Origin of the sequence: Allopseudospirillum japonicum (genome assembly GCF_900108915.1) — a bacterium.
Taxonomy (GTDB): Bacteria; Pseudomonadota; Gammaproteobacteria; order Pseudomonadales; family Halomonadaceae; genus Pseudospirillum; species Pseudospirillum japonicum.
Genome location: NZ_FNYH01000006.1, coordinates 1 through 115,343, shown reverse-complemented (window position 1 = coordinate 115,343; position 115,343 = coordinate 1). Strand labels below are relative to the sequence as shown.

87 protein-coding genes, 2 pseudogenes and 1 CRISPR repeat array (1 of these 90 running past the window's edge) are annotated in these 115,343 nt (G+C 45.2%); of the genes and pseudogenes, 35 read left to right on the top strand and 54 right to left on the bottom strand.

All coding sequences use genetic code 11. From position 1 onward, the window contains the following. The 5 genes from BMX05_RS07290 to BMX05_RS07270 all read right to left on the bottom strand — a co-directional run. Nucleotides 1–802, bottom strand: partial view of an Hsp70 family protein gene (locus BMX05_RS07290; protein ID WP_093309474.1) — the start only. 2,807 nt of this gene lie to the left of the window's left edge; only the first 802 of its 3,609 coding nucleotides appear in the window; it begins with the start codon at nucleotides 800–802; its stop codon lies beyond the left edge, outside the window. 21 nt (nucleotides 803–823) lie between these two features. Further along, entirely contained in the window at nucleotides 824–1,540 is a 717-nt protein-coding gene (locus BMX05_RS07285; protein ID WP_093309472.1) for a hypothetical protein, read from the bottom strand. A gap of 14 nt (nucleotides 1,541–1,554) precedes the next feature. Continuing rightward, on the bottom strand, nucleotides 1,555–2,421 hold the full coding sequence (locus BMX05_RS07280) for a hypothetical protein (protein WP_093309470.1): 867 nt from the start codon (nucleotides 2,419–2,421) through the stop codon (nucleotides 1,555–1,557). Between the two features lie 77 nt (nucleotides 2,422–2,498). Beyond that, on the bottom strand, nucleotides 2,499–3,179 hold the full coding sequence (locus BMX05_RS07275) for a hypothetical protein (RefSeq protein WP_093309468.1): 681 nt from the start codon (nucleotides 3,177–3,179) through the stop codon (nucleotides 2,499–2,501). Between the two features lie 26 nt (nucleotides 3,180–3,205). After that, on the bottom strand, nucleotides 3,206–6,415 hold the full coding sequence (locus tag BMX05_RS07270; protein ID WP_093309465.1) for an ATP-binding protein: 3,210 nt from the start codon (nucleotides 6,413–6,415) through the stop codon (nucleotides 3,206–3,208). A gap of 126 nt (nucleotides 6,416–6,541) precedes the next feature. Here BMX05_RS07270 and BMX05_RS07265 point away from each other — a divergent pair, with 126 nt between their 5' ends. After that, nucleotides 6,542–7,801 (top strand): DEAD/DEAH box helicase, encoded by a 1,260-nt coding sequence (locus BMX05_RS07265; protein ID WP_093309463.1) that lies wholly within the window; start codon nucleotides 6,542–6,544, stop codon nucleotides 7,799–7,801. Nucleotides 7,802–7,910: 109 nt separating this feature from the next. Here BMX05_RS07265 and nfuA read toward each other — a convergent pair whose 3' ends face one another. Beyond that, the gene (gene nfuA, locus BMX05_RS07260) at nucleotides 7,911–8,501 is read right to left on the bottom strand and encodes a Fe-S biogenesis protein NfuA (RefSeq protein WP_093309461.1); all 591 of its coding nucleotides are present in this window, start codon (nucleotides 8,499–8,501) and stop codon (nucleotides 7,911–7,913) included. 194 nt (nucleotides 8,502–8,695) lie between these two features. Between nfuA and metH the strand changes: the two genes are divergently transcribed. The 4 genes from metH (at nucleotide 8,696) to BMX05_RS07240 (ending at nucleotide 16,048) form a co-directional block, all read left to right on the top strand. After that, on the top strand, nucleotides 8,696–12,373 hold the full coding sequence (gene metH, locus BMX05_RS07255; protein ID WP_093309459.1) for a methionine synthase: 3,678 nt from the start codon (nucleotides 8,696–8,698) through the stop codon (nucleotides 12,371–12,373). A gap of 82 nt (nucleotides 12,374–12,455) precedes the next feature. Then, a complete protein-coding gene (locus BMX05_RS07250) occupies nucleotides 12,456–13,814 on the top strand; it encodes an MATE family efflux transporter (protein ID WP_093309456.1) in 1,359 nt (452 codons plus the stop codon). Nucleotides 13,815–13,917: 103 nt separating this feature from the next. Beyond that, entirely contained in the window at nucleotides 13,918–15,561 is a 1,644-nt protein-coding gene (locus BMX05_RS07245) for a nitrite/sulfite reductase (protein ID WP_093309454.1), read from the top strand. After that, entirely contained in the window at nucleotides 15,554–16,048 is a 495-nt protein-coding gene (locus BMX05_RS07240) for a DUF934 domain-containing protein (RefSeq protein WP_093309452.1), read from the top strand. The genes BMX05_RS07245 and BMX05_RS07240 overlap by 8 nt, the downstream gene beginning before the upstream one ends. A gap of 57 nt (nucleotides 16,049–16,105) precedes the next feature. Here BMX05_RS07240 and BMX05_RS07235 read toward each other — a convergent pair whose 3' ends face one another. Continuing rightward, the gene (locus BMX05_RS07235; protein WP_093309450.1) at nucleotides 16,106–17,437 is read right to left on the bottom strand and encodes an HD domain-containing phosphohydrolase; all 1,332 of its coding nucleotides are present in this window, start codon (nucleotides 17,435–17,437) and stop codon (nucleotides 16,106–16,108) included. A gap of 164 nt (nucleotides 17,438–17,601) precedes the next feature. Here BMX05_RS07235 and exaC point away from each other — a divergent pair, with 164 nt between their 5' ends. Both exaC and BMX05_RS07225 read left to right on the top strand, forming a co-directional pair. Continuing rightward, nucleotides 17,602–19,122, top strand: coding sequence for an acetaldehyde dehydrogenase ExaC (exaC, locus tag BMX05_RS07230; protein WP_093309448.1), 1,521 nt, complete (start codon nucleotides 17,602–17,604; stop codon nucleotides 19,120–19,122). 127 nt (nucleotides 19,123–19,249) lie between these two features. After that, nucleotides 19,250–19,483, top strand: coding sequence for a hypothetical protein (locus BMX05_RS07225; protein WP_093309446.1), 234 nt, complete (start codon nucleotides 19,250–19,252; stop codon nucleotides 19,481–19,483). Between the two features lie 5 nt (nucleotides 19,484–19,488). Here the strand turns inward: BMX05_RS07225 and BMX05_RS07220 are convergent, their stop codons facing one another. The 7 genes and pseudogenes from BMX05_RS07220 to BMX05_RS07195 form a co-directional block, all read right to left on the bottom strand. Continuing rightward, nucleotides 19,489–19,908, bottom strand: coding sequence for a winged helix-turn-helix domain-containing protein (locus BMX05_RS07220; RefSeq protein WP_245710535.1), 420 nt, complete (start codon nucleotides 19,906–19,908; stop codon nucleotides 19,489–19,491). Then, a complete protein-coding gene (locus BMX05_RS12740; RefSeq protein WP_245710533.1) occupies nucleotides 19,884–20,096 on the bottom strand; it encodes a response regulator in 213 nt (70 codons plus the stop codon). Before BMX05_RS12740 ends, BMX05_RS07220 begins: the two co-directional genes overlap by 25 nt. 36 nt (nucleotides 20,097–20,132) lie before the next feature. Continuing rightward, nucleotides 20,133–21,377 carry an outer membrane beta-barrel protein gene (locus tag BMX05_RS07215; RefSeq protein WP_143051949.1) on the bottom strand — a complete coding sequence of 415 codons (1,245 nt, stop codon included), beginning with the start codon at nucleotides 21,375–21,377 and terminating at the stop codon, nucleotides 20,133–20,135. Between the two features lie 15 nt (nucleotides 21,378–21,392). Continuing rightward, on the bottom strand, nucleotides 21,393–21,797 hold the full coding sequence (locus tag BMX05_RS07210) for a hypothetical protein (RefSeq protein WP_143051948.1): 405 nt from the start codon (nucleotides 21,795–21,797) through the stop codon (nucleotides 21,393–21,395). Between the two features lie 72 nt (nucleotides 21,798–21,869). Next, nucleotides 21,870–22,181, bottom strand: a pseudogene (locus BMX05_RS07205) (RNA-guided endonuclease InsQ/TnpB family protein); the annotation flags it as partial. A 200-nt stretch (nucleotides 22,182–22,381) separates the two neighbouring features. Then, nucleotides 22,382–24,019 (bottom strand): ATP-binding protein, encoded by a 1,638-nt coding sequence (locus BMX05_RS07200; protein WP_093309441.1) that lies wholly within the window; start codon nucleotides 24,017–24,019, stop codon nucleotides 22,382–22,384. Nucleotides 24,020–24,024: 5 nt separating this feature from the next. Beyond that, the gene (locus BMX05_RS07195; RefSeq protein WP_093309439.1) at nucleotides 24,025–24,972 is read right to left on the bottom strand and encodes a DNA-binding protein; all 948 of its coding nucleotides are present in this window, start codon (nucleotides 24,970–24,972) and stop codon (nucleotides 24,025–24,027) included. A 138-nt stretch (nucleotides 24,973–25,110) separates the two neighbouring features. Here BMX05_RS07195 and BMX05_RS07190 point away from each other — a divergent pair, with 138 nt between their 5' ends. Both BMX05_RS07190 and BMX05_RS07185 read left to right on the top strand, forming a co-directional pair. Further along, nucleotides 25,111–25,527: a SufE family protein gene (locus BMX05_RS07190; protein ID WP_093309438.1), complete on the top strand. Its 417-nt coding sequence runs from the start codon at nucleotides 25,111–25,113 to the stop codon at nucleotides 25,525–25,527. Nucleotides 25,528–25,560: 33 nt separating this feature from the next. Continuing rightward, nucleotides 25,561–26,037 carry a CreA family protein gene (locus BMX05_RS07185; RefSeq protein WP_093309436.1) on the top strand — a complete coding sequence of 159 codons (477 nt, stop codon included), beginning with the start codon at nucleotides 25,561–25,563 and terminating at the stop codon, nucleotides 26,035–26,037. A gap of 94 nt (nucleotides 26,038–26,131) precedes the next feature. On the opposite strand, the gene BMX05_RS07180 is transcribed toward BMX05_RS07185, so the two are convergent. The 3 genes from BMX05_RS07180 to BMX05_RS07165 form a co-directional block, all read right to left on the bottom strand. After that, nucleotides 26,132–27,502: a flavin monoamine oxidase family protein gene (locus tag BMX05_RS07180; protein WP_093309435.1), complete on the bottom strand. Its 1,371-nt coding sequence runs from the start codon at nucleotides 27,500–27,502 to the stop codon at nucleotides 26,132–26,134. A gap of 51 nt (nucleotides 27,503–27,553) precedes the next feature. After that, nucleotides 27,554–28,438 (bottom strand): alpha/beta fold hydrolase, encoded by an 885-nt coding sequence (locus BMX05_RS07175; protein ID WP_093309433.1) that lies wholly within the window; start codon nucleotides 28,436–28,438, stop codon nucleotides 27,554–27,556. Between the two features lie 552 nt (nucleotides 28,439–28,990). Beyond that, a complete protein-coding gene (locus BMX05_RS07165; RefSeq protein ID WP_093309430.1) occupies nucleotides 28,991–32,053 on the bottom strand; it encodes a choice-of-anchor L domain-containing protein in 3,063 nt (1,020 codons plus the stop codon). A 257-nt stretch (nucleotides 32,054–32,310) separates the two neighbouring features. Here BMX05_RS07165 and BMX05_RS07160 point away from each other — a divergent pair, with 257 nt between their 5' ends. Next, nucleotides 32,311–33,234 carry a pseudouridine synthase gene (locus BMX05_RS07160; RefSeq protein WP_093309425.1) on the top strand — a complete coding sequence of 308 codons (924 nt, stop codon included), beginning with the start codon at nucleotides 32,311–32,313 and terminating at the stop codon, nucleotides 33,232–33,234. A 130-nt stretch (nucleotides 33,235–33,364) separates the two neighbouring features. After that, entirely contained in the window at nucleotides 33,365–33,919 is a 555-nt protein-coding gene (locus tag BMX05_RS07155) for an antibiotic biosynthesis monooxygenase (RefSeq protein ID WP_093309422.1), read from the top strand. A gap of 2 nt (nucleotides 33,920–33,921) precedes the next feature. Here BMX05_RS07155 and BMX05_RS07150 read toward each other — a convergent pair whose 3' ends face one another. Genes BMX05_RS07150 through leuA form a run of 3 tightly spaced genes read right to left on the bottom strand, consistent with a single transcriptional unit; the run spans nucleotide 33,922 to nucleotide 36,986 of the window. Further along, nucleotides 33,922–34,848, bottom strand: a complete 927-nt coding sequence (locus tag BMX05_RS07150; RefSeq protein ID WP_093309419.1) for a 5'-nucleotidase — start codon at nucleotides 34,846–34,848, stop codon at nucleotides 33,922–33,924. Nucleotides 34,849–34,898: 50 nt separating this feature from the next. Beyond that, nucleotides 34,899–35,264, bottom strand: a complete 366-nt coding sequence (locus BMX05_RS07145) for a DUF4870 family protein (RefSeq protein ID WP_093309416.1) — start codon at nucleotides 35,262–35,264, stop codon at nucleotides 34,899–34,901. 30 nt (nucleotides 35,265–35,294) lie between these two features. Continuing rightward, complete coding sequence (leuA, locus tag BMX05_RS07140; protein ID WP_093309413.1) at nucleotides 35,295–36,986, bottom strand: 2-isopropylmalate synthase; 1,692 nt, start codon at nucleotides 36,984–36,986, stop codon at nucleotides 35,295–35,297. 196 nt (nucleotides 36,987–37,182) lie between these two features. On the opposite strand from leuA, the gene BMX05_RS07135 reads away from it, so the two are divergent. Beyond that, complete coding sequence (locus BMX05_RS07135) at nucleotides 37,183–37,656, top strand: Lrp/AsnC family transcriptional regulator (RefSeq protein ID WP_093309410.1); 474 nt, start codon at nucleotides 37,183–37,185, stop codon at nucleotides 37,654–37,656. Nucleotides 37,657–37,792: 136 nt separating this feature from the next. Next, nucleotides 37,793–39,889 carry an exodeoxyribonuclease V subunit alpha gene (recD, locus tag BMX05_RS07130; protein WP_093309407.1) on the top strand — a complete coding sequence of 699 codons (2,097 nt, stop codon included), beginning with the start codon at nucleotides 37,793–37,795 and terminating at the stop codon, nucleotides 39,887–39,889. Between the two features lie 222 nt (nucleotides 39,890–40,111). Here recD and BMX05_RS07125 read toward each other — a convergent pair whose 3' ends face one another. From BMX05_RS07125 to BMX05_RS07105, 5 genes are all read right to left on the bottom strand, one after another. Continuing rightward, nucleotides 40,112–41,221, bottom strand: coding sequence for an HNH endonuclease (locus tag BMX05_RS07125; protein WP_093309404.1), 1,110 nt, complete (start codon nucleotides 41,219–41,221; stop codon nucleotides 40,112–40,114). After that, nucleotides 41,221–41,925 (bottom strand): OmpA/MotB family protein, encoded by a 705-nt coding sequence (locus BMX05_RS07120; RefSeq protein ID WP_093309402.1) that lies wholly within the window; start codon nucleotides 41,923–41,925, stop codon nucleotides 41,221–41,223. Before BMX05_RS07120 ends, BMX05_RS07125 begins: the two co-directional genes overlap by 1 nt. Nucleotides 41,926–41,934: 9 nt before the next feature. Further along, nucleotides 41,935–43,671: a hypothetical protein gene (locus tag BMX05_RS07115; RefSeq protein ID WP_093309400.1), complete on the bottom strand. Its 1,737-nt coding sequence runs from the start codon at nucleotides 43,669–43,671 to the stop codon at nucleotides 41,935–41,937. Nucleotides 43,672–43,972: 301 nt separating this feature from the next. After that, nucleotides 43,973–47,080, bottom strand: a complete 3,108-nt coding sequence (locus tag BMX05_RS07110) for an efflux RND transporter permease subunit (RefSeq protein ID WP_093309399.1) — start codon at nucleotides 47,078–47,080, stop codon at nucleotides 43,973–43,975. Then, entirely contained in the window at nucleotides 47,077–48,249 is a 1,173-nt protein-coding gene (locus tag BMX05_RS07105; protein ID WP_093309398.1) for an efflux RND transporter periplasmic adaptor subunit, read from the bottom strand. Before BMX05_RS07105 ends, BMX05_RS07110 begins: the two co-directional genes overlap by 4 nt. Before the next feature lie 271 nt (nucleotides 48,250–48,520). Between BMX05_RS07105 and BMX05_RS07100 the strand changes: the two genes are divergently transcribed. From BMX05_RS07100 to xthA, 16 genes are all read left to right on the top strand, one after another. Further along, nucleotides 48,521–50,440, top strand: coding sequence for a methyl-accepting chemotaxis protein (locus BMX05_RS07100; protein WP_093309397.1), 1,920 nt, complete (start codon nucleotides 48,521–48,523; stop codon nucleotides 50,438–50,440). 18 nt (nucleotides 50,441–50,458) lie between these two features. Beyond that, nucleotides 50,459–52,042, top strand: coding sequence for a chemotaxis protein CheW (locus BMX05_RS07095; RefSeq protein WP_093309395.1), 1,584 nt, complete (start codon nucleotides 50,459–50,461; stop codon nucleotides 52,040–52,042). Between the two features lie 75 nt (nucleotides 52,043–52,117). Further along, on the top strand, nucleotides 52,118–53,251 hold the full coding sequence (gene cheB / locus BMX05_RS07090) for a chemotaxis-specific protein-glutamate methyltransferase CheB (RefSeq protein WP_093309394.1): 1,134 nt from the start codon (nucleotides 52,118–52,120) through the stop codon (nucleotides 53,249–53,251). 13 nt (nucleotides 53,252–53,264) lie between these two features. Then, nucleotides 53,265–53,918: a HEAT repeat domain-containing protein gene (locus tag BMX05_RS07085; protein ID WP_093309391.1), complete on the top strand. Its 654-nt coding sequence runs from the start codon at nucleotides 53,265–53,267 to the stop codon at nucleotides 53,916–53,918. After that, nucleotides 53,908–54,756, top strand: coding sequence for a CheR family methyltransferase (locus BMX05_RS07080; RefSeq protein WP_093309390.1), 849 nt, complete (start codon nucleotides 53,908–53,910; stop codon nucleotides 54,754–54,756). The genes BMX05_RS07085 and BMX05_RS07080 overlap by 11 nt, the downstream gene beginning before the upstream one ends. Before the next feature lie 11 nt (nucleotides 54,757–54,767). Further along, entirely contained in the window at nucleotides 54,768–55,148 is a 381-nt protein-coding gene (locus BMX05_RS07075; protein ID WP_093309388.1) for a response regulator, read from the top strand. Between the two features lie 10 nt (nucleotides 55,149–55,158). Continuing rightward, nucleotides 55,159–57,870 carry a chemotaxis protein CheA gene (locus BMX05_RS07070; protein ID WP_093309386.1) on the top strand — a complete coding sequence of 904 codons (2,712 nt, stop codon included), beginning with the start codon at nucleotides 55,159–55,161 and terminating at the stop codon, nucleotides 57,868–57,870. Between the two features lie 27 nt (nucleotides 57,871–57,897). Beyond that, entirely contained in the window at nucleotides 57,898–58,167 is a 270-nt protein-coding gene (locus tag BMX05_RS07065; RefSeq protein ID WP_177166826.1) for a hypothetical protein, read from the top strand. 83 nt (nucleotides 58,168–58,250) lie between these two features. Beyond that, the gene (locus BMX05_RS07060; protein WP_093309384.1) at nucleotides 58,251–59,015 is read left to right on the top strand and encodes a ParA family protein; all 765 of its coding nucleotides are present in this window, start codon (nucleotides 58,251–58,253) and stop codon (nucleotides 59,013–59,015) included. 98 nt (nucleotides 59,016–59,113) lie between these two features. Then, nucleotides 59,114–59,485, top strand: coding sequence for a response regulator (locus tag BMX05_RS07055; RefSeq protein ID WP_093309382.1), 372 nt, complete (start codon nucleotides 59,114–59,116; stop codon nucleotides 59,483–59,485). Nucleotide 59,486: 1 nt separating this feature from the next. Then, entirely contained in the window at nucleotides 59,487–60,674 is a 1,188-nt protein-coding gene (locus BMX05_RS12890; protein WP_093309381.1) for a methyl-accepting chemotaxis protein, read from the top strand. A gap of 15 nt (nucleotides 60,675–60,689) precedes the next feature. Then, nucleotides 60,690–61,064 carry a response regulator gene (locus BMX05_RS07045; protein WP_177166825.1) on the top strand — a complete coding sequence of 125 codons (375 nt, stop codon included), beginning with the start codon at nucleotides 60,690–60,692 and terminating at the stop codon, nucleotides 61,062–61,064. A 44-nt stretch (nucleotides 61,065–61,108) separates the two neighbouring features. Then, on the top strand, nucleotides 61,109–62,233 hold the full coding sequence (locus BMX05_RS07040; RefSeq protein WP_093309378.1) for a two-component system sensor histidine kinase NtrB: 1,125 nt from the start codon (nucleotides 61,109–61,111) through the stop codon (nucleotides 62,231–62,233). Then, on the top strand, nucleotides 62,217–63,326 hold the full coding sequence (locus BMX05_RS07035; protein ID WP_093309377.1) for a hybrid sensor histidine kinase/response regulator: 1,110 nt from the start codon (nucleotides 62,217–62,219) through the stop codon (nucleotides 63,324–63,326). Before BMX05_RS07040 ends, BMX05_RS07035 begins: the two co-directional genes overlap by 17 nt. 16 nt (nucleotides 63,327–63,342) lie before the next feature. Further along, nucleotides 63,343–63,717, top strand: a complete 375-nt coding sequence (locus BMX05_RS07030; RefSeq protein WP_177166823.1) for a response regulator — start codon at nucleotides 63,343–63,345, stop codon at nucleotides 63,715–63,717. Nucleotides 63,718–63,725: 8 nt separating this feature from the next. Continuing rightward, nucleotides 63,726–64,544 (top strand): exodeoxyribonuclease III, encoded by an 819-nt coding sequence (gene xthA / locus BMX05_RS07025; protein ID WP_093309374.1) that lies wholly within the window; start codon nucleotides 63,726–63,728, stop codon nucleotides 64,542–64,544. A 35-nt stretch (nucleotides 64,545–64,579) separates the two neighbouring features. Here xthA and BMX05_RS07020 read toward each other — a convergent pair whose 3' ends face one another. Further along, a complete protein-coding gene (locus tag BMX05_RS07020) occupies nucleotides 64,580–66,184 on the bottom strand; it encodes a methyl-accepting chemotaxis protein (RefSeq protein ID WP_177166822.1) in 1,605 nt (534 codons plus the stop codon). 226 nt (nucleotides 66,185–66,410) lie between these two features. Then, nucleotides 66,411–68,156, bottom strand: a complete 1,746-nt coding sequence (locus tag BMX05_RS07015) for a Na/Pi cotransporter family protein (RefSeq protein WP_093309370.1) — start codon at nucleotides 68,154–68,156, stop codon at nucleotides 66,411–66,413. Between the two features lie 282 nt (nucleotides 68,157–68,438). Here BMX05_RS07015 and BMX05_RS07010 point away from each other — a divergent pair, with 282 nt between their 5' ends. Further along, the gene (locus BMX05_RS07010) at nucleotides 68,439–68,639 is read left to right on the top strand and encodes a hypothetical protein (protein WP_093309369.1); all 201 of its coding nucleotides are present in this window, start codon (nucleotides 68,439–68,441) and stop codon (nucleotides 68,637–68,639) included. Between the two features lie 531 nt (nucleotides 68,640–69,170). Here the strand turns inward: BMX05_RS07010 and BMX05_RS07005 are convergent. The 7 genes from BMX05_RS07005 to rpoE form a co-directional block, all read right to left on the bottom strand. Beyond that, entirely contained in the window at nucleotides 69,171–71,471 is a 2,301-nt protein-coding gene (locus BMX05_RS07005) for a heavy metal translocating P-type ATPase (protein ID WP_093309367.1), read from the bottom strand. A 101-nt stretch (nucleotides 71,472–71,572) separates the two neighbouring features. Then, nucleotides 71,573–71,815, bottom strand: coding sequence for a heavy-metal-associated domain-containing protein (locus BMX05_RS07000; protein WP_093309365.1), 243 nt, complete (start codon nucleotides 71,813–71,815; stop codon nucleotides 71,573–71,575). 21 nt (nucleotides 71,816–71,836) lie between these two features. Beyond that, nucleotides 71,837–73,237: a DegQ family serine endoprotease gene (locus BMX05_RS06995; RefSeq protein WP_093309364.1), complete on the bottom strand. Its 1,401-nt coding sequence runs from the start codon at nucleotides 73,235–73,237 to the stop codon at nucleotides 71,837–71,839. Between the two features lie 13 nt (nucleotides 73,238–73,250). Beyond that, nucleotides 73,251–73,739 (bottom strand): SoxR reducing system RseC family protein, encoded by a 489-nt coding sequence (locus BMX05_RS06990; protein WP_093309363.1) that lies wholly within the window; start codon nucleotides 73,737–73,739, stop codon nucleotides 73,251–73,253. A 24-nt stretch (nucleotides 73,740–73,763) separates the two neighbouring features. Next, nucleotides 73,764–74,861, bottom strand: a complete 1,098-nt coding sequence (locus tag BMX05_RS06985) for a MucB/RseB C-terminal domain-containing protein (RefSeq protein WP_093309361.1) — start codon at nucleotides 74,859–74,861, stop codon at nucleotides 73,764–73,766. 166 nt (nucleotides 74,862–75,027) lie between these two features. Beyond that, complete coding sequence (locus BMX05_RS06980) at nucleotides 75,028–75,723, bottom strand: sigma-E factor negative regulatory protein (protein WP_177166821.1); 696 nt, start codon at nucleotides 75,721–75,723, stop codon at nucleotides 75,028–75,030. 67 nt (nucleotides 75,724–75,790) lie between these two features. Beyond that, nucleotides 75,791–76,393, bottom strand: coding sequence for an RNA polymerase sigma factor RpoE (gene rpoE / locus BMX05_RS06975; RefSeq protein ID WP_093309359.1), 603 nt, complete (start codon nucleotides 76,391–76,393; stop codon nucleotides 75,791–75,793). A 346-nt stretch (nucleotides 76,394–76,739) separates the two neighbouring features. Between rpoE and nadB the strand changes: the two genes are divergently transcribed. The 3 genes and pseudogenes from nadB to BMX05_RS12980 all read left to right on the top strand — a co-directional run. Then, nucleotides 76,740–78,362, top strand: coding sequence for an L-aspartate oxidase (gene nadB, locus BMX05_RS06970; RefSeq protein ID WP_093309357.1), 1,623 nt, complete (start codon nucleotides 76,740–76,742; stop codon nucleotides 78,360–78,362). 109 nt (nucleotides 78,363–78,471) lie between these two features. After that, a complete protein-coding gene (locus BMX05_RS06965; protein WP_093309356.1) occupies nucleotides 78,472–78,795 on the top strand; it encodes an FAD assembly factor SdhE in 324 nt (107 codons plus the stop codon). Continuing rightward, nucleotides 78,755–79,123, top strand: a pseudogene (locus tag BMX05_RS12980) (hypothetical protein); the annotation flags it as partial. The gene BMX05_RS06965 and the pseudogene BMX05_RS12980, both read left to right, overlap by 41 nt. A gap of 62 nt (nucleotides 79,124–79,185) precedes the next feature. After that, a CRISPR array of direct repeats spans nucleotides 79,186–86,173; the repeat unit is 28 nt; unit sequence TTTCTAAGCTGCCTGTGTGGCAGTGAAC. Nucleotides 86,174–86,328: 155 nt separating this feature from the next. On the opposite strand, the gene cas6f reads toward BMX05_RS12980, so the two are convergent. From cas6f to BMX05_RS06925, 8 genes are all read right to left on the bottom strand, one after another. Further along, complete coding sequence (gene cas6f / locus BMX05_RS06960) at nucleotides 86,329–86,967, bottom strand: type I-F CRISPR-associated endoribonuclease Cas6/Csy4 (RefSeq protein WP_093309354.1); 639 nt, start codon at nucleotides 86,965–86,967, stop codon at nucleotides 86,329–86,331. A 9-nt stretch (nucleotides 86,968–86,976) separates the two neighbouring features. After that, the gene (gene csy3, locus BMX05_RS06955) at nucleotides 86,977–88,008 is read right to left on the bottom strand and encodes a type I-F CRISPR-associated protein Csy3 (RefSeq protein ID WP_093309353.1); all 1,032 of its coding nucleotides are present in this window, start codon (nucleotides 88,006–88,008) and stop codon (nucleotides 86,977–86,979) included. Between the two features lie 11 nt (nucleotides 88,009–88,019). Next, a complete protein-coding gene (gene csy2, locus BMX05_RS06950; RefSeq protein WP_093309352.1) occupies nucleotides 88,020–88,907 on the bottom strand; it encodes a type I-F CRISPR-associated protein Csy2 in 888 nt (295 codons plus the stop codon). Next, nucleotides 88,904–90,184: a type I-F CRISPR-associated protein Csy1 gene (locus BMX05_RS06945; protein ID WP_093309351.1), complete on the bottom strand. Its 1,281-nt coding sequence runs from the start codon at nucleotides 90,182–90,184 to the stop codon at nucleotides 88,904–88,906. The genes csy2 and BMX05_RS06945 overlap by 4 nt, the downstream gene beginning before the upstream one ends. A gap of 237 nt (nucleotides 90,185–90,421) precedes the next feature. Beyond that, entirely contained in the window at nucleotides 90,422–93,817 is a 3,396-nt protein-coding gene (gene cas3f, locus BMX05_RS06940; protein ID WP_093309349.1) for a type I-F CRISPR-associated helicase Cas3f, read from the bottom strand. Further along, nucleotides 93,814–94,827 (bottom strand): type I-F CRISPR-associated endonuclease Cas1f, encoded by a 1,014-nt coding sequence (gene cas1f / locus BMX05_RS06935; RefSeq protein WP_093309347.1) that lies wholly within the window; start codon nucleotides 94,825–94,827, stop codon nucleotides 93,814–93,816. Before cas1f ends, cas3f begins: the two co-directional genes overlap by 4 nt. A gap of 114 nt (nucleotides 94,828–94,941) precedes the next feature. Then, entirely contained in the window at nucleotides 94,942–95,772 is an 831-nt protein-coding gene (locus tag BMX05_RS06930) for a BrxR family transcriptional regulator (RefSeq protein WP_245710554.1), read from the bottom strand. Between the two features lie 132 nt (nucleotides 95,773–95,904). Next, complete coding sequence (locus BMX05_RS06925; RefSeq protein ID WP_093309346.1) at nucleotides 95,905–96,771, bottom strand: LysR substrate-binding domain-containing protein; 867 nt, start codon at nucleotides 96,769–96,771, stop codon at nucleotides 95,905–95,907. Nucleotides 96,772–96,943: 172 nt separating this feature from the next. Between BMX05_RS06925 and BMX05_RS06920 the strand changes: the two genes are divergently transcribed. Further along, on the top strand, nucleotides 96,944–98,074 hold the full coding sequence (locus BMX05_RS06920; protein ID WP_093309558.1) for an S-(hydroxymethyl)glutathione dehydrogenase/class III alcohol dehydrogenase: 1,131 nt from the start codon (nucleotides 96,944–96,946) through the stop codon (nucleotides 98,072–98,074). Nucleotides 98,075–98,130: 56 nt separating this feature from the next. Here BMX05_RS06920 and BMX05_RS06915 read toward each other — a convergent pair whose 3' ends face one another. Next, the gene (locus tag BMX05_RS06915; protein ID WP_093309344.1) at nucleotides 98,131–99,165 is read right to left on the bottom strand and encodes a DUF4124 domain-containing protein; all 1,035 of its coding nucleotides are present in this window, start codon (nucleotides 99,163–99,165) and stop codon (nucleotides 98,131–98,133) included. A gap of 56 nt (nucleotides 99,166–99,221) precedes the next feature. Continuing rightward, on the bottom strand, nucleotides 99,222–99,899 hold the full coding sequence (can, locus tag BMX05_RS06910) for a carbonate dehydratase (protein ID WP_093309341.1): 678 nt from the start codon (nucleotides 99,897–99,899) through the stop codon (nucleotides 99,222–99,224). Nucleotides 99,900–100,079: 180 nt separating this feature from the next. Here can and gor point away from each other — a divergent pair, with 180 nt between their 5' ends. Next, on the top strand, nucleotides 100,080–101,429 hold the full coding sequence (gene gor, locus BMX05_RS06905) for a glutathione-disulfide reductase (protein WP_093309338.1): 1,350 nt from the start codon (nucleotides 100,080–100,082) through the stop codon (nucleotides 101,427–101,429). A 158-nt stretch (nucleotides 101,430–101,587) separates the two neighbouring features. On the opposite strand, the gene ahpF is transcribed toward gor, so the two are convergent. The 10 genes from ahpF to pyrR all read right to left on the bottom strand — a co-directional run bounded on the left by ahpF (nucleotide 101,588) and on the right by pyrR (nucleotide 115,161). After that, nucleotides 101,588–103,132, bottom strand: a complete 1,545-nt coding sequence (gene ahpF / locus BMX05_RS06900) for an alkyl hydroperoxide reductase subunit F (protein WP_093309336.1) — start codon at nucleotides 103,130–103,132, stop codon at nucleotides 101,588–101,590. Between the two features lie 141 nt (nucleotides 103,133–103,273). Then, entirely contained in the window at nucleotides 103,274–103,834 is a 561-nt protein-coding gene (gene ahpC / locus BMX05_RS06895) for an alkyl hydroperoxide reductase subunit C (protein ID WP_395855154.1), read from the bottom strand. 198 nt (nucleotides 103,835–104,032) lie between these two features. Beyond that, a complete protein-coding gene (locus BMX05_RS06890) occupies nucleotides 104,033–105,298 on the bottom strand; it encodes a GIY-YIG nuclease family protein (protein WP_093309333.1) in 1,266 nt (421 codons plus the stop codon). A gap of 16 nt (nucleotides 105,299–105,314) precedes the next feature. Continuing rightward, nucleotides 105,315–107,384 carry a DEAD/DEAH box helicase gene (locus BMX05_RS06885; protein ID WP_093309331.1) on the bottom strand — a complete coding sequence of 690 codons (2,070 nt, stop codon included), beginning with the start codon at nucleotides 107,382–107,384 and terminating at the stop codon, nucleotides 105,315–105,317. A 2-nt stretch (nucleotides 107,385–107,386) separates the two neighbouring features. Next, nucleotides 107,387–110,125 carry a class I SAM-dependent DNA methyltransferase gene (locus BMX05_RS06880; RefSeq protein ID WP_093309329.1) on the bottom strand — a complete coding sequence of 913 codons (2,739 nt, stop codon included), beginning with the start codon at nucleotides 110,123–110,125 and terminating at the stop codon, nucleotides 107,387–107,389. An 87-nt stretch (nucleotides 110,126–110,212) separates the two neighbouring features. Further along, complete coding sequence (locus BMX05_RS06875) at nucleotides 110,213–111,835, bottom strand: methyl-accepting chemotaxis protein (protein ID WP_093309327.1); 1,623 nt, start codon at nucleotides 111,833–111,835, stop codon at nucleotides 110,213–110,215. Between the two features lie 30 nt (nucleotides 111,836–111,865). Then, nucleotides 111,866–112,273, bottom strand: coding sequence for a CoA-binding protein (locus BMX05_RS06870; RefSeq protein ID WP_218139001.1), 408 nt, complete (start codon nucleotides 112,271–112,273; stop codon nucleotides 111,866–111,868). Nucleotides 112,274–112,344: 71 nt separating this feature from the next. Continuing rightward, on the bottom strand, nucleotides 112,345–113,637 hold the full coding sequence (locus tag BMX05_RS06865; RefSeq protein ID WP_093309324.1) for a dihydroorotase: 1,293 nt from the start codon (nucleotides 113,635–113,637) through the stop codon (nucleotides 112,345–112,347). A 14-nt stretch (nucleotides 113,638–113,651) separates the two neighbouring features. Then, nucleotides 113,652–114,620 (bottom strand): aspartate carbamoyltransferase catalytic subunit, encoded by a 969-nt coding sequence (locus BMX05_RS06860; RefSeq protein ID WP_093309321.1) that lies wholly within the window; start codon nucleotides 114,618–114,620, stop codon nucleotides 113,652–113,654. Next, on the bottom strand, nucleotides 114,607–115,161 hold the full coding sequence (gene pyrR, locus BMX05_RS06855) for a bifunctional pyr operon transcriptional regulator/uracil phosphoribosyltransferase PyrR (RefSeq protein ID WP_093309318.1): 555 nt from the start codon (nucleotides 115,159–115,161) through the stop codon (nucleotides 114,607–114,609). Before pyrR ends, BMX05_RS06860 begins: the two co-directional genes overlap by 14 nt. Nucleotides 115,162–115,343: the final 182 nt, after the last annotated feature.

Sequence of the window (115,343 nt, the reverse complement as noted above, 5' to 3'; positions counted from 1 at the left end):
GGCGACCAATTTGCGCCCCTATCTGGTGTGCCACCCGCACAGGGATTTTATGATACCAAGCATCTAAAGCACGGAAGGCCGCACTAGCTTGTACCTGGGCCAATGCGCATGGAGCTTGCTTTAATCCCTGTACAAAAGCCGCTGTATCAATGATGCTGTCAGATAGATCATAGTGTGTGTGCAATTGGCGGGTTAAATCTGGGGTATTGGCAATTAGGCATCCCCCTTGTTGCTGGCTTAGCCTTAATAGCGCATCCCAAGTGATGCGGATTACCCCCAAAAAATAGCCCTTATAACCATCCGTCGGGCTAGGCTGGCGGTCATCAAGATCAAGGTGCCCTGCTGCCGTTAGCCAGCTCCATTGACCAAATAAGCGTGTGCTGTCCCGGCGCATTGGGTTTTCTGGCGTTTGTGCAAAGCTAACCAAGGCCTCTACACTGGGTAACTTCCAAGCTTGGCCCTGCCAGCACCGCTTTTCTATTGGCAATGATTTGCCGGCACTTATCTTAAATAAGGAAAAATCACCCACACCTGTAGGTAAACACCATAGCCTTTGGTGCTGGCGCTCGTATAAGTAGGCGTCTTCCCCCAGCACCAGCCAATAAAAGGGGTCTTTTAAGGAGGCACTTAAGGAAGCCAATACCGGCTGATAAGCCGCCCATAGGGGGTTAAGTTCTGCGGTTAAACTTTGGGTTAAGGCGGCTTCATCCACAAAAGCTTGTAAACACTGAGGGGCCGCCTGCTTGCCTATACGGATTTGTTGTTGTAAGTGCTGAATTTCTTGCTGTAAAAGCTCGGACATGGGTTGCTTCCCTCCATAGAATTAACGTGTGGCCACCAAGGGTTTTTTCTGTAATTTACCGGCGGCATTTTCAATCCCCGGCAACCAGACTTGGTACACAGTTTCCCCTTGCGCAGTGGCACGCGTATGGATTTGATGATCAAATCCACCAGGGCAAGGGGGCGTCACTAAGCCAGCTTGGCGCTGGTTTAAGGTCAAATTGTAATAAGCAAGGGCGCTCTGCAAGATATGGCTTTCTGTACTTGTGGCGGGGCGTGCTTGGCGTTTGCAACGGCTGGCCAGAATGTCCCACACTTCTAACACTTGATCCCATTGACTGGCACGGGCCAACAAACGCATTAAGGCCGCTGCTGGGGTTTCCTCCGCCAGCAACCAAAGCTCGGCAATCTCAGCATCGGCTTGCACCTGAGCGAGGAAAGCACGCGCAGCGGCAAAATCTTGATAAAAAATATCCGCGGGTGATGGCAAAGGATCGGGCATTACAGGCATTGCGGGCGCGGCAACTAGGGCCTCTTCCACCTCAGGCATCACAAGCGCTTTGGGTGGCTTGCTGGCCTCTTCTGCGGATTCTGCGGCCTGCTGGGGTGCTGGGTTCACTGGCAGCAAGGCGCGGATGAGATCTTGGACTTGGGGATCATATTCCAGTAATAACAACAAATCGTTATAAACAAGTCTTTCCCTAAAAAAACGAGTTTGATTTTTTAACTCTGCTAAACGTTCTTTTTGCTGTTGATCCATGGTGGTGGTCTCCATTAGTTGAAAAAAAAAGCCATTTCTGCGCGTACTTGTGGTTGCTTGGGTAAGCTTTGGCAAAAGGCGCGGATTTGGGTTTGCTGGGATGGGGGCAAGGCTTGTAAGCGTTTTTTCATCACTTCAATCACGCCTGCACTAGGTTCACGAATTGGCGAGGGCACTTCTGGCACCTGTAAGCTAGACGCCAACAAGGCCAATTCATCAGGGCGAATCGTGCTCCAAAACTCTTTGTAAATAATGGGTAAATAGGTCACCAAGCCTTCTAAGGATAAGTTTGTCGGTTGGTAGACTGCCTTTGCTTGTTGATCTTGCAATGCTTGGCGTAACTCGGCCACTTCTTGGATCAGTGCGGCCTTATCAAAAGCGAGCGCTGCTTTTTCTTGTTGGCAATGCTCAAGTTGCGCTTGCCAGTGCGCTGCTTGTTTCTCTAGCGTGTGCGCGGCCGATGCCAAACCTTGCACGGGCATTAATTGCGGAAGGAGAGACGCTTGTACCCATGCCTGCAAGTGGGCGAGATCTTGCGTCTGCTGATCGGTTGCAGGGGCCGCCTGCGGAGATAAAAAAGCTAACCACAAAGGCCATTGCATCAGGTGCCAATGCTGTAAACCATAGGTTTTGGCCGTGAGCAAGGGGGTTAACTCGCGGATTTGTGCCGCCTCTACCCAAAAATAGATGCTTATGTCCGCAAGCTCGCCACTTTGGTTATAGTAATCTCGGATTTCTTGTAAAATCTTGTGCCAACCCAAAGCTTGCAGACACAGACAAGGTTCCTCCTTTAAATCCAGCCGTTGCCATTGGCTGGCTTGGTGCTCAAAGACTAGGACTTGGCCTTGATATGCCACCAAGGCTAAACACGTTTCCGCCATGCGGGTGCTCCTGTATCCATGGATCATGTTAAAAAAACCTCCCCGCATTAGCACAGGGAGGCGTGAATAATCGGCTTTTACAAGCCTTCTTGTTGTGCTTTCGCTTTTAATGCCTGCAAGCTCAGTGCATGTGCCGAAGCATCCACAGGCTCACCTAGGCTTTTTTCTGCGGTGAGTAGCTCATCACGTACGGCACGCGTGTCTTTTAAATCCAGCTGGCCAGTAAAATAATCTGTGACCTTATCAAAATCCATGCGTCTATCGACTAAAGAACGCACCCGCCCGCTATGAAAATACTCAGGAGAAAACATAATAAGGCGCAACATGTTCCCCGTTGATCCCTTAGGCAAATCCAGCTTAATCTCTAAGCCTTGTAAACTCACCGCAACCGCCGCACCAAGTTTTTGCTCTACAGGGACTGAATCCGCCTTGATGGGGTCCACTTCAAAAGCACGGATTTTGTTCATGTAATCCTCATATTTTTCAAACTTCTGCGGCACAATCCCTTGATCTGCCGCCTGAATACTTTTTTCCCCGATGTCCTGCATTTTTTCTTCAGGGGCTAACACCTCGTTCGCTTTCGCCACGTTTTCCACCACACTGGCGACACGACCGACGAACGCCGCCCCTTTACCCACTAAGGTGCTCACCGCAGTCCCTATGCCTGTCGCCACAGAACCCACGAGCTTGCCTACCCCAGAAACCACACTCGATGCCACCGAGGTGGCAATACCACAAACTGCACTCCAAAGTCCCATATGCTTGACTCCTGCAAGTAATTTATTCAATGCTGTAACGACAACAACCTTAATAAGGGCGCACGCGCCTCTTGAAAATCTATTTCAGTCACCTTCAGCGCCTGGTGATACCCCTCTAATAAGTAGGTATGCAAACAGGCTAACTCCTCCGTTTTATGTTGATTTTCCGGTTTGATCAAAGTGTCTTGCATTAACGCAAGCACACAAGTCATTAAAGATTCTGGCCCCGCCAGCTCAGGCAAGTGGGCAAGGATCTGATCACTCCAGCGCCTCAAGGCCGCTTGCAACTTGTCATCCTCTTGCGCCCTTTTATAGGAAGGCAGATGGCTCGATTTGAGCAAGCGTATCCATAATTGAATCAATAAGTTGCCCTCATAAACGAGGCAAGCTAACGCTTTAGGGTGCTGCATGGGCTCACATTGGCTCAGATGGGGATATAGCCAATGCCTGTGTTGCCATAATTGCTTTTGCCCTTGGCGCTGCAAATCTTCTTCCAACAAACTCGGGGCATCGGTTTGGGTTAAAGGCTCGATTTGCGCGCGTACCGCGCCATGCCAGCCCCCGCAATACACCAGGGTTTCCCCAGTTTGCAATAAAGGTAAAAAGTCCCGCTGGGCTTCATTGAGTCCCATAGCATCGCCAATACTTCTGCGATCATCGGCGGCAAATAAACGATGCACAATTTTGGTATGGGTGTTTTTCACAACATCCGCAATCAACTTATTCGGGATCTGGTCGGCAATAATCAGCCCCTCGCCATATTTGCGCACCTCTGCCAGCAAGTTAGCGAACATTTCCACCCCGAGTTTACGCGCATCAGATTCACCAGGTTCTGGGCGTGTTAATAAGCGGTGGGCTTCTTCAATCAGGGTTAAATGCTGAAAATCCGGCTGGAGGCGATGGCGTTCTTTAACACATTCTGCTAAGCGGGTAATAATCAACCCCATCAACAAGGCTTTATCTTGTTCAGATTTGATTTCTTCCAACTCAATCACCACTTGACGATCCAGCAACTGCTGAAAATCTAAAGAACGCCTTGTATTGAGCATGGCCCCTTTAATGCCATCGGTGAGGTTGCTCAGACGTGCCACCAAGGAGCCTCGGTATTTTTCCTCAAATTCTTTCCCCATTCCCTTAGAAGCAATTAAAGCATCCAGTTGTGCAATCATATCGCTGAAGATAGGCCAACAAGCACCTTGCACCTCAGGCGCCCAAGGATCTTGATAGAAAAGGTTTCTGCCGCTGTGGGTATCCCAACCATAAGCTTGGTAAGCGCCAATAATGGCCTCTTCCACTAACTGCGGCATAGCCGCTTCCATAGGGTACACAGTGGTCAAGGTGGCCGTTAGCAGACTAATATGGCCTGACAGCTGGTGGCGGGCATTGACTAATTCGAAAGGGTTAAAACGAAAGGGGCTGATATCCTCGCGCCCGACTAAGTAATACTCCACCGCTTGCCCCCGAGCATATAGAGCACGGTATTCGGTTTTTGCTGGCTCAATCACCAAAAATGGCAGACCGGAAGACTCCAGCAAACGCATACAAGTAGTTGTTTTGCCTGAACCTGTCACCCCAGTCACAAACACATGCTTATTTAAATCGGCCAATGCCAAATCGAGCGGATGCGTGTGTAAATGGCGGCCATGGTGTACTAAATGCCCAAGCGGTAAGGCTTTGTCGCTGATTTTGGGCACATTGATCGCAAAATCCACACTGTGGCGCACACGAATTCCAGGAATCTCTCGACTGGGTAACCCCGCCAGCAAAGCTAATTCGCGTGTATTGAGCCAGGTAGCCGCCTGTATTTGTTGTTCCACAGGATCAAAAGGCAGGCTATGAATTAAGCAGGCCTGCTCATCCAGTTGGAGCAAGTTTTGCACGCGCCCTTGTAGAAGATCTGTCAGTTGACGCGTCGGCGTCAGGGGGTAAATTTTGAGTGGCGTCACCCCAGCCTGGTTACCCTGAAAAATTGAGCGCACACTTTGTTTGAGGATTTTAAAAGTTCTTTGATCTGCGGCCCCTAAATAAAGCGAGGTTTTAAACATGCCTTTACTTAAACCTAAACGAAAGCGCTCCAGCAGAGTTTCGCTGACATGCTTTTGCATTTCCTCAAGGCTTTTGTTGGTTCTTTCTCGCGTGAGTGCAAGGCTGCGATTCTCGTTCGTGCCCAGCGTATTAGATTGACTTGTCCCTATGCTTTCCCCTTCTGAGCGCCCAAAGTTCACCCCTTCACTTTGGCTACTACTTTCCCCCGTATTCGCAGATTCAGAGGTGCCCCAACTGGTTCCTTGGGTGTGACTTGTGCCTGTGGTGCTGGATTCTGAGGTACTTGTATTGGTACTTTTACTTGAGCTGCCTGAGGATCGGCTGTCACTCACCCCCTCAGATTTACTACGGCTGTGGCTGCGGCTTTCCCCGGTACTTTGGCTGCCACCTTCATTTTGAGAAATACTTTTGCCCTTGCTTTGACCTTGGGTTTTGTTCTCCGAAACCGTATGCGTCCAGCCTTTATTGGTTCCTTGGCTTTTGCCTGTGGTCTCACTTTGCTGGCTGCCTTGGCTTTCTGAATGCTGGACGTTTTGTTTGACATACGTAGAAATCTGCGTAGAAAATTGATAAATCTGCTCAATCATCTGGTTGATTTCAGTTTCCTGACTAGGCTGAGCCACTAACAAAAGTTGCCAAGATTCACCTTGTAACGCATTGGCAAGGCGCTCAATTCCTTGGAATTCTTGTACCTCCTGATGTTGTGCTTGCTCGTTAAATGACGGCACCCCCTGCACCAAGCCCAAATGGCGGTTAGTATCGAGTATGCGCTGAAACGCCACATCATCCTGCTTCACTTCTTGCAGGCGCACGCCAAGGAAGTTCCCCTCTACCGCGCTTTTTAATTGGCGACTGGCTTCATGGGCTTTGCCGCCTTGCTCAATCACCCCAAGATACAAGCGCACCCCTTGTGGGTCGCCCTTCAGCAAATACGCCAAGGCCGCCTGACTATCGTGCGCAATCGATAACACATTGGCCATCGCCAAACGGTAGCCTTCAGCATGATCTCGGCTGACCTCAGTGACTTGAAAAAAGCGATAATCTAAACGCTCCCCAGTTAACGGAGGATAAAAATGCTCTGGGGTTAATAAAGGTTGTTGCCAGCTAAAATGCGGCATCTGGGCCAAGTCTTGAATCTTGGCTTGCCTATCAACTAAAGCGTGGGGCATATCTTGTTTAAGCGGATGCATACGGATTCCCTGTTAATCCAAAATAAACCAGTGAGTTTCCTGTTTTCATCTTAGCCCCCACCTGTGTCAGGTGGTGGCAAGCAAAACCTGTTAAACTCATCTTTTTTTGCGTGAACTGGGTATTGTATGTCTTTTACTTCTCTCGGCTTATCTCCTTGTGTGCAAAGCCATCTGCAACACCTCGGTTATCAACAACCGACGCCTATTCAAAGCCAAGCGATTGGGCCTTTACTGGCAGGCACAGATCTGCTGGCGGTGGCAGAAACCGGCTCAGGTAAAACTGCCGCCTTTTTATTACCTTTATTAGAAAAAATGCATACAAAAGCACGCAAATTACACGCCCACCAAGTGCGTACTTTGGTGTTAGTGCCCACACGTGAGCTCGCGATCCAAATTCACCAAGCGGCCCTGCGCTATGCCAGTGCCTACCCCAAAGCCTGTACCGCCTTGGCTATTTATGGCGGTGTGTCTATCAATACACAAATGCAGGCAATGCGTACCGGATGCGACCTTATCCTTGCCACACCGGGACGTTTATTGGATTTGCTGGAGAAAAACGCCATTAGCCTCAGTCAAGTTGAGCACTTGGTGTTGGATGAAGCCGATCGTTTATTGGATTTGGGATTTTCAGAAGCGGTACAGACCTTGATGGCTGCCATACCTAAACACTGCCAGCGTGTGTTATTGTCTGCGACCTTCCCGCCTGAGGTACAAACCCTTGCCCAAAGCTTGTTGGTTAATGCCCACCAGCTTGATCTCACCCCGAGCCACACCTTCCCCACTCACTTAAACCAACGCGCACTCCTCGTGGATAAAAACAAACGGACGGCCTTATTACGTCATTTACTCAGCACCCATCCACAGGCGCAATTTCTCGTTTTTGTTGCCAGTAAGCGCGGTGCAGATCAATTAGTGCATAAACTGCATAAATATGGGTTTACGGGTAAAACCTTGCATGCCGATCGCAGCCAAAAAGAACGCCAGTCTGCCTTAGCAAGGTTTCAAGCAGGGGAGATACAAGTTTTGATTGCTACCGATGTGGCCGCACGTGGTTTGGATATTGCTCAACTGGCATTTGTGATCAACTATGATTTGCCGCGTTCCAGTGCAGATTATGTGCATCGTATTGGACGTAGTGCGCGTGCAGGTGCGACAGGTACCGCGATTAGTTTGATCGACCCAGATAGTGAAGCCCATTTCCGTTTAATTGAAAAACGCTACCAAATACGCCTAGAACGCGAATCCCTTGCAGATTTTGCGCCTAGCCCATCGGCTCTCAGCGCACCCACCCCAACTAAAGGCCCAGCCCCTGTGAAAGGCCGACGGAAAAGCAAAAAAGATAAATTGCGCGAAGCTCAGCAGCGCAAGACACACCCAGGGACTTAGGCAAGCTGCATACATCATTAGGGAGAGGAAGAAAAAAAGAGAAGAGAGGAAAAGAAAGGGTGAGTGCCCTCCCGCAAGAGGGCCGCAGCAACACTTACTGATAAAGCACTTACTGATAATAAGCGTTTTCTTTGACACTATGATCGGTTACATCACGAATCCCTGTGAGCTCAGGGATTTTTTCGAGCAAGGTTTTTTCTACCCCATCTTTTAAGGTCAAATCCACAGCGCTACACCCTTGGCAGCCACCCCCAAATTGCAAAATGGCCACCTTCTCTTCGGTGATTTCAATCAGTTTAATTTCACCACCATGCGCCGCCAGCCCAGGGTTAATATCCGCATATAACACATAGTTAATTTGATCAGCTAACGGACTATCTTTATTCACTTTTGGCATTTTGGCATTGGGTGCCTTAATGGTTAACTGGCCGCCCATGCGATCTGGGTTAAAATCCACCACCGCATCTTCTAAAAACGGCAAGCTATTGGCATCAAGGTACACAGTGAAGGCCTCTAATACCAAGGGGTGATCTTTGGCTTCTTCTTCTCCGGGGCGACAATAAGCAAGGCAGGTTTCTGCATAAGGGGTACCAGGCTGAGTAATAAAAACCCGCACACCCATCCCAGAAACCTCCTGCTTGCTGAGCAACTCACTGAGATAGCTTTGTGCGCTTGTGGTGAACTCGATTGTTTTACTCATAAAATTCAATACCTTAAACTTAGTCAATGCGCCAATGGATGCCTGAGGCATCTTCTTACCTGATATGGTACGCCAAACGTTGGCTTTTGAACATACCCAAGTATTTTAATCAGGTATAAAGCCTGACGCAAAAAAGCAGATTTTGTTACACTAGGCTTTCGTTTAATTTTGTGTCCGCGTAGAGAGAATCCCGTATGCTTGATCATCCTTTACATCATGCCCTTCGCCAACGTATTCATATTCTTGATGGCGGTATGGGAACCCAGATTCAAAAGTATGCGCCGAGTGAGGAAGATTACCGCGGGCACAGATTTGCCGATTGGGCCTCAGATATCAAGGGGAATAATGATATTTTGGTGCTGACCCAAGCGGATATGATCGCAGGTATTCATGCGGCCTATTTGAAAGCCGGTGCGGATATTATCGAAACCAATACCTTTAATGCGACCCGCTTATCCCAAGCGGACTACCAGATGCAGGATTTGGTCCCAGAAATTAACGAAGCGGCCGCCCGCCTTGCACGTCAACAAGCGGATTTGTATAGCACCCCAGAGAAACCCCGTTATGTTGCGGGGATCTTAGGCCCAACCAGTCGTACCGCGTCTATCTCCCCCGATGTGAATGATCCGGGCGCTCGTAATGTGACTTTTGATGAGCTGGTCAGCAATTATATTGAGGCAACCCAAGCCCTTATCCGTGGCGGTATTGATTTGGTGATGATAGAAACCATTTTCGATACCTTAAATGCCAAAGCGGCAATTTTTGCGGTACAAGAAGTCTTCGAACGCCAAGGGCGTCACTTACCTGTGATGATCTCTGGCACGATTACCGATGCGTCTGGACGCACCCTTTCGGGGCAAACCACAGAAGCCTTCTGGAACTCGATTCGGCATGCGCAACCCATTTCCGTTGGCTTAAACTGTGCCTTAGGGGCCGAAGAGCTACGCCCTTATTTAGAAGAGTTATCCAATAAAGCGGATACTTTCGTTTCTGCACACCCCAATGCCGGTTTGCCCAATGCCTTTGGGGAATATGACCAAACCCCAGAAGAAATGGCCGCTATCGTACAAGAGTTTGCCGAGTCTGGGTTAGTCAATATTATTGGCGGCTGCTGTGGTACCACACCGGAACATATTGCGGCCATCGCCAAAGCCGTCGCCTCAGCACAAGCACGCCCAGTGCCCGAAATTGCGCCCGCGTGCCGCCTCTCCGGTTTAGAAGCCTTTAATATTGAAGCCCAGTCTTTATTTGTGAATGTCGGTGAGCGCACCAATGTCACCGGCTCCGCCCGGTTTAAGCGTCTGATTATTGAGGAAGACTACACCACTGCCTTAGAAGTGGCTCAGGAGCAAGTTGAAAGCGGTGCCCAAGTGATTGATATCAACATGGACGAGGGTATGCTGGATTCACAAGGGGCGATGGTGCGTTTTTTAAACCTGATTGCCGGTGAGCCCGATATTGCTCGCGTGCCTTTGATGATAGATTCTTCCAAGTGGCCAATTATTGAGGCCGGCTTAAAGTGCACCCAAGGCAAACCCATTGTCAACTCGATTTCCCTAAAAGAAGGGGAGGCAGCTTTCCGCGAGCAAGCCCACTTATGTCGACGCTATGGGGCGGCTGTGATTGTGATGGCCTTTGATGAAGTCGGCCAAGCGGATACTTTTGCACGTAAAATCGAAATTTGTGCGCGCGCTTATCATATTTTGGTCCAAGAGGTCGGCTTCCCCGCAGAAGATATTATCTTTGACCCGAACATTTTTGCGGTAGCCACTGGGATTGAAGAGCATAATAATTACGCCGTAGATTTTATCCAATCGGTCACTTGGATTAAGCAAAATCTCCCCCATGCGATGATCTCCGGCGGTGTATCGAATGTTTCCTTCTCCTTCCGTGGTAATAATCCTGTCCGCGAAGCGATTCACTCTGTCTTTTTATATCATGCCATTCGTGAAGGCATGACAATGGGGATTGTCAATGCTGGTCAGCTGGCGGTGTATGATGATCTGCCTGCCCAGCTCCGTGATGCTGTGGAGGATGTGGTTTTAAACCGTCATCCTGAATCCACTGAACGCCTATTAGAAATTGCCGAGCAGTTTCGTGGTGATGGCCAGACCAACATAGAGAAAAAAGAAGACCAAGCATGGCGCGCCTTACCCGTTAAAGAAAGGATTGCACACGCCTTAGTCAAAGGCATTACCCAATATATCGAAGCAGATACTGAAGAAGCCCGCCAAGCCAGTGCGCGCCCGATTGAGGTGATCGAAGGCCCCCTCATGGAAGGGATGAATGTGGTAGGTGATCTATTTGGCGAAGGCAAAATGTTTTTGCCCCAAGTAGTGAAATCAGCACGGGTGATGAAACAAGCCGTGGCCTATTTAATCCCCTTTATTGAAGCGGAAAAAAACGGTGTACAAAGTGCCAAAGGCCGTATCATTATGGCCACCGTGAAAGGGGATGTGCATGATATTGGAAAAAATATCGTGGGTGTGGTGCTCCAGTGTAATAACTATGAAGTCATTGATCTGGGCGTTATGGTGCCTTGTGAAAAAATCCTACAAGCTGCTCGCGAGCATCAAGCTGATATTATTGGCTTATCAGGCTTGATTACCCCTTCGCTCGACGAAATGGTGCATGTAGCCAAAGAAATGCAGCGCCAAGGGATGGATTTACCCTTGATGATCGGCGGGGCGACGACCTCAAAAGCCCATACAGCAGTTAAAATTGCGCCAGCTTATACAGGGCCTGTGGTGTATGTCACCGATGCTTCCCGCTCTGTAGGGGTGGCCAGTCAATTATTATCTGCTGAGCTTAAACCTGACTTTTTGGCCAAGCTCGCTAGCGAGTATGAACAAGTACGCGAGCGCCAAAGTAAGCGTCAGCCTAAAAGCGCAGATCTTACCTATCAGCAAGCGCTTGCGCGTCGCTTTACCCCAGATTGGCAAAGCTATCCGCCGCCAGCACCACGCCACCTAGGTTTACAGGTTTTTGAAGATTATCCACTAGAAAAATTAATCGAACGCATTGATTGGACACCTTTCTTTATTAGCTGGGATCTTGCTGGTAAATATCCGGCGATTTTGCAAGATGAGATTGTGGGTGAAACCGCACGCAGTTTATTTGCTGATGCGCAACAAGTGTTGGCCGATCTGGTCACCAACAAAAAGTTAACCGCTAAAGCGGTACTTGGTTTATGGCCAGCCAATGCCTGTGGTGATGTGATTGAAGTCTATACAGATGAATCACGCCAACAGGTACAAGCAAAAATCCACGCCATTCGCCAACAAAGTAGCAAGCAGCCGCATTGTTATTCCCTCGCTGATTTTATTGCACCGAAAGAAAGCCAAATCCCAGATTGGATTGGTGGTTTTGCGGTCACTGCTGGGATAGGTGCAGAAGAACTCGCCCAAGCCTATGAAAAAGCTCATGATGATTATCATGCGATTATGATTAAAGCTTTGGCAGATCGGCTGGCGGAGGCCTTCGCAGAGCATTTACATGAGCGTGTTCGTAAAGAATTCTGGGGCTATGGTGCAAAAGAACAGCTTTCAAACGAAGAGCTGATTCGCGAGCGTTACCAAGGGATACGTCCAGCACCTGGCTATCCTGCTTGTCCAGATCACACAGAAAAAGGGGTGCTGTTTGAATTGCTCAATGCCACTGAGCATACTTCCCTGACCCTCACAGAAAGCTATGCCATGTATCCCACAGCGGCAGTTTCTGGCTGGTATTTTGCTCATCCGCAATCCAAGTATTTTAATGTGGGCAAGATTGCCAAAGATCAGGTAGAAGTTTTGGCCGCCAGCAAGGGGATGGGCGTTGCAGAATTAGAACGCTGGTTAATGCCCGTCCTCTCTTATGATCCGGATCGCTAACTAAGCGCCCTTCCTTTTTTATGCCTTTTGTTCTTGCAGATATTTGCAGGAGCAAAGGGCTGCAACGAGTGCTCATATCGGCATGAATCGACACAGCGCCAGCATAAGCCAGCGTATCCAGCATATTCTGGCACTTGCCTTGCCTATTATGGGTGGCATGCTAAGCCAAAGTCTCTTAAATCTTGTCGACGCGGCATTAGTCGGCCAGCTCGGCGAAATCGCCCTTGCCGGTGTCGGCATTGGTGGCTATATCACCTTTATGCTCACCGCTTTACTGATGGGCTTATCTTCTGGGGTGCAAGCGCAAGTTGCTGGTCTCAATGGCGCCCGCCGTTATAGTGAACGGGCGCGTCCTCTTAATGCGGGTATTGTGCTCGCACTTGCCCTAGGCATCCCCTTAACTTCTATCGGTTATTTGCATGCCGATACCCTTGTGGCTTTGCTCAGCCAAGATCTTCAAGTCCAAACCCTTGCCAGTGATTATCTTGCATTACGGGCATTCGCTTTTTTGCCTGTCGCCATTAACTTATGTTTTCGTGGTTATTGGAATGGGATTCATCAAGCAGGTTTGTACCTCAAAATTATTTTGTTAATGCATGGCACTAACGTGATACTTACCTGGTGGTTGATCCAAGGCGGTTTAGGTATCCCCCCGTTAGGCGTCCAAGGTGCCGCTTTAGGCACGAGTCTTTCTGTCACCCTGGGGTGTATTTTGTGGACTTGGCTCACTTGGAAACGAGCCTGCCCCAGTGGTTTTGTATTTAAACCCCCATCTTGGGCTTTAATTTGGAAAACGAGTCAACGTGCTTTGCCCACCTCCGTACAGCAGGCCTTATTTGCTGCAGGCTATGCCGTTTTGTTCTGGATTCTAGGACAAATTGACGCCGCCAGCGTGGCGATTGGTCATGTGTTAGTGAACTTGTCCTTATTGCTGATTTTGCCCGCGGTCGGCCTAGGCATGGCAGCGATGACCTTAGTGGGGCATAGTTTAGGTGCCCGAGCCTTTCAGCAAGCCTATTTGTGGGGATGGGATGTGACTTATGTGGCTTTTGGCTTGCTTTTGCTATTAAGCCTGCCGTTGTTTTTATATCCAGATGTCATTGTTGCTTTATTTCTAACCGATCCTGGATTACAAGCCAGCGCGATTTTCCCCTTACAACTGACCGCCTTAATGATAGTGCTGGATACAGGTGCACTCGTTTTTAATCAGGCTTTACAGGGCATCGGCGCACATAAAGCCGCTATGCAACTGGCTTTAAGTTTGCAGTGGGGGCTATTTTTACCCCTTGCTTGGTGGCTTGGGGTGTATTTAGGTTATGGCTTGCTGGGGATTTGGTGGCTCCAGCTTGCCTATCGTGGTCTACATTCTTGCGGCTTTATTTGGTTGTGGTACCAAGGCTTTCAGAAGTTAAGGCATCACGCAAAAGACACATCAACCTAACTATAAGCAATAAAAATATGATAATTTATTCTTTTTAAGAATAAAACTCCCTTGTTATGGTGCGCAGCATCGACCTTGGTGTTCCCTGTAGATAGGACCCGACATGTACCAATATGATACCTATGATCAAACCTTGGTGAATGAGCGTGTTGCTCAGTTTAAAGACCAAACCCAACGTTATCTTGCTGGTGATTTAAGCGAAGATGAATACCGCCCTTTGCGCCTGCAAAATGGCGTGTATATCCAAAGACATGCGCCCATGCTAAGGGTAGCTATCCCGTATGGCATGTTAAGTGCGCGTCAATTGCGCACCCTAGCGCATATTGCGACTACGTATGACAAGGGCTATGCGCACTTTACCACGCGCCAGAATGTCCAGTTTAACTGGATTCCCTTAGAGAAAATCCCGCAAGTGTTGGATGAGCTCGCCCAAGTAGAAATGCATGCGATCCAAACCAGTGGTAACTGCATTCGCAATACCACCACAGACCAATTTGCCGGCATTGCAGCCGATGAAGTCGCTGACCCACGCCCTTGGTGTGAGCTGATTCGCCAATGGTCCACCTTGCACCCTGAATTTGCTTTCTTACCACGCAAATTTAAAATTGCCGTCAATGGAGCAAAGCAAGATCGCGCGGCGGTACAAGTGCATGATATTGGCCTAGAGCTGGTGCAAGGTGCGCAAGGTTTAGCCTTTAAAGTGTGGGTTGGCGGGGGGTTAGGGCGTACGCCGTTAATCGCGGATGTGATTTGTGAGGCCTTACCTTGGCAACACCTGATCACTTACCTAGAAGCCATCTTGCGTGTCTATAACCAATACGGCCGCCGCGACAATAAATACAAAGCACGGATTAAAATCCTTGTGAAAGCCTTAGGGGTGGACACCTTCCGCGCACGTGTCGAACAAGAATGGCAAGAACTCAAAGATGGCCCCAGCACCCTCACGGAACAAGCAGTTACCTATGCGGCACGCTTTTTCCATGAGCCTGCACGAACCCAAGGTGTAGATACCCAAGCATTTGAGCAAGCACGGGCGCAAAACAAAGCCTTTTCGCGCTTTGTCACCAACAATGTACAAGCCCATAAGGTTTCAGGCTATGCGGCGGTTACCTTATCTTTAAAACATCCCAGCCATGCACCTGGAGATATTAACACCCAACAGATGACGCTTGTGGCTGATCTTGCAGAAAGCTATAGCTTGGGTGAATTGAGAGTCTCCCATAATCAAAACTTGGTGCTCGCGGATGTGCGTCTCGATCAGTTATTTGAGTTATGGCAAATTCTCGACCAGCATCAGTTAGCTTCACCCACGGTGGGCACATTGCAAGATATTATCTGCTGCCCTGGTGGGGATTTTTGTAATCTTGCCAATGCCAAATCGATTCCAATTGCACAAGCCATTCAAGCAAAAATCGACGATCTGGATTATGTCTATGATCTTGGGCCTTTGGATCTCAATATCTCCGGCTGTATGAATGCCTGTGGTCATCACCATATTGGCCATATTGGGATTTTAGGCGTGGATAAAAAAGGGCAAGAGTTCTACCAAATCTCGCTTGGTGGACGCTCAGGTAACCAAGCCAACATAGGGAAAATCCTCGGGCCTTCTTTCGCCCAAGAGGCGATTCCAGAGGTGATTGCCAAGTTGTTGGCCGTGTATGTGGCTCAGCGTCACCCAGAGGAAACCTTTGTTGATACCTATCACCGCATTGGTGCCAAACCCTTTAAGGAAGGTGTGTATGCCTAAGATTATTCGTGATGGCCAGATTGTGGAAGATGCTTGGATTCGTGTCTGTGCGGATGCCAACCAACCTGACACCCAAGATTCCCAAGCCTACTTATTGCCTTTGCACGCTTGGCTAGAAGAAAGCGCACATCCATTACGGGCCCCTTGGTTAGCCAGTGATACTGAGTTAACCGATGCGCTGGCGGCGTCCTTGATGCAAGCCCCTTTGATCGGGATTGATTTTCCTGATTTTAATGATGGCCGCGGTTATACCTTAGCGCGTCAATTACGTACCCGCTATCAGTATCAAGGAGAAATACGCGCGCTTGGGGATGTATTACAGGATCAGCTCTTTTATATGCAGCGCGTGGGCTTTAATGCCTTTGCCCTACGTGCAGATAAAGATCTTCAAGCAGCGTTACAGGCGCTCAAGCCTTTTAGCGTATGTTATCAAGCCGCATCAGACCAAGCACTCCCTTTGTTTATTCAGCGGGCGCAAGGCGCATAAGATTCTTGCGTTTTTCCTCTGGGCCTTACACAGACTTGTAAGGCCTTTATGTTTTGCTTAACTGGCTAACTCTGCTTGCATTAACCTAATAAATTGACGGATTAACTGGGGATCAAACTGCCCTTGATCTTGTTCACTTTCCAAGATAGCTAACGCTTTGGCAGCAGGCATCCCTTTACGGTAAACACGGTCTCCTGTCATCGCATCCCAAGTATCGGCAATCGCGACAATACGTGCTAATAAAGGGATTTCTGTCCCAGTCAAACCATCAGGATAACCTCGGCCATCCCAACGCTCGTGATGCCAAGCAGCGATTTCTGCAAAGGCTTTAAAACGTTTTAACGGTTTCATAATACTGGCTGTCATTTGCGGATGTGCCTGCATATGCTGGTATTCTTCGGCAGTCAAGGCCGCTGGTTTGTTGAGCACTTGATCTTGAATACCGATTTTACCCAAGTCATGCATGAGTGCGCCTTTACGTAATAAATTCAGTTCTTGTTCTGCTAGGCCGATATAACGACCCAATTTAACTGAATAGTGGGCAACACGCCCTGAATGGGCCGCTGTATAAGGATCTTTCGCCTCCAAAGTGCGCATCAAAGCTTTGAGGGTTTGCAGATAAGCTTCTTCTTGCTGCGCAAGCAAATCCTGTACACTTTGCGCTAATTGATTGACGCCACGGGCAAGGGTGCCAATTTCATCTTGGCTGGTTATCTGAGTGCGCGTGTGTAAGGCACCCTCACATAAGGCCTGCACGACATGATAAATATCTTGCACTGGACCGGTTAAACGTCGATGGACTAACCAGCCTAATAACAAGAACATCAAAATGCTCGAGCCTAAAATGCTCGTCCACACTTGTATTTCAAACGGTTCATCAAAATGTGCAATCGCCTGCATCACCCCTGTCATACTCACTTCCGCTTCAATGCCCGCTTGGATGCCAGAAGCTAGCTGGATGGGTAATAAAAAATCTGCACTGACTTCTTGGTGCTTAGGGTCCCATTCCACACGCTCCCCCAAAGAGGCTTGGCCTGCTAAAACGACTTGCGCATAAGCCCCTTGTATCTTTTTAGGCGTGCGTTTCCCTTGGCTATGAGCAAGAATTTGTCCTTGCTGATCAAACAGATATAAGGATTTGATTTGGATTTGTTGCCCAAAGATTGGGTGTTGGTTAATACGCTGGCGAAAATACGCCAGATCCGCATCGGTTGGCGGATCCAGCTGAGCCACTTGCACTGCGATCTGATCAAGATACAGATGAATTTTATGTTTTGCTTCCTGTAAAAAAGCATCTTCCATAATCTGATCACTCAACCAGCTAATCACAGCACCATTTAAAACCAAAATCACCAAAGCGACCGCCAAAAAACGTAAAGAAATCCCCATTGTTGATGCTCCTTTTGTGGTTTAAGGCACTAGCCTACCTAGCACAACTTAAGGCTAAATTAACATCTGCCTATTTGACACTTGCTGAGGATAAGTCATTATAGGAGGGCATCTTTTTGCACTTTACAAGAATAACAACCAGTATCTCATCATGAGGCAAAAGTATGATCTACGCACAACCAAATACCCCAGGTGCTGTGGTTGATTTTCAGGCACGTTATGGCAATTTTATCGGTGGTCAGTGGGTCGCACCGGTGAAAGGTGAGTATTTCACCAATATTTCCCCTGTGAATGGGCAAGCGATTTGTGAAATCCCGCGTTCTAGCGCAGAAGATGTTGAGTTAGCCCTAGATGCCGCCCATGCTGCCAAAGAGGCTTGGGGCAAAACTTCTGTGACCGAACGCGCCAATATGTTGCTCAAAATTGCCGATCGTTTGGAAGCCAATTTGGAAAAACTGGCCGTTGCCGAGACCTATGATAACGGCAAAGCGGTACGGGAAACGCTGGCGGCGGACGTCCCCTTATCGATTGATCATTTCCGCTATTTTGCCGGCTGTATTCGTGCGCAAGAAGGCAGCATTGGGGAAATTGATGCCAACACGGTCGCCTATCATTTCCATGAGCCTTTAGGGGTCGTCGGGCAGATTATCCCGTGGAACTTCCCTATGTTAATGGCGGCATGGAAACTTGCACCCGCATTAGCTGCAGGTAATTGCGTGATTTTAAAACCGGCAGAACAAACGCCGGCATCCATTTTAGTCTTCGCCGAGTTGATTCAAGATTTATTACCTGCTGGGGTATTAAATATCGTTAATGGCTTTGGTGCTGAAGCAGGGCAAGCCCTCGCTACCAGTACGCGGATTGCTAAAATTGCCTTTACCGGCTCTACACCGGTAGGTTCACATATTCTTAAATGTGCAGCGGACAATATTATTCCGTCTACCGTCGAGCTCGGTGGCAAATCCCCCAATATTTATTTTAACGATGTACTACAACAAGAAGATGCCTTTATCAGCAAATGTGTGGAAGGTGCAGTGCTGGCCTTTTTTAACCAAGGCGAAGTCTGTACTTGCCCCTCACGCTTGCTGATTCAAGAAGATATTTATGAAGACTTTATCGCGCGTGTCGTGGCGCGGGCGCAACAGATTAAGCGAGGCAATCCACTAGATACCGAGGTCATGGTGGGTGCGCAAGCCTCTCAAGAGCAGTACGAGAAGATTTTGGGCTATTTGGAAATTGGTCGCCAAGAAGGCGCACAAGTGCTTTTAGGTGGCGAAAAAGAGGCCTTAGCCGAAGACTTAGGCGGTGGTTTTTATATTCAGCCAACCTTGCTGAAAGGCCACAACAAGATGCGTATTTTCCAAGAAGAAATTTTCGGCCCAGTGGTTTCTGTGACCACCTTTAAAGATGAAGCTGAAGCCCTTGCGATTGCCAATGATACTGAGTTCGGCCTTGGCGCAGGTGTCTGGACTCGAGATATGAACCTTGCCTATCGTATGGGACGTGGTATTCAAGCAGGACGCGTATGGACAAACTGTTATCACCACTACCCAGCCCATGCAGCTTTTGGTGGTTATAAAAAATCTGGCGTAGGCCGCGAAACCCACAAAATGATGCTCAACCACTACCAGCAGACCAAAAATATGCTGGTGAGCTATGATATTAATCCACTAGGTTTCTTCTAAATTCTAGTGATTTTGCCCTATATCAAAGCAGTCTTAGGTTTTTCCTTACTTAAGGCTGCAGTTTGTTTCTTTACGTAAGGCTTAGTATATACTTGTAACTTTACTACCAAAGCAAAAGGACAAGTCTATGCCATTGCCTTATTTAGTGATTTTTCTTAGCCTCATCTCCCTCGCCTTGTCTGCTTGTAGTGAAGTGGTCTCAGGGCCTTATGACCAAGTAGAAGCTTGTACTGAACGTGGTGTGGTGTTTTATCAGGCAACTGGCAATTATCCCAGCTTGAAAGAGGCGCCCTACACAGGACGCTTAGCAGAAGATGTTGCACGCGAAAAATGCTTTAAAAACTTACAAGCGTTTCGTTAAGAAGGTCAATAAGCTGTTTTAGCAACTAATAAATAACCGCGATTACGAATTGTTTTAATTCGGCTCGGATTACTTGGGTCATCACCAATTTTATGGCGTAGGCGCGAGATACTAATATCGACAAAACGACTTACGCCATCATATTCTAAGCCCCGCACAGCTTGTAAAATTTCATCGCGTGATAAGACTTTGCCAGCATTGCGTGCAAATAAATACAAAAGATCATATTCTAAAGTGCTTAAGGTCAGCTCTTGACCACCTCTGCGCACAATACGTGCTCCTGTATCAATTTCTAGATCTTGCACCTGGATCATAGGATGATCTGATGCCCTCTCATCTTCTGGGCCTCGGTGCATACGACGTGTCATCGCATTAATACGTGCCACTAATAAGCGGGGTTCTATTGGGTGCGCACCTCCCGACAAATATCAATCCCACTTTTGTTGGGTAGCATAATATCTAAAATCAGCAAATCTGGATTGGTTGCTAGGATTTTTTCTGCTGCCTGGGCACCATCGGCAAGATGGCTTACTTCGTAATCAAAGTTACGTAAGTATTCGCAGGTCAGTTCGGCTAACTCTAAATCATCTTCTACTAACATAAGATGTAACATATGTGTTTATCCTATTTAAAGCGATCAAGCCAGTGATTAAAATAACCAAGCCAAACGTGCTTCCACTTGCTGACGTTGATAATCATGCAATAAATGGTTCGCTTGATTCCAATAATTAGACCAAATGACTTCTATATCAACCGAAGGTGTTAATTTATATTGGGCACCTAGACGCCAAGTCCAATAATCTTCACGGCGTTCATCATCATATAAGGGGTATTCAGGTGCTTGATAGTGACTGTTACGGTAACGCACTTGTGACCAAAGATTTAAATAATTTTGATAGCTATAAAGCACGCGATAGTCTAGTTCCCATGCTTGATAGGCGTAACGTAAGTCCTGATACTGGGCATCATTCCAAGTAAACTCACCTTTCATGAGCCAGTTTTTAGACCAAGCGTATTGATATTCTAGTGTATAAGAACGGATATAGCCGTCTTTACCTAAGACGCCTTGATTTAAATAATTACGCTGACTTAACTGGGTTTTTAACTCTATTTTATGCGCGGCTTGTTGCCAACCTACAAAAGGATGTATTTCTATATAACGAATATCTTGATTACCATATTTTAAATATTGTAACTCAATATCTGCACCATAATGCCAAGCGGCTTGCTGTTTTTCTATTCCAGTTCGCCAACGAAAGCTACTAATATTCACATCGGTTTGTTGTGAGTAATTACGTGTAAATAAATTCAGCTGATTATTCCACTGTAATCTTTGTGTAACTTCTCCTAGTGGGCGCTCTATATCTAAGCTGATTTGGGCTAAGGTATATTCATCTTGGCTTTGCGTAGCACTCGATTTTAGCTTGACTTCACTCACCCCTATATCTGTCCCTGTAGGCCCTGTATTCGCATTCGAGTCCCAACCCCCTCCCAACATAAAGCGACCACGCCAAGACCAGTATTGCGGTGGCACAAGTAAAGCCTGCTGAATTTTATGATCGAATAACTCCACATTACGCCGGACTTGTGCAGGTAAATCTTCTTGCAACACTTGTGCGACTTTGGCAGCCGCTGCTTGATAATCTCCTAATTGATAGTCTAAGCGTGCGGCTTCTAAACGACCACGTTGCCAATTAGGATAGGCTTGTAAACGTTGCTGCAAAAGTGTGCGCGCTTTTAAAGGCTGATCAATCAATAAAGGAGTCAAGGCTTGTAAAAACTCTGCGTGGGTTTGCGCATGAGCTTGCAATCCTGGGTCAGTACAGGCTAAGCATCCTGTTAGCAACCAAGTGTGCAAACGCTTTTTTGTCATGATAGAAGTCGCTGTGATCACCTTAGTCCTCATTATTTATTCAGGCGATGGCACTGCATCGAGCTTATCCAAGATGGACTCATCTGTCAGTTTGTCGTCCAAGTTCTCGAGATCTTCCGTGCTCGAAGTGGCGTAATCTGATAAATCACTGTTATCAAGTGCATTGACGATGGCTTGCTCTTGCGCATCTAAAGGTTCATGCGTTCCTTTATCATCTTCAGGTACTAGATGTTCTTGCAGCAAAGGTTCGGTCAGCATAAGGGTGTTGCGTATATCAGGATCAATTTCTAATCCTTGTAAATGATTTAGTGGATCTGTATCCCTCGCCCATTCCCCCCAATCTTCATTTTCTTGGGCATGCAAAAAGGGTACCCAAGTTAACCATAAGCCAACACCTAGCACTCGGGCTATCAATCGAGAATATGAAACTAGGCGCTGCAAAGGCACTCCCCCAAGGTATTAGGTCACCAAGAATAGTCGCAAAGAACAGAAGTAATTGACATCCTCCCCGCCCTAAAGGACGGGGATTCCCTCTGCAGGACGCTCATGCCCGAGCGCAAGAATGTTCTTGGCCGCATTTACATCGCGGTCGTGCGTGACACCACACGCACGGCAAGTCCATTCTCTTATTCCAAGACCTGCGATACCTTGCGGCCTCTCATCGGGCAAAGCGCCACAATGCGAGCAGGTTTGGGTGGTGTACGACTCGTTAACCTCTTTAAAAACAATGCCTGCGTGATCGCATTTGTATTCCAACATGGTTTTCAGGATGGCCCAGCTTGCATCCTGCACAGACTTGGCCATTGTGGTTTGGGCTAACGCGGATGATTTTACGTTGCCAACTACGGGGCTTGTCGCGCATTTTGGTCAAAAAGAATGATGGAAGGCGCCAAGCATGACTGTCTTAGCGTCACCAATAAAGGGCTTAAGCGTTTCACCCTGTAACATTTTTAGTGATTTTGCATGATATGCTGCAAGTTTACATCGTGAAAAATGCTCGGCTTTATCGATTCAGCACAATTTAATCATCCTAAAGTTTGCATTTTTTGATTAGGCAATTTTAAGATCACTTTTAAACCACCTAAGCTTGAATATCCAAGTATAATTTCGCCTTGATGCCATTTCATAATTTGACTCACAATCGCTAACCCTAAGCCACTGCCTCCTGTTTGGCGGCTACGGCTAGATTCCACCCGTTTAAAAGGTTCTAGTACACTCTCCCACTGGGTTTCTGGAATCCCCACACCATCATCTTCCACTTGAATAAAAGTAAAGTGCGCACTTTGATGAATATATAAGTGTACTCTTTGATTTGCGTAACGTTGTGCATTAGTAAGTAAGTTTTGTAAAGCACGTCTTAACTGGTGTGCATCTGCATGGACAGGTCGTGATTGATAAATATCTTGCGTAAACTCAAGATCTGGATATTGACTTGTAAAAGGTTGCACAATTTCTTGCGCCCAATCAAATAGATCTAAAACTTCTAGTTTCAGATCTGGGGCAAGTGCTTCTAGACGGGCATATAATAAACTCTCTTCTACTAGATGATTAAGCTCATCAATACTCGTGGCCATACCCAGTAAATGCTGTTTCACAGCTTCTGTATTAACACCTGCTATTTCGAGTTGTTCTAACTTGGTCAAGGCTAGCTCACGGCGAAATCTCAAACGTGCTAAAGGTGTTTTTAGCTCATGAGAGACAGCACGGTTTAATTCACGTTGACTCTGTAATAACTGATAAATCCAACTCGACATGGTATTAATTTTTTTGGCTAATGCAGTTAAAGCATCTTGCCCTTCAATCGTTAATAACTCTGCTTGACCACTCAAGCGCAAAGCATCCACTTCTTTTGCCATGCGCTCTAAACGCCGCTCCAATGGGTGTACAAGCAAAAATCCTATAATAATTAACAGGACAATATTAATAATACCTGCACTAATTACCCAAACGCGTGGAAAGGGATCTAATAACAAAATGGGCCCCAACTGTAGGAAATCACCACTATTTCCAATAGGTGCCAATGCACGAATGCCACGTTCATTCTGTGCATTCGTAAAAAACTCTACTACCGTCTCTTTCCGTTTTAACGCGCGTTCTTGTAAGTAATTGACTTTAATTTGCTCTGCACGCAGCCAATGCACTGGAAAATTAAAAATATTTTGCCAATTTGCAAAAACTTCTTGGCGTTTTTCTTTTGGATAACGTCCTATTTCATTAAGTAATAATAAAATACTGCCACGGACAAGTTGTTCATTAATACTCGATTCCTCAACAGCAACTTGAATCCATAGCGTATCATCCGTATTCAGTTTTTGATAAGCATAGGCTTGTACATCGAGTGTTTGGCTATGTTCACTTGCCACTAGGGTTAACGTCTTTGCTGGAGTGTGCTCGCGTATGTGCTGAGGTACATCTTGTGCATCGACCAGCTCAATTGGTAAAGACGTAATCCGGCGACTAATACCAAGCCAAGCTTCTTGTTGGCTGCCTTGATGACGCGATAGCCCCTCCACAACCAGCGCAAGGCTCGCCTCTAATGTGGTACTTAAATAATCTAATACACGATCTTTTTGCCAATATTGGTACATGATCCCTGTGCCACCTAGCAAAAGCAAGGCGGCAATCAGTAATCCTAAATAAATCCTAAAAAATAAACTGCGCATAATGATTAATAAGGTGTCGGAAAGGGAACATGAGCACGTAGAATCCCTATATCTTCATGCAATTGGGCATTTTTCGCTAGACAAGTTTGTAAATCCGCTTGCAAATTACGGATTTGCTCCCCTTGTTGACGATAAGCCTTCTGCCAATCTTGCATATCATGTTCAGCCAAACGGCGTGCTTTTTGTTCTTGCTCATGCTCATGAAGCAGTGTTTGTAGTGCTTGTTGATGTTCTTGTGCTTGGGTTTCAAGCTGAACAGTCAGCTGTTGCGACTGGCTTTCTAACTGGGCAATTGTCTGTGCATGTAGGGTGTCTTGTTGCGCTGTTTTTAGTTGTGCCAGTTCTAATTGATGTTGCATTTGGGCCAAATCATGATTTTTTTGTTTGATATGTTGGCGCAGCTGATCAATTTCTTGTAGCCAGTGATTTTCTTTTTGTTCATATTTTTGTTGCGCTTGCTGTAAAGCTTGTTGTAGATCCGTCTGTTGATGCTGTAGTTGCTGCAAACGTTCGTGTGTTTGCTCTAAAGCTAGCCGAGTTTGGGTATGCTTCTCTTGTACGGCTTGCTGAGCAATTTGTGCTTTCTCTAATTCTTGCTGCATCCAAGTTTGTTGTAGGCTAGCTTCTTGCTGTGCTTTTTGGGCTGCTTCTACCTGAGTACGTGCTTGTTGGCGCTCTTGTTCTAGCTGCTGCCGTGCTAAATCACATGCTTGTTGCCACAAGGCACTAAATAATCTTTGCAGCTCTAGAGGATAACCTTGTTGCGCTGCCAGGGTGGATTCTGGGTGTTGCTGTACTTGCATACGCCAAGTACGTAAGTGCTCATTAATCGTACTAAAGCTGCCTGTTCCCAGATATTCACGTATTTTAGGCACATTAATTGCTTGGCCTTGTTCCTGCAAGGCTTGGATTGCTTCGACAACATCCTCATAACAAATACCATGACGCGCCATCTTATATCACCTCTCTTGCTCATTATTTTTACGTAAAATGTATTACGTAATATGATACTTGCTCTTAATCCCTAAAGCGAGCCTTATTTTGCGGTAGAATAGTGACTTTCTTTGTCAACGTCTTATAAAGGAAGTCTGATGAGTACTTTCACCGAAGCTCAAGCCGCATTACTTGATGAATTCTCATTCTTTGATAACTGGATGGACAAATATCAATATATTATTGATTTAGGCAAAACCCTGCCGGCTTTTCCCCAAGCTTATCAAACACCTGAATATAAAATAGAAGGTTGCCAGTCTAATGTGTGGATGCATATTGAATTACAAGAAGGCCAGCTCCACATTCAAGCGACCAGTGATGCCGCCATTGTTTCTGGCTTGATTGCTTTGCTGTTACGCTTGTACGATGGACAAACGCCAGCCGACATTATGGCTACACGCCCTGAAGATTTTTTAAGTGCCTTTGGTTTAGATAAACATTTAAGCCCCACACGTAGCAATGGACTTGCTGCCATGCTGCAACAAATTTATACATACGCACAGCAAACCAGCTAAACACTAGACTGTATTGATAGAGAAGGAGGCGTTATGCCTAAGTTATGGAAACACACTCTGGCCTTTGTCGGCTTGCTAACACTCATGCCATGGCAGGCACAAGCAGAAGAAATAGGCGAAGTGACCACAACATTTAAGCTTTTAGGTGCCAATCATAAAATTGTGGTCGAAGCGTTTGATGATCCAGAAGTTGAGGGCGTCGCTTGTTGGTTATCACGTGCTAAAACCGGCGGCATTAAAGGTAGCTTAGGCTTAGCAGAAGATACTGCAGATGCTGCTATTGCCTGCCGGCAAATCGGCCCGATTAAAATCAAATCTGATCTTGAGCCGGGGGAGGCGGAAGAAGTCTTTACTAAACGTACAAGTTTAGTCTTCAAGTCTATGCAGGTGGTACGTTTATATGACAAAAAGCGTGATACCCTGATTTATCTAGTGTACTCAGACAAAGTGATTGATGGTTCACCGAAAAATTCTGTTTCTGTGGTACCCATTATGCCTTGGCGCGAATAAATCTTTGTATTCATTTCACCAGATACGTGATTTAGTGCAATATATGACGCTGCTTGGCAGCGTCAATACACTTCATCGATTGATCAAGAGATCATCAAGTCATGAGTATTTTCTGTGCGGCTTGTAAGCCAGATAAATAAGCTCCATGCGTCGTTCCAAAATAGGTTTTGCTGGTGGCTTCTCCGGCAAAAAATAACTGGTTTTGTAAAGGTTTTGCCAATGAATCGCGCATTTTTGGCCTTGATCCTAATGCATTATACGAGTAGGCACCTCTAGCAAAAGGATCCGATGCCCAACGCGTGATCTGATAATCAATCGGCTCAGGTATAGAGGCACCAAAAATCGTCCGTAACCTTTGCATGGCACTGGCAACGATTTGTTTATCTGACCAAGCTTCCATGGCGCGTCCCTGATCTGCAGCATTAAATCCCAAAAGTACCGGTAATTGGGCTGTACGCTGCAAGCTAATCCAATCATTCCATTCCCCTGGGCTGTTTGAAACGTATTCCAGCCAGTCCACCGCTTGCGGCCAAAATGCATGCGCAAAGCGCAGGTAACATTTGTTCAACACCCCCATACCTAGCTGAGCAATTGCTTGGCGTTTCTCTCTGGGCAGCTCGGGAACAAAATGCACATCTTGATGCTGTAAAACGCCAAGAGGCAAAGTGACAATAACGCGATCTGCTCTCCATACTTGATCTAGGGTATGTACTTGTATTTGTGCTTGCTGCCAGTGAATTTCTTTGACAACCTGCGCCAAGTGAATTTCTATACCTTGCGCTAAATACTCAGTAATAACCTTAAATCCTTGTGTGAAAAAGACATCTTCTCCTGCGAATGCTTGATCACTATCGTACCAATAAGACGATAGATCACGGACACTCGCCGCATACTCATGCTCTAAATCACTCGATAAAATAAAGTTTAGTAAATTGAGGCGATGCGTGTCTTGCGCAGCCTCCTGTACCAACTGAGCAATTGCCTGCTGAATAGAGACATCCGTCTCTGCATCCTGTGCTTTACGCACGAGATCAAAAACTTGCTTACGTATTTTTCTGAGTTGTTTTTCTTCCACCTGAGAAAAAACACGACCATCAGCATGATAAATCACACTTTTTTGATCACTGGTAATCAAACGCCGAGCACTAATTTCATCTGCCAAATCAGTGATTGGGTTCCCATCTACTCCATGAATCCAAGTTGCACCCAAATCAAGCGGCATACCAAGCCATTGATTGCTGGTCCAAATACGACCACCAGTCCGTTCGCGTGCTTCCAATACCAACACTTGATGCCCTGCTTGTTGCAAAGCTTTTGCAGCAGCAAGCCCAGCTAACCCAGCCCCAACAATAACAATACGCTCGCTTTTTTTCCGTGTTTTGGATTCTTGCTGACTCGCAATCACCTTAGTATGTGATCCCAAGAACATTAAGGTTAATAGCTGTAAAAAAGTGCGTTTATTCATCCTGCCCACCCTCAGCCCTCATGCCTCAGCATGCTGATAGCAAGTTAACGGTTATTTTTCATTTGTGTACTTTTCTATCAAGCTAATGGCTTTTTTCAGTAGTTGATTAAATTTTGCTGGTTTTTCTAACATAGGGAAATGACCTGTCTCTTCAATATAAAAAAGCTGATAGTTCTTGATATATTTACTATTTTCTGCTTGTGCTGTGGGCCAGAGCCTACTATTAATTGAAATCACAGGAAGTGTTAAATCTTTAAATACTAGCGCAGCTTCACCATTAACATGCATTTGTAGATAATTTCTAAATGCATTAACTGCAGCTGTTTTCGGGGCGGATGACATATCCTCTTTGACCCAATGAAGGAGCTGCTGATCCGTATTTTCTGGAAACATAGGCGAAACAAAGTCTTTTGTCGCATCTTTAAAGTGCGTCATAAAGGGTTGGAGCATCTGATCAAGTACAGACTGGGGGATAGACTCACCGACATTTTGCAAGGTATCTACTCCAATAATTCCAACAATTTTTGTAGGCATTAATTTAGCCGCTTCAGCAATGATAACGCCTGCCATAGAGTGGCCAATTAAGATAGCACGCTCGATCCCTTCTTGATCCATAATAGCTTTGATATCATTTGCAAATGCTTGCATTGAAAATTCAGATCTATCTAATGAAGAGTGGCCATGACCGGCTAAATCAAGGGCAATCACTTGATAATCTTTTGCAAAGACAGGGATTTGCTTTTGCCAATAGCGACTATCACAACTCCAGCCATGCACAAAAATTAATGTTGTTTTTGTTTGTTGACCAGTAACATGATAAGCAATGCGCTCTAAATCAGAAGACAAAGCAACATCTTGCCTAATAGGCAGTGAAGTGCTAGCACATCCTGATAATAATAAAAACGAAATCAAGGCTACTAATATGTGCTTTTTCATTTGCAATCCTGAGTTAAATATATGCGATGATTTGCCATCTCGATTTATTGGAAAATACGGTTTGATTGTCTTTGCAAGAGGCATTAAACATCAAGAAATCAACAGCGTCTATCAACCTTCTATACAATAAATTATTTTTTGATTAAAAGGGTGACAAAAGCATGCTGTCTCACCTATTCATAAAAAACAATTATCATTATTCGACTAGAAAGAAAGGATGATTGATATAGCGATTGATGTGTTCGGAAGTGCAGAGGATAGAAAATGATGCGGATTATGTTGTTTTAGGTACGAGTCGAGATTATGACTTTGCTGATACCCAAGTCAAGCCACCTATAATGCACCCTTATTTAAAAATACTAGCAATTTTTGCAGAGATTTTGGCAAGCTCGCCGTTAATTATTGATTCAATAATAGAAGACTACTGATCAATGATTGCAGAAAATCGGTGCGCTAATCGAAGAACACACCCTTACTAGCGCAGTGTAATTGATAAATTTTTTTATCAGCACCCCTAAAGCTGACACTGAAGGGGTGCTCTCTAGCTACAAATTAAGCCATTTGGTTATCAATAACATTTTGAATAAAGCCTGTGAGGCTTAATCCTTGTTGGCCGTCATAGTTATAAAGTTGCTGATCAGCAAACTCTACAAAAACTTTAGCACCAGAGGTGGTTTTTACGGCTAATTGACCTTGGTAATTAAAGGCCATTTCAATGCTGGCTTCGGTAAAGTCAATGGTGTTAGTTCCAAAAATATCCGCAATGTAAACTTCACCTTTCTGGTTCGCACTGATGTGATACACATCATCACCTAACCCACCAGAAGCACTGACATTCTCTTTAGTATCATCAATAGTAACCTCATCTGCACCGGCTGAGCCTAGCTGGCTTTCGCTCTTACTTACCGCTGCGGAATCATTCACCAAATCTTTTACTAAATAATCCATATCCTGAAGTTTAATTTCCTCAAAATTAAACAAGGTATGCACTGTGCCTTGATGATCACCACTCGTCACTTCTAAAGTAGCCACTGTACCGACTTTTTTCAGGCTGACTTGATCTGAACTGAGTTCAGCAAAGGTCGCAACATCATAACCAGAAGCACCATACAAGGAGACGTTCCCTGAACCTGTCACCTCTACCTGATCGTTGCCGGCACCGGCCATCACCACATCATTACCACCGCCGGTAATAATTTTATCATCTCCTGGTAAAGCATTAAAAAGCTCGCTTTGCTCAGTGCCTTGCAGGGTATCTTTTCCTGGTGTTCCTGTGACCGGTTTTTGAATCCCTGCTGCACTATCGTCAAAGAAGAAACCATCTTCCTCTGTGCCACTGGTGCCTTCCCCGAAGAAATCGTCGGTACCTGTACTCACAGGATTTAATTCAATATCGAGGGTTTGCAGGTTAGAAATAAAGAGGCCAGAGTCGTAACTCATATCGCCTGTATCTGCAATGGCTAAGGTTAAGGTATTCTTACCTAAATCAACAGGTGCCACTAAAGATAGCTTATTACTAATACCATCATACTCAATCGCAATTTGGCCATTTTCGTTACTTTCAAAGTTGTTGGCCAAGTTAGCATCAATCACACTTAAAGGCTGGCTAATATCCCCATTAAAGTAAGCATAGTTATAGCCGTTGACAAAAGCAGCGGCAATATCTACATAGGAGCTGTTAGAAAACTCCGGATATTCATCTGAGGCAAAAACCAAATCTAAAGAAATGGACTTAATATTAGGATTCACTACATTAAAAGTCATTTCAAACTGAGTTAGATCTTTTGATTTTCCCGCTCCCGAGAAAGCCTGAGATGCTACCGCATCCATACGATCACTACCTGGCAAACCTAGTTGCACTGAATAGCCACCTTGGGTATTGGTACTTGGTGGTGTCGCGGTACCTGTCGATAAGAAAATCCCACTTCCTATATCTATACCTTGAATACCACCATCATACAAAGAGACTGAATATTGCGTTTGGTTATAGCCACCATAATAGTCGTCGTAATCGTCGTAGCCATCTTTGACTGGTTTATCCCAGTAAATACCACCGCCTTGATTTGCTTGTGTACTATCGGTCACCTTAACATTTAAGATTTGAATGTTATCTTGACTTGTTTCATCCAATAAAGCATCAACGAGCGTGTCTGTATTTCCTGTACTTGGGTTATAAGCAGTAAAGTGCTCAGAACCTCCGCTATTGGTATCATCCGTGACATCATCTGTTGTTTGATCTGTTGTGTCGTCTGTAGTCGTATCTGAGGTATCGTCTGTGCTTGTATCTGTTTCTGCATCTGTTGGCGCAACTAAGCCGGCAAACTCTTCAACACTAATGAGCTTGTCGTTAAACTTAAGCTTTTCAATACCTTCAAGACGGTCTGTCCCTTCCATACCAGAGATTTGCCAAATATTATTCGCTTGGTCAATCGCCGCAATTTGGTATTGATTGCTTAAGCCAAAATACAGGGCCGTATCTGTACCTGCATCCCCTTTTAATGTGTCATCGCCGCCTTTGCCTGTCAGCACATTATCTAGTGCATTGCCTTGTAGTAGGTCGTTATGATCGGAACCCACGGCATTTTCAATATAGGCATTGTGTGCAATCCCTAGGTTACCCTCTGCCGGCGCTGTAGTTGAGATCCCTGTTTGCTTCACACCTACAGAACTAAAATGGCCATCACGCAGATCGATTTGTACACCATATAATTGCGTTGAGGCATCAATCGTATCTGTTCCGCCTGCATCCCAGATGGTTTCTAGGAAAGGGGTCGAGCTACTAAAAATATAGGTATCGTCCCCTGTGCGTGTGCTCATATTCGCGCCATACAAATATTGCATGGCTAGAATGTCATACATCATGGGGCCATTGGCTTGAATCGCGGTATATGAGTAAGAGTTGCCCCCTGTCGATGTATACACATTCCCCATTGCTGGATAGTCCGTGTATGACATAATCGAATATTGCGAGGTATCTTCACTGCCACTTAATACTTGGCCGCTCTCTTCCGCTTCAAATGGATGTTTTAATCCTAAAGCATGCCCTAACTCATGGACTAAAGTCGCAAAATTTGCTGAACCTTCCGCCCAATTGGTCTCACCAGCATCTGCGGGATCTAACCAAACATCACCCGAAGAAGGCGCTATTGTATAACTATTGAGCGTACTACCTGAATAATTGTAAGACCCAGGGCTTGGCAGGTAAGCCCAACCTGCGGCTTGACCAGAAACCGCTTGCGAGAAAGCGACACGAATATCCCCAACAGAAGCGGAGGTATCGCTGACTTCCTGAAATTTAATATCTGCAACTTCAGACCAGGTTGCCAAAGCTTCACGAAAAGCTTGCTGTTGGGCACTGTTTAAAGGGGTCAAACCAGCACTTGCTTCATTGCTGCCACCGCCATAATTACTCGCCCAAAGACTAGAAGCATCTGGAAAACTGTAGGTCAACACGACGCTATTACTTGGTCCTGTACCCCAAGAGGAACCCCCTAACAGCGCATCAATAGAGGCATTACCAGAGAATTCATAAGCAGCATCATAGCCATTACTAAATTGGTTGGTCAGTGTGAGATCGGCGACACCTGGACCACCACCAGTTGGAGTAGTTGTCATAATATAGACTCCTGCGTTGTGAGTGCGTCAAGGCATAGACCGCCTGACACTTGTTATTTCAAATATAACGTCAATTGATGACAGATGCTTAGCAAAAATAAGTGTCTGTACTTAGTTCAGCATATTTTATTGAGATATAGCAATACCTATATTTTAGTGCGCCCCAAAAGCAGAAAAGATTCCTTAACCCTAGACTTGCTGAGTGTTATTCTCACTAGCAAAATATGTCACTATCTAAAAATTCTGTAGCAAATCTTATGGCCCGTAGCAAAAAAAGTTTACGCAAACCACAAGCTCCCCTACCACAACGTTTAGGTGTACGCCCCAGTTATCTGCGTCTTCCCTCGCCCCCTTGGCCAGATCTACTGAGTTTTTTAATCCATAAATTTCCCCATATTCCCGCAATGCAACTTAAGCAGCGCTTAGCACAAGGGGAATTTTTTGATGCACAAGGCCAAGCTATCACTTTGGATACACCTTATCGTGCCCATACTTTGCTTTGGTATTATCGGGATGTACCTGAAGAAGCACCTATTGCAGCGCAAGAAACCATTATTTATCAAGATGACTATATTTTAGTTGCTGACAAACCACACGGATTAGCCACAGCGCCCGGCGGCCAACACGTCAAAGAAACCTTGGTTGTGCGTTTGCGCCATCAACTGAATCTTCCTGAGTTAGAAGCTGCCCACCGTTTAGATAAAGCAACCGCAGGCTTAGTTTTACTATGTAAAAAAGCAGCTTATCGCGGTGCTTATCAACAACTTTTTCAACAAGGTCAGATAAAAAAAGTTTATCATGCAATTGCACCTCTTCATGAAGATTTGCAATTCCCTTTAGTTTATCGCAGCCGTATTATAAAGGGTGATCCTTTTTTTATTATGCAAGAAGTCTCGGGCACACCAAATAGTGAAACCCATATTGCTCTGATCACCCAAAAAAATCATCTTGGCCTATATCAACTCATACCCATCACGGGTCGCCAACATCAATTAAGAGTACACCTTGCAGCTTTAGGTATTCCTATTCAACATGATCCTTGGTATCCACAAATTAAAGCGCCGACAACACAAGTCAGTACGGAATTACCATTACAGTTACTTGCTTTTAGTTTAGCTTTTCAAGATCCTATCACAGGCAACCAGCATTTATTTTACAGTAAAAATCAACTTCAATTATAAGCTATATTAATATTGGTTTTTTGAATTTAACTGGTTTTAGAATATACGAGAAGTTTTTTTGCATACAGATTAAACTAAACAGCGGTTGGCTAAATTATCAATTAGACCATTAATTACCATAAGGAAAAAAATGTACAGCCAGAATCAAGATATAGGCCCCATCACAGTTAGCATTTCCCGTAGAGTGAAATCTGGTTACGAACCTCAATATGAGCGCTGGATTTCCAAAATGGTAGAAGCTGCTTCTAACTTTCCTGGGCACCAAAGTGTTAATGTATTGCGCCCATCGCCTGCGACTCAGGGTGAATACGTCATTATCTATCGTTTTGATACCTATGCAGATTGCCAACGTTGGGAAACCTCTCAAATAAGACAAGATTTCCTGCAAGAAGTACAGGACTGGATTGAGGGTGAATCCAATACTCGAAGAGCAACAGGGATAGAATTTTGGTTCGATTTACCACAGTTACCTAATAAATCACCGAAAGCCTATAAAATGGTTCTAGTATTAATTCCAGTTGTATTTATTCTTGTATATATACTAAATTATATTTTACAGCCAATCAAATCTAGCTTACCAGCTTGGCTCCATAGTTTAATTATCGTGAGCTTGCAGGTGATTTTAATGACCTACTTGGTTATGCCCAAAGTGACTCAGGTATTGAAGTCTTGGTTATTTAAATAGCTTTAAATATTTCTGATACCAAAAGGGATATGAACTGCAGGAATGCCTGAAGAAAGCGACGACAAGTGTTTCATTTGATCATCAAAAAATATGTGCGGCTGCATAATTTGCAAAATACGATTTTTATCCATGCCTCCTAGAAAAAAAGTTTCATCAGGAATAACTCCCCAAGCATTTAATGTTGTCACTACACGTTCATTTGCAGGTGCACTGCGTGCAGTCACAATAGCAATACGTAGTATTGGAATATAGTTAGAATCTTGCTGCATTCTCTGTCGTTCTAGCTTTTGTAAATAAGACAATTTTTTAAATAAAGATGCTAAAGGTCCCGGTTGATGCGGCCTTTGAGCATTTTTCACCTCATAAGAACAAAATGCATCTAAGTCTTCATTTTTTTGAAAAATACTTTCTGCTTCATCATCAGCTAAAACACCATCAAAATCAAAAGCGACTCTTAATTCTTGATCTTCTTCAGTATCTTGAATTTCCCCTGCTAATAGTTGCCCGGCAGGATAACCCGCTTGAATTGCTTGTATCACATCTTCTCGATTCGCAGATAAAAACAGGCTTGCATTAAATGCAGGCATATACAAATAAGGTGATTTTCCACTGAGGAACCCTGCCCGAGTAATATTTAATTGATAATGCTGAATACTATTAAAAACTCTTTGTCCTGTATCAGGATCATTACGAGATAAAAGAACAACCTCAACCGGAGATTCTTGTGGATAGGCAAGATTAATATTTAAAAATCTGCGTACAAAAGGGAAAGCAATTCCTTTAGCGAGTAAGACTTTTTTATTTTTTCTTTGAAATTTTCTATATTCATCCTCACCCTGATTAATAAAAATTTCGTGTGCTTCAGCCAAATCAAATAAAGCACTTGATGCCACTGCAATCACTAGCTTATCTTGTATTGGATAACTCATATTAAATACCTAAAAAAGCCACCTATATAGGTAGCTCTTCTATTATTGGATTACATCCACCAAGAAGTTAACCCTTGGGGTGCTTGCTTTTTCCCTAATGCTCTAAGCCCTTTTGCACAACGTACAATTAACCATATAATCCAGAATAGTAAGATAAAATAACCAATTCCAACATAGGTCAAAGCGCCTCCTATTGTCACGTACACCAAGCCTATCCAAAAAGTTCTTATTTGATAACGATAGTGACAAGCGAGCCACTCTGAAGCTTCACTACGATTGACATAAGCGAGAATGACACCAACTAAAGAAGTAATACCAAAAACCAAACTGGCAATATATAAAATATATATTATCTTTGCTGTGCTATCTTTCTCTTCTTTTTCTCTCACGAGATAAACTTGGTGTTCTTGAGTCATATTTCAGCATCCTAAGCTAGCGCAAAATTTTTAACCAGTAGCTTTTTCCACTTGTAAGTGTGCAGCTTCTAGTTCAAAAGTCAAGGCTGCTAATACCGCATTTAAATTGGCGCTTAGTACATCTTCATTCACCGCAACGCCCGTATATATTCTATCCTCTATACTCAACTTAATATAAGTGACTGCCTTTGCTTGACTATTTTTACCTAGAGTGTGCTCACTGTATTCTTGAATTTGAATTTCAGCATGTAAATATTCCCCTATCGCTTGCGTTAAAGCGTGCAAACAACCTTTACCTTGCCCTTTTAAGATTACTACCTCATGATTGACTACAAATTTTACTTGTAACATTTCTTGTGCTTGACGTTCCAAATGATACTCAAGTACCTTTGCACAAGAATCTTGTAAATAACAAGCATGAAATAAATCAATAATTTCAGCTGATTTCAACTCACGTGCTAGAGATTCTGTTTGCTCCTGTACTTTTTTTGCAAACTCAATTTGTAACCAAGCAGGTAATTTAAATCCGTAGTAGTTTTCTAAAATATAAGCAACACCACCTTTACCAGACTGGCTATTAATACGAATCACAGCCTCGTAACTACGCCCTAGATCTTTTGGATCAATAGGCAAGTAAGCAATATCCCAAACTTCATTTTCTTGATAAGTAGCAAGACATTTTTTAATTGCATCTTGGTGGCTACCTGAAAAAGCAGTATAAACCAGCTCACCAACATAGGGATGACGCGGGTGTGTAGGAATATGAGTACAAGATTCTACGGTATGAATAATTTCATTGACACATGCCAAATCTAGCTTTGGATCTATACCTTGGCTATATAAGTTCATTGCCATCGTCACAATATCCATATTCCCAGTGCGTTCTCCATTGCCTAATAAAGTTCCTTCAACACGATCAGCACCTGCCATCACTGCTAATTCAGCCGCTGCAACAGCACATCCTCTGTCATTATGCGTATGTACACTAATTTCAATGAGTTCACGTGCTTGGATATGACGACAAAAATATTCAATCTGATCTGCAAAAATATTGGGAGTAGACATCTCAACAGTGGCAGGTAAATTAATAATCAATTTATTTTCTACTTTAGGTTGCCATGCCTCAATCACTGCATTGCAAATTTCGATAGAAAAATCAAGTTCTGTACCAGTAAAACTTTCAGGCGAATATTCTAATTGCCATTTTGTCTTTGGATAAAGAGAGATTTCTTGTTTAATGGCATGCACACCATCAATAGCTAGTTGAATTATTTCTGGCTTAGATAAGCCAAAAACTTTTTCACGTTGTACTTTAGATGTTGAGTTGTACAGATGAATAATTGCATGCCGGCTACCTTGCAAAGCTTGCACACTTTTTTTAATTAAAGCAGGCCTTGCTTGCGTCAGCACCTGAATCACAACATCTGCTGGAATTTTATTCTCTTCAATCAATAAGCGTACGAAATCGTAATCCGGCTGTGATGCTGCAGGAAATCCGACCTCAATCTGTTTAAAACCTAACTTGATTAACAAATCAAACATACGTTCTTTTTGTTCTACTTGCATAGGGTCAATCAGTGCTTGATTACCGTCTCGCAAATCTACGCTACACCATTGGGGGGCTTGTGTAATCACACGCTCAGGCCATTGCCTGTCAGGCAAATGCACTTTAGGAAATGCTGTGTATTTTTGATAATTAAAATTTGCTTTTGCTGCTTTCACTTTAAGGTACCTTTAAGTTAGCTAGGTTAGTTTGGTCGCTATCTGTTGAACTCAACTAGAAAGCTTTTGACCAACCTAGTATAGAGTTTTTGCGCAACACAAAAATTGCGTTTTTTGCGGAAAATCTCTTATTTTTGCAATATGATTGCTTTTTTGGTTAAAAATTAAAAATTTAATACTGATTTTTGGAGCTGATGTGAAACTAGACCGGATCGACAAACACATTTTATCTTTATTACAAAAAGATGCACAAATGAGTAATCAAACACTTGCAGATCAAGTTGGCTTGTCTCCATCGCCTTGTTTGCGTCGAGTAAAACAGCTAGAAGACGCTGGATATATTCACGGTTATGTTGCCTTGCTCAACCCTTCTCAACTTGATCTCAAGTTAACTGCTTACGTGCAAATCGCTTTGGATAGACATACACCAGATCGTTTCGCGGCTTTTGATGCTGTGGTGACTCAATGTCCAGAGGTAGTGGAATGTTTCTTAGTTACAGGCCAAACAGCTGATTACACAGTTAAGGTTGTGGTACCCGATATGGAGGCTTATCAAGATTTTTTATTGAATACTCTAACGCAGATCCCTGGAGTTACAGGGGTACATTCAAGTTTCGTTATGAGGAAGGTTGTTGATAAAACTCAACTACCATTAAAATATTTAAAATAACGGTATAATTTTCACAGAAAGGCGGGTACTTACTTATTATTAAACTGAGTGAGTACTTTGTTGTGTTTGGGGGTTTTCCATAGGATATGCAAACAGGCATACTGGACCCTATGTTACTTTGAATCGGAAGGAATCCATGGATATTGAACCCTTATTAGTACCCCACCCTAAATTACCCGATCTTACAGTGCCACCAGATACAGATTTTTGGCATTTACTTGACACTTGGGTAGAAGCGGCTTGGCTGCGTGCTGTCGATCTTGGTTTCGCACATTTTCTTGCTAAATACGATCCACAAGCCCCAGCCAGCGTTTTGTTAGCCGCTGTATTAACAAGCCACCAACTAGGGCGTGGGCATGTTTGTTTATTATTGGATGAAACTTTAGCTCATGCAGATTTTACCCTTTCTTTACCTCCAGAACAGGGGCATCTGTCACTACAAGATCCTCTACAGGCTTTGCCACCCTTGCCTTCTGATTGTTTAGCTTCCTTAGATTTAAATTATTGGCAAGGTGCCTTACAGAAATCTTCTTTAGTTGATAGCGCACAAGATGCCCAGATACAAGCCCCCTTGGTTCTGGCCGAAACACGGTTATATTTACAACGTTATTGGCGTTATGAGTACCAAGTTGCTCAACATTTACATACGCGGATGCAAATAGGAAGATCAAACCAAGTCGTAAATAAAGCTTTGCTCGATGCTCTCTTCCCTATGCCAGTGCAACGACCCCACAAGAAAATCACTTGGCAAACGTTAAACTGGCAAAAAATGGCTGTAGCTTTAGCAAGCAGTCAAGCGGTAACCTTTATTACCGGTGGACCTGGTACAGGAAAAACCACCACAGTTGTACGCTTGTTAGCACTTTTATATGCGCAAAATCCACACACTCATGTTTGTTTGGCTGCACCCACAGGTAAAGCTGCAGCACGTTTAACCGAATCGATAGGCTCACAGTTAACCCAGTTGGCACAGCAAGTACCACTCGCTGCACAAGTCCCTTGGTCACAGATTCCCACACAGGTCACTACTTTGCACCAATTGTTGGGTGCACGCCCCCATAGTCGTCAATTTAAATATCATGCACAGCATCTTTTAGCCGTCGATGTGCTTATCTTGGATGAGGCATCCATGATAGATCTGGAAATGTTTGCTGCTGTTTTAAATGCTCTGCCTAAGCAAGCACGTATTATTTTACTTGGTGATCCAAATCAACTGGCATCAGTAGAAGCTGGGGCAGTTTTAGGCGAACTCTGTAAAGATGCTGCATCTATGCATTACCAAATGGACACGGTGCAATATTTACAAGCCAGCACGGGTGAGCCTTTAGATCAATGCGGATTAACTGCACCCATACAGAACCAATATCCACTCTCACAGCATCTTATTATGCTGCACCAAACCTATCGATTTGCAGCGAACACAGGCATAGGAAAGTTAGCTGATGCGGTGCAACGTGGTGCCTATCATTCTGTGCGTTATTTATTGCGTGAACATGATGATTTGGCTTTGATTCAGCTCACTAAACCAGATCCGCACAGCCCCCCAAGTACACATCCAGGAGCTATTTTTGCCGCACAGGCGTACCGTACTTATTTGCAACAAGTGTACCAAGCACAACCGACACAAGAAGCACCTGCTGATGCTTGGGATACTTGGGCACTAGCATGTCTACAAGCGTTTGAAGCCTTCCGGTTACTTGCGGTGGTACGTGAAGGCATCTGGGGAGTCACTTACTTAAATACGGCAATTGCACATTGCTTAGCAGAAGATGCCCAAACCCCTTTAACTTGGCAGCATCTTGAACAAACGTATTATCTTGGGCGTCCTTTGATGCTCACCCGTAATGACTACCGTTTAGGCTTGATGAATGGTGATATTGGCTTATGTTTACAACGTTTCGAACACACACCTAGCCAGCCAGAAGGTCGTTATGTGACTCGTGTTGTTTTCCAACAGGCGCAAGGCGGCTTACATTGGGTGTTACCTAGCCGTTTGCAGGAGGTAGAAACCGCTTATGTTCTTACCGTCCACAAAGCGCAGGGATCAGAGTTTGCACATACTGCACTTATTTTGCCTCAGCATACGAGTCCTTTGTTAACACGTGAGCTTTTATATACGGGTATTACACGTGCTAAAACACGCTTTAGTTTATTAACCAGTCGTCCTCAGGCCATTCGGCAAGCCCTTACACAAAAAGTCGTACGTCATAGCGGTCTTTATAGTTACTTTTAGCCGTGTTAATTTAGTTTTAACGACGCAGAAATATTTCTTGCTAGCAGCAGAAAATATTCTAAGGGCATTCGATTATGCAAGATTATCAGATATGCTATTTTTAATTAAAATATCTAATTTTTATTTACTTAGTGAACTAAAAATGAAATAAGGAGCAAAAATCACAACAACAGTATTAAGCAGGCGTTGATGTTACTCATATCTCGCCTGCACCTTCAATAATCAATGCGAATAAAGAGCCTCTTGTAATGTCTGCGCTGTCCAATCTATTTTTGCCAGCACCATCTTCTGGTCTTCGCTTTTTGTAATAGCAAACTTATCATCTGGCCATGCCAGCTCAACTTCAGCAATAACTTGACCTTGATCATCGGTAATTTCGTAACCTACCTCAGGCTTCATCACATTATTTTTCCGATAAAGCCTTACCAAGCCCTCGTAGGGAGGGTCGATCAGCTGAAAGATATCTTCCCAATCCGAGTTCGAATTTAGTAATCCCTGCTGCTGGCGAAGCTTTTGTAATAAGGCCATATCCGATGCTTTGATAAACATATGGTCATGTAAAGGCTGTTTGCGATGACAGTCTGCACACAAAGCTATCAGATTACTGCTATGGTTATTGCGCTTATTACCATCACTATGATGGGTATGTAGCAAGTACTTATGCTGGTTTAGATCAACGCGGCAACTTTCACAGGTAAAGTTTTGCCTTGTCCGGTAGGATTGTGAGACGTTTTTCCAATCATCGGTATAGCCCGACTTTCTCTCTGTAAAAGCAGTCGGCAAATACCGGAACAAGGTGCTGTTTTCGGCAAAAAACTCTTTTAGGCTAAAGCTATTGATAATAATCTCTCTTTTTCGTGAGCTTTCCGTTAAGTAGCCCTTGTAATTTAGATGTTTAAGGCAGTTTATGCAGACCTGAAGGCGGGCTTTGCCCTCTACATCTCGGTTTCGACTCATTGAGAAACCAAAAACCTCAAAATCGCCGGTAATGTTGACCACTGCCCGATAGCGCTGGAAACGTTTCTTCCGCCGCATATCGTCCAGCGTTTGGCAGTTGGCAATATGCACTCGATTGCCTTTATCACCCTGCGCCAGAACGGTATCAATCTTTTTGCCGTGATCCGGAATGTAAAGTACAACCTGAGCACCGTCATAACCCAGTAAACCACCAGGGGTGGTCACCTCATCTAGAGGGACATCAAGCCCCTCTGGCGTGGTAACAATGGGCGGTGGTGGGTCTTTAAGCACGCTGTCCAAAGTATACTCTGCTTTAACCGCGCCCATTTTCTGGACTTGCTGCCAAAGTGCATCAGCCGGAAACGACAACTTCATCAGTTAATCTCCAGAATCTGCTTAATACGGGTATCTGCATTGGAAACGACCCGAAAAGTCACACGACGACTCTTTTCCCGATTTTCCTGGTTATTACCGTCTAAAACGGGGCGCGACGATGATAGCCCCACCGCCGCAATGTGCGCTTTAATCCACTCCTGATGGGGGTTTATCTCTGCTAAACGATAAACATACTCAAGCACACTGCGGGTGCGCCCCTGAGAGAGCTCCATATTCAAAAAGTAAGCATCGGTTGAACTAGTATTACTGTTCCATACGCTACTGGTATGACCTTCGATTCGTACTTCATTGATAGTGTCGCGGTACTGATTTAATACCATCATATAGCGTGGAAAAAAGTCATCCAATAAGCGCTTGTACTGCTCACTCAGCTCCTGTTTTCCTCTCGCAAACAGTACCTCTGGTGAGTTGAAGGTAAAAGTCAGTGAATCTTTATCGATAACAGCATTCCATTTAGGCAGATCCTGCTCAAACTCATTCAGCAGCGCTTGGTAAATAGCAACCTGAGTATCCTGATATGCAACAGCCACTTCTTTAATTTGATCCCGTTCGATAAAAGCACTTCGCATCATCGCGATAGCGATGAACAGAAAAACAATCATCAGACCTGCCATCAGATCGGACACCGAGAGCCAATGGGTTTCTTCCTGCTCGGCAGAGCGGGGTTTCAGAAAGTCAGACATAACCGCTCCTTAGACTTCGGCCTGAGTACGTACCACACGCTGCATCTGTGCCACTAATGCCTGATAATCTTCAGTAAACTTGCCGGTAACGGATACGAGAGCTTGCCCCATCTGCTCCATTACTCGGTTAATTTCGGTCTGCATTGCTTTATCCAGAATTTCGATACTGCCATCTGCTGCTTTGGCGCTTTCTCGGATCGACTCTTCCATCGCCTCTTTAAGACCCGCAATAAGCCCCTGAACCTTAGCAGCCTGCTGCTCGGACATCAGTTCAAGGGTGCTATTGAGCTGATCGCGCATCGATTCCAGACCGGATTCAAACTGCTCACGGCTGCGGGCGGCCTCATCCTGTAGTGCTTTACCGGACTCTTTAAGGGTATTGCCGACACTACGGCTATGTTCAGTGATCTCTGACGTGATATTTCTCAGCAGCTCAGAGGTTTTTTCTGTGGATTGATGCACTGTTTCAGAGGCTTCTTTCAAAGCTTTATTGGCCTCGGCAGCCTTATCTGCCAAGGTCGCAGCGCTCTCTTTAATACGCTCCTGCATCAATTCACCTGATTTACTCAGTCCTTCTGTCAACTGCACAGAAGCGCCGTCAACACTGGCAACCGTCAGACTGATCTGCTCCTTCAGTTGAGGCAGTGCCTCGACAGCTTTATCCCGAACATCTTTGAAGGCTTCCAAGTGGCGTGCCAGCTCATCGACCTGATGCTGATTTACCTGAATCACCTCGCTGAGTTTTTCCATAGACTGCGGAATCTGCTGGGTATTTTGCTGGATACTGGCCACAGCCGTTTCTGTATTAGAGATCGCCGTAACGCCCAGCGCGTATTGGCGCGTCATCTCTTCAATCTGCTGCTTATAGTTTTCTTGCCACTGCACCAGATTTTCGACTGCTTGGTTAAGCTCTTTAAAGTTTTCACCAAACTGCTCAGTTAGGTTGTTATTAAAGTCGGTAATCACATCCCGCAAGGCTTCAATAACAGCTTCAGTTGCCGACTTCGACATCATCTCAGCAAACTCCTGCAATTGCGCCCAAAGTTTGGACTGAAACTCGGTAAACTCCTGACGCTGGATCTTATGTAGGCTTACAATATTACTATGCAATAGCCTTATTTGGCCGGTCACGCTAGATTTATCATCGCCACCAATAGCCTTAGTCAATTGCTTTAAAGCTGATAATTGGTTTTTGTTGGCATCGTTAACATCACTACGTAACAGCTTTATCTGGCCGGTCAGGCTGGACTCATCTCCACTACCAACAGCGTCCTGAAGTGCTTTAAGGGATTCAGCGTGCTGTTCATAGGCACTTTTGGCATTATCACGCTGCTCCTGCAAAACCACATAAATTTCAGCAGCGCCAATCTGGTCAGCATCCATTCCATCGTTATTGCCGGAGGTTAACATCTCAGTAGAAACCAACACCTTGTACGCAACAGAAAGCAGCATTCCCACCAGACTGGTCAGAAAAGCAGTTTTCATCCCCCCCAATAGGGCTTCGATACTGCCATCAATATTGGTAACATCAAAACCCAACAAACCGATAACAATGCCGAAAAAAGTCCCTAAAATACCTAAAGTGGTCAGTAGAGTAGGTACATATTGCGTAAAGTGAACATGAATGCCTTTCTTCTTAAAGACAATAGAAATAACACAAACAGTAAGCAGTAAAATAACAAAAAAATCTGTGATTGACGATACATTGAGCGCACTGAGCGCCCACTCTAAATAATATGAAATCATGAATTCTCCATAACTTAATAGTTTAGCTTAAAAATCCATCCTGATTAATTAACACATCTCATCTTCCATCCATTTTAAATATCTTATTTTTTTGGATTATCTTTTTATATTATTTTAATAACCCTAATTATATTTATTAGGAGCCCTGTCAGGACCTTAAGAGCTTGAGCAAGGATACAGCTCACCCCTTGAATATAATAAAAACACACAATATAATCATTCCATGCAATCAAAACATACAATATAAACGCTTCTAATTGAAAAAATTAGGGAGGTTCACACCTCCCCATTTTCCTATAAGCTAGTTCGCCTCACCACGCCACCAAGCGGCTAAATCTTCTAATAATAGATAATTCACGGGTACCATAATTAAGGTAATTAAGGTCGCAAAAATGATACCAAAGCCCAAAGAAACTGCCATCGGAATTAAAAACTGTGCCTGCGTCGATTTCTCAAATAACAAAGGCATTAATCCAATAAAGGTCGTCATGGAGGTTAAAAACACCGGACGAAATCGCGCAGCACCCGCACGCAACAGACTTTGATAACTCGCCTGCCAAGCAGAGTATGCCGGTTGGCTTTCTCGTAAGCCTTGACTCTCTTTATTGGTAAAATCCACTAAAACCAAACTATCATTCACCACAACGCCAATCAGTGCCAAAATGCCCAGCAAGCTCATCATGGTTAAATCCATACCAACAATCAAATGCCCCGCCAGTGCGCCAATAATACCGAAAGGAATCACAGACATCACAATCAACGGCTGACTATAAGAGGCAAAAGGAATGGCCAATAAGGCATATAAAGCGAAAAACACAAAGGCTAATCCCCAACCCAGCGAGGAAAAAGATTCTTGCTGTTCTTGGGTTTCTCCTTTGAGCTGATATTTCATCCCAGGATAGGCTTGAATTAATTGATCTAAATAATCGGTTAATTCAGTTTGCAAACGTGTCAAATTAGCTTCTTGTTTATCTACATCTGCAGTAATACTAACAATACGTGCTTGATCCAAGCGATAAATCGCTGCTGGCGCGCGCGCAAATTGCCAACTTGCAACACTTTGCAAATCCACACGCGTGCCTTCTGGAGTCACAATCGGCAAACGGGCAAATTCTGCCAAGCTTTGCCGCTCTTGTACAGGCAAACGCAAATAGACTTTCACTTCATCTTGACCACGCTGCAAACGCAATACTTCTAATCCTAAATAAGCCGCACGAATCTGATTGAGAAGATAAGCGCGTGTGATACCTAACGCATGTGCTTGTGGTTTAAGTTGCAAGTGCAATTCTTGTTTACCAGCAGCTAAGTTATTAGCTATATCAAAAAGATAAGGATAGGTGCGCAAATAGGCTTCGATTTCTGGAATCGCTTTTGCTAAGTCCTGTGCGCGTTGGCTGCTTAACTGAATATCAATGGGATCATGCACTCGCCCTATCTCAGCACGAAAATTGAGGGATTCAGCACCCGGAATGGCACCTATATGTTCGCGCCATTCATTCACTAAGCGTCGGGTACTTAAGGCAGGATCGCGCGTTTGCGCATTTTCCAACTGTAAACGAATCCCTGCACTTTCTTGACTACTGGTTGCATGAATATTCAAAATCGGACTTTGGCCTGTTGCTGGATCACGATATTTTTCTTGTAAAGTACGCGCCGCCGCCAGCATTTTCATCAAGTGTCCATCTGTGACCGCAAAAGCCGTACCTGCTGGCATGGTAAGATAAGCACGTGCGGTGTCGCTTTGCACCCGTGGAAAAAAGGTAAAGCGCGTCCAGCCACTCATGACTAGCGCCAGCATCAAGATCAAAACCCCAACAAAAAGTGCGAGCGTGGTTCCTCGATAGATGAGTGCTTGCTTTAGTAGCGGCTGATAAATGCGCAAAATCCAGTGTTCAAATCCAGAGGCAAATGCTTGTTGCCAACGCACCCAAGCTGAAGGATGTTGCACCCGATTAAGACGAATATTTTTTAAATGTGCAGGTAAAACAAGTTTGGATTCAATTAAGGAAAACAAGAGTACAGGGATGACAATTACAGGGATCTGGGCAAATAAAGCCCCCCGTGCGCCTTCAATAAAGGCCATAGGTAAAAAAGCCGCCACCGTGGTTAAAATACCAAAGGTGACAGGCACACTCACTTCTTGCGTACCACAAATCGCTGCTTGTAAACCAGATTCTGCATGACGTAAATGGGTATAGACATTTTCTCCTGTGACAATCGCATCATCGACAACAATGCCAAGGACCAAAATAAATGCAAATAAAGAAAAAATATTTAAGGTGACACCAAAGAAAGGCATCAACAAAAATGCCCCCATAAAGCTCACAGGGATCCCAATAAATACCCAGAAAGCAATTGCTGGGCGCAAAAACAAAGTCAGCAAAACCAAGACCAACACACCGCCTTGCAAGGCGTTAGTGAGCAAGATACTTAAACGCCCTTTCACAATTTCAGAATCATCATCCCAATAATCAACAAAAATACCTTGTGGCAAGTGTGCTTGCTGTTGGTCGATATAAGTACGCACGATTTCTGCCACCTGCAAAGCACTTTGGTCTCCTACTCGGTAGACATCCAGCATCACAGAGGGATAACCATTAAAACGGCTACGGCTTTTTGCTTCTGTAAATGTATCCTCAATCTGTGCTAATTCTCCCAAGGTCAACACATAACCATTTGCCAAAGTAGCCACAGGTAAGCGTGCAAATTCATCTTTATGATAAGCAATTCCTAGACTACGAATACTGATATCACCTTGCGCACCTCGTATCATGCCAGCACTAAAGTCTTGCGCATACGCGCGGATTTGTTCTTGTACTTCTTGTAAACTCAATCCATATTGACGCAGCTTATCTTGTGCAATATAGAGATTCACTTCATAAGCAGGTGCGCCATCAAACTCAACTTGAGTAATCCCCTGCTCTGCTAACAAACTGGTTTTCACTTCTTGCGCATATTGGCGCAACTCTAGTTCAGAGACATTGCCATACACGGCCACACTAATAACTTCACGTTTGCGGCTGGCCAAACTGGTTAATGGGCGTTCTGCTTCTGTCGGCAAACTATTGATGGCATCGACACGCGCTTTCACCTCGGCTAACACCTCTTGTGGATCATAGCCATCTGCTACCTGTAACGTGATACTCGTGCTCCCTTCAACCGAACGGCTGCTGATCTCTTCAATCCCTTGCAAATCAGCCAAAGCTTGTTCTATAGGTAAAGCAAGGCTTAACTCAGCATCAGCAGGTGTTGCACCTCGTAAGCTTACCCGGACACTAATGGTCTCTGCGGCAAAACTCGGGAAGACTTCTAAAGGAATACGATAAGTCAGTGAAGCCAAGCCCAAACCCAACAAGGTCAGCATCAGCAAATTGGCGGCAACATGGTTACGTGCAAACCAAGCAATCATGGTTGATTTCCTCTTTCAACATCTGTTGTAGCAAGCTGCACCGGCATCCCTGTCGTCACCTGCCCTAAAGGACTAACAACCATCAAATCCCCCGGAGTAAGCTGGGTTTGATAAGTCGCAAGATCTGCAATCACGGCTTCTTGTGGTCCTTTCCACAGCACTTGGATAGGGTGTTTGATCAGTACTTGTTCACGCACCAAATAAATAAAAGTGTCCTCATGTAGATAAGCACTAGGGACCACCCAGACTTGCTGTAAAGGGCGGCTGGCGACTTGCACTTGCACCTGCTGCTGTAAGCGAGGTAAAGGTACTTGCGGATTAGCCGCTTGCGTGAGGATCAAGACCGCTTGCAAGGTTTGGGTATTTGGCTCAATTTGTGGCTCAATATACTGCAAATGCGCTGACCAAGTGTGTTGGGTATCGGGATCTCGAACTTGCCAGACAGTACCTGCTTCTGGCAGCCAAGTTTCCTCTTGCAAACGCAAATTAAAATGCACACGCATCTTGTCGGTACGGTACAAGCTGGCAAGTACCTCCTGCGTGCTTAAGGTATCGGCTAAATCAACAGTGACCTCATACAAGCGCCCTGCATAAGGCGCACGAATTTGTGTACGTTCTAGGTTGAGTTGTGCCACCTCAACCGCGGCTTTTGCCGCCACCAATTCAGCTTGTGCAGTTTCTATTTGCAGTTGTAAACGGATACGTTTGGGAGCAATTCCAGAACGGCCTAAATTCTCCCAACCGGCCTGCGCATCCTCACTTTGTGCTTTCAGCTCATCCAGTGTTTGGCGTGCACGTGCCCAAGCCGCCTGCGCCTGTGCCAAAGCCAATGCATATTCACTGGTTTCCAAATGCAGTAATACCTCACCAGCCTCCACTTGCGCACCTGAATGCCAGTTCTCACTCACTGCCACAATACGTCCACCCACTTGGGCTTTTAAACGCGTTTGTTGCGCGGCTTGTACTTGTGCAGGCCAACTTAAGGCCACTTGATAATCTTGCGGCTGGAGTGCTTGCACCTGCACACTAACAGCAGGTATCTTTGCTTGGCTTTGACGAGTGATTTTAGGTGGATTTTGTAACAAAAAATAACTTATACTGACAAACACACTCAGTACTAACCAAGGTAACCAATACCTTTTTCTGCGCTGACCTGTCGCTTGATGCATATTCAAGTCCTTATTAATCAAGATTTATCAACACGCCTATACTAAAAGAGCTTGCAAAAGATTCAGGTAAATTTTACGTTTCTTTACTTTTTTACTCTCAATGCTTTTGGATAGGTCTACCCTAGATAAAATGCTACTTTTCTTGACATAGATTCATTTGAAAGTCAGATTAATAGATAAACTCTGTTACCTATTTTTGACTCAATAGCTCATCCTGCGATTTTTCTGCTGACTTGATGCTCCTTCTTTTACCTGCTGAGAGATTTTTCCTATGGCACTGAAAAAAAACCCTTCGCAAACGCCTAGCAAAGCCAATCAAGCTGATAATCCACAAGATTTAGCTGCACGACGTTTAGCCGAGCAAAAACGCCGCCACGCACGCACCCTTGCTAAACAGCAACAAGCAGCAGAACGCGTTGCCAGTGCCTCCCAACAACTCGCTGCAGGGATTACGCAAGCGGCACGCGCACGAGACCAACTCAGCCTTGCGGTACAAGAAATCGCCACAGGTGCAGAAGAATCTGCCTCCGCCAGCCACGAAAGTTTAGAAGCGGTGCGCAGCATTGCGACTCAGATGGCCACGCAAACAGACAATGCGAGAATCTCACGCGAACGAGCACAAAATGTCTCTAAAGATGCTGAGTCGGCTAGCCTAAAAATTGGTGGCCTTGTTGAAAATCTCAACAGCACCGCAGAACGCCAACAATGTTCTGCACGTTTAATGAGCACTTTGGAACAACAAGCCAATGCCATTAATGATGCTGCCCGCCAAGTGATGCGTATTGCAGATCAAACCAACTTATTAGCGTTAAATGCTGCGATTGAAGCAGGGCGAGCAGGGCGTCACGGTAAAGGCTTTGCTGTTGTTGCAGATACCGTGCGTACTTTGGCAGAAGCCTCCGAAAAAAATGCGACCGATATCACAGAGTTAGTCAATGAGATTCAGCAAAAAACGGCAACTGCAGGCCAAGCGGTTAAACAATCTGCTGATCTTGCTCTAGAACAAGCCGCTATGGGTGAAGATGTCAGCAGCCAATTTAAAAGCATCCTCGCGGATATGCTGCATGTGACCCAAGCGGCGCAACAAATTGATGAAATTATTAAAAACTCTGAACTTGCCATCACAGATTTGCAACAAGGTTCAGAAGCCATTGCAGCCGCAGCTGAACAACAAGCAGCGGCGGCCGAGCAAGTGGTAAAAACACTGGATGAACAAGGGCAAGCCCTCTCAGGTGCAGAAGCCGCTACTAACGAGTTAGAAGATATTTCCGACGAGTTGCGCAATAGCACAGATATTGCAAAAAGTGCGGAAGGCGTTGCCTCTGCGGCAGAAGAATTAGCTGCCTCTGTAGAAGAATTAAATCGTGGCGCACAGGAAATTGATTCTGCCTTGAATGAAGTGCTCAGCGGATCAGAGCAAAGTGCCTCTGCCACTGAGCAAGCACTCGGTGCGATTAATCGTATTGAAAGCAATACGAAAGATATTGATGAACGCACCTTAGATACACTCAAACGTGTGCAAGCCATTTCCGAGCGCATCAGCAATAACCGTGATCGTGTAAAAAGTATGCTTGATGGCATTCGCGAGAATCTCAGCGTGGCTGAAAGCAACCTGCAAGATATTCTTTCTATTCAAAAACTCAATCGCCAAATTGATAAAATCACCAATTCAATTGCTAATATTGCAATTAAAACCAGTATGTTAGCAGTTAATGGCGCCGTCGAGGCAGCACGCGCAGGGGAATATGGCAAAGGCTTTGCAGTGGTCTCTGGGGATATTCAAAACCTTGCTGATGATGCTGCCAGCAATGTCGAACAAGTCCAAGAATTAGTACGTAACATTCAAGATCAGGCCAATATGGTAGAGCGTGATTTAGAAGAAGCTCTCAAACGTGCCCAACAAGAAGTCACACGCGCTGAAACAGCCATGCTGGATATTGATAGTATCGAAAACGCGCAAAAAGATTTGTTAAAAAGTAATGAATATACTCAAGCCGCTTCGGTAGAAATAGCTACCGCAATTACCCAGGCCAAAAAAGGGATGGAGCAAATTTCTGCTGCGACAGAAGAAGCCGCCGCCAACGTACGTCAAGCTTCGGTTGCTGCCACGCAACAATCTCAAGGTGCTGAAGAGTTAGCAGCTGCTATCGAAGAAATCGCTTCTATCGCTGATGAAATCCAAAGTAACTAGGATTAAAAGGGGGAATTTATGCACACGACCCCGTATGCATCCACAGCGCAAGCTGAGCCAGTTTCTGAAGATTCCAGCCCTGACTTAGAAGCCGGTGCAGATGAACAAAGTCATCAATATGTCACTTTTGCGTTAATGCAAGAGTCTTTCGCGATTCCTATGAGCCGCGTTTTGGAGATTGTACGTTTTCCAGAACCAGTCCAAGTGCCCTTAACGCACCCTAGCTTGCTAGGTTTGGCTAGTTTTCGTGGCACGGTCGTCCCTATTTTGGATCTGGGCGATATTTTAGGGTTGGGAAAACGCCAACTTACTGATGCAAGCCGTGTTCTCTTAATTGAAGTCGGTCATGCACTCGGAATTGTGGTCGATCGTGTCGAACGCGTGACTGACCTTGCTGCGCATCAAATTCAAAGTACCCAAGATTTTGCCTCTTTACAGCATGAAGCGGTATTATCTGGTGTCTATCGTGAGCATGGCGGCCATGTCATTCAGCTATTGGATATTGAATCTCTAATTCAAAGAGAATTCAGCCATATGCTAAAAACCACGTCTTTGGATGCTAACAATCATTTTAGTCTGCAAGAAATACGCGAAGAGCAAGAAGACGAGGAGCTCACCCAACTAGTCAGTTTTATGATTGATGCGCAAGAATTCGCGTTTCGTCTTACCGATGTTCAAGAAATTATCCGACCACCACGGAAGATTAATTTACTCCCCAATACAGCGCACCATGTGATGGGCTTGATCACCTTGCGTGAGAATACCTTTCCGCTATTTTCAATGCGCCGCTTATTTGCAATGCCAGACCCTTGTACCTTGGAAGAGCAAATGCTCGTTGTACTGCGTCATGGCAGCGCACGCTTAGCATTAATGGTCGATCAAGTGCGTGAGGTGGTACGGATTCACGAAGAACAGTTAGAGCCTATGCCGGCAGTGCTCCACCATCAAGGGAATAATGAGGAAATCGAAGCCTTGTGTCGTTTAGATGCAGGCGAGCGTTTAATTACCTTATTACATATTGCCCCCTTATTTAACAATATGCAGGCCTTATTAGAAGACACGGCACCTGCTGCTTTCAATGAGAGCCAGACAATGGATGATCCACAAACTTTAGAAAGTGACAGCGAATATCTCACGGATGAATGCCAACTTGTGGTGTTTGTGCTCAATACGCAGCTGTATGGATTATCCATCGATCAAGTTCAAGAGATCACCCGCTTACCTGAACAACTTTATCGTGTCCCTAAATGCCCTGAGTTTATCGACGGCATGATCAATTTACGCGGTACCGTTTTACCTGTGTTAGATATGCGCAATCGCTTTGGAATGGCACGCGCCCAACCTAGCGAGCGCCAACGCATTATTGTACTTAATATCAATAACTTGCTTACCGGTTTTGTGGTTGATGAAGTCAATGCCGTCATGCGGATTCAGCGTAGCCGCATTGAACAAGCACCGCATTTATCCAGCGAACAAGAACGACTTTTAGGTCAAGTGGTCCGTTTACCTGAGCAAAAAACCCTGATCCAACTCATAGATCCTTATGAACTCATGAGTAACGAAGAACAAGCATTGGCAGCTGCCAGTGCGAAAACCTCTTAATTTTAGTAAGCAACAGCCTAGCCTCTGGGCTGTTGCAAGCCAGTTCATAAGCTAATCAAGTAGGAAGCATATAGGATGAGCATTCGCTTATTAATCGTGGACGATTCCGCTTTGATGCGTAAGCAACTCAGAAATTTTTTTACTCAAACCGGTGACTTTGAGCTGATCAGTGCGCGTGATGGTATCGATGCCCTAGAAAAAATAAAAACTCATCCCCCTGATGTGATTACTTTAGATATTAATATGCCGAATATGGATGGTTTGACTTGTTTAAGCCACATTATGGCGCATCATCCTTGTCCTGTGATTATGCTATCTTCTTTAACAGAAAAAGGCGCTTTAGCCACCTTTGAAGCTTTGGAGCTTGGTGCTTTTGATTATGTCAGCAAACCTGATGGCACCATGTCACAAAACCTAGAACGCATTTTTCCAGAACTTTTACAAAAAATTCACGCTGCTTTACAACAAAAACCCAAAACAGCTAAACAATTGCGTTCGCGTTTACGTTTACAACAAACCCGCAGCCAGCCACTAGAAAAAACGACTCCCTCTCGCATATTTACCAAGGAGCAAGGCCAGGCTAAGGCGCAAACTCAAGCCAGTGCACGAACACAAAGACGTGCATTCAACCAAGATAAAAAACTTGTGCTCATTGGTGTTTCTACGGGGGGGCCTGGGACTTTAGAAGCGATTTTGCAAGGTCTACCTGCGAACTTTCCTTACCCAATTGTGGTTGCGCAACATATGCCCGCACGCTTTACCCAAGTTTTTGCAGATCGCCTAAATCGTTCGTGTCTTTTACCTGTACAGGAAGTTTCTAGCCCTTGTGCGCCGGAAGCAGGTCATGTGTACATTGCTCGCGGTGATGCGGATTTACGTATTAGCAAACGAGGCACACAAATTCGTTTATTAAGCGTACCTTCACATAGTGAATACCTCTGGCATCCTAGCGTATCTTTGATGGTTGCTTCTGCATTAGCAGTTTATCGCCCTCAAGATTTAATTTGTGTGCAATTAACCGGTATGGGACATGATGGTGCCAAAGAAATGGCACAGGCCAAAATGCAAGGGGCGCGCACCTTGGCCGAAAGCGAAGAAACTGCGGTTGTTTTTGGCATGCCACGCGCCCTAATCGAACAACAAGGCGCCACCTGTATTCTTCCTAACCATGAAATCGCCCAACAATTGATTCAATGGGCAAGCTGTTAATCGAGGTCAAGTGATGGCACTAAAACGTGTGCAAACTCATGTTCAACCAACGAGCGTCGCCACAGCGGATGCAGCTCAAGGTGATCAAGCACCAGACTGGCAAACCTTGATTGCACATTTGCAGGATCCTCAAGCACACACAAGACGCTGGGCCGCACGTGAATTAGCCAATTTCGTGCATAGTGTCCCCCATTTGTTCACCCAACTAGATCGAGAAACAGACCTAAAAGTACAAGAAGCGATTTTCTGTTCACTGCAAAGTCTTGGCGGTCCACAGGTCGTGGAAGGCTTGATTGCACGCTTAAACTCAGATGATGCGGGTATTCGCAATACAGTCATTGAAATATTACAAACCTTGCCGGAAGAGGTCGCACCACATATTCAAGATTTACTTGCCCATACCAACCCAGATATTCGCATTTTTGCGATTGATATTTTGCAATTACTTGCACACCCATGTGCACCTGAATGGTTATTGCATGTGCTTGCACAAGAGCAACATCCTAATGTTCTTGGAACGGCGATTGATCGTTTGCTTGAATTGGGAACACCGGAAATGCTTCCTCAACTGAACGCATTGCAAGCGCGTGTTGCTCAAACACCTTATTTAAAATTTGCCCTTGATGCAGCCATTCAACGTATTGAGGACACCAGTAATGCCGGCTAGTGTACTGCAAATTACCGATGCAGAGTTTGCACGTTTTCGAGATTATTTTTACCGGCGCACAGGTATTTATTTCGAAGACAGTAAAAGATATTTTGTTGATAAACGTTTATTAGAACGCATGCGCCACACTGAGTATTATAGCTTTCGTAGTTATTTCACTTTTATGCGTTTTCAGGCTTCTGGACAAGAGTTTCAGCAACTGGTCAATTGTATGACAGTGAATGAAACTTATTTTATGCGCGAGCGTTATCAATTTGAATGCTTAGTTGAAGAAACTTTAAATGAAATTGTTCAATATCCTCAAAATAAGGCACGAACTTTACGTATTTGGTCGATTCCATCAAGTACAGGTGAAGAACCTTACTCAATTGCCCTGTCTTTACTGGAATACTGGCCTTTAATCGAACAAGTTGATGTCGAAATTGTTGCCTCAGATATAGATACTCATGTCTTAGATCGTTGCCGGCGCGGATTATATTCGGACCGTTCTTTAATGCATATTTCGCAAGATATTCGCGATAGATATTTTCTCCCTAAAGGCGCGAATCAATGGCAACTTTGCCAAGATATTCGTGACTCTGTACTTTTTACTCAGGTCAACTTAGCTGATCTAGCACAAACGCGAGAATATCGCCATTTTGATATTATTTTTTGTCGCAATCTCTTGATTTATTTTGATGAGCCTGCACGTCGGCGCGCTGCTGAAGTCTTTTATGATGCCTTAAATCCTGGAGGCTTTATTTTCCTTGGACATTCAGAATCTATGAGCCGTATCTCGTCCTTATTTAAAGTACGTAAATTTAATAAGGCTCTGGCTTACCAGAAGCCACTTGATTAGGAGTCTGGGTAATGAAGCAAGTATTAATTGTGGATGATGCGGTCACAGTACGCCTTTATCACAGGCACTTAATTACTGAGTTAGGTTATCCTACCTCAGAGGCTGAAAATGGCGTTGAGGCGCTAGAAAAAGCGATGCAAGCTTCTTTTGCGCTCATGCTAGTGGATGTCAACATGCCCAAAATGGATGGCTACCGCTTTATTGAAGAAGTACGCAAAAACCCTGATTTACAAAGTATACCTATTATTATGATTAGCACAGAATCCGAAGCGAAAGATATTCAAAAAGCTTATAGTGTTGGTGCTAATTTTTATTTAATTAAGCCCACAGATCCCAAGCGTCTACAAGACTTGGTGACTCTTATTTTGGGTCAGTCAAAGCAAGAAATTTAGGAGACGCTTGATGAATCCTTTATTAATTTCTTTTATTAATGAGTCACGCGATAATCTAGAAGTCGCCAGCCGCAGTTTGCTTGCCTTGGAACAAAATCCCCAAGACAGCACAGAGTTAGATGATCTTTTTCGGGCCATGCATACCATTAAAGGCTCCTCTGGCTTATTTGATGATTTTAGCGCTTTGACTAAAATGCTCCATCTTGCAGAAGAAGCTTTAGATAAATTGCGCGATGGCTTGTTCCAACTCACCAGTGAACAAACTGATTTACTTTTATCTGCTATGGACGTGTTGGCGACTTGGCTTGATGAAGTCGAACAGCAAGAACATCCAAGCGTGGAAATGGTAAAAAATGCGCAAAACTTGAGCCAAAAATTAAAACAGGGATTTCAGCAAACGCACACGTCAGCAGAAAACACACCAGCATCTCAGGCAGGCAACAAAGCACTAGATTCTGCTCCAACACAAACCAACTCAATAGCGGCCCAAGCGATCACTTGGGGCGCAGGACAGACAAGTTGGTTGGCACAAGTGCCAAACAAGGTACGCCAACAAGCCGCTACCTCTTTATTAGCGCAGCAAGCAATTTACGCTTTACGTTTTCGCCCAGATCCACAATGCTTTTTTCAAGGTCAAGACCCCTTCCATATGGTGCGCCATGTGCAAGGTTTGCTGTGGTATGGGGTTTGCCCGCAGACACCTTGGCCAGATTTAGTCGATTTGGACCCTTATCAGTGCGTGCTGGATTTTTATTTACTTGTACAAGCACCACATCAAGCAATAGAAGATCACTTTCGTTATGTGATCACAGATATTCAGTGGTTAGAATTAGATGCCACAACCCTGATTTTCCCCACAGGGGAACCATTAGAAACGCCTATCTATCAGTCCTTTGTTGAAGAGCTTCCACAACTAGTTCAAGCCAATGACTGGCAAGGACTTAAAGAACGTACCCAAGTCCTTAGTGAACTAGGAAGTGGGCTTTTACAAGCGCATGCGGCCTTAGATTGGCTGGATTGGGCACTTGCCCATGCCTCCGTATGGCCAATTGCAGATTACCGCCGACTTTTAGTTTATTTAACAGGCTTTCTCCTCACGGAGGAAGATGATTACTTGCAACCTGCGCTAGATAATCTTTTACAAACAGAGGCTCCAACCTCTGCCAGCCCAAGTTGTATTCAAGATCATCACCTCCTCGTCTTGGAGATTTTACAAGCCCAGCAACATATGCTGTCTTTACCCAAAACACCAGAGACGCTCACCGGTGCAATTCAAGCAAGTGCTTGTGTACTTGAAAGCTTATTCGCAAAGGATCCAGCACAAAGCCAGCATTTACAGGCAGCCAAGCAAGCGGCACTTGTGCAACAAACGACTGAGCCCTTACTAACCTGGCTAGCACCTCTGCTAGATACTTGGGCACCTGTGCCCCCTAACTGTGATCAGCAAGTGGATGTCAATGAAAATACGCTTCCCGCAAAAGCCCAGCAGGTGGCGGAAGTCCACAAAGCCTTAGATGCCCATATTCGCGAAGCACCGACTCACAAATCTATTCGCGTCGATCAAAAACGCATTGATGATTTAATGACCCTTGCCGGCGAGCTGATTGTTGCCAAAAATGCTTTGCCTTATTTGACCCAACATGCACAACAAGGGATGTCTGCAGCCGAGCTCGCTAAGGAAATTAAAACCCACTATGCCAATATAGATCGTATTGCTGATAGCATTCAAAGTACGGTCATGGCTGCACGTATGATCCCAGTTTCTACTGTGTTTCAACGTTTTCCACGCCTGGTACGCGATTTAAGCCGCAAGCTTGATAAGCAAATCGAGTTACATTTAGAAGGCGAAGAAACCGAAGCAGATAAAAATGTGATTGATGCACTCGCAGATCCTCTAATCCATTTAATTCGTAACAGCTTGGATCACGGCATTGAAAATACTAGCGAACGCCAGGCAGCTGGCAAACATCCGGTTGGGCAAATTATTTTGCGTGCGCTCCCGATGGATGATCAGGTCTTGATTGAAGTGATCGATGATGGTCGTGGTATTGATAGTGAAACACTCAAGTTAAAAGCTTATCAAAAGGGTTTAATTGATGAAGCCCAACTTGATAGCATGAAAGAACAGGAAGCCTTGCAATTAATTTTTGCCGCGGGTCTTTCGACTGCACAAGCTGTTTCTGATATTTCCGGCCGTGGGGTTGGCATGGATGTGGTGCGCACCAGCATTTTATCAGCAGGTGGCCAAGTACAAGTTGCCAGCCAAGTAGGTCAGGGAACACAGATTCGCATCCTGCTACCACTGTCTATGGCAGTCGCTCGAGTTATGGTGGTGGAAATCCATCAACAGATCTATGGTATTCCCATGTCTGTCATTCGTGAAACTGTGCGTGTACCAAGAGAAAAAATTCGCTATATCAAGCAAGAGGAAGTGGTTGTACTGCGCGAACAAGTCATCCCTTTAAAACGTATGCGGGATTTATTGGGCTTACCTGCTGCAGACACCCAAAAATTGGCAGAAGAAGCGGTTTTAGTGGTTGAGATTGGCCAGCAAGCACTTGGCTTAGTGATTGATGATTTCCATCAAGGCATCGACATTGTGCAAAAACCTTTAGAAGGTGTCATGGCAGGATATACCTACTATTCAGGCACTGCCTTGATGGGTGATGGGCGCGTTTTATTAATTTTAAACCTTGCAGCTCTACTTGATCACAGGCTCTAACATCGCAGCTTATCCGAGGAAAACATCATGGCCATTCGCTATACGCCTGAATGCGTTTATATTGAAGCCCTAGCCAGTGTCGAAGATGCAGAAACTTTACTAGACTGGCTTTTACAACATCCGCAAGCCAAACTGGATATCAGCGCTTGCCAGCATCTACATGCTGCTGTATTACAAGTCATTTTAGCTGCGCAAACCCCTGTCATTTTACCTAAAGACCAGACACAAACAGATGATTATTGCCATACAGCAGGGTTACAATGGGCGCTCACCAGCTTACTCAGTCTTGAAACCTAATCGACCCAAGCATCATCAGCTGCAAGTTAACGGAGGCAGTCAAGCAAATCGTCATTTTTTAAGCGATCTGCTTACGAATATTTATGATTATCGCTATTGCCAATCGTAAAGGTGGTACAGGTAAAACGACCACCAGCGTCAACCTTGCAGCTGAGTGGGGGCGTCAAGGTGCCCGAGTTTTGGTCATTGACTTAGACACTCAAGGTCATTGTGCACTCGGCTTAGGGTGTGCGCATAAGCGCCCTGCCAATGCATGTATACACACAATTTTTCGTCATGCGCATACCGAATTACCCTCTCTTATTGAATCTACCCCTGTAACAGGTGTGGATTTGCTTGCTGCAGATACTCGTTTTGATGGACGGGGCTTAGAGTGGGGGGTCGATTGTTTATACCAATGCCTTCAACGCGACCACTTAATCAGTGCTTATACGCATATTATTATTGATACGCCACCTACTTTAGATGCTGTCCTCATTAATGCTTTAACTGCTGCAGATGGTGTTGTTCTGCCTTTAATTCCACATCATCTTAGTGAAGTGGGTGCGTTACAACTTGCCCAACTTATTTATAAGGTGCGCTCTAGCTATAATCCACGCCTTAAATCTATAGGTATATTACCGATTATGCTAGATGCACGCCTTAATTTACATCGGCAAGTACTTGATAATCTTATTAAGCATTTTGGTCAAGCACGTATATTGCGTGGCATACGTTCCAATATCCGTTTAGCAGAAGCTTTTGCAGCCGCACAACCTGTTTGTTATTTCTCACCACGCAGCCCAGGTGCGATGGATTATCATTTACTCTCTAAAGAGCTTGCTTCTTTATGGGAAGCTCACTTCTAAATTGCTTGTATTTTTTTTAATGTTTATCAATAATACATAAATTAATCTATTACCAAGTTTTTTATTCACGGGCATATTTTCTTTACGGAGGAATTTGTATGAAAAAAATTTTTATTGTCGACGATTCTGCGACTATTTTACTTAGCTTAACCAACATTTTAAAACAGGCTGGATTTCATGTAGAATCGGCTAAAAATGGCCAAGAAGCACTGCAAAAATTATCCACAGGTGGCAAACCAGATCTCATTATAACTGATATTAATATGCCTATTATGAATGGCATTGAATTAATCAAATCTGCCAAAGCTTTACCTGGATTTAGATTTGTTCCTATTCTTGTATTAACAACAGAATCACAACAGGCAAGACGCCAAGAAGCAAAAAGTGCAGGCGCCGCCGGCTGGTTGGTTAAACCCGTATCGGGTTCCGACTTGCTCAAAGTGATTAAAGAGGTTGTCCCAGGAGCTTAATGTGAAGCATATCCCGCTAGGTTTAGCTTTCTATTTAGTAGCAATTATCGTTATGGCGCATGGGATAGCGCCTTTACTGGCTCAAATTACCCCTCTGCCTGCAACTTTGATCAGCATGATCACAGCTGGAGGCTTGCTTGGTTTAGAGGCTTATCGCACCTTTAAAAAATACAAAGCGCAAGCCGCAATACAGCCCGAACCACAAAAAACGATCACCCTAGATACACAAGCTTGCAGCCAAGGTTTAAATGCACTTTGTGAGCAAGATCAACTCGCACAAAGCCGATTAAATGAAAGCATTCAATTCACTGAAAATGCCGCTTTTGAAATTATCGAGCGCTTATCCCATATTAACGAACTTGCAGAAGATCTCACACGATATTTAGATGTTGCCAGCGGGCAAAGCGAACAGATGCAAGCATCAATGGAAGAAAGTGCACATGTTATCAATGAACTTTCTGGATTTATCCATACTTTACCTGAACATATTAAACGACAACAAAGTGACTTTCATTTACTAGGTCAGCGTGTCATTGATTTAAACTCCCGTGTCGATTTGATTCATGAAATTAGTAAACAAACCGATTTGCTTGCACTCAATGCAGCTATTGAAGCAGCGCGCGCAGGTGAAGCAGGGCGTGGCTTTGCCGTGGTTGCTAGTGAAGTGCGTGTTTTGGCTAGTAAAGCAGCAGAAGCAGCCTCTCTAATTGGTCACGGCATTAAAGAAGTGCATAGCTCTGTTAATGCTTACATTGGAGATGAAGTTGACCAACGCCTTAATAAAGATATTGAAGAAGTCACTCGTCTTATGAATCTAACCCGTGAGCTCAATAGTGGCTATATTGATATGCGACAATTTTATCGCATGTTATTAAGTGTTGTTATTACACATAATGATCATCTAAATAAGGAAGTCAATGATGCGTTAGGCAGCATTCAATTCCAAGATGTCATACGACAGATTGTCGAACGGTTACAATTTTCTTTTAATGAGCGCCAGCAAGTATTAATCCGTATTTTAGAGCAATTAGAGAGCCATCAGCAGGTTGATTGGCACGTATTACAAGAAGTTGCACAGGCCTATGCTCAAGCAGAAGATGCTCACCTGTCTTTATCCGCACCTGACCTAGATGAAGATCCTCGTCAAGGCAATACCTCTTCTCAAGGGGCACGTATCGAACTTTTTTAAACTTGGATGGAACAGATGGCAAATATTTTATTAGTTGATGACGACCAACAATTCAGGTATACAGTTAAACAGATGCTCTCTTTAGATGGTCATCAAATTATAGAAGCGAGCGATGGCCAAGAAGCGTTAAGCAAACTTAATGCACAAACACACTTGGTTATTACAGATATTTGTATGCCTAATATAAATGGTGTTGACTTAATCCGTCAATTAGTCAGGCAACATCCTAAGCTTGCTATTATTGGTATGTCTGGTGGCCAACGTGTGTTATCAAGTGATTTTAGTTTAGCTTCTGCACGTTCTGTAGGGGCGCATCATTTGTTAAAAAAACCTTTTCGCATGCAAGAATTACGCACCTTGGTCAATCAAGCTTTAACAGAAGGACGTTAACTTTATAAGGAGGTAAATACTGATAAATATTTGGAGTCAGCATCATGAAATATGCGTATTTTAATCAGCTTTCTTTAAAATCCTTATTTCATGATGTAGATACGCTAGTTATCGCTACTGATAAACGTCTCAATATCATTTATGTCAATCCTGCCTATTGTACGGCAACAGGTTACACCTGTGAGGAAATCTACCAACATCCAGCTCATTTTTGGTTAGCACAAGTTCGATCAGATCAAAGCTTTCCTATTATTTTCAAAAGTATCCATCGACATCAAATCTGGCAAGGACAACTGACTGGCCAGCGTAAAGATACAAGTTTATGGCATCAAAGTACCAGTATTAAAAAATTATTAGACTCTCAAGGGCATCACCTTGGCTATATCTCAATTGGACAAGATATTTCCTCACGCCTTCTCTTCGAAAAAAATACGAATCGTCTTGGTCGATTAGAGGCTTTAGGTCATTTATTAGCTGGACTGACACATGAATTTAATAATCTATTTGGTACCATCAATGGCTTAACTGAACTTAATCTTGCTCTTAGCCAACCTCAAGATCCTTTATATAAAAATTTACAACAGACATTATGTGCAGGTACAAGGGCAGCTCGATTACTTGAGCACCTTGACATTCTCAATCCTGATAACCAAAAAACACCTAATACAAAAATAAAAAATTTAAATCAGTTGGTCTACAAAACACAAGCCATTGTACAGGATATGCTTGGGGAAGAGATTCATTTTTCGATGAATTTACATCAGCATTCTTTACCTGTTTCTCTTGATGCTCATGGTTTTATTCAAGTACTTGTTAACCTAGTACGTAATGCAAAAGATGCTTTAGCTAGCCAAAATTTACCAAAATTTATCATTTCTACACAAATTAAAACCTTTAATTTCATTGAAACGCATCAAAGCAAAAACTATGCTGTAATTAGTTTTTATGATAATGGTTCTGGTATCTGCCCAGAAATTCAAACACGTATTTTCGATCCTTTTTTTACAACAAAAGATATTGGTAAAGGTACAGGCTTAGGTATGAGTTTAGTCAATCAGTTTGTTACCCTGCATCAGGGCTTAATTGAAATTGATTCACGGCCAAATAAATACACAGATATTCGATTACTTTTCCCCTTACAAAGGCAGGATAATGTTGCAAACACCTGATAAATCTAAGGATCCTTTAAGGATATTACTTGTTGAAGATGATCCAATGCAAAGGTATCTAATTCAACACTTTCTTGCGGAGCCTGACTATAAAGTATTTACCACAAGCACTGCAGAGGAGGGTTTAAAGCTGTTATCATTACAGCGTATAGATTTTGTACTTATGGACGTCCACCTGCCTGGCATGAATGGTTTTGAGGCGGTACGTCAAATTCGTACTTTAGATGCACATCATTGGCGGCCTATTATGATGGTAACGTCCAATGACACAGCGGAAGACTGGGAAAATGCCACACGCTATGGTGCAGATGATTACTTAGTCAAGCCTTTAGAAAAACACAAATTACTTAATAAGATACATATTTTACATAGATTATATCTTGCCTATCACAGGCAACAAGAAGATAAAAAAATTCAAGCGCTTGGGCATTTTGCGGCAGGTGTTGCCCACGATTTTAACAATATTACAGCAACCATTAGTGGTTATGCTGAGATGCTGCAAGAAGAGTTAAATCCAGAGTCTTTTTCTTATCAATGCAGCCAAGAAATCATTCAATCTGTTAAAAAAGCACGAAACTTAATTAATAGTTTACTTTTATATGTGCGTGAAGAACCTATAGACTTTCAGCCTTTACAAGCAAGCTTACTTATAGAAAAGGTTGCACAAACTGCGCGAATTAAAGCACGTGATAAGGTTAATATTAAAGTTAATATAGAAGAAGCTGCGTACTCTACATTCATCCAAGCAGATGCAACCCAAATAGAAAGAGTTTTAGATAATTTGGTCGTGAATGCTTTAGATGCTATGCCTAAAGGGCAATTAACGCTTGGACTACGCCTCTGTAAAAGTACACATGCAGACGGCAGCCGCCAACTTGCTATCAGTGTTGAAGACCAAGGAGAAGGTATCTCACCGGAGCATTTACGCAATATCTTTGATCCTTTTTTTACTACCAAGGATATTGGGCAAGGTTCAGGTTTAGGTCTCTCTATTGTCAAAGGTATTATTGAGGCCCATCGAGGTAATATAAACGTCAGTAGTCATGTTGGTTTGGGTACTTTATTCACCATTTTTTTACCTATTATGGAATAATCTTTGGAGAAAAATAATGACTCATTTATTGTTAATTGATGATGATCAAGATCTACGCACCATGCTTTCTATGCTTTTGAATCGAGAAAATTACCAAGTGACTCAAGTCTCAGGCGTTGATGCTGGGCTTCAAACGTTAATAAAACATAACGACATCCAACTCGTTATCACAGATATTATGATGCCAGATAAAACTGGTGTTGAGGGCATCCCAGAAATATTAAAAAAAAGGCCTAATATAAAAATATTAGCTATTTCTGGTGGTGGCCGCACTTTAGATAAAGGCTTTTCTTTACAATCTGCCCGCTTGGTTGGTGCTCATGCTTTGTTAGAAAAACCTTTTTCCAAAGAACAGTTACTTAGCACAATAAAAAAACTCTTAAATACCTAGAGGTTTAAATGAAGGTTATTTGCTTTAATATTAATGGCATACGCGCACGTTTACACCAGATTGAATATTTAATTCAAACACATCAACCAGATGTGATCGCACTACAAGAAACCAAGGTACATGATGAAGCTTTCCCAATAGAAGCTATTCATGCCTTAGGTTACCAAGCTTATTATCATGGACAAAAAGCACACTATGGTGTTGCCTTTTTAAGCAAGCTTCCTCCGCATCAGCTGACAAAAGGTTTTTCCCAAGATACGCCAGAGGCACAAAAACGTTTAATTATAGGTGAATGGCTGACTGATCAGGGAAAAATCACCTTAATTAATGGTTATTTTCCTCAGGGAGAAAACATTAAGCATGAAACTAAATTCCCTGCGAAACGCCAGTTTTATGCCAATTTACAAAACTTACTACAAACAGACTATCATCCCCAAGATCTATTATTAGTCATGGGCGATTTCAATATTGCCATTACAGATGCTGATATAGGAATTGGTGAAGAAAATAAAAAACGTTGGCTGCGCACAGGGAAAACCAGTTTTCAGCCAGAGGAACGTGCCTGGATGCATCAGTTATTGAGTTGGGGACTCACGGATACTTTCAGGCATTTATATCCAGAATCACGTGATTTAAGCTGGTTTGATTATCGTAGTCGTGGGTTTGATGCTGAGCCTAAACGCGGACTAAGAATTGATACTTTTTTAGCCAGTCAACCGGTATTAGATCTTTGTACCCAAGTGACAATTGATTATCAGGCACGAGGGATGGAAAAACCTTCGGATCATTGTCCTGTAATTACAGAGGTTAATTTAAAGCTTCGTTAGTTAAAAAAGAAAGCCCCGCACTGGGGCTTTTTTTATTAATATTTAAATCGACGAATACTCATATCTAAAGTCTCAGCAAGCTGAGCCAGATCTTGTGATGCTTGGTTAACCTCTTGCGCACCATTTAAAGTATGATCACTAAGCTGATTAATTCTTAATAAATTCTGATTAATTTCTTCCGCAGTTGCCGATTGTTCTTCAGTTGCAGTAGCAATTTGCAAACCAATTTCATTAATCGCTTTCACTGCCTGCCCCACTTCTTGTAATGCTTGATAGGTTTGTTGTGCATCTTCATTGGTCGCTTGCACTTGTTTATAACTCAGCTGCATACTTTGATCTGCTTCTTGCACTTGATGTAATAACGTATCAATCAAGGTTTGAATTTTCCCTGTACTTTCTTGTGTACTCGCTGCTAAAGAACGCACCTCATCAGCAACCACAGCAAAACCCCGACCATGTTCACCAGCACGAGCCGCCTCAATCGCAGCATTTAGTGCCAATAAATTGGTTTGCTCAGCTACCCCACCTATGACATCTAAAATACCAACAATATTATCTGCCGCTTGACGTAATTGACCTATTCCTGTGCGGGTTTGCGTCACGCTTTGCATCAGTGCTTGCAAACGTTCTAAAGTGGTTTGCAGACATCGATGACCCTGATCAGTTAAAGTTTGTGAATTTTGTACAATATGTGCTGCATGCCCAGAATTCTCTGCAATTTCATGAATTGCCAAACTCATCTGATGCATTGCCACAGCTACTTGATCTGTCTGCTGAGATTGCGAATGCAAAGTGCTTTGACTACCTTGGGTAACACGTGTTAATTCTTCTGCAGCCTGTGCTAACTCACGTGCCGTCACATGACTTTGACTCACCAGAGCCTGCATACGCTGAACAAAATGGTTAAAAAGACTCGCAAATCGTGCGAGTTCATCTTTGCCCTCCACAGGTAAGCGCTGTGTTAAATCACCTTCACCTCGAGCAATATTATCTAACAATACTAAAGTTTGCTTTAATGGTTTTTTAATTGAAGCAGCAATCCATATAGAAAGTAATAGCATGGTCAGTGTTAAGGGGACTAAAATAACAACCACTTTGAGTATGACACGTTCAATTTGTTTCTCTACATCATCTAGATAAATCCCAGCGGCATAAATCCAGCCTTTATTCGCGTCTGTCATTAAATAAGTTAGCTTGGGTAATGCTTGAGCTTGCCCAGGTTTTGGCCAATCATACTGAGAAAACCCTTGACCTTCTTGGTTGGCTTGCTGAATCAGTCTTTTATAAAAAGTTTGCGATTTTACATTTTGTTCATTGGTATGATTAACCATAGGATGGTAAATAATATTTCCTTGCAAATCAGCAATCCAAATATAATTTTCTTCTCCTTGATATGAGAAGGTCATTTTAGCTGCTGCAGCTATCACCTCACGATCAGAAGCGCCTGCCTGATGCAAACCAACTAGGGTGTTTTTTGCCATTTGCACTAGTTGCTGTATTTTTAAATATTTTTCTTCTAAGATAGATTTGCGATATTCTGTCAGTGTTAAAGCCACCAATAAAATGCACATCAGAATAGCTAAACCAACAATGACTCGTAAACGTGTTTGAATCGCAAAATTTCTTAAAATATCTAACATACGCAATTGACTCATAAGTTAATGACAAGGATAAAACATGGCAAATGGATGCGGATTTTAAAGATTTAATTTTTTTTGGTAAGTAATCTTTTAGCTAAAAAATGTAACCACATTACACAAATATTATACCTAGGTGACAAAAATCCCCAAAACGTCTTTCATGAGCACTTTGGGGAAGCTTTCTCAGTGCCTTTGTATGCACAAATTTGCACTTATGTATCCGATTTTAGGTTTTCTCGGTATGCTCTGCTAACTTACGCGCTAAATCTTCTGGCGTACTTTGGCTTTCCTTTTCTTCCTCTACCACTGGGCTTTTTTCTGAAGAAGTCTCTTCTTCTGATACTGGCACGGGAATTTCTTCTCGCATATAACGTGCCACCCGTGCGCGATAGCTTGCACTTTTTTGCGCTTGCTCGCTCATACGACGAATATCACTCAGTACATCTAAATGCAATACCATCTGACGCACAGCGACTTGTTCTGTGACCCCTGCTTTTAATAACGCAGATTTTAAACTTTGATATTCTTTTTGTAAGCCTTGTAATGCCTGCGTGCAAGCGTCTGCATCAATTTCTTGTATACCCAGAGCCGCCTCGACTAAATCAACCACTGCACTACGATAACTAGCGACTTGTTTCGCTAAATCTTGTACTTCTATCGCTTTTAGCTCTGCTTGTTGTCGAGATAATTGTAAAGCTAATTCACCCATTTCTTGATAATAACGTGAAATCCGTAAAGCCTCCGGCAACAAATGATCCAAAGATTCAGGTAAGTGTTCACGTTGAATATGTGAACCAAACTCGCCAACAGCAACAACTAAACGTTGCAAGCTTTCTTGTTCCTGTAAAAGAATTTGTTCATTGCCACGACCTTCTGCACTTAAAATACTAATAATCATACGTTGAGTATGTTCACCAATACGATCTAGCTCTTTTAATAATGCGTGCATTGCCAAAACTGGCGTTTTTACTAAAGTATCATCTAAATAGCGTGGCCGTGCTTGATCATCTTCACGTGAACAAAAACGTTTTTCTAAAGCATTCACTAAAGGGGTTGTAAAAGGTAAAAGCAATAAAATACCTAATATATTAAAACAGGTGTGAAATAAAGCGAGAATAGCCGCAATATCTTGATCTCCACCTAAAGCTTGGGTACCCCATAATAAACCTTGTAATAACCAAGGCATAATTAAAAAAGCAACCACCCCTGTCACTAGGTTAAAAACTACATGCGCTGCTGCTACACGACGCGCGTTAGCTGTAGCACCTAAAGTGGCTAAAACTGCAGTTGAGGTGGTCCCTACATTAGCACCAATCACAATACAAGCCGCATCAGCTAAAGGGACAACACCGCCTGCAGCAGCCGTTAAGGTAAGGGCCATCGCCGCGCTGGATGACTGCATAAGAAATGTCAACCCGAAGCCTATACCAACAAAGATAAGCCGTGATGCCCAACCATCGCCCGCATATTCCGCCAAATTCACTTGAGCACTCATATCACCAAAAGTGCTTTGCAGGATATTTAAGCCTAAGAAAAATACCCCAAAGCCAGCCAAAGCTTCCCCCAAGGCAGCTTTGGTCTGATTGCCTACAAGCTTAAGTACCATCCCCAAAGCGACCATGGGCAAGGCTAAGGCTTCGATATCAAACTCCAGCCCAATAGCTACCACGAGCCAAGCGGTCATGGTGGTGCCAACATTGCTACCATAAATGATGGTCACTGCTTGTTTGAGCTGCATCAGACCAGCATTCACAAAGCCGATAGTTGCAACTGTCACTGCACCTGAAGCTTGTACTAAAGCAGTAATAAAAGCGCCTGACAGCAAACCACGTAATGTCGTTGCCGTACTTTTAGCAAGTACATCTCGTAAAGTATGCCCGGCAGCAAGGCGCAAACCCTCGGTCATCAACATCATGCCCAACAGGAACAAACCTATCCCGCCGGCAAGCTGTGCAATTACATCTGTATGCATGTTTGAACTCTCCTAATTCAAATACCTTCTCTCTTGCTGGAACTGGCTCACATGATAAACACACCAAGCCATCAGCTTAATGACACACTTTTTACTGCTTGTGTATACACACCCTGACTTGCAAGCAGATTAATTCTTGCAATTAACTCAATACGTTAGCAGCGACTTAGGCGAATGCAACTTTAATTTCATCAAATATTCATCAAGTTTTGAGTGTTACCCCCCTTGCTTTTCTCAAAATTTGTGTTACCTTTTTACTCAAATCAACTGAGGAATTTGATGATGAAAATCCTAGACTCTCGTGTATCAGATGAAATTCAAGCACTCGTCTTTGCCGTAGTGAGCGCCGCACTGGCCGGTATTTTTATCATGGAGCCAATACTTGTACTACCTGCATTAGTACTCGGTGTTCTGATGAGTGTCAGCTTCAGCGCATGGCGTTACTTGGTTGAACCCCATTTCAATTCAACGCAGGCGGCTTAATCACAGGCGGCGTGCCGGTACCTTTTTGTTTGTTCTCCTGTTCCATCTCCGCTTGTTGACCTAGATTCAGCACCCTGCACTGATCTAGCGTCTTGTAAGCCTTAGGCAGTCTTTCTTATTAAGAAGACTGCTTTTTTTATATGTCACTACTTGCATATCTTTTTTATTCTCCTGCAAAAATACAACTTAAGTTGTAAGCAAAAAATTACATGCTTTCATGTTAAAAACCTCTAGTATGAAATTCTCAAACCGCTATAGTGGTGTTTAGGCGCAGTAGCAAGGAGCTACACACGGAGTCGCCATACAAGGATCTCAAGGACGGGAGTCAAGGAATCGCTAGCAGGGAAACTAGCCTTACAGGAAGTAAACTTACCGAGGAAAGGTATGAGGATTTTAGGACGTTTAACACGGAAGTGAACTAAGACAAGGAGTTATCAAGGCCTAGAAGGAAAGCGTTAGGAAGTTAGTGATAGGATATCCACCAAGGAAATGGTCGCCCTGCTGATGCAGGGCTTTTTTATGTCTGTCCTATTATAAATGGGGCCGAATACTTAAATGTAACCGATTGGCATTAGTCACCACGGTTAACGAAGATAAGGCCATAGCCGCACTTGCCCAAGCAGGATTTAATAACCCCCCTGTTAGTGGAAATAAAATACCTGCAGCAATTGGAATCCCAATAATATTGTAGATAAAAGCCCCTGTAAGATTTTGTTTAATATTACGCAAGCTTTCACGCGCAATGATCACTGCTTCTTTGACTGCATACAAGTTATCACGCATTAAGGCCACATCGGCTGCCTCCAAAGCAATATGAGTTCCTGTACCCATAGCAATACCTACATCTGCTTGTGCTAAGGCAGGAGCATCATTAATCCCATCACCGATCATAGCAACTTTGCAACCCTGCTTTTGTAGCTGCTGGATATAGACTTGCTTCTCTTGCGGGCTGACTTGAGCATAGACTTGGTCGATTCCTAAATAAGCCGCCACACTCTCTGCGGTGACTTGCTGATCTCCGGTCAGCATAACGAGTTTTTTTCCGAGCGTGCGCATTTCCTGTATCATTTGTTTAGCTTCTGGCCGGACTTCATCAGCAAACGCCAATAAGGCCGTTAAATGGGGCATTGGTGCCTGTGCTGACTTGCATGCTACCGCAATGCATGTTTCTCCACGCTGCGACCAAGTTGTAAAATTTTCTGCCCAAGTTGGGGGAAAAGCCTCTTGTTCAGTCATTTCTAGAATCCACTGAGGCTGACCTATCCAATATTGCTGGCCACGTACGCGCGCACTCACACCCAAACCGGCCTCAATTTGTACATCCGTGACATCAGAAGTTAAAACTAATGCTCGCGCTTGTGCCGCCTTCACTAAAGCCACAGCCAGAGCGTGTTCTGAGTGCTGCTCTAAACTCGCAATATCTGCCAGCAAAGTTGCCTGTGTTTCTGTCAAGGCAACACTGTTCTGACGATCAAATAAGCACACCCCTTGGGTATCTTGCCAAGCCACTAATTGAGGCGTACCCTGGGTTAAGGTCCCTGTTTTATCCATGACTAACACATCAACTTCTGCCAAGCCCTGCAAAGCGTCGCCACGACGGAACATCACACCACGTTGTGCTGCTAGTCCTACACCGACTTGTAAAGAGATAGGCGTCGCTAAACCTAAAGCACAAGGGCAAGCGATGACTAATACGCTTAAAGTGACTGTCATAGCATACTGAAATTCTGTTAACCACCACCACAAAGCACCACTGAACAAGGCCAAAATCACTACCACAGGGACAAATATACGACTGATACGGTCAGCTAAACGGGCAATCTCTGGTTTACTTGCCTGTGCTTGTTCCACTTGACGAATAATCTCTGCCAATGCTGTATCTTCGCCCACTTTGCGTACTTGCATGACCAAACTACCCGTTTGATTCAAGGTCCCCGCATAAACCCAATCATTTTGGGTTTTACTTATAGCTAAAGGCTCACCGGTTAACATGGACTCATCCAAGTGCCCATAACCTTCCTTGATGATGCCATCGGCAGGAATACGCTCACCCGGACGCACACGTACCTTGTCACCAACCTGCACAGAAGCCAGAGCAATTTTTTGTTCCTGACCGTCTTTTAGTAACAAACTTGCTTGTTCAGGCTGTAATGTCATTAAGGCGCGAATTGCTTGCGATGCACGGCCACGAGCTTTGTGTTCCAGCCATTGGCCTAAATTCACCAAGCCTAAAATCCATACGACGGCTTCAAAATAAGGGTGACGCCCTGCTTCTGGAAACCAAGTGGGGTTAAGACTCACCAAGGTGGAATAAATCCAAGCACTGCCTGTACCTAAAGCGATCAGGGTATCCATACTGGCGTAGCCTTGGCGCAAGGCAAACCAAGCACCACGATAGAAATGTTTGCCACTAAGCCAAATCACACTCAAACTTAAAAGTGCAATCCCCAGCCAAAGACTTTGCGAAGGCCAGTGCGCTTGTGTTAACTCTGGCAAAAGTCCCATCAGCATCAGCGCCATTAACACCACACCCTGGCCTAAGGCATACAAGGTAATATATAAATGATGGCGATGAGCACTTGCTTCTTGAGCACGAAACGCTTCTTCTTGGGCTTGCGTATCTAGCGGTGTGGCTTGGAATCCCAAGTGTGCAATTTGTGTTTGAATCGCTTCTGCCGGCACCTCCCCTTCAATAACTGCTGTACGATTGCCCAGATGGATTTGAATCTGGGTCACGCCATCGAGTTGTTCTAAGGCTTGCTCCACTTTAGCTACACAAGCGGCGCATCTGAGTCCTCGCAAGGCAAACTTCTGTGTATTTGATGGGACCATGATTAACTCACTCCTTAATTTTGCCGCTTAGAATAAAAAAGCCTTACTGCACACGGCATGTAAGGCTTTACTTGTCCAAGTATAGGCAAGGGGATCAGTGTTTACTCACCAGCTTCCGAAGGACGCACAGACTCGATTTCTGCGCTATACCCTAAGTCTTCTAGTATTTGGATGAGTTGCTTTTCATCCACATGCCCATGAACCCAAGCATGGGATAAAGAGGTATCGACTAAAACCACACCTTCAAGCTCCATCAGGGCTTCTGTCACTTTATGAATACAATCCGTACACCCTAAACCGTCAAGACGCACACTGTATTCATAGGCTGGCTTTGATTTTGGCATACTTAACTCCTTGAGACTCACTTAATCCACTTTAATGGCCACAAAATGCGAGCGTCCCTCACGCACCACATGCAAATGTACAACTTCCCCACTGGCAAGATTTCCCACTAGCGCTTGCCAATCTTGTACTGAGCGTATGCGAGTGTAGCCCAAGCGGGTAATAACATCACCTACTTGAATCCCTGCACGGGCTGCCTCACCCTCTAAAACACGTTCCACTTGCACACCGTATCTTGGCTGATGCGTGCCTTCTTCTAGTGTCTTCACAATCAGACCTAAAGGTGCATTTTGTGCACTCTGACTGGTGGCAAGTTTGTTTTCTTCAGGACGCGCGCCAACTTCAACCGTCAATGTCATTAAACGCCCTTCACGCCAGACTTTGGCATAAGCCTGATTCCCAGGACGCAAATTCCCTACTGCAGGTGGCAAATCGCCCGCACGGCTAATTTCATGTCCATCAAATTCAAGGACAATATCACCACTTTGGATACCAGAGCGTGCCGCTGGGCCTTGTTCATCAACAGAGGCAATCAAAGCGCCCATAGGACGATCTAAACCAAAAGATTTTGCCAAATCCCGATCCACTTCTTGGATTTGCACGCCTAGCCAACCACGCACCACGCGCCCATCTTCTTTTAGCTGCTCGACAACATTCATTGCCACATCAATAGGGATCGCAAAAGAAAGCCCCATAAAGCCGCCTGAACGGGTATAAATTTGTGAGTTAATCCCGATCACTTCGCCTTTTAAGTTAAACAAGGGCCCACCAGAATTGCCTGGGTTAATAGCAACATCGGTTTGAATAAAAGGCACATAGGTTTCATTCGGTAAAGAACGCCCCATGGCACTAATAATGCCTGCGGTCACTGTGTGGTCAAAACCAAAGGGAGAGCCTATTGCCAACACCCATTCCCCTACTTTTAAACGTGATACCTTACCTAATTCCACGACTGGCAAATCACGCGCTTCTATTTTTAACAAGGCAATATCCGTTTTGGGATCGCTGCCAATTAACTTGGCTGTTAATTCACGTCGATCACTTAAGCGCACAATAATTTCGTCCGCCTCTTCCACCACATGGTTATTGGTTAAAATATATCCGTCTTCAGAGATGATAAAACCCGAACCGAGTGATTGCCTTGGTACGGCTTTCCCTTCAGGCAAGTTAAAAGGGAGTTGATCACCAAAAAAATGACGGAATAATTGTGGTAGTTCCTCTGGGTTCATAAAACCCTGTAAACCGCTGCGCTGATTGACGACCCGAGTGGTACTAATATTAACCACTGCAGGCGATGCCTCTTCGACAAGTTCTGTAAAATCCGGTAAGGAACGTGCTTGTACCTCAGGAACCAAGGACATCAAGCCCGCAAGTACCAAAACACCAAAAAGCGCATAGCGCCGAGCAGAAATCGCAAGTTGCATAAAACATTCTCCATCAGGATTTGATACTGAGCGGATGCGTGTGCACCGCTTCGCACAGGGACGAGCTCTTTTTAAGTACCTGTAAATATTTGCTGGGTGCATACTGACGTTCATAGTAGTGTACCCCGACAAAAGTCAGTGCCATCGCAGCCAAGGCTGCCCCAGCCACTGCAGCTTGTGGCCAAGCGACCACCTGTTCTGCCCAAGCACCCACTAAGATCAGTGCTAACAAAGGAAGCAAATACAAACGCACCGCCCCCCAAACCAAGGTATGTTCTGGAATACCGACAAGGAGCGTATCCCCTAGTTGCACAGGAAAAGGACAGGCGACTTGCAAGCTTGGGTGACGCTGAAAAAACTTACCTAAGAAGGATTCTGCCAGTAAGGATTGTCCACACGCTTGACGCGCCTGACAGCTCATGCAAGCGTGTTTACCTTGTGCTTGTACCCAAACGCGCCCATCGCTTGTCACCTGAGTGACTTGGACTTCTTCTTCAATCATGGGCTTTACCTATTGATTGCTTGTTCATCTGCGCAGCTCGCACTTGAGTGAGGCTAAAATACGTTGTGCGCTAATTTGTGGTAACTCACCAACCAAGACCCCAGTTAACTTGGGGACTTTGGCTGGTAAAGGATCGATCCCTTGCACCAAAGCTAAGGATGCGCCTGTTTGATAGGCTCCCGAAGTAATGGGGGCATCTTGGCTTGGTTCAACAAACACACTAAAGGCTGCCAAACCATCGGTGTAGAAAAATTGTTGTAACTGACGTCCTTGAAAAATAAGTTGGTCCTGATAAGACTGCAAACGAAATCCTTGGGGGATCCAATGTGGGCGACATAAATATTGCCAATGCCGTGTGACAGGCACTTGGGTCTCGTGGCTAGCTTCGCCTTGATTCACTCTAGGGACTTGAGGATCAGGCACTTGGGTTTGGGGAGGCTCCTCTGGTGCTAATGCTTGGTATTGTAAATCCACCACTTCAAAGCGCTCTAATATGCCCTGATCCAGCTGATTGACAAAAGCAGCACGTAAAGGCGTTCCCGTTTGCTGATCAACACACAGCTGATAGCCATGACGCCATATATCTTGCGCCTGCAAGCGCACACAGTAAGCCTCACGATTGGCAATCCTTTGTGCCGGCGCTGCTAACACTGTGTAATACTGGCGCAGATGCTGCCATTGATGCGCCAAAGCTTGCTGCCAGTTTGCCCAAGGCACAACTAAAGCAGGTAAGGGGGGATGTTGTGCAAAACGTCCTTGTAATTGATTACCTTCTTGTAGCCAATGGCGTACCAGCCCATTGGTATGCTGCCACTCACGATACATGTGTCCATTAGTATGAGGCTGAAAACGAAAATGTACCGTATCTAGATGCGTCCCTTTCTGAAATACCAAGATGCCCTGTGCATGATATTGCGCCTGCTGATTTAAGAAGGCCAATAGAGTTTGTTCTGGTGTTTGCGGATGCTCACTGGTTTGTACATGGGCTTGCCCTTTTGCAGGTTGCACATTAGATACAGCATAGACAAGCGACTGCTGGCCTAGGCTGAGCACACAAACCCACAACAAGCGCACCCAGCAGGTTTTAGGCAAGGATAAAAAAAGAAGATGCAGGTTGGGCATTGGGCAGCCTCATTGAATCCTGAAAGCGGCATTGAATCCGTGTCCACCATGGCCACAAGCTTATGCACATTCAACCGCCACTTTAAGGTAAGACGCGAGAAAATAATAAGTATCCGGTGATTTCCCTCGTCCTGTGAGACGAGGGTTTTTGTCGACAAGACGCCATTTAGGGTTTAGCAGACTCCACATTTTGCCAAGATGCCTGCAACGAAGAAACGCGCAACAAGGGCAAAGCGCCTTGCTGAGTGTCTAAAGCAGAGACCTCAGCATGCTGGAGCAAATAAGGATAAAGTAAACCTTGATTTGCTAACGGCTGTAATGGCGTGCCTTGTGCTTGTGACAAGGGTAAATTGGTTTGATTCACAGGTAGCAAATAAGGCTGATTGGCACTCGGCACCTCAGGTAGATTGAGATAAGTCGGTGTTGTTCCTGTATTTGCGGCTAGTTTTTCTACCGGCGCTATTTTGTCACTCGTGTGTGCTACCTCAACGGAGGGACCTGCTTGATGGCCATAATATACTTGTACCCCGGTCACCAGCATCACAGCCACAGACGCCGCAATAGCACCTTGACGCACCCACAACCACAAAGGCGTTTTTGATGTGCTTGAGTGCGGGTGTCTTTCAACATCATCTTCTTCTGCTAGATCTTCATCCGCAAGACGTTGCATCACACCCGCACTTATATCTTGTGTGACATCAACCGCCTGCTGTTGCAAAAGTGCACGTGCAAGATGGTAGCGTTGCCAACGCTCACTCAGTTCTGTGTCAGCCTCCAAGGCATTGAGCAAACGTCGTACTTCTAAATCGTCTGCTTCATTGTCCATTAGGCTCGACAAACTTTGTCGCAACCGTTCACTCATATTAATGCCCCTCATTACTTGAATTTACAGACATGTTCTGTAAACAGCTTTCTATCAAGATGCCTATTTAGGCGCGCAAATCGTTTTTGACACCTTCTAGCAAATCTCTTAATTGCTGATCTATCGCCTCACGTGCCCGAAAGATACGTGAACGCACAGTGCCCACAGGGCAATCCATGACATGCGCAATATCTTCATAACTCAACCCATCAAGTTCACGTAAGCGGATGGCCGTACGCAAATCATCTGGTAATTGATCAATCGCAGCAAAAAGCGCACTTTCTAGTTGATCACGTAGCAAATTCGCTTCCGGAGATGCGATATCCTTTAAACCTGTGTTATGCGCGAAGGTTTCCGCTTCTTCCACATCAACATCACTGCCGGGCGGACGACGGCCACGCGCAACGAGATGATTTTTCGCCGTATTAATCGCAATTCGGTATAACCAAGTATAAAATGCACTTTCAGCACGAAATTTACCAAGCGCACGATAGGCCTTGATAAAAGCTTCTTGCGTCACGTCGTAGACTTCGTGAGGGTCTTGAATATAGCGCCCTACTAACGCCAAAATTTTATGCTGATACTTCTTTACCAAGAGGTCGAAGGCACGTTTATCGCCTCGTTTGACGCGCTCAACGAGCTGCTGGTCAGTGTCCCTCGCTGTTGTCATCTGGTCACGATTGTCCAAGTTAAGGGCCTTTGACTGGCTCAATGAATCAAAATTGCGCTTAGACGTAGACGTCAAACGCAAAGCGTGTGTACAGTTGGACCAAAACCTACCCTCTGTACAAGGGGCAGTGAAAGTGGCATGACTCATACCCATAACTCCCAACGGCCTAAGGACTATTGTGCGATCATTTACTCTTGCTATCAATGCTCGTGCTTTGACAATGTTAGGCAATTTGCCTTCAACTCAGCGCCTTATGCGCAAGACAGCAGGATTACCCTTGTGACTCTAGGTGCAAGCCTCCAGTTCCCTAATCCCTGTGTTTAGCCACCAGCAAGGACTTCACGCCATGAGTGAACACTTTCATTATGATGTTTTGATTATAGGTAGTGGGGCTGCAGGCATGACGCTCGCCCTAGAACTTGCACCCCAAGCACGTGTTGCCTTATTAAGCAAAGGCGCCCTAGGTGAAGGCTCTACCCGTTGGGCACAAGGGGGTGTTGCCGCAGTTATGGATGCTAAAGACAGTATCGACAAGCATGTGAAAGATACCTTAAATGCAGGTGCGGGTTTATGTCATCCAGAGACCGTACGCTTTGTCGTCGAGCAAAGCCGTGCCAGCATTGAATGGCTCATTGCGCAAGGCGTACCTTTCACCACCTTAGCGCAGATGCAACAAACACCTGATAAAGCCGATGCCTTTCCTTATCACCTCACGCGTGAAGGCGGCCACAGCCACAGACGCATCTTGCATGCTGCTGATGCTACCGGCCAAGCGATCACAGACACTTTACTGGCACGCGTACATGAACAAACCAATATTGATTGCTTCCCCCAACGTATGGCCATTGACCTGATTACAGGCCGCAAACTTAACCTTGCCCACCAAGCGTGTGTGGGGGCTTATGTCCTGAACTGCACCACGGGGGAAACTGAGGTTTTTCATGCTCAGCATGTGATTTTGGCCACAGGTGGCGCAAGTAAAGTTTATTTATACACTAGCAATCCCGATGGTAGTTCAGGTGATGGGATTGCCATGGCATGGCGTGCAGGCTGTCGAGTGGCTAATATGGAATTTAATCAATTCCACCCCACTTGTTTATATCACCCACAAGCAAAATCTTTTTTGATTACGGAAGCGTTACGTGGTGAAGGTGCGCATTTATTATTACCTGATGGCCAACGTTTTATGCACAAATTTGATCAACGTGCAGAACTGGCGCCCAGAGATATTGTTGCCCGTGCGATTGATCATGAAATGAAGCGATTAGGCAGTGATTGCTTATATTTAGATATTAGCCATCAATCCGCAGATTTTATTCTTTATCACTTCCCTACTGTTTATCAAAAATGTCTAGAATTTGGTATTGATATTACCCGCACCCCAATTCCGATTGTACCGGCTGCCCATTATACTTGCGGCGGCGTGGTCATTGATCAGGCCGGACGTACCGATATTCCACATTTATATGCGATTGGCGAAACCAGTTTTACTGGTCTACATGGTGCCAACCGTATGGCCAGCAATTCTCTGTTAGAATGTATTGTTTATGGTCTGAGTGCAGCCAAGGCGATTCGTGCTGAGTTAAACCAAAATAAATTACCTGAAGTGAAGATTCCTGATTGGGATGCTTCTTTAGTCACAGATTCAGATGAGGATGTGGTTATTAGTCACAATTGGGAAGAGTTACGCCGTTTTATGTGGGATTATGTAGGGATTGTAAGAACCGATAAACGTTTACAAAGAGCCAGCCACAGAATTCAGTTATTACAAAGTGAAATCAGCGAATATTATACTAATTATCGTATTAGTGGGGATTTATTAGAGCTAAGAAATTTGGCCAGTGTCGCTGAATTAATTATTCGCTCTGCCTTATTGCGTAAAGAAAGTCGGGGATTACATTATACACTTGACTATCCACGCACAGCAGCAAGCACACGTGATACCATCTTAACACCGGACATTTGGTAATTCGTATACAAAAGCGATGGGGCTATAGCCAAGGTCTAACACCCTAATCACCAACAACCAATGCTATACTAGGGATCTTTTTCACCTGTTAATGAGGCCTAAATTCGCCATGACACAAGCGCAAGTTTCCTCGATTGCAACACCTGAGCTCGCCGCACAAGCAGATCCAGAACTAAAGCGTTTATACTGGCATAGTCGCCGTGGTATGTGGGAGCTGGATTTGTTGCTGATTCCTTTCCTACAACACCGTTACCCCTACTTATCCGCTGCAGATCAACAAGCCTATCAGGACTTAATCACCTGTGAAGATCAAGATCTGTTTGTGTGGATGATGCGTCGCGAATTGCCAGAAGATTCTGAACACAAACGTATTGTCGAGATGATCATCGACCATGCAGAAAACACCAATTCAGATCAATATCGCACCCTCTAATTATGCACGTTATGTGCTGGTTATCAGCTGGGGAATGGCCTTGCCTTTGCTGATTCTTCTCAGCTATTACCTGCTAAGCCACCTTGGCGGACCAGCACTCATCGCTGTTATTTTAGGCAGTGTGCTTTGGGGGTTTTGGAGTTACCAAGATTACCAAAAAACCCAAAGCTTACACTGCTTGATTCTGTTTGCTGAACCAACACCGCGTTTACAATGGGCCGATACACAAGTACAGGCAGCACGTCTTGTCCCTTTATGGCTTGGCAGAAGCTATATCCGATTCCAAGTAAAGCCTCTTCATTCAAGGCAAGCCTTTGCTTGTAGCCTGTATGCCGATCAAATGACAGCAACAGACTGGCATAGGCTAAAATTAGAATTAAGATACACAAAAAGTTAAGCTGCCTGTGTGGCAGTGAACGGCCTCGGGTATACGTCCCTGCCGTCCACACTTTTCTAAGCTGCCTGTGTGGCAGTGAACACCTCAAACGGCACGGTTTACCCAGGATTATATTTCTAAGCTGCCTGTGTGGCAGTGAACTTGGGGCGGTAACAAAACGGTGGGGTCCCAGATTTCTAAGCTGCCTGTGTGGCAGTGAACGCGTTGCTGTAACACCAATCAACACAGCGTCATTTCTAAGCTGCCTGTGTGGCAGTGAACTTGGCGCTGGGAGACGGGAAAAACAATCCCAATTTCTAAGCTGCCTGTGTGGCAGTGAACAACCCCCAGAAAAAAGCCATCATTAAATCAATTTTCTAAGCTGCCTGTGTGGCAGTGAACTACAGAATTATGCGAGGCGTGAGCGCTCAAGATTTCTAAGCTGCCTGTGTGGCAGTGAACTTGGCCGCATCTATGAGGCCGCAGCACAGTCCTTTCTAAGCTGCCTGTGTGGCAGTGAACTATACGTACTCGTCTTCGCTCATGACCTCGCTTTTCTAAGCTGCCTGTGTGGCAGTGAACTTAGGCATGGATGCCGAACTTTTGACGCCACATTTCTAAGCTGCCTGTGTGGCAGTGAACCTTCCCTTGTCTTCTTCGTAAGCGTTGAGTTCTTTCTAAGCTGCCTGTGTGGCAGTGAACTTTTTCAGGCCCAAAAACGCGCTTGTCATTACTTTCTAAGCTGCCTGTGTGGCAGTGAACGATTGCGACTAATCGCAAGCACGTATCAGAAGTTTCTAAGCTGCCTGTGTGGCAGTGAACAGCCCATAGGGGCTTTTTTGTGCCTATGTGTTTTTCTAAGCTGCCTGTGTGGCAGTGAACTAATCGTACAGTGTTAAGATTGTACTTTTATATTTCTAAGCTGCCTGTGTGGCAGTGAACCTTGAGCGGATCGTGCACACGCTTGTCTTTGATTTCTAAGCTGCCTGTGTGGCAGTGAACGATGTCCAGTGCTCAAAGTATAAGTACGTGCGTTTCTAAGCTGCCTGTGTGGCAGTGAACTTATCAAAGGGGTCTATGTAAGGAGCGCTATATTTCTAAGCTGCCTGTGTGGCAGTGAACGATAGCCTGTGTTAGCGCATTAGGCACAAGGCTTTCTAAGCTGCCTGTGTGGCAGTGAACGGCAACCGCTGCTTGGTTGCCGCGCTTGAGTTTTTCTAAGCTGCCTGTGTGGCAGTGAACCCGGGTAGCCCATTGCCGGAACTGAGTGCCACTTTCTAAGCTGCCTGTGTGGCAGTGAACAAGGTGGCGTGCTGGCCTAGGATGAGCACTTTTTTCTAAGCTGCCTGTGTGGCAGTGAACTTGACCTGATCAAGTTTGATCCCGATGTGTTGTTTCTAAGCTGCCTGTGTGGCAGTGAACTATCGGGATTATACAGGACAAGAAAATATACATTTCTAAGCTGCCTGTGTGGCAGTGAACTTTGTTATCTTTATTTTGCGGCTATCCCGACGTTTCTAAGCTGCCTGTGTGGCAGTGAACGCACGGTAAGCCTCTTGCTGCCCTTTGGTGGCTTTCTAAGCTGCCTGTGTGGCAGTGAACCATAGCACAGAAGAACGGAAACACGAAAAGCGTTTCTAAGCTGCCTGTGTGGCAGTGAACCAATGCCCGCAGTGATGAGCCAAACGCCGTGCTTTCTAAGCTGCCTGTGTGGCAGTGAACTTCGGCTAAAGTCTGAAAGACGCGGACAACGCTTTCTAAGCTGCCTGTGTGGCAGTGAACAAGGGTATGCGTGACGGATTGCACTACAAAGATTTCTAAGCTGCCTGTGTGGCAGTGAACCGGTATTGATTGCTTTGACTTTTTTCATACTATTTCTAAGCTGCCTGTGTGGCAGTGAACACCCACGCTCGATTAAAGGTCTTTGCCTGCTTTTTCTAAGCTGCCTGTGTGGCAGTGAACATGCACCAGCCGTCGCCCGTGTATACGGGTCTTTTCTAAGCTGCCTGTGTGGCAGTGAACTCGTTGATGCTCATGCCCTCAGCGGGCTTGGCTTTCTAAGCTGCCTGTGTGGCAGTGAACAAGGTGGCGTGCTGGCCTAGGATGAGCACTTTTTTCTAAGCTGCCTGTGTGGCAGTGAACTTGACCTGATCAAGTTTGATCCCGATGTGTTGTTTCTAAGCTGCCTGTGTGGCAGTGAACTATCGGGATTATACAGGACAAGAAAATATACATTTCTAAGCTGCCTGTGTGGCAGTGAACTTTGTTATCTTTATTTTGCGGCTATCCCGACGTTTCTAAGCTGCCTGTGTGGCAGTGAACGCACGGTAAGCCTCTTGCTGCCCTTTGGTGGCTTTCTAAGCTGCCTGTGTGGCAGTGAACGCTTATATAAAAAGACACTGGCAAAGGCTGGGTTTCTAAGCTGCCTGTGTGGCAGTGAACGGTGCGCCACGGGCGCGGATATGCATCTTGGATTTCTAAGCTGCCTGTGTGGCAGTGAACCCATCCGCGATAGCAAGTAGCTGCGCATCTGGTTTCTAAGCTGCCTGTGTGGCAGTGAACACAACTCCTGCATCGGCGGCCACAGCAAGTGTTTTCTAAGCTGCCTGTGTGGCAGTGAACAAGTAAAGCGACGTGATTAAAAGCGTCGTACTTTTCTAAGCTGCCTGTGTGGCAGTGAACACAACTAGCACTAACCTTTCGGTTGCCTACGTTTTCTAAGCTGCCTGTGTGGCAGTGAACCTGGTGGCGACTCAATCCACGGCGCGACAATGTTTCTAAGCTGCCTGTGTGGCAGTGAACAACCCGCCTAGTGCGGGTTTTTTGTTGTCTGCTTTCTAAGCTGCCTGTGTGGCAGTGAACGTCTCAACTAATGTCTGAGCTTGGCATTGATTTTTCTAAGCTGCCTGTGTGGCAGTGAACACATGCTGGAGCTTGCTGCGGAAATCATCACATTTCTAAGCTGCCTGTGTGGCAGTGAACAACGACCCACGTGGCTTCTGGATACTTCTTGTTTTCTAAGCTGCCTGTGTGGCAGTGAACATCCAATCGGCTTCGGGGATTGCCCAGAACTGTTTCTAAGCTGCCTGTGTGGCAGTGAACGCCCACGGGATGTGGTGCCCATCATTGCACCGTTTCTAAGCTGCCTGTGTGGCAGTGAACTCTACCGGCCTTGTAACTAAAGTTGATCAACTTTTCTAAGCTGCCTGTGTGGCAGTGAACCCAAGTCACACAGAATGCACCATGATCCGTACTTTCTAAGCTGCCTGTGTGGCAGTGAACGAAAAACAGCAGGGAGGATTTGCTTATTTATCTTTCTAAGCTGCCTGTGTGGCAGTGAACGGCGGGGCCATGCCTGCCAACCATATACCGCATTTCTAAGCTGCCTGTGTGGCAGTGAACAGCGCCACCCTTTGGGTAAGGTATCAAGTAAATTTCTAAGCTGCCTGTGTGGCAGTGAACTAAGCACTTCGAAGCCGCACTGGCCCACGCCATTTCTAAGCTGCCTGTGTGGCAGTGAACCCCGATCTCATCCGTGCAATATGCCGCGATTTTTTCTAAGCTGCCTGTGTGGCAGTGAACCTCAAGTGCCGCTAAAAATCGTCTTTCAGTCCTTTCTAAGCTGCCTGTGTGGCAGTGAACAACCCAACCACTAGAAACGCCCAGCCGCAGCATTTCTAAGCTGCCTGTGTGGCAGTGAACTGACTTTTAGCGCCATGCAGCGAAATGACTTTTTTCTAAGCTGCCTGTGTGGCAGTGAACACGCCCGCTTTCGTCCTGCATCGCCGCCTTTATTTCTAAGCTGCCTGTGTGGCAGTGAACTTAATGCTTACAAGGCCGCTACCGACAAGATTTTTCTAAGCTGCCTGTGTGGCAGTGAACACCAAGATTGAGCAGGCTGTTTTGACCTTGTTTTTCTAAGCTGCCTGTGTGGCAGTGAACTCCACGGCGACATCATGCAGTTTCGTAACGACTTTCTAAGCTGCCTGTGTGGCAGTGAACTTGACTTTACTAGCGGATCAAGAAAGATGGCGTTTCTAAGCTGCCTGTGTGGCAGTGAACCTACAAGTACTATGGCTTTAGTAAGTGCGATATTTCTAAGCTGCCTGTGTGGCAGTGAACCGATACTCTACGGCCTTTCGCAAGTGACTTTTTTTCTAAGCTGCCTGTGTGGCAGTGAACGCATGGCAAACGATCCGCGCTTTAAGCAAGCTTTTCTAAGCTGCCTGTGTGGCAGTGAACATATTGATCTAGAGTCGCCGCCCGGGTTTGTGTTTCTAAGCTGCCTGTGTGGCAGTGAACGCGTTTTGATTTGTTCTAGTGAAGGCACTATTTTTCTAAGCTGCCTGTGTGGCAGTGAACATATTTTGATGGGCACTGACATCACAGATGCATTTCTAAGCTGCCTGTGTGGCAGTGAACCTAGCTGGATGATAACTCTCGGATCCACGTGCTTTCTAAGCTGCCTGTGTGGCAGTGAACAGATTGTTTTTGAGCAAGCACGCAAGATAAGATTTCTAAGCTGCCTGTGTGGCAGTGAACAGATAGCTTCACTTTTTAATTTAAACTCTAGCTTTCTAAGCTGCCTGTGTGGCAGTGAACGTTTTTCACTTCAAGAAGCGCAGTGAACGGGATTTCTAAGCTGCCTGTGTGGCAGTGAACCCGCCGCCATCCACGACGTTTAAGTAATCTGCTTTCTAAGCTGCCTGTGTGGCAGTGAACTACGGTTGGGTTGCTGATTACGCGATATTTATTTTCTAAGCTGCCTGTGTGGCAGTGAACGATGCCACGCCATTCTGCGCCTTGTACTTTTTTTTCTAAGCTGCCTGTGTGGCAGTGAACCAAAGTCAACAAAATGCAGCGGAACTCAATCTTTTCTAAGCTGCCTGTGTGGCAGTGAACCCAAGCATGACCGAAGATGATATGCCTGATTGTTTCTAAGCTGCCTGTGTGGCAGTGAACGCCAGATATACATGCCAAATCCTCCTTGTCTTTTTCTAAGCTGCCTGTGTGGCAGTGAACAGTGACTTAGGCGCAACATCAGCTGCATCGCATTTCTAAGCTGCCTGTGTGGCAGTGAACCGCCTCCACAGCAAGCGCAAACCCCGTCTAGCTTTCTAAGCTGCCTGTGTGGCAGTGAACGTGTGCTAGCGCCCCAGCGGGCCACTCATGGGTTTCTAAGCTGCCTGTGTGGCAGTGAACGCCTAGGCTAGCAAGGGACGGCTGAAGGTCGCTTTCTAAGCTGCCTGTGTGGCAGTGAACGTCGAGCAAAACCGCCTGCACGCGGATTATATTTTCTAAGCTGCCTGTGTGGCAGTGAACTGGTGGATGCGTTAGTGTAGGGTGAAACTGTTTTTCTAAGCTGCCTGTGTGGCAGTGAACAAGAAAAAAATTGCAGAGCGCGCGCGCGAGCTTTTCTAAGCTGCCTGTGTGGCAGTGAACTTAGCCAGTGATGGCTTCTTACCCTCCACTCTTTTCTAAGCTGCCTGTGTGGCAGTGAACACGAGCTTTAGCGAGCTTTCTGATATAATGATTTTCTAAGCTGCCTGTGTGGCAGTGAACGGCTCGACTGCAAGCCATCAGCCCTTGAGTACTTTCTAAGCTGCCTGTGTGGCAGTGAACTGCACCGTAGGTATCACGAAAAGCATCTAGCTTTTCTAAGCTGCCTGTGTGGCAGTGAACGTCGAGCAAAACCGCCTGCACGCGGATTATATTTTCTAAGCTGCCTGTGTGGCAGTGAACTGGTGGATGCGTTAGTGTAGGGTGAAACTGTTTTTCTAAGCTGCCTGTGTGGCAGTGAACAAGAAAAAAATTGCAGAGCGCGCGCGCGAGCTTTTCTAAGCTGCCTGTGTGGCAGTGAACTTAGCCAGTGATGGCTTCTTACCCTCCACTCTTTTCTAAGCTGCCTGTGTGGCAGTGAACACGAGCTTTAGCGAGCTTTCTGATATAATGATTTTCTAAGCTGCCTGTGTGGCAGTGAACTATAATCGTGGTGCCGCGCTGATGACACGCATTTTCTAAGCTGCCTGTGTGGCAGTGAACTCACCCGATACCATGAGCGTGTCGCTCGCCTTTTTCTAAGCTGCCTGTGTGGCAGTGAACGGGCGGGTGACAACAAGCTACCCACAGCTTGATTTCTAAGCTGCCTGTGTGGCAGTGAACCAAGAGGTTGGTTGCCGCTTCGATTTCGCGGTTTTCTAAGCTGCCTGTGTGGCAGTGAACCAAGAGATAGCAGACAAAGCCCAAGGGATTTGTTTCTAAGCTGCCTGTGTGGCAGTGAACGAACCGTAGGACGCCGCTACAAGCGTCTATACTTTCTAAGCTGCCTGTGTGGCAGTGAACCAGTCATCACTAAAAAAGGGACGCACAAGCCTTTTCTAAGCTGCCTGTGTGGCAGTGAACAGACTGCTTGCATCGTAGCCTTGAACATGATCTTTCTAAGCTGCCTGTGTGGCAGTGAACTTGCACAAACAACGACAGAACAACCAACAATCTTTCTAAGCTGCCTGTGTGGCAGTGAACTTCTGTGCCATCTTCACCCGCTGCTAGCGTCTTTTCTAAGCTGCCTGTGTGGCAGTGAACCGTGAGTCTAAAGCGGTTCGTCGCGCAGTGCTTTTCTAAGCTGCCTGTGTGGCAGTGAACGGGTAAAATGCTTTACTCAAATGCACGCATCGTTTCTAAGCTGCCTGTGTGGCAGTGAACTTTGACGCATCACCCATCGTGTAGACGGCGTTTTTCTAAGCTGCCTGTGTGGCAGTGAACGCCAGTGCGGTTTTGAGGTACTTACTGGCTCATTTCTAAGCTGCCTGTGTGGCAGTGAACGGTGGCGCTCAAGGAGGCAACCGCACCGGTCATTTCTAAGCTGCCTGTGTGGCAGTGAACGCTTTACGATGCTTTCGGTGGTAGTCAAGCAGTTTCTAAGCTGCCTGTGTGGCAGTGAACACGGTTACGTCGATAATGTCAGATAGGCGCGTTTTCTAAGCTGCCTGTGTGGCAGTGAACAATAGAATAAACAGATAAAAATAAGTTGCAATAGAGACTTAGGGAAAAAACCGTATTTTTACCTTGTTGAAAGCCATCCAGCACAACTTATTGTATTTTAAACCTATTTTTAAAGAGCAAAAAGAAAGGGTAAACACTTACCCTTTCTCTAAGGTCTAAAAATGCGGAACAGTGGCTAATGTCTGCTGTGTCCTCCCTTTTTGGCTTAGCCCATAGCAATTGAACTGTCCTTCCAATGCTGTACTTTGAGGCAGCATCTCAATAAACAGCGGGAATTTGCTGCTTTTATCCGGCGAGCATTGCTTGGTTTGTTGACTGTGCAAGTAAATAAACGGCAAAGTACACCAGGCTATCGGCTTGCTTTGTTGCAAATCCGCTAAGCATTCCACTAAGGGTTTACCGGATTTTGCTGCCCATAGGGTGGCCTTTTGCTGCATCTCTTGCTCCACTCGTTCGGGTGATTTCACCGGTTTGCGTACAAAGCTGACGTAACTTACATCCTCTGGTACGGGTTTAATTCCTTTGATGTGGACATAGTCTTGCAACCGAGTGAGCCACTGATCAATCGCTAACTTTTCCAGTGTCGCTTGCTCCTTAGCAAATAAGCGCAGCTTACTGCCCAGAGGAAAGCCTTTCTGGCCGTATTCAGGAAAACCGACCGCAACCAGAGATTGGTTGCTCGCCACTTTGTGCTCCACCAAAGCAATGTGCACTTGTTGAAAAACGTTTTGCCAAAGAAAGGCAAGAGGTATTTCTGCCTCTGGTAGCAAAGTGATTTCTTGGTAGTAGTTCATCACTGCCACCTATTTATCACTTTCACCAAACACACCACCGCGTACCAATACCGCCATGACGTAGTGTTCATCTTCTTCACGCGGTAAATCTTCACCACGCGCCCATTTATCAAAGAAGGTGTAAAAGTCCTGCTTATCTTTTGGGGTACGGAAGGCTTTACCTAAATTGGTCACAGCACCATAAGGCTCAATGGCAATCGCACCTGCGCTTTGTTCTTCGGATGCGTATTCTGGGTACCAAGTATCAATGGAACGCAGTGCATTACCGATTTTTTGCGAGTGCATCGCAGCATGATCCTTGACTGCATAAAGGATTTTACTTTTCTTGGTTTTACTATTGCTTTTATCCAGCACTAACTCTTCACTTGGATAAACTTCTTGTGCTTTACCGACTTTGGCATAACAGTCAATTTGCAGCATCAAACAATCAGATTCACTCGCCAGCGCCTTGGCAATACGCTCTGCCAAGCTATGGACTTGTGCATCCTGATGATCAAAATGACGTGTGCTAAATTGTTTAGCATCAAAAGTCCAAGTTTGCTCTGCACCTTGGTTTAACGCTTTCACCTGCACTTCAATTACTTCGGCACCCACTCGGTTGCGCCATAAAAAACGGGCATTAGCAAGGTTAGTGGCATAGCGTTTTGCCAATTCAACAAAACCATATTTGTCAATATATTGGGAAACTGCAGCACTGTAACTTTGTTTAAACTGCGCATTATTACAGGCAGAAGGCTGAGCAAGACCGCCTAATACTTTCAGCGTAAAATGCAATTTCAAAGTATCCTGATCTTGCCCCAAAGCACAGGCATCCACTCGCTGTAAGTTTGCTTTCTCAACTTCCGCATTCAGTTTAGCGGGATCATTTTTCACCGCTGATTTTAAGCGATTGGAAATCGTGCCGCGCACGGATTTTTCTTGCAGAGCTAATGGGGTTGCTTGCTCTTTGGTTTCCCACTGGCATCCAAAGAAATAGCCATCGGATGGCACTAATTTTTTTTCAAATGCGAGTACTGATACAAGGTCTTTATTTTTAGCCATGAGATCACTCCTTATTGATGCTCGTTGATAGCGTTGACTTGCTGACAAAGGTAAAGATCGTTTTCTAAATCGGGGTGGTATTGCCAAAGGATGTTATCGAGGTGCTTGATTTTGTGCGCCATGACAAATTCCCCTAGGGTGACCACACTTTCAGCAAAGCGGTGCGGTACCTCAGGATCGCGCTGATTTTTTGCCTCACCTAATGGCGAAATACCCTGAAAACCGGTAGCAATGGGCACAATCCAGCCACTGGTTTTGCGCTGGCTACGCCAAACCACACTTTCATCTTCAAGTTGTTCACATTGGTGGTGTACGGTGAGGTAACCAAGCAAGGCATCCAGCGCATCAGCGCCTTGCTGCATAGCTTCAATCATTAAATCGCGGCGTTCGATCAGCACATAACCTGGCATTAATTGGCGTAGGACTTGGGCTGTATCCTCTTCCGTAATCACTGATTGAATTGAGGGCTTCCCAACGGAAAAAACGTCGCCGCCTGCGACTTTCATCGTCGCGATCACCGCTTGTAACTGTTCGGCAAAATCTGCTTGCTCAACTTGATCCTCATTGCCACTCCACTCAATCACAAGGGAAATATCTAAATGACAGCGGGCTTCCTCAATAAATGCTGGGCGTGAACCCTCCTTATCAAGTGGATTACCCGTCCCTATGATCGAGTGGACGTAATCACCTTCGCCTTTATAAATCTGTACATCACAACGGTGGCTTACCACAGCCGCACTCTGCAGCATCAGATCGGATAAACCAGCTTGGATCAGCTTGCGTTCTAAGGCATGCACAAAGCCTAACCATGCCGTCATCGCTGGAAAGCCAATAGTAAAGGGGCTGGAAAGTGCATTGGCGTTGTGAATTTTTAAATGCGGTAAAATTAATACCTTCATCGCAAGTTCTCCTGATTGCTGGCGACCACTTTTTCAATCGCCAACAGCTCTTGGTCTGCCAAGGTGACGGGATTGGCAATCACTTTACTGCGTGTGTAGTGATTTCTTAAGCCACGGGCAATATGGCGAGTAATTTGATCGAGCCACTCATCCTCTTGCTGACGCTGCTCAGTAAACTCTGGATAGAGCCAAATCTTTTGCTCCAAAGGCAAGGCACTCGATAATTCACCCGAATACGCTTCGAGAAACAGACGTACTTGCCACATTTTTTCAATCACCAAATCAAGGTATTGCTGAATGCGGTAATCGCGCCCATCACGAATACTGATATTGTTGTAATCGGTGAGAAAGATGCGATGCAGCGCTTCCAGTACCTCTTTGGCTTGCCAAGCGGTAAAACTCTCTTTAAAAAAGTCGGTTTTTGGCAAACGGATATTGCGAGGTGTTAACTCAGGTGGCATGGAAGGCAGCAAATGCGCTTTACCTGCAAATTTATTGTTTAACACACTTATATTTGCAGGTTTGGTTCCACCAAATCCTATCGTGGTGAGACCGAATATTTCTTGATAACCAGCGGGATGAAACCGATTTGCTTTCTTACACTCTCTTGCCTCATTCGCTTCATTACTAAATCGAAGGGCATCAAGTCGTTGTCGAAGCTCAAATAAATGCCCAGAATGCGTCAATAAAGAAAGTAAGTGATACTGCTGATCTGCGACCGGAAAATAAACCTGCTTGATTTTTGAGTTCGTAGACGTTTCTTCACTTGTACTTTTAATAGCTAAGAAGCTTGAGCGAAGTTGTTCATAGTCAACACCTTTAACCGTTAAAAGCTCTCTAGCTACTTTAGTCTCAGACTCGATGTGTTGAAGAACACTCATACCATCAGAAAGAGTAACGCGAAGAAAATCTTCAGCAGCCAACGCACCAGCGTCTCCAACTGAATCGGTCAAATCAAATCTCACATTGCCAGATCTGAAAAAGCCATCATTACGTTGATTTCCTTCAAACAATACAGGAGATACAAAGGTGCCATCCTTAATATTTGTTTTTCCAACGCCTGTACTTGGATGGCTAAATTTACTTGGATGAGTAGTTAACGCCCTACTGCATACTCTACGCGACGCATCAGGCAACCAGTTATCTAATAAAAAGTTCTGCTCACACGCCTGTTGTTTTTCTAATACTTCTGCATCAGACATTGCTGCACTGATATTTTTCTTTAGCCATGCTTCTTTACGCTCCGCAAAAAAGGCGGCTATTGCTGGATCTAACACCTGATATCTCCTTTTTCGATCAAGTTTTAATCAGTCTATAGACAGCCCAAAATTTTATCAACCATTATTTAATTATTTAAAATAAAAAATTGATTATTTTTTCTTTGCAAGTGCATCTTGCCTACTGTAGCCTCTACCCACTGCGAAAAGCGCAGCTTAGAAAATTATTTAATTGTTTAAGATGTTCACTACCATGCAGGTAGCTTCAGGCTGGGTTTTTCCCAGCCTTTCCTGTTTTTAAGCTTCTTTTACTAACCCCAATTGGTCGTTGTAGATGAATTGCTGATGACCTTCACGATGGGTAAAGCTGATTTCGCCATAACGTACTGAAATAGCGTACTCCTGTTCAGCGTTTGGACTGTACTGACTTACCAACTCGCTATAATCGCGTTGCAGCCAGAGTTTCTCTTGTTGCTCTGGTGCCAGCGGCTGATGACTAATATTTAAAGTGCGTTCAATCGGGTATAAACCGCCGCCTCGCTCTTCGCGCAAACAAAACTCAATGCAGCGCTCTTTTTTAACCAAATAAATTTGCACCGTGGGTTCACTTTTACGAAAGCGTTTGAAAAATTGCGGTAATGCGGTAAGCCACCAGTAGCCGTGAATATGACCGTGCAAATGCTCACTCCAAGATGGCGGCGGCGCGCTGTTACGACGGTTGCGGCTAAATCTATCCTGCCGGCTGACCTGTTTTGTCTCTGGCTTACCAATTTGGTCGATCCCAAAAGTTTTGGCGGTCGCAAAATGCTCTAAATCGACTAAGCGATTTTGTGGCTGTAATGCCGCTGGCTTTTGAATACGCGCAATCGCATTGACCGATTGCAAAAGTGCGGTCTCATCGACTAAATCTTGTTTCAAATCATGGGTTTTTAGCGGCGGAACTTGGTGTGTTTCATAGCCTGGGCGGTTAAAGACACGCGCTTGTCCTCCTTGAAAGCCTTTAACGTTGTACTGCAACACACCAATATTAGGCACCAAGACTTCTCCATCACGGTGCCGACGTACACGCCCTGCCATTTGAATAATCGAACGGAAAGAAGAAGGCTCAATCACAGCCCAATCAAAATCATGGTCTCGCCCCACTTCTTCTACTGGCGTTGCCACCAAAATAAAAATCAGGTTTTTTGCTTGGCAAGTGGTTAGGTGGTTACGAATGATAGGATGAGTCAAAGCGGCAGGTAATTCTCCGGTTTTTTCTTTACGTTTGAGCACTTCATCCAAATGCTTTTCTTGTGCATGACGCAGCAACAACACTTGCTGGCTGTGATAAGCCATACAACGCACTTCGGTCTCTGCAGGCCAATCACAACTCAGTAGATATCGGGTGAGTTCGACACAAGGCGCAATATTGGCAACTCGTACCACACCGAAGGAAACCTGTCTTTGGCTTGCAGGATCTATGCTATGGTGCTGCTGATGCTTGACCAACACCGCTTGTTTAATGATCTCGAAATACTGTGTTTCTAGTGGTTGATCATCTAACTTAACGCACTCAAGAATTTCAGCTTTACGTTTAACAGGCTGACCTTTAAGTTTTGCCACTCGCTGAGTGATAAAGTTTTGCTGCAACGCTTGGTAAGTGGCTAAATCCTGATCACAACTCCCAATGCATTGCGTCTGTGTCGTAAATTCATCAACATACACACAATTAATCCTAGTGGCGCGGTTACGACTAGCAGCGAAAATTGCCCAGCCTTGGCGATAGGCGTTGTACAAGCCAAGCGCTAAATCCGGTGGAATAGTTGCGGAGGAAATCATCACTTTGCGCCCCAACATACCGGCCAAATGCACTAACCGGCCAATCGCAATCAGATCATCGCCCGTAAAATCGTCAATTTCATCAATCACCAAATCCGACGACATTAAACGCAGGCAAGGCAAAATATAACGTCCACCACGTTTGGTTTCGGTCGCGGCCATAATGTGATCGATGGTGCACACCAGCACTGGAGCGTAAAGTAAAGCCCTGTATTTCTGACATTTTCCTTTATCAGTTGAAAGAATGGTGGTCAATTCTTCTTCAGGTAACACACCTTGCCAATGTACTTCGCTTGTTTCTTCTTGCAGATTTTCCAGCGACTCAGAACCTAGCTCAGCTTGATAAAGCTCAATGTCTTCTTTATCAACCGCTTGACCGGATTGATGCAGTTCATAAATCGCCTTTGAGCCAATCAGAACCGCCAAATCACTGTCTTGCAATTGCAGGCGTTTTTTATATTCATCCCCCGTTTGTAAGGTCAAAGTACGCAAGCCAAGCGCAAGGATAAAACGTAAACTTTCACCATCTTCAGATAACGCCTGCATCATTTTGGCGTTAGCGATGGTTTTGCCACAGCCTGTACTTGCCATATTGACCACAAAATAGCCTTGGCTTTGATCTTCCGTGTGTGCACGCCACTCCGTGATTTTACGTACTGCTTTATCTTGCCAGCGGAAGGTTTTTGGTGTGTTAGCCTTAGGTGCAAGCTCGTTGAGCTCCGTTGCTTTGAGTGGCTCAGATTCGAAAAATGGCAATAACTTCACTGTCTTCACAGTGACTTTAGCAACCTTAACTAAATGCTCATCGAGCTTTTGCTTAAGTGCTTTGCTTTTAGGATCTGTGTTAGCGTACAGGTCTACAGACGTTTTCCATTGATGATCATTCGGTTGCGAAGAGTAATAGTGATCCCCTAACATCAAGCTCAAGCGCGCATGATGCAAAATCACCCGCCAACTACCATCTTGCATGGCCTGCGCTAATAAGGGTAAGTGATGTAATAAATCTTTTGCACGATACGCGAGTTCAGCACGCCAAACCTTGGAGTCAGAAAGCAGCCCTAACGGAAACTCAAAACATTTCGGCAGCAATGTGTTGTATTCATCAAAGCGGTTTTCATAGCCCCATGCTGAGGTAATTTTGCTCAATAAGTCATTAAACGAAGCGTTTGTCTTTTCTCTTTGCGCCTTACACAAGTCGGCGTCTTTAGGCAAAGGGAGTCGGTGGTGAGAAACAATCAACCAAGCGATAAGGGCTGCAGCTGTGGGTAAATCTGCTAAAGATTTTTCTCTTAGCAAGGCATCAGGAGCAAAGCCCGATTCATCAATTCCTTGATGCATGAGTGCGTTTAACCAAGCTTGATCGTGATTTTCAGAACCTTGACTTGTCACAAACTGATGAAATAGCAAGCAAGAGATCCACTCATGGCGCAGCGGATCACCTTGACGCTTGGTTTTTATCTCAGGGTTTAATTTTTCTTGAAATAATAAAGAAGCTTTACCCCAATCGTGTAGTAATGCCGCCATCGCCGCCAGCGCTTTAATTAAAGGTAAATATTTCCAATCATTTTCGTATTCACTGTGCAACAGGTTTTTCTCTGTACTATTCACCGGCACATACCCTTCCAAAGTAAATTTCCGTTGATTCCCCACAACCCATAACAACTGACTGCGCGAACGAGAGCGGATCCAGTGGCAACTGACCGCAGTGCTACGGCTCGCCGTTTTTCGTAGCATCTTTTTAACTGTGTTCAACCCTTCTTGGGTGATCAGGGTTTGCCATGTATGATCACCAATCCGATTGGCAAAGGCATCTAGTACGCGGCGGGTTTTCTTGAGCGCATTTTTTTCACATTGAGAAACAAAAGTGACCATCATAAAGCGTCACCCACTTGATCGTTTTCAATTGCGTCAATTTGCTGTTCTGTTAACGCCTGCAAAGCCACTTTTTTTACCTGCTCAAACAGGTAATCAAGCGCTTTATGATCGATGAATGCTTGTAGTATCTGCTGGCGAAATGCTTGTTCAGTGGCATCTTCTTTAGCGCATACAAATGCCCAAGGAAGAACCAGCGCATCTTTGATTAAATCCGCCACATCAAATACCAAAGCACCACGGCGGGTTTTACCATGCATCACTGCAAAACCATGGGGTATGCCCAAAACCCAGAGTGTGCATGCTGCTAAACCGTAAGCTAGATAGTTACCGTGATTTAAAAAATCGTTGGCTTTGCCAATCGCCACCGTACGAGTTGCTTCATGTTGACGTTTAAAGCCTGCGTTTTGCGTGAGATGAGCTGCGTACTTGTAGAGCACTTTGGTCAGTTGTGCTTCAGTCAGTAATAATTCTTGCGAGCTGGTTGCAGCTTGGGTGCGGGTAAAAAAGAGATCAAGGGCGCTTTGAATGCTTTTATCTTCAAAATCAAAGCCCTCACTTTTTAAATCACGGTCTTTTTGCCATACGTGTTGTAAATAATGGATCCGCGCTTGTTGGAAGCTTTTAGCGGCAGCTAAACGTTTATCGTCATCAAACCAAAAGCCCATCCAACCTTGTAAATATGCCGTAGGACGATATTCGCTTTGTGGTGTCAGCCATTCTATTTCGCAGGCCATATACAGTGGCGTGCCCCCACCACCGCAAAATCCAACCAACACCCCAGCTTGCGCAAGCATACGCATTGCTGCCTGCGTAATCGAAGTACCATTACCAAGCATTAATACTGTGGTATTAGCAATAGGGATATTAAAGTAGAGGTTTTCCTTATTAACCTCAGTTAAGTATAAAACGCGCCCATCTTTTTGCATTACACGGCAGTGTTCCAAGTAATACATATTGGCACGCTTCGAGTGCAAGATCACTTTAAGGTCTGAAGGGGATAAATCGTCCATTGCTAACTCCGTTCCTTGTTACCTTTCCCTTATCTACCTGATATCAATACAAAGTACAATCCTCCTTATTGGTATAGGTCAAGTGACTTTACCTTAAGTGTGTTTAACTGCATATTAGCGCCCAAATAACCAGGGTTTAACGTCATCTGGGTTGACTAAAATTACTTGCTGTGCTTCTGGTGTGCCTTCAAGGTATTGGGGGTTAATTTGCATTTCCTTTAATAAATAATTCACTAAAGCCGCGCGTGTGCTGATCTGTACTTGCCCGTTTTTCAATTGGTAATCATGGCTAACCACTTCTTTTTGTGCTTCACTTAACCGAGGATCAGGTGCAAAAATAAGCGTCACCTGTGTATTCCAAGCATAATCATCTTTTTGCGTATATTGGGATGTATCCAGTACCTCAGCATCACCACGACAACGACTTAACACCAAATCTCGGTAATCTTGGGATTTTTCACAATACCCACGGACATGCCAACGTAGACTCGTTTTCACAAAAGTATGTGGGTGAAAAATACGCCCTTGCCACTCAGGATGAGAGAGGGAGACATAACCAAGTTCGACGCGTTTTTGCTGACGTATGGCTTCCGTTAAAGCAGCAATCACCCGAGGTGCTACGTAGCGTTGCGGCGCAACACAAAACTCACCGAATAAGGCATGTTGTGATATTTTCGGTGCATAAAATTGACCTGTCGTCAACCAATGCAAGTAATCTTCTAGTGAGTGTTTAGACGCCTGCTCTATAAATTGTGGCGTGAACTGATAAGGACCAGTAGATGTTCTATAAAGCCGCCCCGGATAGTGCTTTTGGTAAGCGCGGATATCCTGATAAGCCTGTTGGCGACTTATCACAAATTGATTAACCAAATCCTTATTACGGACATAGCCTTGCCATAAGGCCAGCATTTCTAAAAACAAATATCGAGTTTGTGGCGTGTGCATCGTCAAATGTCATGTCCCTATTAATAAAATTCATGGATCTAATATAAGCACCAAACATGGTAAGACCTATTTTGAACTGGATCTTTAAATTATCTATTCTTGAATGCATTTAAAGCACAATAAGATATCAGTTTATAATTTTTCTTTTAGAAAATCGACTAATCTACGGACCTTGGGTGAAAGATGCAAGTCATGTGGATACAGTGCCCAAATATCTTCATCTTCTGGTTGAAATTCAGGTAATACTTCTATCAAATCTTTACAATGTAAAGAGGATTGCACATAAAAATCTGGCAGTTGCACTAGACCCAAGCCTTTTAAAGCCGCATCAACTAAGGCATGACCACTATTATATCTTAAACTTCCCTGTACTCTTAAGTTATATTCTTTACCATCTTTTTTAAAACGCCAAAAATCTAGTGTTCCTAATAAACAATTATGTCGGTTTAATTCAGATAAGGCCTGTGGCATACCGTAAGTTTGAATATAACTAGGAGAAGCACATAAAAATAATCGACGTGTTGCTAAACGCTTGGCCATCATATTTGAATCTTCTAATTTACCAATACGAACCGCTAAATCAAAACCCTCTTTCACAAGATCTAGCTTTTGGTTACTGAGTTGGACTTGGATTTTTAACTCCGGATAATCGCACATAAAATCATTTAACAAAGGGGCTACGACTTTTTCACCATAAGTGATCGGCATCGTAATACGCAGCTTACCCCTTGGGGTGGTTTGCAAATAGGTGAGTTTTCGCTCTGCGGCTTCTAAAGCGTCCAGCACTTGGCGACAATGCTGATAATAAAGGGTGCCTGCTTCCGTCACGGAAACCTTGCGGGTACTGCGGTACAGTAACTTGGTTGCCAAACGCTGTTCTAATTGGGCAATTAAACGACTCACTTGCGCCGTGGAAATTCCAATGCGTTGTGCTGCTTGGGTAAAACTGCCGCTTTCAACCACAGCAACAAATTCATTAACACCTTCCCATTGAGCCATAATGTTTCTATCTCTGTGCTTGTGCTACCAACTCGGATTATTACTGATTGGTAAAAGTGATTTGTAAAAACAACCTATTATCATGCAGGTAGAAAAGATTAAACTACTTCAGCAAGCACATTACTTAATTCGTGCGCTTGATCACAACCTGACCACCAAAGAGGCGTTCTCCATGACTGCTGAAGTAATTAAATGCCGTGCTGCGGTTGCTTGGGGCCCCAAGCAACCCTTGAAAATTGAAGAAGTCGAAGTGGCACCGCCTAAAGCAGGTGAAGTCCGAGTGCGTATTGTGGCCACCGGTGTTTGCCATACGGATGCTTTTACCCTCTCAGGTGAAGATCCTGAAGGTATTTTTCCGACAATTTTAGGGCACGAAGGCGGCGGTATTGTAGAGTCTGTCGGTGAAGGTGTCACCAGTGTGCAAGTCGGCGACCATGTGATCCCCTTATACACGGCAGAATGTGGCGAATGTAAATTCTGTAAATCTGGCAAGACCAACTTATGTCAGGCTGTACGGGCCACACAAGGACAAGGGTTGATGCCAGATGGTACCAGTCGTTTCACCTGTCAGGGCCAAACCCTGTATCACTATATGGGATGCTCAACGTTTTCTGAGTACACAGTATTACCAGAGATTTCCCTAGCCAAAGTCAACCCTCAAGCCCCTTTAGAAGAAGTCTGCTTGTTAGGTTGTGGGGTCACCACAGGCATGGGCGCCGTGATGAATACCGCTAAGGTCGAAGCCGGTGCCACTGTAGCCATTTTTGGTCTGGGCGGCATTGGATTATCTGCGATTATCGGTGCCACCATGGCCGGTGCCAGCCGGATTATTGGGGTGGATGTCAATGAATCCAAATTTGAGTTAGCCAAAAAGTTAGGCGCGACCGATTGCATTAACCCGCGTGATTATGATCAGCCGATTCAAGATGTCATTGTAGAGCTGACAGAAGGCGGCGTGGATTACTCTTTTGAATGTATCGGTAATGTGGATGTGATGCGTTCCGCATTAGAATGTTGCCACAAAGGCTGGGGCGAATCTGTGATTATCGGGGTAGCCGGTGCAGGTCAAGAAATTAGTACCCGTCCTTTCCAATTGGTAACAGGTCGCGTTTGGCGTGGTTCGGCTTTTGGTGGCGTGAAGGGGCGTTCTGAGTTGCCTAGTATTGTGGAAGACTATTTAGCAGGCAAGTTTGCACTCAATGATTTTATTACCCATACCATGCGCTTAGAGGATATTAATGATGCTTTTGAGCTGATGCATGAAGGTAAAAGTATCCGTAGCGTGATTCACTACAACCTATAATGCCCCTTGGCTTTATCCATCCCCGCCCGATCGGGCGGGGTTTGCACAGATTTTCACTAAAAACGCAATTTTTTAGGTAAGCCTGCATCAAGCCAGGCTTGCCATTCACGTTCAAAATGTTGCAAATCTGTTGTTTGTTGCCACCAAGCTAAACTATCAAAGGGTTGGCAACGTTGTGCCCATAAGGTTTTAAATAAAGCGCGTAAGTGGTGTTCTTGCGTTGGTTCGAGTAAATAACGGACCAATGCCCAAGCTTGGGCATATAAATCTGGTGCCGACAACTGCGCCCATTCTGGGGAAGCAAAGGTCACAAACTCCGCCAGTGGCCAAGCGATTCCTTGTTGTTGCACACGTTGGTAATGGTGAACGGAAGGCGCTAGAAGTTTTAACTGAGCTTGTAAATCTAAAACTTCTAAATTTTCTGCTAAGCCTTCATTCAGCCAATGCGGAGTGGGACCAAACAAGCTTGCCATTAAAAGATGCACCACCTCATGGCGTAAAATTCTTAAAGTATCTTCTGCACGATTTTGACGCATCACGACCGCTTCATGCGTGCGTAAGCTATAAAAACCTATCGCTTGTGGGTTCAGCTGAGGTGCTTGTTCTTGCAAATACTGCTGGTACAAGTCTTGATCACTAAAAATTTGAATATTGAGACGGATGGCAGGGAAGGAATGCTGAGGCAAGTAACGGGCAAGTAAATTGGCTAGCTGTTGCGTATCCGCTTGGATTTGATCACGCAGAAAACTGACGCCGCTTTCGCCATGAATACGCAAGGATAAATCCAAAGCAAGCCCATGATGCTTGGCATTCAGAATTTGCGATTCGCGTCGAGGATCGTCAGGGGGCTGATCACTGTAGACCCATTGTCCTTGTGCATTTCGCCACTTATACATTTGCCCTTGTACTGTCACTCTTGGCGGCAAAGGCACACACTCAAAATCATGGCTTTCTGTCTCTTTCATTAAGCCAGGTAATTTAGGGGCCGTGCTTTCATTCGCTAAAGCTTCTGTCGCCAGCATGGCACCAGCACAAACAAAAAAACAAGCTGCAAACCAAGGCGTTAAACCTTGTTTTAATCGACCCTGCATCCTTTTTTCTCCCTAAAATACGGATACCTTAGCAGGTACCCGCACACCATTTTTCTCTAATTAGGTACCTGAAAGCGGGTATCCATGCGATACACCGAAGGCACATCTTCTAAGGACGAGACACTCACGCCCAAATCTTTTAACAAACCATCTTTTAAACCATAACACCAACCATGAATACTCAAATTTTGACCACGACGCCAAGCCCTTTGGACCATCTTGGTACGGCACACATTGGCGACTTGGGCAATCACATTGAGCTCACATAAGCGATCGACAATTAAATCTTCCTGCTCTAAGGCTTCTAGCTCTTCACGGTGGAGCTGATAAATATTACGGATATCGTGAATCCAATAATCAACTAGGCCAAATTCCTTATTCGAAATAGCTGCTTTCACACCACCACAACCATAATGCCCAACCACCATAATGTGTTTGACTTGCAGCACATCAACAGCAAACTGGATTACGGATAAAAGGTTTAAGTCGTTGTTGTGTACGATATTGGCGACATTACGATGTACAAAAACCTCCCCAGGTTGCAAGCCGGTAATTTGGTTGGCTGGCACACGGCTATCCGAACAACCAATCCATAAAAATTCTGGGCTTTGTTGTGCAGATAAACGCTGAAAATATTGCGGATCTTGCGCACGGATGGATTCGGCCCACGTACGATTTTGTTCTAACAACTTGCTAATAGCACATTGAGGGCTTGTATCTGTCGATTGACACATGAGTTAGGTCTCCTTTATGGCCACAATAAGGTATTTTGATTGGTGGACTGGCTTTCAACATCATACCATCTAGACCAAAGTTGTAAGCAACCAAGATGGGTCATCGTGCCCTATTTTCTCGTTTTATCAATAAGATATGTTAAGCTATCCCTAATGTATCTGATCACAAGGAGTTTTTTTATGAGTCAATATGATTACCAATTATTAGTGATTGGCGCAGGTTCCGGTGGTGTACGTGCAGCGCGCACCGCAGCAGCTTTAGGCGTGAAAGTCGCCGTTTGCGAAGACACTTATTTGGGGGGCACCTGTGTCAATGTGGGTTGCGTGCCTAAAAAGCTGTATTCGTACGCGGCACACTATGGCGAAAGCCTCCATGAAGCACAAGGCTTTGGTTGGCAAGTTTCAGCAGAAGTCAGCTTTGATTGGGCCCATTTACGCGAGCAGAAAAAAACTGAAATTCAACGTCTTAACCAAGTTTATCGTCAATTATTAGTCAACTCAGGCGTCACCTTGTTAGAAGGCCGTGGCCAATTAGTTGGCGACCATCAAGTGAAAATCGGCGAACAAGTCTATACCGCTGAGCGTGTTTTGCTTGCCACCGGTGGTTGGCCGAGTGTACCTCATGGCTTACAAGGGCGCGAATTGGCGATTACTTCGAACGAAATCTTTGATCTCGCCGAATTTCCACAGCGCTTAGTGATTGTTGGTGGTGGTTATATCGCGGTGGAATTTGCGAGTATTTTTGCAGGCTTAGGCGCAGAGACTCACCTGATTTACCGTGGTGATTTGGTCTTGCGTGGTTTTGATGAGGATATCCGCCAACATTTAGTGAGTGAAATGCGTAAAAAAGGTGTGAACTTGCATTTCAATACCAATATTGAAAGTTTAAGCCAAGGGGAAGGCGGGATTCTCGCTGAACTCACCAATGGCCAAGCCTTGCTTGCCGACCAAGTGTTATACGCCACAGGACGCCAACCCAAAATCCAAGGCTTGGGCCTGGAAGATTTAGGCGTGCAACTCAATGAAAAAGGCGCGGTCGCCGTCAATAATGAATTTCAAACCAATTTGCCTTGGTTATATGCCTTAGGTGATGTGATCGGTCGCGTGCAATTGACGCCGGTGGCCTTAGCAGAAGCCATGGCCTTGGTAAAACACTTGTACCAAGGGGCAAAGGTGGACTTGGATTATGAGTTAATTCCGACTGCCGTTTTTACACATCCCAATATCGGTTGTGTTGGCCTGACGGAACAAGAAGCACGCCAAAAATATGCTAATGTGAAAGTTTATCGTTCTGAGTTCCGCGCACTTAAACATACCCTCTCCGGTAGCCAAGAACGAACCCTTATGAAAATGCTGGTAGATCAAACTAGCCAGAAAGTGCTTGGGTTACATATGGTGGGTGAAGATGCCGGCGAGATTATTCAAGGTATGGCCGTCGCCTTAAAAGCCGGTGCGACCAAAGCAACTTTTGACGCCACCATAGGGATTCACCCAACAGCCGCGGAAGAATTTGTCACTATGCGCGATTAAGCTGCCTAGTGGCATCTCAACCTGACTTTAGCGTCTGAATCTTTAGCCCCTTCTTGATGGGGCTTTTTTGGTGTTTTTGCAAATAAAAAAACTCCCCAAACCTTGCGGCTGGGGAGCAGATCTGTCGGGGCACTCTTCAAGGTGTCTTAAAAAAGGCATCAAGCTTCCCGAATCAGGTAATCAAAGGCACCCAGTGCGGCACTGGCGCCTGATCCCATAGAAATCACAATTTGCTTATATGGGATATTAGTGACATCGCCCGCAGCAAACACGCCGGCCATAGAGGTCGCGCCTCGGCTATCAACTTCTATTTCACCAAATTTTGATAGATTCACTTGCGAGTCTTGCAACCAATCCGTATTAGGCACCAAGCCGATTTGCACAAAAATCCCCGCCAGTTCCAGGGTATGCTCGCTTTGATCACGGCGGTCAAGATAAGTTAGCCCTGTGACTTTATTGCCATCACCAACCACAGCAGTTGTCTGCGCTTGCGTAATAATCTCCACATTGGCCAAAGATTGGGCTTTTTTCTGTAATACCGCATCCGCCCGCAAGCTTTCGCCAAATTCTAATACCGTGACCTGTTCAACAATGCCGGCAAGATCAATCGCCGCTTCAATACCAGAGTTCCCACCACCGATCACGGCCACTTTTTTCCCTTTAAAGAAGGGGCCATCACAGTGCGGACAGTAAGCCACGCCACGGCCTTTATATTCTTGCTCACCGGGGACGTTTAACTCACGCCAGCGCGCACCGGTCGCTAAAATCACACTTCGGCTTGTTAAGGTCGCCCCACTAGCCAGCTCGACCTCAATCCCTTGTGCACGTCGTAAAGCCTGCGCTTTTTGATCACGAATAATATCTACACCGTATTCCTGCACATGGGCTTCCAAATTCGCCACCAATTTCGGCCCTTCTGTATAGGGCACAGAAATAAAGTTTTCAATCCCCACAGTATCCATGACTTGACCACCGAAACGCTCGGCCACTAAGCCGGTGCGTATCCCTTTACGAGCAGCATAAATAGCAGCTGCGGCACCTGCTGGGCCACCACCGACAATCAGCACATCATAAGGGGCTTTTTGTGCTAAGGCTTGCGCTTGCCGTGCGCCGGCTTGGGTATCGACTTTGCCAAGAATGTCTTCCAAGCTCATCCGCCCTTGGGCAAAACTTTCACCGGCCAAATAGACCGCCGGCACCGCCATAATATGTTTTTGCTCAACCTCAGTTTGAAATAAGGCCCCATCCACCATGGTATGGGTGATTTTAGGGTTAAAGGTTGCCATTAAATTCAGCGCTTGCACCACATCCGGGCAATTCTGGCAGGATAGAGAAATATAAGTCTCAAAGTGTAATTCTGTATCCAGTTGGCGGATTTGCTCAATCACGGCGGGATCGGTTTTGGGTGGATGCCCGCCCGCATGTAATAAGGCAAGTACCAAGGAGGTAAACTCATGCCCCATAGGCACGCCGGCAAAAATAACTCTTGCGGTTTCCCCTGCTGGTGCAATCCCTAGACTAGGTGCACGTGCCCGCTCGGTATGATGCAGGCTGATTAAATCCGATAGACTGGCAATTTCTTGTGCAAGATCTTGAATTTCTTGTGATTTTTTAGAATCATCTAAGGCTAAGCTGAGTTCGATAGGTTGTTTTAAGTGACCTAAATAAGCTTGCAGCTGTTGTTTTAATTGAGCGTCTAACATAATTATATTCCTATATAAAAATATTTTTAAATTTTGCACAGACGACTAACCCGAACAGACAAGCGCCTTCTTTAGGTAGTGTGCGTTTTTACTGGGAAGGTACCAGCAAGGTGATCATCACCCTGCTGGTGGTCTGGCGTCTTAGATCTTACCGACAAGATCCAAAGAAGGGGCAAGGGTCGCTTCACCTTCTTTCCATTTAGCAGGGCAAACTTCGCCTGGGTGTGTGGCCACATATTGCGCAGCTTTTACTTTGCGCAGCAATTCACTTGCATCACGGCCAATACCGCCTGCATTGATCTCGACGATTTGGATTTTGCCTTCTGGATCAATCACGAAGGTACCGCGTTCGGCTAGACCAGCCTCTTCAATCATCACCCCAAAATTACGGGTAATTTTGCCTGTTGGATCACCAATCAGAGGGAATTGGATTTTACCAATGGTTTCTGAAGTGTCGTGCCAAGCTTTATGGGTGAAGTGGGTATCAGTAGAAACACCATAGATTTCTACGCCGAGCTTTTGGAACTCATCATAGTTATCTGCTAAATCGCCTAGCTCAGTCGGGCAGACAAAAGTGAAATCAGCTGGATAGAAGAAAACCACAGACCACTTGCCTTTCAGGTCTTGCTCAGACACTTCCACAAACTCGCCTTTGTGAAAAGCTGTCGCGTTAAAAGCTTGTACTTCAGAACCAATATACATAGACATCTTGATTTCTCCTCGTTTTGGATTGAGCTAGCACTTGCCTATAAAAGGCTAGCAAAATTTATTAAAAATGCTTTGTGTGCTGTGCAAACTTTTGTTTACGGGATTGAGTATAAGCCGATCAGATCACATACTTAAAATTGATTGTATTTAACAAAGCAATAGCTTTAAGCTATTTAAGTGCAGGGATAAAGCTTAAGTTGCGCTTTTTTTCACCAGTTGTCCCCGCGTGTTATCCATGCGGTAATGGACGATACTGCCATCAAGGATACGCTTCACTACTTCTCTTGCTGTCTCCAAAGGTACAGAAAACCATTCTTGCGGGTGGTACTTTTTGCCATCTTGACCGATCAGGGTGATTTGCAACCGTTGCGCATGCAAAAATCCATGAATTAAGGTTTCAAATTTTCTTGGATTGAGGTTATAGCATTCCATGGATGCGAGAATCTTGACCGGTGCTTCCAGAAACGCCGTCTCCCGCGCTGCATTTTTGGTCCTTTCCTCAACCGTCTGCTCTGTGTAGCCGATTTTGATCAAGTTGGGAATCCCTTGCAGATCTGGGTGTTCACTCTTGGTCGCGACCAAGTAAATCTGGCCGGCACGCTGATCTTTATGGGTAATATTATTGAATGCATCCTCGACCGAATCAGGATCACGCATAATCCGGCGGCCGTTTTCATCTTGGTAAAGACGTTTCGCCAGTGATTGCAGCAAGTGATTTGATTCAGTACCGTTCTCAAAAATGACCCGCAAGCGGGGATCATAGCGGCCTTGATTATCTTCTCGGCGCTCGCCCACTTCATCAATCAAACACAGCACCCCTTCTAAAATAAAGGCATCACCGGTTCGCATCTGGGAGGCCCGCTGAAAACGTGCCGTTTTTATTTTTCCTGATTGCAGACCTTGATGCAGTGCTTTAAAGAGAGGTTCAAACACAGAGAAATCTTTGCAAATCCGCCGCTGCGCAATCTCCTCTGGGATTTCTCTTGGTGTCGCAAAAGCCACATGCACAGGCTCAAATAAGGCGGCCTCGCCTTGATCTAGCGCCGCAAAGGCTTCACTGGCAAAAATATCCTCTAACGAGGTGACATTTTCTGTCTCTGAAAGGCTTTGCACTCTGGGTTGTACAGGGTCAGCGCTGGGCTGAGTCTCTGTTTCCGCACTGGATAAGAGGCCATAACGATCATAGGGTTTCAGGGAAGCGTGCGACTCTGGACAATGAAGATACGTATTGAGCCGCCGAGCCAGCAGCTTTTCAGACAGGGCACCTGAACTAGCAGGCACCCGGCCATGCTGCTCAATAAAGGTATTAATTTCTTCAAATTTAGTTACTTCCACAGGCAGGCCGCCGCCAGCCTCCTTGGCTTTCACCGCAAGCAAACCAAATTCATCTGGGCCATTTAAAATATCCTCTAACGACAGGCGCGCTCTGCCTTTGCGATGGTGATCAATCGGGGGCATGGTCCATCTCCTTATGTTATGCGGTGTGTGCTTGAGCGGCTTTGCGTTCCTGCGCTTTACGCTTGATGTAAGCCAGTGCATCCGCCAATCGGCGCTCGTAAAGGTCACTGGCTGTCACCGAAGGCTCACGCCCTTTGTCCTTACGGAATTCATTGATTCGCGGCCAGAGGATGACTGCTTCCTCTTCCGACATCTGCGAGCGCATCCCCACCACGGTATCTTGAATGGTTTTCAGCACGGACGGCGTGACCGCTTTGGAAAGAATCTCATAAGCGCCTTGGAAAGGATTTACTTGGCGGATCAAGTCCACATTCAGATGTTCAATATTGACGAATTTATTGCCAATCAGCACAAACTTACGGTGCGCTTTCGCATCGCTCGTCGATGTACTCGGGCTTGTTTTAGAGGAAAGCTTGGCTTCGGCTTCATAAGGTCTAGCCTGATCTTCAATCCCCTGAGGTACGAAAATTTGCGCCCCTGCAGGGAGTTGGGCTTCATCAAATAACCCCCCTGTGGATTGAATCGCCATCGAAGTCTGTACCGCTTCCGCGACCGTCTGTACCTCTTGTTGTTCCATCTCTGGATACAGCTTTTCGATCACCTTGGGGATTTCCACCGCTTCCATCACCTCGGGATCTGCATCACCTGTAACCGCCGGCGCTATCACTTCGGGCTTTTGCAGAATCGCCGCCTTGATATTATCCATATTTTCCAGCGCCTTAATCACCCGCACGGATACAGGCGCACTGGTATCTTCAATCACAATCGTCCCTGGTGCCATCGGCTCCCCCGCCAGCAAGCGCGAGCGTGGTTTAAAGGTCACTGCAGGGGCCAACACCTGCTCCATCAGTAAGGACACAGTAATCGCCTTCAGCATATCGTTTACCGACCGTTTGACATCCTCATCTTCGGCATCCGGCTGGGAGATCAGGTTAGTAAACTGCGCATGGGTTTTACCTTCACAGTCACGGGTCGCACGGCCAATAATTTGAATAATTTCCGTCAGTGAGGAGCGATACCCAATGGTGAGCACATGCTCGCACCAAGGCCAGTCAAAACCTTCTTTAGCCATGCCCAGCGCAATAATCATGTCCATATCCTCGGCTTTGGCCACCTGACGCAAATAGTTTTGGACTTCAACCCGCAAGGGGCCATCATCCACCAAATCCGCCACTTTCAATAGCCGGCCTGAGGCATCCTTCACCGTGATAATGCCGGTCGTCATATCTTTCTCGATCACTTCGCCAATCGCATCCAGGATATGATCCACCTCAGTCAGCTTGTCCTTGGTGGATTCCACCGAATTCACATTCGGAATATGAATAATGGTTTTCTTGGTGGTATCTAAAACCTCATGTACGGCATCAAGATAAGACCCAGTATAAAAGTGATAGCCAATCCCGAGCGATTTTAAATACTGGTAGCCATTGAGCTGCTCATAATAGGAATAAGTGACTTGGGTAAACTTCTCCTCGTCCTCAGGAAGCAAGATAGGCACGGCATCGCCACGGAAGTAAGAGCCTGTCATCGCGATAATATGCGCATTCGAACCAGCCATCACCCCATCAATCAGATTACCCAAACGGTTCTCGCCATCGGCGGAAGTATGATGAAACTCATCAATCGCCAATAAGGTATGGTTAAAATCCGCGGGCTGAAGCTGCTGATAAGCAAAGCGCAAGGTCGCATGGGTACAAATCAAGATGGGGGCTTGGGGATCAGCCATAAAATTGACCAAAGCTTGCACCTTGCGCGCCTCACCACCGGGAATACACAGGTTATGGCTTGGCAACACCTTCCAATCCGCAAAAAAGCCGCCGCGGGTCAAATCGGTATCCTTGAATGAACTCCCAATCGACATTTCCGGCACCGCAACAATCACTTTTTTGAGACCTTGATGATGCAGCTTATCCAGCGCTAAAAACATTAAAGCACGCGATTTACCCGACGCCGGCGGCGCCTTAAGCAATAGATATTGGGCATCACGGGCTTCGTAGGCACGCGCTTGCATTTCGCGCATCCCCAGCGCATTGAGGTTTGCGCTGTTCCCGGTTTGCTTGTACTGGACGGTCAAGAGGTTAGCCATGATCACTTACTCCGTGTAGATTTCTTTTTGGCAGGTGCTTGCGCTTTCTCAGCGGCAATCAGTTTCTCGTAACGCGCAAACAGATGCTCCAGGCGTTCGGACGCATCGCGGAACGGCTTGTCGCGGTACAGCTTTTCCACCGCGCGATCCAAGGTTTGATGGGCTTTGAGTAAAGGCTCGGGCATTTTATCGGGATCGTATAGATTGGCTAAGGATTTGCCTGGGTAATCCTCACGAATCAACAAGACCTCTTCGGCCAAGGCTTCAATCTGTTTACGTTGCTGTTCGGTGACTTGGGGCCAAGGGAAGGTGTTATAAACCAGTGTAACCGAGTAACCGTAGCGGCTTTCCAAGCGGCCGCAGACAGTTCGCATCCAATCCATATGCATTTCAGATTCAAGAACGCCAAACTCGTACAAGGTGCCGTTGGGTATCATGTAGTTTTTATTGTTTGATATGGTTTCAGCACCAAAAAAACCTATTGGGACATACGGCCTCCGCTCGCTTGTAAAGGCCGGAACCAAAATGAAAGATTCTGGATTTTTCAGATCTCTGAACTGATGAGGCCTTTCAGCCAATTTTCGTGCCCCTGCGTCCCGACTAGCAAGACGTGTTTCCCGAACAGCCTCTACCCGCTGCTTTACCAAGGGCATAGCCTCAATATCTTCAAGGGTTGCCTCAACCAGCCATAAACACCAACGTTCTTTGGCTTGGATAAATTCTTGTGCTCCCATCAATTGTTTAATCCATCGGGCGGCTTGCGGCTCAGCTTGTATAAGCTGGTTTTTTTCTGCAGTGTTAAGTAATAAATGCCCACCATCGATAGGCTTATTTCCATAGAGCATTTCAGGGACCGAGCAAAGAGGCTTGCTGCGGCTTTCAATCACTATATCCCCGCCTTCCAGTAAATAGGGGTTAATATTGTCGACATCAACACGATGAATGTTTTTACCGTCCTGTACTTTAAACAGTGTTGATCTCTGGTTGATAGAAGCATTAGCCACACCAACAACAACCACATGAACAGCAGCATTTTGTTTTGCCTGATTTTTCCAAGCAAAAGTGGGATAAGCAAAACGGATTTTTAGACCTTTACCAAGGATAGAGGGCCAGAGTGTTGCAACCTGTTCCCCTTGACAGATTGAATTGGTGGAAACCAGTGCGAACTCTGCATGACGTTCGGAGATGTATTGCGAACTTTTCCAGAACCAACAGGCGACAAAATCAAGCATACCGAAGGATTTGAACTCCGAGAATACATAAGCCATATCCTCATTCTGCACCTGACTACGCCCAGCACTACCCAAAAACGGTGGATTGCCACAGAGATAAACTTCATAGGTATTTCCGTGAGTATCAAGCGGCGGGCAGACTTGTTGCCAATCCAAGCGTAAGGCATTACCACACACAATATGGCCGGAATCCCGTAATGGCAGCGCCGCCTTGGCATAGCCAAACTTAGCTTTAAAGGCCATATTCATTTGGTGTTCGGCTAGCCATAACGAAAGAACCGCAACCTCGTGGGCAAAATCGTCAATTTCAATGCCAAAGAACTGGGAAAGCCGAATACCTGAATAATATATCTCAGGCTGATCTGACACTGAGTTCAGCGCATCGATGACTTCCATTTCCAGCTTGCGCAACTCTTTATAGGCAATAATCAAAAAATTACCAGAACCACAAGCAGGATCAAAAATCCGCAGATTCTGCAGACGCAGGAGTAACCCCTTGAGCTTATTCTCACTTTTACGTGACTTCTCTAATTCGGCGTACAGCTTGTCAAGAAACAGTGGCTGGATCACCTTCATAATATTAGAGACAGAAGTGTAATGCTGACCCAGGTTGCCGCGCTGTTCCTTATCAATCACCGCTTGGAACATGGAACCGAAAATATCTGGGTTAATCTCGGACCAGTCGAGTGAACCGCAATCCAGCAAAATACGACGTGCTTTACGCCCAAATTCTGGGATCGGCTCCTTATCATGGAAGAGGCCACCGTTGACATACGGGAAGGCTTGAAAATGGGCTGGCATTAGGTTCCGCTTGGGATCTTCCTGCTCCAGATTCAAGACGGTAAACAGGTCCATAAAAAACTGATCAAGGTCTGCGCCATCCTCCCGAGTGGTCGACTGGATAACGGAGGTTACCTGCCCTTGCGCAAAGATGCCGGTATCTTCGGCGTAGAAACAGAATAAGAGGCGCGTTAGAAAGACATTCAGCGCATGAATATCTTCCGGCTTGGAAAGCTCGTTACGCTCGCGAATCAGATCGAACAACTGGCCCATTTTTTCAGAGGCTTTTACATCCGCCGGATGCTCGGCATACATAATCGCTTTTTCATAACCGGCCAATGGCAGAAAGAAGGCATATTGCTTATCGAGTTTCTCAAGCGGGGTGTGCAAACTTTCTTCCGCTTGCAAATCCAAAGCCACAAGGTTGACAAAATCCGTCACCATCACAAAACGAATGTCATTGCGGGTGACCAATTCGCTAGCCTTGAGCGCCTCGGCCTCAGCCTCCAAATCCGAGCCTTGCGCTAGGGCTCGAAAGTAAAGTTTCTTTTTGAGCGCAATATCCTCACCTTCGGCCAGGTTGCGGCTATCACCGCCTTTACGCAGCCGAGTGATTGTACTTTTTGGAAAACCGTAAGCATCTAAAAAAGAAAAGATCAATTCATCTGGATTAAGCGGGTTACAAGCCTGGGCAAGGGATTCGATAATACGGGCTTGGCTGATGGCCATGGTGCAGATCCTTGTGTGAATACTTTGTCTTATCTTGCTGTTTTTTATGAATTATCACAAGGAGCCCTGCCATGCCTCGTACTGCAACTAGCAAGTAAATTTCGCTAATTGCTGTTTTAGTGCCGTTGCCGAGGTTTGCAATTGGTCGGCAGCACTAGAGATTTGCTCAATACTGGTGGAGTTTTCCTGTGTATGCTGCTCAATATGGGTCATTTGTTGCAAAACTTGCGTATTGGCCTGCACCACTTGGGTGAGGTGCTGGGATGTGGTTTGTACCTGATATTGGGTGTGATGCATGGCTTGCGTACTGGTATCAATACGGGTACAGGCTTGCGCCGAATGCCCTAATAAGGCTTGGTGCTCAGTACAAGCCGCTTGCATTTTGCCACTCACTTGCGTGATGGCTTGTAGAATATGATCCAAAATAGTACGTGTTTGCTGCAAACTGGTTTGTGTGCGTTGTGCGAGTTTACGTACCTCGTCGGCAACCACCGCAAAGCCGCGCCCTTGTTCCCCAGCGCGTGCCGCTTCAATCGCTGCATTTAGTGCTAATAAGTTAGTTTGTTCTGCAATCTCGTTAATACTATCCAGCACTTGATTTACTTCTTGTGCTTCTTGCGCTAGCTGATCCAAATCCTCAGCTAATTGTGTATGTACTTGGGTGCTGTACTGAATTTGTTGTGCCATGTGTTGAATGGCTGCTTGGCTTTGGTCTAAATCCTGCACTGCATCAAGCACTTGGGTGACCGTTTCTGTCAGCTGCTGGTAAGATTGCTGCAATAAACTGGCATTGGTTTCGCTTTCCAAACGCACCTGATCTAATGCCGACACAATACTAATGGCACTTTGATTAATTTGTTGGCTACTGGATTTTAATTGTTCAGAAATACTTGCCGTATGCCATGCCCCTTGGGTGGTTTGGGCAAGGGTTTGTTGGAGCTCTTGCATTAAAAAATTAAAATCTTGTAATAATAAACCTATCTCATCTTGGCCGGCTTGGGTTCTTAAGGTCAGATTGCGCGTTTGTGCCACTTCACGAATAATTGTTTGCGCTTGCCCTAAAGGCTTTAATAAATGATGAATTAACAAATAAATACATGCGGAAGAAAAAATAAAGATAAATATCCCAATACCTGCAGACGTCAATAAAGTCACTAATAATTCTTGATTGAGGTGATTAATACTAATATCTGCCCCTGCAACAAAGGTATATCCTTCTGGGGTTTGATGACGAATAAAGACTGAACGAAAATGGCCCCATTCATCGGTATATTCATCAAAAACAGGCGTTTGACTTTGAAAAGCACGGATTAAGGCTTGGCTGGGTTCTTCATATAAGGGTAAGGGATCAGGAAAAACTTTTGCATCATATTCTTCTGGGTCCGGTGTATCTAAAACAAAATAGAACTTGCCTTGACGTTCAATTAAGGTATACACGTATTGAATGGGATGATGTTCTAATAATTGGTAGATACGGCTTTGTAATTGATCTGAAGTTGTTTTGCTAAAATCGCCTGCAGCCACTGCTTGATACAAACGTGTGTCTGTAATAAAAGCCCCTGCATGGGCCGCAAGGATAAGCTGTTCATCAATGGCCTGATATAAATCTGTACTGCGGATCTGATACGAGTAACTTGTATAGGCGAACACACTCAGGGCGTTTAAAATAAAAAATGCAGTAAGTAAACGAGATTTCAAGCTGGTGAACATGGCCTGTCCTTGGAAGTATGCTTCTAGTAATTAGGTGAGTTTTTTTAATTCTACTGCAATACAAGCGTTCGTCACCACTTGTAACCCAGCAGCTTGCGCTTGTGCGGTGGCTTGTGGGTGCTCAATACCTAATTGCGTCCAAATACTTTTGGCTTGCACTTGTATACTGGCTTGCACAATCTGTGGTACCTGATCGGATTGGCGGAAAACATTGACCACATCAATAGGGCAAGGCGCTTCAGTTAAATCAGCTAAAACAGGACAGCCCAGAATCTCTTCTCCTACCAATAAAGGGTTGATAGGAAAGACTTGATAGCCTTGCGCCAACAAGGCTTGCATCACTTGATAACTGGCGCGTTCGGGTTTGTTGCTCGCACCGACTAAAGCTATCGTGCGCATTCTAGTTAAAATGGCACGCATTGTTTGCATCGCTTGCATCTGAATCACCTAGGGTTAAAAATTGCGTCCCTGCAATTGATTTGTAAAATAAAATTCACTTTTTATCTATCTCAAGCAAGACGAGAGAAAACTTCGCGTCCTTGGACCCAAGTGCTCACAATCCGGCCTGTCAATTCTTGCCCTAATAAGGGCGTGTTTTTCCCCATAGAGACTAAGCTCGCGGGCGTCACTTGCCAGTGTGCATCCGGATCTAGTAAGCAAAAATCTGCATTCGCCCCTAAATGTAAATGTCCGGCGTCTAAGCCCAGTACACAAGCCGGTGCATAGGTGAGACGTTCAATCAGCTGATTCAGGGTCAAAACGCCTTGATTTACTAAAGCTAATCCTTGGCTGGCCAGGGTTTCTAAACTAGAAACACCTGCCTCAGAGGCTGCAAAAGGTGCATTTTTAGCTGCGGCATCTTGCGGCAGATGGCCACTGCTTAGCACTTGCAAGACACCATCTTGCAAGCCTTGGCGTAATGCGGCTTGATCTTGCAAGGTGCGTAACGGTGGTTGCACATGAAAGAGGGTATTAAAGTTTTCCAGATCATGCTCACTGTACATCAGGTGCTGAATACTCACATCCGCAGTGACCGCTAACCCACGTTCTTGCGCTTGATAGAGCATATCGACAGAACGCGCACAAGAAATGTGCTGTAAATGCACCCGTGCCCCTGTCGCTTCCACTAATAACAGGATATTGGCTAACGCCAAGGTTTCGGCAGTTTCGGGAATCCCAGCTAGCCCCATTCGGGTCGCAACCGCGCCTTCATGTGCACAGCCTTTACTTGCAAGGGCAGGGTCTTGCGGTTGCAAACACACTAATAAATCAAAGGTGGCAGCATATTCAAGACAACGCTTTAAAATCCCCACATCTTGAAAACCATAGTGCATCTGGCTCAGTGCAATACAACCGGCATCTTGCAAACCTGCCATATTAGTTAAGGCTTGCCCCTGCAAATCTCGGGTTAAAGCTCCCATAGGTAAAAAACGTGCGCCTTGAATGCCTGCGGCTTTATCTCTTAGGGTACGTACCAAAGCTGGGCTATCCAGTACCGGCTGGGTATCTGGACGCGCACATACATGGGTAAAACCACCTGCGGCGGCTGCGGGTAACTCAGAGGCTAACTGGCCTTTATAGCTGGGGCCAGGCTCGCGAACATGGGTACCGATATCAATCCAGCCGGGTGTCAGCAGGAGGCCGCTCGCATCCAAGGTGCGTTCAGGAATAAAATGCGCAGGCGCATCGCCCAACGCCAAAATGCGCCCTTGGTCTAAATGCACATCTAAACAAGCATCTAAATGTTGCGTTGGATCGAGAACGCGTGCGCCGATAATGGAAATTTTTGTTGCTTCACTCATACGAAAACACATCCTTAAGGTTGTGGAACTTGCGCGCCAATAAGATGGCTCATCACCGCCATACGTACAGCAAGGCCGTAGCTCACTTGGGGGAGAATCAAGGATCGTTCGCCATCGGCAACGGCGGATTCAATTTCAACCCCCCGATTGATAGGACCAGGATGCATCACTACCGCTTGTGGATGTGCATAAGCGAGTTTGTCACTGGTTAAGCCATAAAGACGGTAAAACTCTTGCTCAGAAGGTAATAAGGCGCCTTGCATCCGCTCCTTTTGTAAACGCAGCATAATTACCGCATCCACATCTTTGAGGCCATCGGCCATCCGGGTAAAAACACGCACGCCTAAATCTTCAATCGCAACCGGCAAGAGTGTTTTCGGGGCAATCACACGTACTTCTGCAGCCCCTAGGATATTTAACGCATGAATTTGTGAACGTGCTACGCGCGAGTGCAAAATATCGCCCACAATCGCGACTTTCAGTTGGTTAAAATCCCCTTTATGGCGACGTAAAGTCAGCATATCCAATAAGGCTTGGGTAGGGTGGGCATGGCGTCCATCACCAGCATTAATAATGGCCACATCTGGGGTGAGGTGCTGCGCAATAAAATGGGCCGCGCCTGAGTCTGAATGCCGTACTACAAAAATATCGGCATGCATGGCTTCAAGCGTTTTCAGGGTATCTTTTAAGGTTTCGCCTTTTGCCGTGGAGGAGGTACTAATATCAAGATTGAGCACATCCATAGAAAGGCGTTGCGCCGCCAGCTCAAAAGTGGCACGAGTACGGGTAGAATTTTCAAAGAATAAGTTGATGAGGGTTTTACCACGTAATAATGGCAGCTTTTTGACCGCTTGACGGTTCGTAGGGACAAAAGATTCAGCGGTATCTAACAAATGGGTTAATAAATCTGCTGGCAAGCCTTCTAAAGTCAATAAATGACGCAAACGACCATCCGCAGTAAGCTGAATATTATTCACCAGCATCTTCCCCTATTTGAATCCAATGTAAATTTAATTCACTATCTAATTGCACGCGCCAATGTGGATGGTAATCGACGTTTGCGGCAACCGCTTGGGCTTGAATCGGTAATTCTTGCGCGTTAACTTGTACCAGTACCGCTAAATAAATACTCGCTGGACGGCCATAATCAAATAATTCATTCATCGCCGCGCGGACAGTTCGCCCTGACTGGAGTACATCATCGACCAAGATGACATGCTTATCTTGCACACTTAAAGGAAGCTGTGAAGGCTGAACTTGCGGATGCAAGCCAATACGGGTGAGATCATCGCGATAAAAACTAATATTCAGTGTCCCCAAAGGGGCTTGCGCCACGCCCGCCACCTCTTTTACCGCTAATTCAGCTTGTAAAGCTTGGGCGACCCAAACGCCACCGCTATGAATACCGACCCAAACCACCTCCTCAGGTGCCAAGGTGGCAAGGTGTGCTTGTAAAGAAACACCCAATTTTTCAATCAATACAGGAAAGGCTTCCAGTGGCGGCGGGGCTTGTGTACATATCATGTGGGGTAATCCTCATGCAAAAAATTGCGAAAATACAAGGCACTGCAACATTGTGACTACTCCCCGCCCGTCGCCTAACGGCTATGGGCGAGGCTTCTTGTTTCAACGTCCGCAACAATCAAATGAATGATTGACTTACACAGACTCCGCAAGCGAAAACGACAGTCCAGCCGCTTTAAGTT

What these genes read in the sequence shown, in the direction of transcription:
- BMX05_RS07285 (WP_093309472.1), bottom strand. Translation starts at nt 1,540, where the DNA reads ATGGATCAACAGCAAAAAGAACGTTTAGCAGAGTTAAAAAATCAAACT.
- BMX05_RS07280 (WP_093309470.1), bottom strand. Translation starts at nt 2,421, where the DNA reads ATGGCGGAAACGTGTTTAGCCTTGGTGGCATATCAAGGCCAAGTCCTA.
- BMX05_RS07275 (WP_093309468.1), bottom strand. Translation starts at nt 3,179, where the DNA reads ATGGGACTTTGGAGTGCAGTTTGTGGTATTGCCACCTCGGTGGCATCG.
- BMX05_RS07270 (WP_093309465.1), bottom strand. Translation starts at nt 6,415, where the DNA reads ATGCATCCGCTTAAACAAGATATGCCCCACGCTTTAGTTGATAGGCAA.
- BMX05_RS07265 (WP_093309463.1), top strand. Translation starts at nt 6,542, where the DNA reads ATGTCTTTTACTTCTCTCGGCTTATCTCCTTGTGTGCAAAGCCATCTG.
- nfuA (WP_093309461.1), bottom strand. Translation starts at nt 8,501, where the DNA reads ATGAGTAAAACAATCGAGTTCACCACAAGCGCACAAAGCTATCTCAGT.
- metH (WP_093309459.1), top strand. Translation starts at nt 8,696, where the DNA reads ATGCTTGATCATCCTTTACATCATGCCCTTCGCCAACGTATTCATATT.
- BMX05_RS07250 (WP_093309456.1), top strand. Translation starts at nt 12,456, where the DNA reads ATGAATCGACACAGCGCCAGCATAAGCCAGCGTATCCAGCATATTCTG.
- BMX05_RS07245 (WP_093309454.1), top strand. Translation starts at nt 13,918, where the DNA reads ATGTACCAATATGATACCTATGATCAAACCTTGGTGAATGAGCGTGTT.
- BMX05_RS07240 (WP_093309452.1), top strand. Translation starts at nt 15,554, where the DNA reads ATGCCTAAGATTATTCGTGATGGCCAGATTGTGGAAGATGCTTGGATT.
- BMX05_RS07235 (WP_093309450.1), bottom strand. Translation starts at nt 17,437, where the DNA reads ATGGGGATTTCTTTACGTTTTTTGGCGGTCGCTTTGGTGATTTTGGTT.
- exaC (WP_093309448.1), top strand. Translation starts at nt 17,602, where the DNA reads ATGATCTACGCACAACCAAATACCCCAGGTGCTGTGGTTGATTTTCAG.
- BMX05_RS07225 (WP_093309446.1), top strand. Translation starts at nt 19,250, where the DNA reads ATGCCATTGCCTTATTTAGTGATTTTTCTTAGCCTCATCTCCCTCGCC.
- BMX05_RS12740 (WP_245710533.1), bottom strand. Translation starts at nt 20,096, where the DNA reads ATGTTACATCTTATGTTAGTAGAAGATGATTTAGAGTTAGCCGAACTG.
- BMX05_RS07200 (WP_093309441.1), bottom strand. Translation starts at nt 24,019, where the DNA reads ATGCGCAGTTTATTTTTTAGGATTTATTTAGGATTACTGATTGCCGCC.
- BMX05_RS07195 (WP_093309439.1), bottom strand. Translation starts at nt 24,972, where the DNA reads ATGGCGCGTCATGGTATTTGTTATGAGGATGTTGTCGAAGCAATCCAA.
- BMX05_RS07190 (WP_093309438.1), top strand. Translation starts at nt 25,111, where the DNA reads ATGAGTACTTTCACCGAAGCTCAAGCCGCATTACTTGATGAATTCTCA.
- BMX05_RS07185 (WP_093309436.1), top strand. Translation starts at nt 25,561, where the DNA reads ATGCCTAAGTTATGGAAACACACTCTGGCCTTTGTCGGCTTGCTAACA.
- BMX05_RS07180 (WP_093309435.1), bottom strand. Translation starts at nt 27,502, where the DNA reads ATGAATAAACGCACTTTTTTACAGCTATTAACCTTAATGTTCTTGGGA.
- BMX05_RS07175 (WP_093309433.1), bottom strand. Translation starts at nt 28,438, where the DNA reads ATGAAAAAGCACATATTAGTAGCCTTGATTTCGTTTTTATTATTATCA.
- BMX05_RS07165 (WP_093309430.1), bottom strand. Translation starts at nt 32,053, where the DNA reads ATGACAACTACTCCAACTGGTGGTGGTCCAGGTGTCGCCGATCTCACA.
- BMX05_RS07160 (WP_093309425.1), top strand. Translation starts at nt 32,311, where the DNA reads ATGGCCCGTAGCAAAAAAAGTTTACGCAAACCACAAGCTCCCCTACCA.
- BMX05_RS07155 (WP_093309422.1), top strand. Translation starts at nt 33,365, where the DNA reads ATGTACAGCCAGAATCAAGATATAGGCCCCATCACAGTTAGCATTTCC.
- BMX05_RS07150 (WP_093309419.1), bottom strand. Translation starts at nt 34,848, where the DNA reads ATGAGTTATCCAATACAAGATAAGCTAGTGATTGCAGTGGCATCAAGT.
- BMX05_RS07145 (WP_093309416.1), bottom strand. Translation starts at nt 35,264, where the DNA reads ATGACTCAAGAACACCAAGTTTATCTCGTGAGAGAAAAAGAAGAGAAA.
- recD (WP_093309407.1), top strand. Translation starts at nt 37,793, where the DNA reads ATGGATATTGAACCCTTATTAGTACCCCACCCTAAATTACCCGATCTT.
- BMX05_RS07125 (WP_093309404.1), bottom strand. Translation starts at nt 41,221, where the DNA reads ATGAAGTTGTCGTTTCCGGCTGATGCACTTTGGCAGCAAGTCCAGAAA.
- BMX05_RS07120 (WP_093309402.1), bottom strand. Translation starts at nt 41,925, where the DNA reads ATGTCTGACTTTCTGAAACCCCGCTCTGCCGAGCAGGAAGAAACCCAT.
- BMX05_RS07115 (WP_093309400.1), bottom strand. Translation starts at nt 43,671, where the DNA reads ATGATTTCATATTATTTAGAGTGGGCGCTCAGTGCGCTCAATGTATCG.
- BMX05_RS07110 (WP_093309399.1), bottom strand. Translation starts at nt 47,080, where the DNA reads ATGATTGCTTGGTTTGCACGTAACCATGTTGCCGCCAATTTGCTGATG.
- BMX05_RS07105 (WP_093309398.1), bottom strand. Translation starts at nt 48,249, where the DNA reads ATGCATCAAGCGACAGGTCAGCGCAGAAAAAGGTATTGGTTACCTTGG.
- BMX05_RS07100 (WP_093309397.1), top strand. Translation starts at nt 48,521, where the DNA reads ATGGCACTGAAAAAAAACCCTTCGCAAACGCCTAGCAAAGCCAATCAA.
- BMX05_RS07095 (WP_093309395.1), top strand. Translation starts at nt 50,459, where the DNA reads ATGCACACGACCCCGTATGCATCCACAGCGCAAGCTGAGCCAGTTTCT.
- cheB (WP_093309394.1), top strand. Translation starts at nt 52,118, where the DNA reads ATGAGCATTCGCTTATTAATCGTGGACGATTCCGCTTTGATGCGTAAG.
- BMX05_RS07085 (WP_093309391.1), top strand. Translation starts at nt 53,265, where the DNA reads ATGGCACTAAAACGTGTGCAAACTCATGTTCAACCAACGAGCGTCGCC.
- BMX05_RS07080 (WP_093309390.1), top strand. Translation starts at nt 53,908, where the DNA reads ATGCCGGCTAGTGTACTGCAAATTACCGATGCAGAGTTTGCACGTTTT.
- BMX05_RS07075 (WP_093309388.1), top strand. Translation starts at nt 54,768, where the DNA reads ATGAAGCAAGTATTAATTGTGGATGATGCGGTCACAGTACGCCTTTAT.
- BMX05_RS07070 (WP_093309386.1), top strand. Translation starts at nt 55,159, where the DNA reads ATGAATCCTTTATTAATTTCTTTTATTAATGAGTCACGCGATAATCTA.
- BMX05_RS07065 (WP_177166826.1), top strand. Translation starts at nt 57,898, where the DNA reads ATGGCCATTCGCTATACGCCTGAATGCGTTTATATTGAAGCCCTAGCC.
- BMX05_RS07060 (WP_093309384.1), top strand. Translation starts at nt 58,251, where the DNA reads ATGATTATCGCTATTGCCAATCGTAAAGGTGGTACAGGTAAAACGACC.
- BMX05_RS07055 (WP_093309382.1), top strand. Translation starts at nt 59,114, where the DNA reads ATGAAAAAAATTTTTATTGTCGACGATTCTGCGACTATTTTACTTAGC.
- BMX05_RS07045 (WP_177166825.1), top strand. Translation starts at nt 60,690, where the DNA reads ATGGCAAATATTTTATTAGTTGATGACGACCAACAATTCAGGTATACA.
- BMX05_RS07040 (WP_093309378.1), top strand. Translation starts at nt 61,109, where the DNA reads ATGAAATATGCGTATTTTAATCAGCTTTCTTTAAAATCCTTATTTCAT.
- BMX05_RS07035 (WP_093309377.1), top strand. Translation starts at nt 62,217, where the DNA reads ATGTTGCAAACACCTGATAAATCTAAGGATCCTTTAAGGATATTACTT.
- BMX05_RS07030 (WP_177166823.1), top strand. Translation starts at nt 63,343, where the DNA reads ATGACTCATTTATTGTTAATTGATGATGATCAAGATCTACGCACCATG.
- xthA (WP_093309374.1), top strand. Translation starts at nt 63,726, where the DNA reads ATGAAGGTTATTTGCTTTAATATTAATGGCATACGCGCACGTTTACAC.
- BMX05_RS07020 (WP_177166822.1), bottom strand. Translation starts at nt 66,184, where the DNA reads ATGTTAGATATTTTAAGAAATTTTGCGATTCAAACACGTTTACGAGTC.
- BMX05_RS07015 (WP_093309370.1), bottom strand. Translation starts at nt 68,156, where the DNA reads ATGCATACAGATGTAATTGCACAGCTTGCCGGCGGGATAGGTTTGTTC.
- BMX05_RS07010 (WP_093309369.1), top strand. Translation starts at nt 68,439, where the DNA reads ATGAAAATCCTAGACTCTCGTGTATCAGATGAAATTCAAGCACTCGTC.
- BMX05_RS07005 (WP_093309367.1), bottom strand. Translation starts at nt 71,471, where the DNA reads ATGGTCCCATCAAATACACAGAAGTTTGCCTTGCGAGGACTCAGATGC.
- BMX05_RS07000 (WP_093309365.1), bottom strand. Translation starts at nt 71,815, where the DNA reads ATGCCAAAATCAAAGCCAGCCTATGAATACAGTGTGCGTCTTGACGGT.
- BMX05_RS06995 (WP_093309364.1), bottom strand. Translation starts at nt 73,237, where the DNA reads ATGCAACTTGCGATTTCTGCTCGGCGCTATGCGCTTTTTGGTGTTTTG.
- BMX05_RS06990 (WP_093309363.1), bottom strand. Translation starts at nt 73,739, where the DNA reads ATGATTGAAGAAGAAGTCCAAGTCACTCAGGTGACAAGCGATGGGCGC.
- BMX05_RS06985 (WP_093309361.1), bottom strand. Translation starts at nt 74,861, where the DNA reads ATGCCCAACCTGCATCTTCTTTTTTTATCCTTGCCTAAAACCTGCTGG.
- BMX05_RS06980 (WP_177166821.1), bottom strand. Translation starts at nt 75,723, where the DNA reads ATGAGTGAACGGTTGCGACAAAGTTTGTCGAGCCTAATGGACAATGAA.
- rpoE (WP_093309359.1), bottom strand. Translation starts at nt 76,393, where the DNA reads ATGACAACAGCGAGGGACACTGACCAGCAGCTCGTTGAGCGCGTCAAA.
- nadB (WP_093309357.1), top strand. Translation starts at nt 76,740, where the DNA reads ATGAGTGAACACTTTCATTATGATGTTTTGATTATAGGTAGTGGGGCT.
- BMX05_RS06965 (WP_093309356.1), top strand. Translation starts at nt 78,472, where the DNA reads ATGACACAAGCGCAAGTTTCCTCGATTGCAACACCTGAGCTCGCCGCA.
- cas6f (WP_093309354.1), bottom strand. Translation starts at nt 86,967, where the DNA reads ATGAACTACTACCAAGAAATCACTTTGCTACCAGAGGCAGAAATACCT.
- csy3 (WP_093309353.1), bottom strand. Translation starts at nt 88,008, where the DNA reads ATGGCTAAAAATAAAGACCTTGTATCAGTACTCGCATTTGAAAAAAAA.
- csy2 (WP_093309352.1), bottom strand. Translation starts at nt 88,907, where the DNA reads ATGAAGGTATTAATTTTACCGCATTTAAAAATTCACAACGCCAATGCA.
- cas3f (WP_093309349.1), bottom strand. Translation starts at nt 93,817, where the DNA reads ATGATGGTCACTTTTGTTTCTCAATGTGAAAAAAATGCGCTCAAGAAA.
- cas1f (WP_093309347.1), bottom strand. Translation starts at nt 94,827, where the DNA reads ATGGACGATTTATCCCCTTCAGACCTTAAAGTGATCTTGCACTCGAAG.
- BMX05_RS06930 (WP_245710554.1), bottom strand. Translation starts at nt 95,772, where the DNA reads ATGCACACGCCACAAACTCGATATTTGTTTTTAGAAATGCTGGCCTTA.
- BMX05_RS06925 (WP_093309346.1), bottom strand. Translation starts at nt 96,771, where the DNA reads ATGGCTCAATGGGAAGGTGTTAATGAATTTGTTGCTGTGGTTGAAAGC.
- BMX05_RS06920 (WP_093309558.1), top strand. Translation starts at nt 96,944, where the DNA reads ATGACTGCTGAAGTAATTAAATGCCGTGCTGCGGTTGCTTGGGGCCCC.
- BMX05_RS06915 (WP_093309344.1), bottom strand. Translation starts at nt 99,165, where the DNA reads ATGCAGGGTCGATTAAAACAAGGTTTAACGCCTTGGTTTGCAGCTTGT.
- can (WP_093309341.1), bottom strand. Translation starts at nt 99,899, where the DNA reads ATGTGTCAATCGACAGATACAAGCCCTCAATGTGCTATTAGCAAGTTG.
- gor (WP_093309338.1), top strand. Translation starts at nt 100,080, where the DNA reads ATGAGTCAATATGATTACCAATTATTAGTGATTGGCGCAGGTTCCGGT.
- ahpF (WP_093309336.1), bottom strand. Translation starts at nt 103,132, where the DNA reads ATGTTAGACGCTCAATTAAAACAACAGCTGCAAGCTTATTTAGGTCAC.
- ahpC (WP_395855154.1), bottom strand. Translation starts at nt 103,834, where the DNA reads ATGTATATTGGTTCTGAAGTACAAGCTTTTAACGCGACAGCTTTTCAC.
- BMX05_RS06890 (WP_093309333.1), bottom strand. Translation starts at nt 105,298, where the DNA reads ATGCCCCCGATTGATCACCATCGCAAAGGCAGAGCGCGCCTGTCGTTA.
- BMX05_RS06885 (WP_093309331.1), bottom strand. Translation starts at nt 107,384, where the DNA reads ATGGCTAACCTCTTGACCGTCCAGTACAAGCAAACCGGGAACAGCGCA.
- BMX05_RS06880 (WP_093309329.1), bottom strand. Translation starts at nt 110,125, where the DNA reads ATGGCCATCAGCCAAGCCCGTATTATCGAATCCCTTGCCCAGGCTTGT.
- BMX05_RS06875 (WP_093309327.1), bottom strand. Translation starts at nt 111,835, where the DNA reads ATGTTCACCAGCTTGAAATCTCGTTTACTTACTGCATTTTTTATTTTA.
- BMX05_RS06870 (WP_218139001.1), bottom strand. Translation starts at nt 112,273, where the DNA reads ATGCAAGCGATGCAAACAATGCGTGCCATTTTAACTAGAATGCGCACG.
- BMX05_RS06865 (WP_093309324.1), bottom strand. Translation starts at nt 113,637, where the DNA reads ATGAGTGAAGCAACAAAAATTTCCATTATCGGCGCACGCGTTCTCGAT.
- BMX05_RS06860 (WP_093309321.1), bottom strand. Translation starts at nt 114,620, where the DNA reads ATGCTGGTGAATAATATTCAGCTTACTGCGGATGGTCGTTTGCGTCAT.
- pyrR (WP_093309318.1), bottom strand. Translation starts at nt 115,161, where the DNA reads ATGATATGTACACAAGCCCCGCCGCCACTGGAAGCCTTTCCTGTATTG.